Source organism: Massilia solisilvae, from assembly GCF_024753215.1.
GTDB classification, from domain to species: Bacteria; Pseudomonadota; Gammaproteobacteria; order Burkholderiales; family Burkholderiaceae_D; genus Telluria; species Telluria solisilvae.
In genome coordinates, this window is sequence record NZ_JANUGV010000001.1 from 454672 (window position 1) to 570014 (window position 115343).

98 protein-coding genes and 1 tRNA gene (2 of these 99 only partly in view) are annotated in these 115343 nt (G+C 65.8%); 65 read left to right on the forward strand and 34 right to left on the reverse strand.

What is annotated here, in order from left to right; translation table 11 throughout:
- The 3 genes in view from NX773_RS01990 to NX773_RS02000 are tightly spaced (at most 53 nt apart) and all read right to left on the reverse strand, a layout consistent with a single transcriptional unit that may run on beyond the window.
- A protein-coding gene (locus tag NX773_RS01990) for an arginyltransferase (protein ID WP_258854716.1) crosses the window boundary here: on the reverse strand, positions 1–665 show its 5' portion. 64 nt of this gene lie to the left of the window's left edge; the window shows 665 of its 729 coding nt (coding positions 1–665); its start codon is at positions 663–665; its stop codon lies off the left edge, out of view.
- Between the two features lie 53 nt (positions 666–718).
- Positions 719–1447, reverse strand: coding sequence for a leucyl/phenylalanyl-tRNA--protein transferase (gene aat / locus NX773_RS01995; protein ID WP_258854717.1), 729 nt, complete (start codon positions 1445–1447; stop codon positions 719–721).
- 5 nt (positions 1448–1452) lie between these two features.
- On the reverse strand, positions 1453–2034 hold the full coding sequence (locus tag NX773_RS02000; protein WP_258854718.1) for an NUDIX hydrolase: 582 nt from the start codon (positions 2032–2034) through the stop codon (positions 1453–1455).
- 237 nt (positions 2035–2271) lie between these two features.
- On the opposite strand from NX773_RS02000, the gene NX773_RS02005 reads away from it, so the two are divergent.
- Positions 2272–2348 (forward strand) — tRNA-Met (locus NX773_RS02005).
- A gap of 53 nt (positions 2349–2401) precedes the next feature.
- On the opposite strand, the gene NX773_RS02010 is transcribed toward NX773_RS02005, so the two are convergent.
- A complete protein-coding gene (locus NX773_RS02010) occupies positions 2402–3166 on the reverse strand; it encodes a porin family protein (RefSeq protein ID WP_258854719.1) in 765 nt (254 codons plus the stop codon).
- 123 nt (positions 3167–3289) lie between these two features.
- On the reverse strand, positions 3290–3967 hold the full coding sequence (locus NX773_RS02015; RefSeq protein WP_258854720.1) for a hypothetical protein: 678 nt from the start codon (positions 3965–3967) through the stop codon (positions 3290–3292).
- Between the two features lie 263 nt (positions 3968–4230).
- Between NX773_RS02015 and NX773_RS02020 the strand changes: the two genes are divergently transcribed.
- On the forward strand, positions 4231–4644 hold the full coding sequence (locus tag NX773_RS02020; protein ID WP_258854721.1) for a T6SS immunity protein Tdi1 domain-containing protein: 414 nt from the start codon (positions 4231–4233) through the stop codon (positions 4642–4644).
- Positions 4645–4683: 39 nt separating this feature from the next.
- On the opposite strand, the gene NX773_RS02025 is transcribed toward NX773_RS02020, so the two are convergent.
- From NX773_RS02025 to NX773_RS02110, 18 genes are all read right to left on the reverse strand, one after another.
- Positions 4684–5709, reverse strand: coding sequence for an outer membrane beta-barrel protein (locus tag NX773_RS02025; RefSeq protein WP_258854722.1), 1026 nt, complete (start codon positions 5707–5709; stop codon positions 4684–4686).
- A 108-nt stretch (positions 5710–5817) separates the two neighbouring features.
- Positions 5818–6705 carry a DNA-3-methyladenine glycosylase family protein gene (locus tag NX773_RS02030; protein ID WP_258854723.1) on the reverse strand — a complete coding sequence of 296 codons (888 nt, stop codon included), beginning with the start codon at positions 6703–6705 and terminating at the stop codon, positions 5818–5820.
- Entirely contained in the window at positions 6706–7608 is a 903-nt protein-coding gene (locus NX773_RS02035) for a DMT family transporter (RefSeq protein WP_258854724.1), read from the reverse strand.
- 76 nt (positions 7609–7684) lie between these two features.
- Entirely contained in the window at positions 7685–8692 is a 1008-nt protein-coding gene (locus NX773_RS02040; protein ID WP_258854725.1) for an XdhC family protein, read from the reverse strand.
- Positions 8693–8875: 183 nt separating this feature from the next.
- The gene (locus tag NX773_RS02045) at positions 8876–9958 is read right to left on the reverse strand and encodes a M48 family metallopeptidase (protein WP_258854726.1); all 1083 of its coding nucleotides are present in this window, start codon (positions 9956–9958) and stop codon (positions 8876–8878) included.
- 12 nt (positions 9959–9970) lie between these two features.
- A complete protein-coding gene (dut, locus tag NX773_RS02050) occupies positions 9971–10420 on the reverse strand; it encodes a dUTP diphosphatase (RefSeq protein WP_258854727.1) in 450 nt (149 codons plus the stop codon).
- A gap of 9 nt (positions 10421–10429) precedes the next feature.
- A complete protein-coding gene (gene coaBC / locus NX773_RS02055) occupies positions 10430–11650 on the reverse strand; it encodes a bifunctional phosphopantothenoylcysteine decarboxylase/phosphopantothenate--cysteine ligase CoaBC (RefSeq protein WP_258855825.1) in 1221 nt (406 codons plus the stop codon).
- Between the two features lie 19 nt (positions 11651–11669).
- Positions 11670–12191, reverse strand: a complete 522-nt coding sequence (gene lspA, locus NX773_RS02060; protein WP_258854728.1) for a signal peptidase II — start codon at positions 12189–12191, stop codon at positions 11670–11672.
- 65 nt (positions 12192–12256) lie between these two features.
- A complete protein-coding gene (gene ileS / locus NX773_RS02065) occupies positions 12257–15151 on the reverse strand; it encodes an isoleucine--tRNA ligase (RefSeq protein WP_258854729.1) in 2895 nt (964 codons plus the stop codon).
- Between the two features lie 67 nt (positions 15152–15218).
- The gene (locus NX773_RS02070) at positions 15219–16190 is read right to left on the reverse strand and encodes a bifunctional riboflavin kinase/FAD synthetase (protein WP_258854730.1); all 972 of its coding nucleotides are present in this window, start codon (positions 16188–16190) and stop codon (positions 15219–15221) included.
- Between the two features lie 344 nt (positions 16191–16534).
- Positions 16535–17764, reverse strand: coding sequence for a tetratricopeptide repeat protein (locus NX773_RS02075; protein WP_258854731.1), 1230 nt, complete (start codon positions 17762–17764; stop codon positions 16535–16537).
- A 70-nt stretch (positions 17765–17834) separates the two neighbouring features.
- Positions 17835–18269, reverse strand: a complete 435-nt coding sequence (locus tag NX773_RS02080; protein ID WP_258854732.1) for an ExbD/TolR family protein — start codon at positions 18267–18269, stop codon at positions 17835–17837.
- Positions 18270–18326: 57 nt separating this feature from the next.
- The gene (locus NX773_RS02085; RefSeq protein WP_258854733.1) at positions 18327–18755 is read right to left on the reverse strand and encodes an ExbD/TolR family protein; all 429 of its coding nucleotides are present in this window, start codon (positions 18753–18755) and stop codon (positions 18327–18329) included.
- Positions 18756–18757: 2 nt separating this feature from the next.
- A complete protein-coding gene (locus NX773_RS02090; protein WP_258854734.1) occupies positions 18758–19654 on the reverse strand; it encodes a MotA/TolQ/ExbB proton channel family protein in 897 nt (298 codons plus the stop codon).
- Positions 19655–19736: 82 nt separating this feature from the next.
- Positions 19737–20393, reverse strand: a complete 657-nt coding sequence (locus NX773_RS02095; protein WP_258821240.1) for an energy transducer TonB — start codon at positions 20391–20393, stop codon at positions 19737–19739.
- A 696-nt stretch (positions 20394–21089) separates the two neighbouring features.
- Positions 21090–22619 (reverse strand): SpoVR family protein, encoded by a 1530-nt coding sequence (locus NX773_RS02100; protein WP_258854735.1) that lies wholly within the window; start codon positions 22617–22619, stop codon positions 21090–21092.
- A gap of 12 nt (positions 22620–22631) precedes the next feature.
- Entirely contained in the window at positions 22632–23906 is a 1275-nt protein-coding gene (locus NX773_RS02105; protein ID WP_258854736.1) for a YeaH/YhbH family protein, read from the reverse strand.
- A 326-nt stretch (positions 23907–24232) separates the two neighbouring features.
- Positions 24233–26155 carry a PrkA family serine protein kinase gene (locus NX773_RS02110; protein ID WP_258854737.1) on the reverse strand — a complete coding sequence of 641 codons (1923 nt, stop codon included), beginning with the start codon at positions 26153–26155 and terminating at the stop codon, positions 24233–24235.
- Positions 26156–26726: 571 nt separating this feature from the next.
- Between NX773_RS02110 and NX773_RS02115 the strand changes: the two genes are divergently transcribed.
- From NX773_RS02115 to NX773_RS02140, 6 genes are all read left to right on the forward strand, one after another.
- Positions 26727–27737 carry an adenosine deaminase gene (locus NX773_RS02115; RefSeq protein ID WP_258854738.1) on the forward strand — a complete coding sequence of 337 codons (1011 nt, stop codon included), beginning with the start codon at positions 26727–26729 and terminating at the stop codon, positions 27735–27737.
- Between the two features lie 63 nt (positions 27738–27800).
- Entirely contained in the window at positions 27801–30332 is a 2532-nt protein-coding gene (locus NX773_RS02120; RefSeq protein ID WP_258854739.1) for an ABC transporter permease, read from the forward strand.
- A 37-nt stretch (positions 30333–30369) separates the two neighbouring features.
- On the forward strand, positions 30370–30759 hold the full coding sequence (locus NX773_RS02125) for a group II truncated hemoglobin (RefSeq protein WP_258854740.1): 390 nt from the start codon (positions 30370–30372) through the stop codon (positions 30757–30759).
- A gap of 6 nt (positions 30760–30765) precedes the next feature.
- On the forward strand, positions 30766–32076 hold the full coding sequence (locus NX773_RS02130) for a DNA recombination protein RmuC (protein ID WP_258854741.1): 1311 nt from the start codon (positions 30766–30768) through the stop codon (positions 32074–32076).
- 27 nt (positions 32077–32103) lie between these two features.
- Positions 32104–32910: a class D beta-lactamase gene (gene blaOXA / locus NX773_RS02135; protein WP_258854742.1), complete on the forward strand. Its 807-nt coding sequence runs from the start codon at positions 32104–32106 to the stop codon at positions 32908–32910.
- A 108-nt stretch (positions 32911–33018) separates the two neighbouring features.
- Positions 33019–33555: an REP-associated tyrosine transposase gene (locus tag NX773_RS02140; protein ID WP_258854743.1), complete on the forward strand. Its 537-nt coding sequence runs from the start codon at positions 33019–33021 to the stop codon at positions 33553–33555.
- A 54-nt stretch (positions 33556–33609) separates the two neighbouring features.
- On the opposite strand, the gene moeA is transcribed toward NX773_RS02140, so the two are convergent.
- The 4 genes from moeA to NX773_RS02160 all read right to left on the reverse strand — a co-directional run bounded on the left by moeA (position 33610) and on the right by NX773_RS02160 (position 41183).
- Positions 33610–35547, reverse strand: coding sequence for a molybdopterin molybdotransferase MoeA (moeA, locus tag NX773_RS02145; protein WP_258854744.1), 1938 nt, complete (start codon positions 35545–35547; stop codon positions 33610–33612).
- Positions 35548–35550: 3 nt separating this feature from the next.
- A complete protein-coding gene (moaA, locus tag NX773_RS02150; protein WP_258854745.1) occupies positions 35551–36660 on the reverse strand; it encodes a GTP 3',8-cyclase MoaA in 1110 nt (369 codons plus the stop codon).
- Positions 36653–38014, reverse strand: a complete 1362-nt coding sequence (gene chrA, locus NX773_RS02155) for a chromate efflux transporter (protein WP_370662208.1) — start codon at positions 38012–38014, stop codon at positions 36653–36655. The genes moaA and chrA overlap by 8 nt, the downstream gene beginning before the upstream one ends.
- 166 nt (positions 38015–38180) lie before the next feature.
- Positions 38181–41183, reverse strand: a complete 3003-nt coding sequence (locus NX773_RS02160) for an Rne/Rng family ribonuclease (protein WP_258854747.1) — start codon at positions 41181–41183, stop codon at positions 38181–38183.
- Between the two features lie 638 nt (positions 41184–41821).
- Between NX773_RS02160 and NX773_RS02165 the strand changes: the two genes are divergently transcribed.
- From NX773_RS02165 to NX773_RS02180, 4 genes are all read left to right on the forward strand, one after another.
- Positions 41822–42844: an RluA family pseudouridine synthase gene (locus tag NX773_RS02165; RefSeq protein ID WP_258854748.1), complete on the forward strand. Its 1023-nt coding sequence runs from the start codon at positions 41822–41824 to the stop codon at positions 42842–42844.
- Positions 42845–42971: 127 nt separating this feature from the next.
- The gene (locus NX773_RS02170) at positions 42972–43631 is read left to right on the forward strand and encodes an HAD-IA family hydrolase (protein WP_258854749.1); all 660 of its coding nucleotides are present in this window, start codon (positions 42972–42974) and stop codon (positions 43629–43631) included.
- Entirely contained in the window at positions 43631–43993 is a 363-nt protein-coding gene (locus tag NX773_RS02175; RefSeq protein WP_370662228.1) for a Rieske (2Fe-2S) protein, read from the forward strand. Before NX773_RS02170 ends, NX773_RS02175 begins: the two co-directional genes overlap by 1 nt.
- Before the next feature lie 241 nt (positions 43994–44234).
- The gene (locus NX773_RS02180) at positions 44235–45230 is read left to right on the forward strand and encodes a S49 family peptidase (RefSeq protein WP_258854751.1); all 996 of its coding nucleotides are present in this window, start codon (positions 44235–44237) and stop codon (positions 45228–45230) included.
- A gap of 454 nt (positions 45231–45684) precedes the next feature.
- Here the strand turns inward: NX773_RS02180 and NX773_RS02185 are convergent, their stop codons facing one another.
- Positions 45685–45972: a hypothetical protein gene (locus NX773_RS02185; RefSeq protein ID WP_258854752.1), complete on the reverse strand. Its 288-nt coding sequence runs from the start codon at positions 45970–45972 to the stop codon at positions 45685–45687.
- A gap of 213 nt (positions 45973–46185) precedes the next feature.
- Between NX773_RS02185 and NX773_RS02190 the strand changes: the two genes are divergently transcribed.
- The 26 genes from NX773_RS02190 (at position 46186) to NX773_RS02320 (ending at position 77785) form a co-directional block, all read left to right on the forward strand.
- Positions 46186–46902 carry a pseudouridine synthase gene (locus NX773_RS02190; RefSeq protein ID WP_258854753.1) on the forward strand — a complete coding sequence of 239 codons (717 nt, stop codon included), beginning with the start codon at positions 46186–46188 and terminating at the stop codon, positions 46900–46902.
- Between the two features lie 523 nt (positions 46903–47425).
- Positions 47426–49711, forward strand: coding sequence for a polysaccharide biosynthesis/export family protein (locus NX773_RS02195; protein WP_258854754.1), 2286 nt, complete (start codon positions 47426–47428; stop codon positions 49709–49711).
- Positions 49712–49742: 31 nt separating this feature from the next.
- Positions 49743–50948 (forward strand): GumC family protein, encoded by a 1206-nt coding sequence (locus NX773_RS02200; RefSeq protein WP_258854755.1) that lies wholly within the window; start codon positions 49743–49745, stop codon positions 50946–50948.
- A gap of 57 nt (positions 50949–51005) precedes the next feature.
- Positions 51006–52190, forward strand: a complete 1185-nt coding sequence (locus tag NX773_RS02205; RefSeq protein ID WP_258854756.1) for an MraY family glycosyltransferase — start codon at positions 51006–51008, stop codon at positions 52188–52190.
- Between the two features lie 212 nt (positions 52191–52402).
- Entirely contained in the window at positions 52403–52840 is a 438-nt protein-coding gene (locus NX773_RS02210; RefSeq protein ID WP_258854757.1) for a MarR family EPS-associated transcriptional regulator, read from the forward strand.
- A complete protein-coding gene (locus tag NX773_RS02215; RefSeq protein WP_258854758.1) occupies positions 52837–54003 on the forward strand; it encodes a nucleotide sugar dehydrogenase in 1167 nt (388 codons plus the stop codon). Before NX773_RS02210 ends, NX773_RS02215 begins: the two co-directional genes overlap by 4 nt.
- A gap of 69 nt (positions 54004–54072) precedes the next feature.
- Positions 54073–55617 (forward strand): lipopolysaccharide biosynthesis protein, encoded by a 1545-nt coding sequence (locus tag NX773_RS02220; protein ID WP_258854759.1) that lies wholly within the window; start codon positions 54073–54075, stop codon positions 55615–55617.
- Positions 55618–55632: 15 nt separating this feature from the next.
- On the forward strand, positions 55633–56631 hold the full coding sequence (gene pseB, locus NX773_RS02225; RefSeq protein ID WP_258854760.1) for a UDP-N-acetylglucosamine 4,6-dehydratase (inverting): 999 nt from the start codon (positions 55633–55635) through the stop codon (positions 56629–56631).
- A 2-nt stretch (positions 56632–56633) separates the two neighbouring features.
- The gene (gene pseC / locus NX773_RS02230) at positions 56634–57788 is read left to right on the forward strand and encodes a UDP-4-amino-4,6-dideoxy-N-acetyl-beta-L-altrosamine transaminase (RefSeq protein ID WP_258854761.1); all 1155 of its coding nucleotides are present in this window, start codon (positions 56634–56636) and stop codon (positions 57786–57788) included.
- Positions 57785–59581 (forward strand): pseudaminic acid cytidylyltransferase, encoded by a 1797-nt coding sequence (gene pseF / locus NX773_RS23485; protein ID WP_307728422.1) that lies wholly within the window; start codon positions 57785–57787, stop codon positions 59579–59581. Before pseC ends, pseF begins: the two co-directional genes overlap by 4 nt.
- Complete coding sequence (gene pseH / locus NX773_RS02245; RefSeq protein WP_258854762.1) at positions 59578–60150, forward strand: UDP-4-amino-4,6-dideoxy-N-acetyl-beta-L-altrosamine N-acetyltransferase; 573 nt, start codon at positions 59578–59580, stop codon at positions 60148–60150. Before pseF ends, pseH begins: the two co-directional genes overlap by 4 nt.
- A 12-nt stretch (positions 60151–60162) precedes the next feature.
- On the forward strand, positions 60163–60405 hold the full coding sequence (locus NX773_RS02250) for an acyl carrier protein (RefSeq protein ID WP_258854763.1): 243 nt from the start codon (positions 60163–60165) through the stop codon (positions 60403–60405).
- Positions 60402–61730, forward strand: coding sequence for an AMP-binding protein (locus NX773_RS02255; protein ID WP_258854764.1), 1329 nt, complete (start codon positions 60402–60404; stop codon positions 61728–61730). The genes NX773_RS02250 and NX773_RS02255 overlap by 4 nt, the downstream gene beginning before the upstream one ends.
- On the forward strand, positions 61727–62449 hold the full coding sequence (locus NX773_RS02260) for an SDR family NAD(P)-dependent oxidoreductase (protein WP_258854765.1): 723 nt from the start codon (positions 61727–61729) through the stop codon (positions 62447–62449). The genes NX773_RS02255 and NX773_RS02260 overlap by 4 nt, the downstream gene beginning before the upstream one ends.
- Positions 62446–63255, forward strand: coding sequence for a GNAT family N-acetyltransferase (locus NX773_RS02265; protein ID WP_258854766.1), 810 nt, complete (start codon positions 62446–62448; stop codon positions 63253–63255). The genes NX773_RS02260 and NX773_RS02265 overlap by 4 nt, the downstream gene beginning before the upstream one ends.
- On the forward strand, positions 63252–64298 hold the full coding sequence (pseI, locus tag NX773_RS02270; RefSeq protein WP_258854767.1) for a pseudaminic acid synthase: 1047 nt from the start codon (positions 63252–63254) through the stop codon (positions 64296–64298). The genes NX773_RS02265 and pseI overlap by 4 nt, the downstream gene beginning before the upstream one ends.
- Positions 64295–64963: a PIG-L deacetylase family protein gene (locus NX773_RS02275; protein ID WP_258854768.1), complete on the forward strand. Its 669-nt coding sequence runs from the start codon at positions 64295–64297 to the stop codon at positions 64961–64963. The genes pseI and NX773_RS02275 overlap by 4 nt, the downstream gene beginning before the upstream one ends.
- Before the next feature lie 76 nt (positions 64964–65039).
- On the forward strand, positions 65040–66860 hold the full coding sequence (locus NX773_RS02280; protein WP_258854769.1) for an LIC12162 family transferase: 1821 nt from the start codon (positions 65040–65042) through the stop codon (positions 66858–66860).
- A 55-nt stretch (positions 66861–66915) separates the two neighbouring features.
- Complete coding sequence (locus NX773_RS02285; RefSeq protein ID WP_258854770.1) at positions 66916–68154, forward strand: hypothetical protein; 1239 nt, start codon at positions 66916–66918, stop codon at positions 68152–68154.
- 229 nt (positions 68155–68383) lie between these two features.
- The gene (locus NX773_RS02290) at positions 68384–71290 is read left to right on the forward strand and encodes a glycosyltransferase (protein WP_258854771.1); all 2907 of its coding nucleotides are present in this window, start codon (positions 68384–68386) and stop codon (positions 71288–71290) included.
- Between the two features lie 6 nt (positions 71291–71296).
- The gene (gene asnB, locus NX773_RS02295) at positions 71297–73123 is read left to right on the forward strand and encodes an asparagine synthase (glutamine-hydrolyzing) (RefSeq protein WP_258854772.1); all 1827 of its coding nucleotides are present in this window, start codon (positions 71297–71299) and stop codon (positions 73121–73123) included.
- Positions 73124–73134: 11 nt separating this feature from the next.
- Positions 73135–73923: a glycosyltransferase family 2 protein gene (locus tag NX773_RS02300; RefSeq protein WP_258854773.1), complete on the forward strand. Its 789-nt coding sequence runs from the start codon at positions 73135–73137 to the stop codon at positions 73921–73923.
- 27 nt (positions 73924–73950) lie between these two features.
- Positions 73951–75078, forward strand: a complete 1128-nt coding sequence (locus NX773_RS02305) for a DegT/DnrJ/EryC1/StrS family aminotransferase (protein ID WP_258854774.1) — start codon at positions 73951–73953, stop codon at positions 75076–75078.
- A 40-nt stretch (positions 75079–75118) separates the two neighbouring features.
- Entirely contained in the window at positions 75119–76141 is a 1023-nt protein-coding gene (locus tag NX773_RS02310) for a lipid II:glycine glycyltransferase FemX (protein ID WP_258854775.1), read from the forward strand.
- Positions 76142–76143: 2 nt separating this feature from the next.
- Positions 76144–76899 carry a polysaccharide deacetylase family protein gene (locus tag NX773_RS02315; RefSeq protein ID WP_258854776.1) on the forward strand — a complete coding sequence of 252 codons (756 nt, stop codon included), beginning with the start codon at positions 76144–76146 and terminating at the stop codon, positions 76897–76899.
- On the forward strand, positions 76892–77785 hold the full coding sequence (locus NX773_RS02320) for a glycosyltransferase (RefSeq protein ID WP_258854777.1): 894 nt from the start codon (positions 76892–76894) through the stop codon (positions 77783–77785). Before NX773_RS02315 ends, NX773_RS02320 begins: the two co-directional genes overlap by 8 nt.
- A gap of 6 nt (positions 77786–77791) precedes the next feature.
- On the opposite strand, the gene NX773_RS02325 is transcribed toward NX773_RS02320, so the two are convergent.
- Positions 77792–78031, reverse strand: coding sequence for a hypothetical protein (locus NX773_RS02325; RefSeq protein ID WP_258854778.1), 240 nt, complete (start codon positions 78029–78031; stop codon positions 77792–77794).
- Between the two features lie 341 nt (positions 78032–78372).
- Here NX773_RS02325 and NX773_RS02330 point away from each other — a divergent pair, with 341 nt between their 5' ends.
- Both NX773_RS02330 and NX773_RS02335 read left to right on the forward strand, forming a co-directional pair.
- Positions 78373–81168 carry a YjbH domain-containing protein gene (locus NX773_RS02330; RefSeq protein ID WP_258854779.1) on the forward strand — a complete coding sequence of 932 codons (2796 nt, stop codon included), beginning with the start codon at positions 78373–78375 and terminating at the stop codon, positions 81166–81168.
- Positions 81169–81278: 110 nt separating this feature from the next.
- Positions 81279–83297, forward strand: coding sequence for an acyltransferase family protein (locus tag NX773_RS02335; RefSeq protein ID WP_258854780.1), 2019 nt, complete (start codon positions 81279–81281; stop codon positions 83295–83297).
- A 124-nt stretch (positions 83298–83421) separates the two neighbouring features.
- Here NX773_RS02335 and NX773_RS02340 read toward each other — a convergent pair whose 3' ends face one another.
- Positions 83422–83745 (reverse strand): hypothetical protein, encoded by a 324-nt coding sequence (locus tag NX773_RS02340; protein ID WP_258854781.1) that lies wholly within the window; start codon positions 83743–83745, stop codon positions 83422–83424.
- A gap of 294 nt (positions 83746–84039) precedes the next feature.
- Between NX773_RS02340 and flhB the strand changes: the two genes are divergently transcribed.
- The 6 genes from flhB (at position 84040) to NX773_RS02370 (ending at position 89833) form a co-directional block, all read left to right on the forward strand.
- Positions 84040–85218 (forward strand): flagellar biosynthesis protein FlhB, encoded by a 1179-nt coding sequence (gene flhB, locus NX773_RS02345; protein WP_258854782.1) that lies wholly within the window; start codon positions 84040–84042, stop codon positions 85216–85218.
- Positions 85215–87320: a flagellar biosynthesis protein FlhA gene (gene flhA, locus NX773_RS02350; protein ID WP_258854783.1), complete on the forward strand. Its 2106-nt coding sequence runs from the start codon at positions 85215–85217 to the stop codon at positions 87318–87320. Before flhB ends, flhA begins: the two co-directional genes overlap by 4 nt.
- 185 nt (positions 87321–87505) lie before the next feature.
- A complete protein-coding gene (gene rfaD, locus NX773_RS02355) occupies positions 87506–88501 on the forward strand; it encodes an ADP-glyceromanno-heptose 6-epimerase (protein ID WP_258855827.1) in 996 nt (331 codons plus the stop codon).
- 123 nt (positions 88502–88624) lie between these two features.
- Positions 88625–89221 carry a plasmid pRiA4b ORF-3 family protein gene (locus tag NX773_RS02360; protein ID WP_258854784.1) on the forward strand — a complete coding sequence of 199 codons (597 nt, stop codon included), beginning with the start codon at positions 88625–88627 and terminating at the stop codon, positions 89219–89221.
- A 71-nt stretch (positions 89222–89292) separates the two neighbouring features.
- Positions 89293–89559: a BrnT family toxin gene (locus tag NX773_RS02365; protein ID WP_258854785.1), complete on the forward strand. Its 267-nt coding sequence runs from the start codon at positions 89293–89295 to the stop codon at positions 89557–89559.
- Positions 89546–89833, forward strand: coding sequence for a BrnA antitoxin family protein (locus tag NX773_RS02370; protein ID WP_258854786.1), 288 nt, complete (start codon positions 89546–89548; stop codon positions 89831–89833). The genes NX773_RS02365 and NX773_RS02370 overlap by 14 nt, the downstream gene beginning before the upstream one ends.
- A gap of 162 nt (positions 89834–89995) precedes the next feature.
- On the opposite strand, the gene NX773_RS02375 is transcribed toward NX773_RS02370, so the two are convergent.
- Positions 89996–90427, reverse strand: coding sequence for a hypothetical protein (locus NX773_RS02375; RefSeq protein WP_258854787.1), 432 nt, complete (start codon positions 90425–90427; stop codon positions 89996–89998).
- Positions 90428–90516: 89 nt separating this feature from the next.
- On the opposite strand from NX773_RS02375, the gene flhF reads away from it, so the two are divergent.
- The 9 genes from flhF (at position 90517) to NX773_RS02420 (ending at position 104663) form a co-directional block, all read left to right on the forward strand.
- The gene (gene flhF, locus NX773_RS02380) at positions 90517–91815 is read left to right on the forward strand and encodes a flagellar biosynthesis GTPase FlhF (RefSeq protein WP_258821187.1); all 1299 of its coding nucleotides are present in this window, start codon (positions 90517–90519) and stop codon (positions 91813–91815) included.
- Positions 91808–92671 (forward strand): MinD/ParA family ATP-binding protein, encoded by an 864-nt coding sequence (locus NX773_RS02385; protein ID WP_258854788.1) that lies wholly within the window; start codon positions 91808–91810, stop codon positions 92669–92671. The genes flhF and NX773_RS02385 overlap by 8 nt, the downstream gene beginning before the upstream one ends.
- A 22-nt stretch (positions 92672–92693) precedes the next feature.
- Positions 92694–93422 (forward strand): RNA polymerase sigma factor FliA, encoded by a 729-nt coding sequence (locus tag NX773_RS02390; protein ID WP_258821185.1) that lies wholly within the window; start codon positions 92694–92696, stop codon positions 93420–93422.
- Entirely contained in the window at positions 93404–94150 is a 747-nt protein-coding gene (locus NX773_RS02395) for a flagellar motor protein (RefSeq protein WP_258854789.1), read from the forward strand. Before NX773_RS02390 ends, NX773_RS02395 begins: the two co-directional genes overlap by 19 nt.
- 10 nt (positions 94151–94160) lie before the next feature.
- Entirely contained in the window at positions 94161–94919 is a 759-nt protein-coding gene (motD, locus tag NX773_RS02400) for a flagellar motor protein MotD (RefSeq protein ID WP_258854790.1), read from the forward strand.
- A 93-nt stretch (positions 94920–95012) separates the two neighbouring features.
- The gene (locus NX773_RS23595) at positions 95013–98744 is read left to right on the forward strand and encodes a PAS domain-containing sensor histidine kinase (RefSeq protein ID WP_258854791.1); all 3732 of its coding nucleotides are present in this window, start codon (positions 95013–95015) and stop codon (positions 98742–98744) included.
- Positions 98737–99378, forward strand: a complete 642-nt coding sequence (locus NX773_RS02410) for a response regulator (RefSeq protein WP_258854792.1) — start codon at positions 98737–98739, stop codon at positions 99376–99378. The genes NX773_RS23595 and NX773_RS02410 overlap by 8 nt, the downstream gene beginning before the upstream one ends.
- Before the next feature lie 173 nt (positions 99379–99551).
- Entirely contained in the window at positions 99552–102137 is a 2586-nt protein-coding gene (locus NX773_RS02415) for an EAL domain-containing protein (RefSeq protein WP_258854793.1), read from the forward strand.
- Positions 102138–102173: 36 nt separating this feature from the next.
- Positions 102174–104663, forward strand: a complete 2490-nt coding sequence (locus tag NX773_RS02420; RefSeq protein WP_258854794.1) for a bifunctional diguanylate cyclase/phosphodiesterase — start codon at positions 102174–102176, stop codon at positions 104661–104663.
- A 112-nt stretch (positions 104664–104775) separates the two neighbouring features.
- Here the strand turns inward: NX773_RS02420 and NX773_RS02425 are convergent, their stop codons facing one another.
- The 3 genes from NX773_RS02425 to flgA all read right to left on the reverse strand — a co-directional run bounded on the left by NX773_RS02425 (position 104776) and on the right by flgA (position 106342).
- A complete protein-coding gene (locus NX773_RS02425) occupies positions 104776–105240 on the reverse strand; it encodes a flagella synthesis protein FlgN (protein WP_258854795.1) in 465 nt (154 codons plus the stop codon).
- A 9-nt stretch (positions 105241–105249) separates the two neighbouring features.
- Positions 105250–105555 (reverse strand): flagellar biosynthesis anti-sigma factor FlgM, encoded by a 306-nt coding sequence (gene flgM, locus NX773_RS02430; RefSeq protein WP_258854796.1) that lies wholly within the window; start codon positions 105553–105555, stop codon positions 105250–105252.
- Positions 105556–105658: 103 nt separating this feature from the next.
- Entirely contained in the window at positions 105659–106342 is a 684-nt protein-coding gene (gene flgA, locus NX773_RS02435) for a flagellar basal body P-ring formation chaperone FlgA (protein ID WP_258854797.1), read from the reverse strand.
- Between the two features lie 167 nt (positions 106343–106509).
- On the opposite strand from flgA, the gene flgB reads away from it, so the two are divergent.
- The 10 genes from flgB to flgK form a co-directional block, all read left to right on the forward strand.
- Entirely contained in the window at positions 106510–106932 is a 423-nt protein-coding gene (gene flgB / locus NX773_RS02440; protein ID WP_258854798.1) for a flagellar basal body rod protein FlgB, read from the forward strand.
- A 2-nt stretch (positions 106933–106934) separates the two neighbouring features.
- The gene (gene flgC, locus NX773_RS02445) at positions 106935–107339 is read left to right on the forward strand and encodes a flagellar basal body rod protein FlgC (protein ID WP_258854799.1); all 405 of its coding nucleotides are present in this window, start codon (positions 106935–106937) and stop codon (positions 107337–107339) included.
- Between the two features lie 14 nt (positions 107340–107353).
- Positions 107354–108073: a flagellar hook assembly protein FlgD gene (locus NX773_RS02450; protein WP_258854800.1), complete on the forward strand. Its 720-nt coding sequence runs from the start codon at positions 107354–107356 to the stop codon at positions 108071–108073.
- A 31-nt stretch (positions 108074–108104) separates the two neighbouring features.
- A complete protein-coding gene (locus NX773_RS02455; protein ID WP_258854801.1) occupies positions 108105–109631 on the forward strand; it encodes a flagellar hook protein FlgE in 1527 nt (508 codons plus the stop codon).
- A gap of 155 nt (positions 109632–109786) precedes the next feature.
- Positions 109787–110530 carry a flagellar basal-body rod protein FlgF gene (gene flgF, locus NX773_RS02460; protein WP_258854802.1) on the forward strand — a complete coding sequence of 248 codons (744 nt, stop codon included), beginning with the start codon at positions 109787–109789 and terminating at the stop codon, positions 110528–110530.
- A gap of 64 nt (positions 110531–110594) precedes the next feature.
- A complete protein-coding gene (gene flgG, locus NX773_RS02465; protein ID WP_258854803.1) occupies positions 110595–111377 on the forward strand; it encodes a flagellar basal-body rod protein FlgG in 783 nt (260 codons plus the stop codon).
- The gene (locus NX773_RS02470) at positions 111374–112018 is read left to right on the forward strand and encodes a flagellar basal body L-ring protein FlgH (protein WP_258854804.1); all 645 of its coding nucleotides are present in this window, start codon (positions 111374–111376) and stop codon (positions 112016–112018) included. The genes flgG and NX773_RS02470 overlap by 4 nt, the downstream gene beginning before the upstream one ends.
- Positions 112019–112030: 12 nt before the next feature.
- Positions 112031–113134: a flagellar basal body P-ring protein FlgI gene (locus tag NX773_RS02475; protein WP_258854805.1), complete on the forward strand. Its 1104-nt coding sequence runs from the start codon at positions 112031–112033 to the stop codon at positions 113132–113134.
- A 9-nt stretch (positions 113135–113143) separates the two neighbouring features.
- On the forward strand, positions 113144–114061 hold the full coding sequence (gene flgJ, locus NX773_RS02480; RefSeq protein ID WP_258854806.1) for a flagellar assembly peptidoglycan hydrolase FlgJ: 918 nt from the start codon (positions 113144–113146) through the stop codon (positions 114059–114061).
- A 71-nt stretch (positions 114062–114132) separates the two neighbouring features.
- Positions 114133–115343, forward strand: the 5' portion of a protein-coding gene (gene flgK / locus NX773_RS02485; RefSeq protein ID WP_258854807.1) for a flagellar hook-associated protein FlgK. It continues 769 nt past the right edge of the window; 1211 of the gene's 1980 nt are visible here — the first part of the coding sequence; the start codon lies at positions 114133–114135; its stop codon lies off the right edge, out of view.

Consider the following 115343-nt stretch of genomic DNA (forward strand, 5'->3'; position numbering starts at 1 on the left):
TAGGCCATCTTGGGGCTCTGCTCGATCCAGTAGCCCAGGTACACATAGGGCAGCCCGAGCTCGTGCGCCTGGTCCACCTGCCACATGACGTTGTAGGTGCCGTACGAGGCGCCAGGCACATCGGGATCGAAGAAGGTGTACACGGACGAGAGCCCGTCGGACAGCACGTCGATGATCGAGACCATGCGCAGCGTGCCGTCCGGCTCGCGGAACTCGACCAGGCGGGTGTTGACGCGGCTTTGCAGCAGGAACTGCGCGTACTGGTCGCGGCTGTCCTGGTCCATGCCGCCGCCGGCGTGGCGCGTGGTCTGGTAGCGCAGGTACAGCGCGTAGTGCTCGTCCGAGAACGACAGGTTGGCCACCATGGCCACCAGGTCGGCGTGGCGCTTCCAGGCGCGGCGCTGGCCACGGCTGGGCGTGAAGTCGGCGGTGCGCACGCGCACCGGAATGCAGGCGCGGCAGCCGTCGCAATACGGACGGTAGGTGAAGATGCCGCTGCGGCGAAACCCGTTCTTGACAAGTTCGGAATACACGTCGGCATTGATCAGGTGCGACGGCGTGGCGACCTGCGAGCGCGCCTGGCGCGCGTCGAGGTAGCTGCACGGGTAGGGCGCCGTCGTGTAGAACTGCAGCGTAGAGAAGGGCAGGTCGTTTAGGTGCGTCATGCAAATGCTCTCTTGGCGACGTGTGAGCTCATTCTAGCGAAAGTTCGCAATTCTCAGCGTTCGGCAGCGAACGGTGGCACCACTTGCCAGTCGGTGATCGCCGGCTCGCGGATGGCCGCGCGCAGGTGCTGGACGAAGCAGGCGCGCGAAATCGGCGCCGCGCCAAGCGAAGCCAGGTGCGCCGTCTCCTGCTGGCAGTCGATCATGCGCACGCCATGCTGGCGCAGGAACGCGACCAGGTAGGCCAGCGCAACCTTGGACGCGTCCGACACGCGCGCGAACATCGACTCGCCGTAGAACATGCGGCCGATGCACACGCCGTAGGCGCCGCCGACCAGCTGGCCGTCCAGCCACACTTCGGACGAGTGCGCGTAGCCCATCTGGTGCAGGCCGGTGTAGCCGTCGATGATGTCCTCGGAAATCCAGGTGCCGGGGCCGTCCTTGCGCGGGGCGGCGCAGGCGCGCATCACCGTTTCGAAGCAGGTGTCGAAGCGCACGTCCCAGCGCCCGCCGGCGGTGCGGCTGCGCTCGACGCGGCGCAGCGTCTTTTTGAGGCTGTCGCTGATCTTGAAGTGATCGGTGTACAGCACCATGCGCGGGTCGGTGCTCCACCACAGGATCGGCTGGCCCTCGGAGAACCACGGGAAGATTCCGTTCTGGTAGGCCAGCAGCAGCCGCTGCGGCGACAGGTCGGCCCCGGCCGCGAGCAGGCCCGGCGCGTCGATGGTCAATGCCTCGGACACGTCGGGGAACGGCGTATTTGTCTCGAGCCAGGGGATCATGGGGGTCAGCCGGGGGCGCCGGCCATGCGCATGGGGCGCACGATGTCGTGACTATGGAAACCGTAGCTGCCGCCTTCCCTCATTTTGACGCGGTCCGCAAAGAACAGTTCCAGCGTGGTACGGATGGTCGGGAAGGCGAGCTCGTCCCAGGGGATCTCGCGCTCGGAAAACAGCTGCACCTCGAGGCTTTCGATGCCGGGTGCAAACTCGAGGTCGCGCAGGCGCGCCAGGTAAAACAGGTGCACCTGGTGCACATGGGCAACGTTGAGCAGGGTGAACAGTTGGCCGAGCTCGATGTGGGCGCCGGCTTCCTCCTCGGTTTCGCGCACCGCGGCCTCGGCGGTGGTCTCGGCGTTTTCCATGAAGCCGGCCGGCAAGGTCCAGTAGCCGTAGCGGGGTTCGATCGCGCGCTTGCACAGCAACACCTTGAGTTCGCCGTCGCCTTCCCAGACCGGGATCGAGCCGACCACCAGCTTGGGATTCTGGTAATGGATGGCATCGCAGTGCGTGCACACGTAGCGCGGCCGGTTGTCGCCTTCGGGAATGGCCAGCGCGACCGGGTGGGCGCACTCGGAACAGAATTTCATAGGTAGCGCGAGAAATGGTATTGCGCTTACTTTACACTGATTGCGCCCGCCGCGCCGCAGTTGACGGACGCGCCAACCCGGCAGTACCGCGCGTCGCATCTGCCGCCACCATGCGCGCCTGCCGGCAACAATGCGTCTTGCATGTCCGTCGCCGGAGGCTATCTGCTGCAATCGCACATCGCGGAAGGATTGAGTTTGCCTAATCGGTCGAAGGGGCGTATAATGCAAAGCATCAGACGCGGGGTGGAGCAGTCTGGCAGCTCGTCGGGCTCATAACCCGAAGGTCACAGGTTCAAATCCTGTCCCCGCAACCAGATTCAGAACGCCGCCGGTGCTAACAGCCCGGCGGCGTTTTTCATTTCCACGCTCAGAATCGCATGCCGAGCCCGGCGTACAGGCCGCCCGTCTTCAGGTTGTACATGAGCTGGGTCTTCCGGAAGTCGGTGCTCAGGATGCGGTAGCCGAACTTGAGGTTCATGTCCTCGTCGATGCGCCAGCTGGCGCCGAGCAGGGCCTGCCAGGTGCTGTTGCTGCCGCCGCCGCCATAGTCGGCATAGGTAGTGATCCACAAGTCGCGGTCGAGACGATGCTCGACGCGAAAGCCGGCAATGCCGTCGGTCCAGTGTTCGTTGTGGCTGCACTTGACGCATGAGAACGGGGCGACGCTTTGCGGCTGGGTCACGTCGATGTCGAGCGAGGAAAAGCGCACGCCGGCCACCAGGTCGAAGTGGGTGTCCGGATCGCTGGACAGGCGGTAGGCGCCGGCCAGCTGGGCGACGCTGTAGGTGCCGTCCGGCTTGGTGCGCCCGGGCTCGCCGTGGCGCAGCGGGTCGGAATCGCGCGACTGGCCGATGCCGGCCAGGTTGGCCAGCACGCCCCAGCGGCCGCGGCCCGCGTCCATGCTGAAGGTGGCGGCATTCAGGCGCATGTTGCCAAAACTGTCGTTGAAGTGCGCGACCGGCGCCGCCGGGGACGGCCGCAGGTAGCCACTGGCGGCGGTGGCCCACAGCGATGGACCGACCTCGAACTGCCATTGCCCGGACTCGGGCTCTTGCGCGTGCGCCGCGGCGCTCGTGAGCACGAGGGCGGCGGCCCCGATGGCCAGGCCGGGCTTGCTAAGCGGGTGCGTCATGGCGTTGCTCCTCTGACGGGGGACGCGCGCGGCCGGCGCGCCTGCTCTGCCATTTGGAGGCCCCGGATGCGGCGGCGGTTGCAGCCGCCGCTCTGACAGGGATCAATGCGCCCGTGAAGCTAATTACGGTGTGCCGCCCTGGCTGACGCTCTCGACGATGTAGCCGCGGCTGGTCATGCACCTGGCAAACGCGCGGTTGAACACGTCCGCGGTGTTGTGCTGGGCCATCTGGGTGCCGCCGGCGCCAGTTGCACCCGCCGCTCCGCTGGACCCGGCCGCTCCCGTTGCGCCAGCGCCCGACATGCCGGCGCCAGCCGCGCCTCCGGTCGATGCCATGCCGCCGGCGCCGGTTTCGCCGGTGCTGCCGCTGGCGCCCATCTGCCCGCCACCGGCCATGCCGCCCTGGGCGCCCATCTGCTCGCCGCCGGCCCCGGTTTGCCCGCCGCCGGATGCGCCCATGGCGCCGGCTTGCGCAGGCTGGGTGCCGGTTTCGCTGCCGGCGCCGGTTGCGCCGCCCCCGGAAGAGCCCATCGCCATCGACGGCGCTTCAATCGGGACGCTGGTGATGCCCTTGCCCGGTTGCAGAGGCGTGGAGTTTTCGGCCAGGACGTAGGGGTCCAGCCCGGTGCGCTTGCGTGCCGTCGTGACGCAGGCCGATTCGTCCCGGCTTTGCCGGTCTGCGCTCTGGCCATGGGCTGGCCGGGCCTGCGGCAGTTGCATCTGCGCCTGGGCTTGCGCCAACGCGCCCCCGGTCGCGGCCGACAACGCCGCTGCGAGCGCTACATGTATTGTTCGATTCATGACAAAAGTCTCCTGTATCCGGTGGCGGATTGCCTGCCGCTGCATCGAATGTAGGCAAGCGGCACCGCCGCGCCAATTGGACCTTGGCCTTATCGTTTTCCGCTGAGCAGCTGCATTTCATTTGTCTGCGGCAAGCTTCGGCGTCCTCGATTTGCATCAACTCCCGTGCATGCTGACGCGACAGTAGCGCACCGGCGCTGTCGAAGGAGTTGCTGGGGCTGCCTGAGAGCGGCCATGGTATTCATGGATGCGGAGCGTGATCGATGATTACTGTTGATGAAATTAACGAAGCTTGGGGTTGGTGCGGGCTGACCGCCGTCGAAGTGCTGGGCGAAAACGCCTTCGGCAACCTGATCATCCGCGACGAGGATGGCCGGTTCTGGCGTGTGCGGCCGCAGGACCTGTGCTGCGAGCCGCTGGCCGAGGATCAGGCGGCGTTCGACGCGCTGGCCTACAACCAGGCTTTCCTGAACGACTGGTACATGCCCGAGGTGGTGCACCTGGCCGAGACCACGCTGGGGCCGCTGGCGGCCGGGCGCAAGTATTGCCTCAAGATACCGAGCGCGCTAGGCGGCCATTACGGACGCGACAACCTGGCCACCGTGCCATTGACCGAGTTGATTCGTTTTTCCGGGGAGGGCGCGCAGCAGTTCGACGGCCTGCCACGCTGGGACTGAGCGGTGCCGGCAGGCGTCGTTGCGTTGGCCGCACAGGCGCTAGCTGCCGAAGGCGTGGCTCAGGCCCAGGTGGAACAAATCGCGGTCGTTCGATTCGCGAAAGGTTTTCACCCGGTGAAACGCGAAGTAGGCCTTGGTGTTCTCGGACAGGTTGCGTTCGAATTGCAGCGTGATCAGGCCGTGCACGCCGGTGCGGTTACCCTCGCGGCGGTTTTCGGCAAAGTAGGGTCCGATGCCGGCCTGGGCCGACCAACTGGACGTGAGCGGCTGCACGAACCAGAACTGCGCCGCCATGCCACGCCGGTCCACGCGTACGCGGTCGTCGCCTTCGAAAATGCCCTTGAACGACATGGCCCACTTGCCGCCGTACTGCTTGGCTTCGAAGATCGCGCCGTTGGCGTCCTGGGTGCCGGACTGGCTGGTGAACGAGCGCCCGTACGAGGCGCCGAGCCACAGGCGGCTGCGCGCGAAGTCGGTTTCCGGAAACGGCGGCACGTCCGTGAAATGGCGGCCGATGCCGACCATCAGCGCGTCGGAATGGAAGGTGTCGCGCATCGCCACGTGGTTGTAGCCCAGCCGCAGGTGCGCGCCCTTGGCCCACCAGTCGAGCGGGTAGCGCAAGGCCGCGCTGTACAGGATGCCGCGGCGCGCCTGGTCGATCTGCACGCCGCCCTGGGTGGTGGTGTTCATGCTGGTGTACGGCCCCACCGACAGTTCGGCCGTGAGCGCGTCGCCAAACCGGCGCGTGTAGGTGAACTGGAAGGCAAAGCCGTCGCGGTGGTTGTTGTCGGGGTGGCCCTCGTTGTAGTACACAAAGTCGATGCGCGCGGTCGATCTGCTTTCGATCGTGTCCTCGCCGACGATGCGCGGGTTCAGGTCGCGGCCGGCGCGCACCTCGAAGGCCCGCCAGCGCATCCCCGTGTGGCCGGTGGCCTGGGAACCGTCGATGTGGCCGTTGCCGACCTGGGCGGACAGATAGGCGCCGCGCTGGTCGGCGTCGAACAGTTGCGCGTGCGTTGGCGCGCACGCGGCGAGCAGCGGCAGCAGCAGGAGTCGCGATTTCATCGTCATGCCTTTCCCCGTGGTTCTAGCCAAGGGGAACAGTATCGCGACCGGCCTGTCAGGCGGTTTGCGCTAGGGCAAGACCAGTTCGCTTCAGCCTGCCTGCATGGATCAGCCGGCTGGCTGGTTGAGGCTGGCCCACAGGTAGGCGGCGGCCATGGTCCGGTGCGGCGCGTAGCGTGCCAGCAGCGCTTCGGTGCGCGCCAGGTCGGGCTTGCTGTCCGCGCCCAGCAGGCGCTGCAGCGCCGTGCGAATCGCCACGTCGCCATGCAGCGAGCAGTCCGCGTAGCCGTAGCCGCGCAGCAGGGTGTAGTTGACGGTCCAGGGCCCGATGCCTTTGACCTCCAGCAGCGCGTGCGCGGCGCGTACCGGATCGTCGTCGCGCGCGAGCGACAGTTCGCCGCTGTCCGCCAGCCGCGCCACGCGCAGCAGCGTCTCGGCCTTGGCGCGCGAGAACTTGCGGCTGGTAAGAGCGTCGAGATCGAGCCGGGCCACGTCGGCCGCCTCGGGATAGCACCACAAGCGGCTCGCATGCTGGCGTCCGGCCTGCTGAATGAAGGTGCGGCGCAGCGCGATCGCAAACGGCAGGTTGATCTGCTGGCCGATGATCGCCCAGGTGAGCGCCTCGAACACGGTGGCCGACTGCACGATGCGCAGGCCCGGTATGCGCTGCACGACCGCGCCGAGCAGGGCGTCGCCGCGCACTGCTTGCATGAACGGTGCGGGATCGATGCGCAGGCCGAGGATGTTCAGGAGGGCGTCATGCGCCACCGCGCCCAGGCGCTTGCCGACTTTGCCGCCGGCGTCGATGCGGCATCGCGCGGCCTGGCTGCCGATCTGCACCTCGAGCACGACCGGCACGCCGTCGAACATCACGCCCTTGCGCAGGGAGGTGGCCGATACCTGTTCGGCGACGGACTCGCTGTCGCGGCGATGGAAGTCGAGCACGTCCTCGCTGCGGTAGGCAGCGGGCAGCGGGATCGCCAGGGTGGCCGCCATCTATTTGCCCGCCGCCACGGCAGGGGCGCGGCCAAAGCGCGGCGTGAAGCCGGTGACGAGGGCGGTCCCGACCAGCACGATGGCCGCGCCGGCCACGGTGTACCAGCCGACCACTTCGCCCAGGAACAGCGAGCCCCACAGGATGCCGAACACCGGGTTGAGGAAGGTGACGGTCAGGGCCGAGGTCGGGCCAATCTCCTCGATCAGGCGGAAGTACAGCAGGTAGGCGATACCGCTGCACAGCACGCCCAGCGCGAGCACGCTGGCCGCGACGGTGAGCGTGGGTTGGCCTGGCTGCGGGAAGAACGGCAGCGCAGGCAGCACCAGCAGGGCCGCGGCCCACATCGAGCCGTGTGCGTTGGCGAACGGCGCCACGCTCCTGGCCGAGCGCGCGTAGGTAGTCGCGATGCCGTAGCTGCAGGCGGCGGCGAGCGTGGCCATCAGCGCGATGCCGGCGCGGGGCCTGGCGGACACCTTGTCGAAGCCCGCCAGCAGGGCCACGCCCAAGGTGCCCAGCACCAGCCCAAGCGCAGTGCGCGCCTTGATCGGCTGGCGGCCCCAGACCGCGCCGATGATGGCGCCCCACATTGGCGCGGTCGCGTTCACCACCGACATCACGGACGCGGACAGCGTGCGCGCCGAGAACGCAAACAGCAGGAACGGCAGGGCGGAATTGAAGAAGCCAAGCACCAGGAAGTGCTTCCAGTTCTCGCGCAAATTCAAGGGAGCGGCACGCCGGCGCAGCACCAGCCCGACCAGCATCAGGAACAGCGCTGCGAGCAGCACGCGCCACTCGATCAGCACGGCCGGGCCGAGCACCGGCGCGCTGATGCGCATGAACAGGAACGAGCCGCCCCAGATGGCGGCGAGCGTGACGAGTCGGATCAGGTTTGCAGTGTTCATTCTTGTTGTGTGGTTTGGGCAGGCGCGTATTGTGGCAACCGCCAAGGTGCGCCGCCAGCCGTTTCTTGCGTTCGAATCAGGGCAGGGCGCAGCCAGCGGTGCCGGCGGGCGCGGCCACCGCGTGCGGCACCAGCAGGCCGGCAGGGACGGCGTTCTTCACCGCCGTCATCTCGGCCAGGATCGAGATCGCGATTTCGGCCGGGGTCTTGCTGCCGATGTAGATGCCGACCGGGCCGTGCAGGCGCGCCAGCTGTTCGTCGGTGAGGTCGAACAGCTTGAGGCGTTCGCGGCGTTTGGCGTTGTTCAGGCGCGAGCCGATCGCGCCGACGTAGAACGCCTCGGACTTGAGCGCTTCCATCAGCGCCAGGTCGTCGAGCTTGGGGTCGTGGGTGAGCGCCACCACGGCGCTGCGCGCATCCAGGTGCGCCTCGATCACTAGGTCGTCGGGCATCACATGCACCAGCTCCACGCCCGCCACGTCCCAGCCGCTGCGGTATTCTTCGCGCGGGTCGCACACCGTGACCCGGTAGTCCATGGCGCTGGCGACCTGCGCCAGGAAGCGCGACAGCTGCCCGGCGCCGATGATGAACAGGCGCCAGCGAGGGCCGTGCACGGTCACCAGCAGGTCGCCCTCGATGTGCAGGGCGCTGTCGGCGCTGGCGCTGGCCAGGCTGACCGCGCCGGTCTTCAGGTCGATGCGGCGCTCGACGGTGTGGCCGTGCGCGAGCCGGCCGAGCAGTTCGGGGATGCCGCTGGCGGCCGAGAGCGGCTCGACCGCCAGCTGGATCGTGCCGCCGCAGGGCAGGCCGAAGCGGCGTGCCTGGTCGGCGCTGATGCCGTAGTCGCGCAAGCAGGGGATGGTCTGGCTGATGCCGTCGCGCGCGACGCTGGCGATCAGGTCGTCCTCGATGCAGCCGCCCGAAACCGAGCCGACGATCTCGCCGCCCTCGCGGATCGCCAGCATGGCGCCCGGCGGGCGCGGGCTCGAACCCCAGGTCTTGATGACGGTGACGAGTTCGCAGCGGTGGCCGGCAGCGAGCCAGGCGGCGGCGGTTTTCAGTACTTCGAGGTCGATGCTGTCCATGGGCGATTGCCAGATGCCGTCGATGAGGAAATGGCAATCATAGCGTAGGGTGGGCAGCTTGTGGCGCCGGCCACTGGCCGGCGCCACCCCACGCGTTCAACCGGCGCGGGCGTCATGGCGCACTCGCCGGCTGCGCTGCCGCTGGCTGAACGCGTGGGCAGAAAACCTGCCCACCCTACGGGATCACGGCACCAGGGGCTTTCTGGCCGAGCGCTTGGTCTTGACTTCTGCCACGGTCCGGTTGATGGCGGCAACGCGCGCATCGACCGCCGGGTGGTTGGCGGTGTACCCGTTGAGCACGGTGGCCGGCACGGTGGTCGCAAGCCGCTTCCAGAAGTTGTCGTCGCCGTCGATGTTGTAGCCGGCGCGCGCCAGCATGTACACCGCCAGCCGGTCGGCCTGCGCATCCATGTCGGCGGGCATGGCCTTGATGCCGCCGCTGCCGATCAGCATGGAGTCGTCGGGCTTCACGCGCACCAGGTTGTCGATGATGCTGCCGATGGTGGCCGAGTTGCGCTGCGCCGCCGCGTGGCCAAGCACGTTGTGCGCAAGGCCGGTGGCGAGCACGTAGGCCAGTTCGTCGTCGCCGCGGGTGAACTCGATCATCCCGCGCGTGACCATGATGCGCTGGCCGTCGGCATAGGAGTTGACGTTGTCGGCGTTGCCCAGCTCGATCGCGTAGGCGCAGGCGCGCGTGACGGGAATCGTCAGCTCGCGGGTGGCGCCCTTGCGTTCGATGGTGAGCGGCAGCGCGGCCTGCGATGCGACCAGCGGCGCGAAGATGGCGCCGGCGCCGGACAGTGCATGGCGGCCGGTGGGCAGCGGCTTGGCGCCGGCGGCGACCAGGCCGTCGCCGACCTTCAGGCCCGCGCGCGCGGCGCCGCTGCCGGCGAGCACTTCGGTGACCTGCAGGCGCTCGTCCATGCCGAAGGCGACGTGCGCCGCTTCGTTGTATTCGCCCGGGTAGGAGTAGCGATTTTTGGCGGTGAAGCCGAGCAGGTTGCGCGCGTGCGTCTTGCACAGCTCGGCGTTTTCGATCAGGAGCGGAGCCGCCACGTGGTACAGGCGTTCCTGCAGCGCCGCCATGCGCGTGAGGGTCTCGACGTTGGCGGCCATCTGCGGCGTCATGGCCGGCGCTTCGCGCGTGGGCTGGGCCGCGGTGGACGGGCCGGTCGGCTTCATCGGCGCCTGGGTGGCGCAGGCCGACAGCAGCAGGGCAACGGTGATTCCAAGCGCCGCGGGGCGCAGGCGATGGATGCGGCTCATGATTCTCCTCATTTATCCTTTTCCGGTGCTGCCGAAACCGCCGGCGCCCCGTTCAGTCGATGCGAACTCCTCCACCACGTTAAAGCCCACCTGCAGCACCGGCACCACGACCAGCTGGGCCAGCCGGTCCATGGGCTGCAGCGTGAAGGCGGACTGGCTGCGGTTCCAGGTCGAGACCATCAGCTGGCCCTGGTAATCGGAGTCAATCAAGCCTACCAGATTGCCCAAAACAATGCCGTTCTTATGGCCGAGCCCGCTGCGCGGCAGGATCACTGCCGCATAGCCGGGGTCGGCCAGGTGGATCGCCAGGCCCGTTGGCACCAGGACGGTCTGGCCCGGTTCCAGCGTAAGCGGCGCGTCGATGCAGGCGCGCAGGTCCAGCCCCGCGCTGCCGGGCGTGGCGTACTGTGGCAGCTGGTCCTTCATGCGCGGGTCGAGGATCTTGATGTCGATGGTTTTCATGCGTTGTTGTCAGGTAAGCAAAGAGCGCTGTTCGAGGCGCTTGGCGATTTCGGAGACCAGCTGGCGCGCCAGCACCAGCTTGGGGGCGCGCGGCAGGACCGTGTGGCCGGTTTCGTCGAACAGGACGATGCTGTTGTCATCCTGCCCGAAAGTGTGGTGGCCGATATTGCCGACCAACAGAGGAATGCCTTTTTTCTCGCGCTTGGCCGCGCCAAATTCGAGCAGGTTTTCCGATTCGGCGGCAAAGCCCACGCAGTAGGGCCAGCCGGAGAGGCTGGTGGTGGCGGCCACGGTGGCCAGGATGTCCGGGTTCTGCTCGAACCGGAGCTGAGGCGGCGCGCCGCCTTCCTGCTTCTTGACCTTCTGGTCGCTCGGGTTGGCCACGCGCCAGTCGGCCACGGCCGCCACGCCCACGAAGATATGCTGGCCGGGTACGGCGCCCATGACGGCCTCGTACATCTGGCGCGCGCTCTGCACGTCGATGCGGCGCACGCCGTGCGGCGTGGGAAGGGTGGTGGGGCCGGACACCAGCAGCACCTCGGCGCCGGCCTCGCGCGCGGCGCGCGCGACCGCGTAACCCATCTTGCCGGACGAAAGGTTGGTAATGCCGCGCACCGGGTCAATCGGCTCGAAGGTCGGGCCGGCGGTGATCAGGACGCGTTTGCCGGCCAATACCTTGGGCTGGAACGAGGCCACCAGCTCGTCGAGCAGGTCTTGCGGCTCGAGCATGCGGCCAAGGCCGGTCTCGCCGCAGGCTTGCTCGCCGGCGGCAGGACCGAGCACGGCGACGCCGTCCGCGCGCAGCTGGGCCACGTTGCGCTGCGTGGCCGGGTTCTCCCACATCTCCACGTTCATGGCAGGGGCGACCAGCAGCGGCACATGGCGCGGGCGCGCCAGGCACAGGGTGGAGAGCAGGTCGTCGCTGGCCCCGTGCACCAGCTTGCGAATGAAGTCGGCCGAGCAGGGCGCGATGAGCACCGCGGCGGCCCCGCGCGTGAGATCGATGTGCGCCATGTTGTTGGCGATGCGCGGGTCCCACTGATCGGTATAAACCGTATGCCCCGACAGCGCCTGCATCGTGACCGCGCCGATGAAGTGCGTCGCGGCCTCGGTCATCACCACCTGCACGCTGGCGCCTTGCTTGACCAGCGCGCGGCACAGCTCGGCGGCCTTGTAGCAGGCCACGCCGCCGGACAGGCCCAGTACGATTTTCTTCCCGTTCAGGTCCAGGCTCATTGGAGTGCCCCCCTCATTGCTTGTTCACGCGGCGCAGCTCGTCGAAGATGAACAGGATCGCGCCGATGGTGATCGCCGAGTCGGCGATGTTAAAGGCCGGGAAGTGGCCGAAGCCCTCCCAGTGGAAGTCGAGGAAGTCGATCACGTGGCCGTAGGCCAGGCGGTCGATCACGTTGCCAAGCGCGCCGCCCATGATCAGCGCGAGCGCCCAGCAGAACAGGCGCTGGCCGGCGTGGCGGCGCAGCAGGTAGAGGATGAAACCGACCGCGCCGAGCGCGATCGCGGTGAACAGGTAGCGCTGCCAGCCGCCCTGATTGGACAGGAAGCTGAACGCTGCGCCCTCGTTGTAGGCCAGCACCAGGTTGAAGAAGCCGGTGATGGTCTTTTCCTCGCCATGCATGAACAGCGTGGTGATGGTGATCTTGGAGAGCTGGTCGAGCAGGATGACGATGAAGGCGAGGCCCAGCCACGGCATCAGGCTGTTGGCGCGGGAAGCGGGGGCGCTTACAAAGGCCGGTTTCTTTTTGGTTGCCATATTGTCGTTGTCAGGGTCGAGGGCCGCCCGCATCGCTTGTCGCGCTGCGGGCGGGACCGATCACTTTACGCGAAGCGGCGATCTTCGCCGGCGCCGAACAGGTTGCTCACGCAGCGGCCGCACAGGCCCGGATGCTCGTGGTGGCTGCCCACGTCGGCGCGGTAGTGCCAGCAGCGCTCGCACTTGGGCGCTTCGGACGCGGTGACGGCAACCGATTCCTCGGCTTCGCCGGCGGCCTGCAGCGCCTTGGCCTGTGAGGTGATGAACACGAACTTGAGGTCGTCGCCGAGGCTGTCGAGCAGCTTGTACTTCTCGCCCGCAGCCTTGATCACCAGTTCGGCCTGCAGCGACGAGCCGATCTTGCCTGCCGCGCGCAGCTCCTCCAGCTCTTTCGTCACGGCGGCGCGTACGGCGCGCAGCTCGGTGTACTTGGCCAGCAGCGCTTCGCCATCGGCCACCTGCGGGAAGGTCCACAGCGTTTGCGTGAAGATGGTTTCCATGCTGGCCTGGTAGCCTTCCGCGCCGGCGAACACGGCCCAGGCTTCCTCGGCGGTGAAAGACAGGATCGGGGCCATCACGCGCAGCAAAGCGTGCGTCATGTGCCACAGCGCGGTCTGCGCCGAACGGCGTGCTCTGGAATCGAGGCCGGTGGTGTACAGGCGGTCCTTGAGCACGTCGAGGTAGAAGCCGCCCAGGTCTTCCGAGCAGTAGTTCTGCAGGCGCGCCACGACCGGGTGGAACTCGTAGCGGTCGAAGCTGGCGGCCACGTCCTTCTGCAGCTGTTCGGTCATGGCGATCGCCCAGCGGTCGATCTCGAGCATGTCCGCGACCGGCACGGCGTTGGTGGCCGGGTCGAAGTCGGAGGTGTTCGCGAGCAGGAAGCGCAGCGTGTTGCGGATGCGGCGGTAGGCTTCGGTCACGCGCTTGAGGATCTCTTCGGACAGGGCCAGCTCGCCCGTGTAGTCGGTCGATGCGACCCACAGGCGCAGGATGTCGGCGCCCAGCGTGTCGCTGATCTTCTGCGGCGAGAGCACGTTACCGAGCGACTTGGACATCTTGCGGCCATGCTCGTCCACGGTGAAGCCGTGCGTGAGCAACGCCTTGTACGGCGGGCGGCCGTCGAGCATGGAGGCGGTCAGCAGCGACGAGTGGAACCAGCCGCGGTGCTGGTCCGAGCCTTCCAGGTACAGGTCGGCCGGGAAGTGCGATTCTTCCTTGTGCGAGCCGCGCAGCACGGTGAAATGCGTGGTGCCGGAGTCGAACCAGACGTCAAGCGTGTCGCGGTTCTTTTCGTAGTGGGCGGCGTCCTCGCCCAGCAGGTCTTTCGGGTCGAGCTTGTGCCAGGCGTCGATGCCGTCTTTTTCGATCAGCTTGGCCACCTGCTCCAGCAGCTGCGCGGTGCGCGGGTGCAGGTCGCCGGTTTCCTTGTGGATGAAGAAGGCCATCGGCACACCCCACTGGCGCTGGCGCGACAGGGTCCAGTCCGGACGGTTGGCGATCATGCCGTGCAGGCGCGCCTTGCCCCAGTCGGGGAAGAACTGCGTCTGCTCGATGCCGGCCAGCGCGGTCTCGCGCAGGGTGGCGCCGCCGTCCTTGGGCGTGACGTCCATGCCGGCGAACCACTGGCTGGTGGCGCGGTACACGATCGGGGTCTTGTGGCGCCAGCAGTGCATGTAGCTGTGGTCGAACATCTTCAGTTCGAACAGGGCGCCCGCTTCGGTCAGCGCGGCGCAGATCGGCTTGGACGCTTCCCAGATCGTCATGCCGCCGAACAGCGGCAGCGTCGAGGCGTAGCGGCCGTCGCCCATCACGGGTTTCAGGATGTCGTCGTCCTTCATGCCGTGCGCTTTGCACGACTGGAAGTCCTCGATACCGTAGGCCGGCGCCGAGTGGACCACGCCGGTGCCGCTGTCGGTGGTCACGTAGTCGGCCAGGTACACGGGCGAGGTGCGGTCGTAGAATTTGTCCGCATTGTGCAGCGGGTGCTTGAAGCGGATGCCGGCCAGCGTCTCGCCAACCGTGGTGGCGATGACCTGGCCTTCGAGCTTGTAGCGCTCCAGGCAGGACTGGACCAGGTCTTCGGCCAGGATCAGCAGCAGCGGCTTGCCGTCGCGCTCGGCCTGCACCAGCGCGTAGGTCACTTCCGGGTGCACGTTGAGCGCCTGGTTGGACGGGATGGTCCACGGGGTGGTGGTCCAGATGACGATGTAGCCGTCCCACTGCGGCAGTTTGGGCAGCGCGAACGCGGCGGCCAGCTTGTCGGGTTCGGCAAACGGGAAGCCGACGTCGATCGCCGGGTCGCGCTTGTCCTGGTATTCCACTTCCGCCTCGGCCAGCGCCGAGCCGCAGTCGAAGCACCAGTTCACGGGTTTCAGGCCGCGGTACACGTAGCCCTTGTCGAGCAGCTTACCCAGTGCGCGCAGCTCGTCGGCCTCGTTACCGTGGGCCATGGTCATGTACGGGTTTTCCCATTGGCCGAGCACGCCCAGGCGGATAAAGCCGGCGCGCTGGCGGTCGATCTGTTCGTGCGCGTAGGCGCGCGCCTTCTGCAGCACTTCGGCGGTCGGCAGGTTTTTACCGTACAGCTTTTCGATCTGGATTTCGATCGGCATGCCGTGGCAGTCCCAGCCCGGCACGTAGGGCGCGTCGAAGCCGGCGATGGTGCGCGACTTGACCACCATGTCCTTGAGGATCTTGTTGACCGCGTGGCCCAGGTGGATGTCGCCGTTGGCGTACGGCGGGCCGTCGTGCAGCACGAACCTGGGGCGGCCGGCGGCAGCCTTGCGGATGCGCTGGTAGATTTTCTTGTCCTGCCACTGCTTGACCCAGCCCGGCTCGCGCTTGGCGAGGTCGCCGCGCATCGGGAACGCGGTGTCGGGCATGTTGACCGGGTATTTGCTTTGGGGCTTGTCGGCCGCCTTGGCGGGCTTGTTCTGGACGGGTTTGCTGTTATCGGACATATGCTGTTTCAAAAGTGGATTCGGTCGTGACGTACAGGTGCGCGGCGCTTGCCGCCGGGCGCGGGCGTCAAATTCGGTCGGTGGCGGTCAGGGCTCCGGCGCGCTGCGCGAACCAGGCGCGCGCCTGCTGGCCGTCGTGCTCGATCGCCGCGGTGAGCGTGGCCAGGTCGCTGTATTTTTCTTCGTCGCGCAGGCGGGCCAGGAACTCGACGCGCACCAGCTTGCCGTAGCACTCCTGGTGGAAGTCGAACACGTGTACTTCGAGCAGGGTGCGGCCCTGGTCCTCGACGGTGGGACGCACGCCCAGGCTGGCGACGGCGGGCAGCGGCCGGTCGGCCAGGCCATGCACCTGCACCACGAACACGCCGGACAGGGCGGGGCGGTGCACGACGTGCAGGTTCATGGTCGGAAAGCCCAGCGTGCGGCCGAGCTTGGCGCCGTGGATGACGTGGCCGGACATCGAGTACGAGTGGCCGAGCAGGTCGCGCGTGGTGTCGAAGTCGCCGCGGCCGAGCGCGGCGCGCACTTCGGACGAGGAGATGCGCAGCGGGCCGTGCATCACGGCGGGCAGCGACTCGACGTGGAAACCGTACTCGCGGCCGGCCTCGATCAGGGTCTGCACGCTGCCGGCGCGCCGGGCGCCGTAGCAGAAGTCCTCGCCGACCATCAGCCATTTGACGTGCAGGCCCTGCACCAGCACGCGCTCGGTGAACTCGCGCGGGGAGAGGGATGCAAAGTGGTCGTTGAAGTGTTCGACGATGACGCGGTCGATGCCGGCGTTGTCGAGGGCGCTGAGCTTGTCGCGCAGGTTGGCGATGCGCGCCGGCGCCTTCGAGTCGTCGCCCATTTTGGCGGCGAAGAATTCGCGCGGGTGCGGCTCGAAGGTCATCACGGCCGCTTCCAGCCCGAGCCGGGCCGCGGCGCCGGTTACGTGCGCCAGCAAAGCCTGGTGGCCGCGGTGGACGCCGTCAAAGTTGCCGATCGTGAGCGCGCAAGGAGCACGGGCCCTGTCGTTGGGAAGTCCGCGAAATACCTTCATTCGGGTGCTGGGTCAATCCGGAGCGAAATATCAGATTATACGGTCAAGTGGGCTGTTGCACATTGCTGAAGCGGGGAAAGGGCTGGCGCAGGGGCCGGCGAAGCGGGATTTCACGGTTGAGGTGTTGTAGGGTGGGCAGGTTTCCTGCCCACGCGTTCAGACGGCAGAGGTGTAGTCGCAAGCCTTGTGGCATTGCCGGCCTGTGTTGAACGCGTGGGCAGAATCTGCCCACCCTACGGGAGCCGGCGTGCGTCGAACGGTGGCCAAAATCCCCCAGCCCATGGCCGAAAAAAAAGCTGCCGGCGCGGGGCCGGCAGCTTTCATTGGTGCGATCTGAACCGCAATCAGGACATCGGGTGGTTGATGGCCATGATCCAGTAACGGGCCAGGTCGGCTGCGCCTTCCTTGCCGTCCACGCCCTTGAGCGTGTTGATCGCCTGCTGTTTCTTGCCGGCGACGGCGTACGCTTCGCCCAGGTGCAGCTTGGCGTCCTCGATGTTCTTGACGGTGCCCGACTTGATCGCCTCGTCCATCATCTTCAGGCCCTTGTCGACCTGGCCAGCCTGCACCAGGCCGTAGCCCAGCGCGACCAGGGCGTCGCCGTCCTTCTGCTTCTTGAACTCGGCTTCGTCGGTGGCGGCGTTCTTGTTCTGCTCGGCCAGGGTCTTGGCAGCCAGGTCCTTCAGGCGCTGGTGACGCGCCGCATCCGGGCCCTGACCCAGCGCGCCGGCCTTGTAGCCCTTGTCGATCACCTTGACGGCTTCGGCCGGAGCCTTCGCTTGCAGCACCAGCTGGCCCATTTCCATGAACTCGCTCGGCTTCTTCATCAGGTTGTTGGCCAGCTTCAGGCGGTACACGTCCACCAGCAGGCGGCCGGAAAAGCCCGGCTTGCCCTGCACGCGGTTGAGCAGATCGTCCCAGTAGCGTGCCTTCGGATAGCTGGCAGCCAGTTTCTCGATCGTGTTGACATAGCCGGCCTTGTCGTTCTTCTTCAGCTGCACGTTGGCCAGCATGCCCAGCTGGTCTTCGTTCAGGCCGCCGCGCTTCTCGGCGCTCTTCAGCTCGGTCTCGAGCGCGCTCCAGTTGCCCTGCTTGTAGTAGTTCTGCAGCAGGTAGGCGCGCAGCTTCGGATCATCCTTTTCCTTGAGCTGCTTTTCGATCGCGGCGTTTGCCTTGTTCAGGTCGCCACCACGCATGTAGATGCCGATCAGGCCCTCGGAGAACTGGGCGCGCTCGGTGGCCGACAGCTTGCCGGAAGCGAGCAGGGCTTCGAACGCCTTGGCGGCCTGGTCGTAGTCGCCAGCGGCCGAGGCAGCGGCGGCGCGGGTGCGCTCGATCAGGTAGGTTTCGTTCGGGGTCTTGCCGCTGACGCTGTCGAGCGAGTGCAGCTTGGCCAGCGCGTCTTTGTTCTTGCCTGCCTTCATCAGCTGCTGGGCTTCCTGCAGCGGCTTGCCGATTTCGGGGCGCACGGTTTCGGCGGCGTAGGCGGGAGCCAGGCCGACGACCGGGGCGGCAGCAGTGAAGCCGAGTGCGGCCATCACGAGGCCGAGGTGTGCGAGACGGAACTTGGACATGTTTGTGAAAATCTTTCCTCAAAATAGACACGGCAGGGAAACCCTGCCGTGTTCGTCACAGTCGTAAAGCTTACTGGAACTGCTCGTTGCCAACCATACCGATCTTGGTGACGCCGAGGCGCTGGGCCGAAGCCATCACGCCAGCGACCACCTTGTACTCGACCAGCTTGTTCGGACGCAGGTGCACTTCCGGCTGATCGGCCTGGGCGGCCACATTGGCCAGCTTCGCTTCGAGTGTAGCACGATCCGGCACAGGAACATTGTCCCAGAGGATAGTGCCGTCGAAGTCCACGTCGATCGTCACCACCGTCGGCGGCGTCGTCGGCGGCGGCGGGTTACCGACCGGCATGTTCAGGTTGACCGAGTGCATCTGCTTCGGAATGGTGATGATCATCATGATGATCAGCACAAGCATGACGTCGATCAGCGGCGTCATGTTCATTTCCATCATCGGTTCCGGATCTGCGCTGCTGGATCCGGAGCCCGAGCCGACGTTCATACTCATAGTGTTTCCTTTCTGGTGTCTGGTTGCCGCCGCGGCCCGGGGGCCGCGGCGAGGGACTTAGCCCTTGTCAGGCGGTTCGATGACGAAACCGACCTTTTGCACGCCAGCACGTTGGGCCGTGTAGATCACGCGGCCGATGGACTCGTAACGGGTGCTCATGTCACCACGCACGTGGACTGCCGGTTGAGGGACCTTGACCGATTCCTTCTTCAGGTTCTCAAACAGCTCGTCCGTGTTGGCCATCTTTTTCTGGCCCCAGTAGATGTCCCCGTCCTTGCTGACGATGATGTTCACGTCTTCCGGCTTGTTCTTGACAGGCTGGTTGACTTCGTTCGGCAGCTTGACGTTCAGCAGGTGCATCACTACCGGGCTGGTGATCAGGAAGATGATCAGGAGAACCAACATGATGTCCACGAGGGGCGTCGTGTTGATCTCCGACATCACGGTATCTTCTTCTCCGCTATCGGAGCCGACACTCATCGACATGATTAGCCAACCTTCTTAGCGCTCGCTGCGGCGTTTGCGGTGCTCATCACGCCCGACACCAGCACCGAGTGCACGTCAGCCGAGAACGAACGGATGTCTTCCATGGCCGACTTGTTGCGACGGACCAGCCAGTTGTAGCCCAGCACGGCCGGCACTGCCACGAACAGACCGAAGGCGGTCATGATCAGTGCTTCACCCACCGGACCTGCGACCTTGTCGATCGAGGCGTTACCGGTCATACCGATGTTGGTCAGTGCGTTGTAGATGCCCCAGACGGTACCGAACAGGCCGATGAACGGAGCGGTCGAGCCGACGGTTGCCAGGAACGACAGGCCGTCTTGCAGGCGCGATTGAACCTTGTCAACCGAACGCTGGATCTGCATGGTGACCCAGGTCGACAGGTCGATCTGCTCGAGCAGGGCGCCGTCGTGATGCTGGGTGGCCTTGGTGCCGGTTTCAGCGATGAAGCGGAACGGCGAGCCGTCTTTCAGGGCAGCCGAGCCGGCGGCGATCGACGGGGCCTTCCAGAACTTGGCGGCGGTTTCCTTCGACTGCTTGAAGATCTTCATCTGGTCGAGCAGCTTGGTAATGATGATGTACCACGAGCCCATCGACATCAGCGACAGGATGATCAGGGTGCCGCGCGAGACCACGCCGCCGTTCCACACGGCCTGGAAGCCGAACGGGTTCTCTGCTTCTTCCGTGGTGGTCTTGGCAGCAGCCGGAGCCGGCGCTTCGGCGGCCGGGGCAGCCGCATCAGCGGCAGCTGCCGGAGCGCTTGCCGCCGGGGCCGAAGCCTGGTCCTGGGCGAAGGCCGGTGCGGACACCAGGGCAGTAGCCGCCGACACCGAGAACAGGACAGCCGCCAGGAGAGCGGACAAACGGGTATTCTTAAACATGCTTCCTCCAAAAATTAAAATAGACAGTTCGCTGAACAAATGACAACGAAATTTAACTAAGTGAGACGAACAGCGGTCTCGGTTAATCCAGCGTCCAGACGTACTGCACCGGCTGCCAGGTTTCTACCGGCTGGCCATTTTCAGTTGCCGGCTTGAAGCGGCACCTGCCCAGCGCTGCCTGAGCAGCCTTATCCAGGTCACGGAAGCCGCTCGACTTCGTAATCTTGGAATCTTTCACGCTGCCGTCAGCGCCAATCAGGAACGACACCGTCGACGTACCGGTCTCCTCGTTACGCAGCGACGATTTCGGGTAGTCCGGCTTCGAGCACGTATTGAAGTCCACCACTGCCGCGGTCTTGCTCGGGCCAGCGGCCTTCGCGGGGGACGGCGGGGCCGGCGGGGCCGGGCGCTGCAGCTGGTTGGTCGGCGGCGCCACGCTGGTGGCGTTGCTGATCGGGCTTTGCTGCGGCGGCGGCTGCTGCACCTGCACTTCCACCGGCGGGATGAACGGAGGCGGCGGGGCCTTCATCTCGGGCGGCGGCGGCGGGGGCGGCGTCTCGGGCGGTGGAGGAGGTTTGACGTCCTCGATGATCTTTGTTTCCACTGCCTCTGCCATCTTTGTGATCATACGCTTGCCGAGACCGTTGATGATCCCCCAGGCGACAATCACGTGCAAGACGATGACAATGGCGATACCAGTGAAATTCTTCCCGGGTTCCTTCTCGTGCGAAAAATTCATCCTGCTTTCTCCAATACCAACTCTCTCGTTTTGGTCCAACTAAACCCACAAAACACGACAAAAAACTAGGGCCGCATCCGGGACATCGCGGAATTATACCTACGAATTCTTTTTTGCACAGACATTTTTGGGGGGGCAAAAGCTCGCCTATTTCCCTGTAAAAAGGGCCTAAAAGCACGCATTCTCACGGGGTCACCCCCTGCTACAGGTCGGTGATCAGTCTATACAAATGGAGACGTCTGCATGGGGTGGTTCCTGGATGTGTGGAAGATCAGGGCGTTTTCGCCGGTTCGCCAAATTTTTCACGCCGTTTTTGCTGTTCAGCAAATATCATATGTTGCCAAAGTGGCGTTTCTACTAACTATAGCCAGTTTCAGTCGAGGGCGTCGTACTATTGAAAGTCGCTCTCCTAGGAGAGGGCATGACTTCAGGTGATAGGGTGGCAATTTATTGATATGCGTCAAAGACAACAGTTCCGCCGGGAAATAGGCTGGGCGGCGTCGACGGACGCCGCCCAGGCGGTGGGGAGAGGTCGACAAGAGAACCTGAGCTTGCCGCCTTCGGGCACCGGAGCGGGTGCGCCGTTGGCGCTGCTTCGGTGAATTCAGCATCGGTCCCGGCCTGTGCCGGGACGAGGGAACACGCCCGGGTGGCGCCGGCAGCGCGTCCGCTACTATTAGTTAACAGGCGGGGAAGTCAGCGGCCCCGCTTTTCGCGGCGGCAGTCGATGAAGTTCGCCACATGTCCGCTCGGGTCCATGGTTTCGAGCCGCACGTCGAATCCCCACAGCCGCGCCACATGCTTGAGCACCTCCTGGGCCTGCTGGTTCAGCGGCCGCCGCTGGAACTGGGTGTGCCGCAGCGTCAGCGCCCGGTCGTCGCGGGTATTGACTTGCCAGACCTGGATGTTCGGCTCGCGGCTGCCCAGGTTGTACTGCTCGGCGAGCTTCTGGCGCACGTAGCGGTAGCCCGACTCGTCGTGGATGGCCGAGACCAGCAGCTTGTCCTGGCGGTCGTCGTCCAGGATCGAGAAGAAGTGGAAGTCGCGGATCAGCTTGGGCGACAGGTACTGGGCGATGAAACTCTCGTCCTTGAAGTTGCGCATCGCGAAGTCGAGCGTCTTGATCCAGTCGCTGCCGGCAATGTCCGGGAACCAGGCGCGGTCCTCCTCGGTGGGCTCCTCGCAGATGCGGCGGATGTCGCTCATCATGGCAAAACCGAGCGCGTACGGGTTGATCCCACTGTAGTAGGGACTGTTGGCGGGCGGCTGGTACACCACGTTGGTATGGCTCTGCAGGAACTCGAGCATGAAGCCGTCGCCGACGATGCCCTCTTTATATAGTTCGTGCAGGATCGTGTAGTGCCAGAACGTGGCCCAGCCCTCGTTCATCACCTGGGTCTGGCGCTGGGGGTAGAAATACTGCGAGATCTTGCGCGTGATGCGCACCAGTTCGCGCTGCCATGGTTCGAGCAGCGGCGCGTACTTTTCGATGAAGTACAGCAGGTTTTCCTCGGGCTCGGGCGGAAAGCGCTGCGGCGCATAGCCGGCGCCTTCCTCCTCTTCCTCGCGGCGCGGGATCGTGCGCCACAATTCGTTGACCTGCGACTGGGCGTATTCCTCGCGTTCTTTCTGGCGCGCCGTTTCCTGCGCCATCGACAGCTTGGCCGGGCGCTTGTAGCGGTCCACGCCGTAATTCTGCAGCGCGTGGCACGAGTCGAGCAGCTCCTCGACCGCGTCGATGCCGTGCCGGCGCTCGCACTCGGCAATGTAATTCTTGGCAAACACCATGTAGTCGACGATCGCCTCGGCGTCGGTCCAGGTGCGGAACAGGTAGTTCCCCTTGAAGAAGGAGTTGTGGCCGTAGGCGGCGTGCGCGATCACCAGCGCCTGCATCGTCAGGCTGTTTTCCTCCATCAGGTAGGCGATGCAGGGGTTGGAGTTGATGACGATTTCATACGCCAGGCCCATCTGCCCGCGCCGGTAGCTCTTCTCGGTGCTCAGGAAGTGTTTGCCGAACGACCAGTGGCTGTAGGACACCGGCATGCCGACCGACGCGTAGGCGTCCATCATCTGCTCGGCGGTGATGATCTCGAGCTGGTTGGGGTAGGTGTCGAGGCCGAACTTGGCGGCCACGCGACGGATTTCTTCGTGCGCCTGCTCGATCAGGTCGAAGGTCCACTCCGACTGTTCGGGCAGGGCGCGCGGATGGCGGGGATCTCTTGGCATGATTGCCTCTGCTTAGCGTGCGGCCTGCTTCTTGAACAGTTCCCGGAACACAGGGTAGATGTCGGCCGGCGTGATGATCTTCTGCATGGCGAAGTTGGCATTGTTCTCGGCCACTTCGGTATATTGCTCCCACAGGTTCTGCGGCGGGCCGTCCGTGATCTCGACATAGGTGTAGTACTGCACGCGCGGCATGATGTGGTTGACCAGGATCTGCTTGCACAGCACCGAGTCGTTGTCCCAGTTGTCGCCGTCGGAGGCCTGCGCCACGTAGGCGTTCCAGTCGCCCTGGCCGTAGCGCTCGGTCAGGATCTTTTGCAGCATGTGCAGCGCCGACGACACCACCGTGCCGCCCGACTCGCGCGAGTGGAAGAACTCGTCCTCGTCCACCTCGGCCGCGGCGGTGTGGTGGCGGATGAAGACGACTTCGATCTTTTCGTACACCCGCTTCAAGAACAGGTACAGCAGGATGAAGAAGCGCTTGGCGGTGTCCTTGCGCATCTCGTCCATGGAGCCGGACACGTCCATGATGCAGAACATCACCGCTTGCGTACTCGGCTTGGGCACCTTGATGCGGTTGGTGTAGCGCAGGTCGAACGGGTCGATGAACGGGATCGCCAGCAGCTTGGTGTGCAGATGGTGAATCTTGTGCTTGAGCTCGAGCACGCGGACGTCGTCGTCCTCGGCGCCGAGCTCCTGCAGGCGCTTGAGCTCCTGCTCGGCCTGCTTCATGGCCTTGCGCGTCGGCCCGCCCACCGCAATGCGGCGGCCGAGCGCGCCGCGCAGCGAGCGCAGCACGTGGATGTTGGATGGCGTACCGGACACGTTGTAGCCGGCACGCTGGTTCTTGAACTCGACCGTCTGCGCCAGCTGGGTCTTGACCATGTTCGGCAGTTCAAGATCCTCGAAGAAATAGTTCATGAATTCTTCGCGCGTGAGCTCGAAGATGAAGTCGTCCTCGGTGGTCTGTTCGCTGTTGCCGGCGCGCCCGCGGCCCGATCCGCCGCCGCCCGACTTGGGCCGGTTGATCTGGTCGCCTTTCTGGTATTCGGTGTTGCCCGGGCTGACGACCTCCCAGACGCCGCCGTGGGCGTGGCCGAAGTGCGGCTCGTTCACGTCCTTGACGGGAATCGAGACCTTCTCGCCGTTTTCGATATCGGTGATCGAGCGGCCTTTGATCGCGCGCCCGACCGCATCCTTGATCTGCGCCTTGTAGCGACGCAGGAAGCGCTCGCGGTTGACCGCTGACTTGTTCTTGCCTTGCAAGCGTCGGTCGATGAGGTAAGTCAAAACATGCCTCCTGGTTATCGCGGCGGGCCGGGTGCCCCGGTCCCCCTATCTTAATACGCTGCGTGGCGGCGTGTTGGCTGCGCACGGTTGCAGGACGGCCCAGTGTGCGCGCGCTCCAGGCCCATGCACATCGGTCGGACGCCTGCGCTGGTGTGGGACACTTCCCACTCAGCCGCGGCCGTGCGCTTGCGCTCGGCGATGCGGCCATCCTTGTGCTGGTCGAACGCGTGGGCAGGAAACCTGCCCACCCTACGGGGGTGACTGCAGGGTGGGCGGGTCTCCCGCCCACGCGTTCAACGCGCGCGGGCACGCCCGCGCCGACAGCCTTACGACGATTTCCTCACACGCAGATACCATTCGCACAGGAGGCGAACCTGCTTGGCGGTATAGCCTTTCTCGACCATGCGGGCGACGAAGTCGGCATGCTTGTTGGCGTCTTCGGCGCTGGCCTTGGCGTTGAACGAGATCACCGGCAGCAGTTCCTCGGTGTTCGAGAACATCTTCTTCTCGATCACGGTGCGGAACTTCTCGTAGCTGGTCCATGCAGGATTCTTGCCGTTGTTCGTCGCCCGCGCGCGCAGGCAGAAGTTGACGATCTCGTTGCGGAAATCCTTCGGGTTCGAGATGCCGGCCGGCTTTTCGATCTTCTCCAGCTCGCTGTTGAGCGCCTCGCGGTCGAACGATTCGCCGGTATCCGGATCGCGGAATTCCTGGTCCTGGATCCAGAAGTCGGCAAACGTCACGTAGCGGTCGAAGATGTTCTGGCCGTACTCGGAATAGCTTTCCAGGTAGGCCGTCTGGATTTCCTTGCCGATGAAGTCCACGTAGCGCTGCGCCAGGTGCTCTTTAATATAAGAGAGGTAGCGCTGCTCGGTCTCGGGCTGGAACTGCTCGCGCTCGATCTGCTGTTCGAGCACGTACAGCAGGTGCACCGGGTTGGCCGCCACCTCGGTGCTGTCGAAGTTGAAGACCTTCGACAGGATCTTGAAGGCAAAGCGCGTCGACAAGCCGTTCATGCCTTCGTCCACCCCGGCGTAGTCCACGTACTCGTGCAGCGACTTGGCCTTGGGGTCGGTGTCCTTCAGGTTCTCGCCGTCGTACACCAGCATCTTGGAAAAGATGCTCGAGTTCTCGGGATCCTTCAGGCGCGACAGGATGGCGAACTGCGACATCATGCGCAGTGTGCCCGGGGCGCACGGGGCCTTCTCGAGCGACGAGTTGCGCAGCAGCTTATCGTAGATCTTGATCTCGTCGGACACGCGCAGGCAGTACGGCACCTTGACGATGTAGATACGGTCGAGGAACGCCTCGTTGTTGCGGTTGTTGCGGAAGGTCTTCCACTCCGACTCGTTCGAGTGCGCCAGGATGATGCCTTCGAACGGGATCGCGCCAAAGCCCTCGGTGCCCTTGTAGTTGCCTTCCTGCGTGGCAGTGAGCAGCGGGTGCAGCACCTTGATCGGCGCCTTGAACATCTCGACGAATTCCATCAGGCCCTGGTTGGCCAGGCACAGGCCGCCGGAGTAGCTGTAGGCGTCCGGATCGTCCTGCGGGTATTCCTCGAGCTTGCGGATATCGACCTTGCCGACCAGCGAGGAGATGTCCTGGTTGTTCTCGTCGCCCGGCTCGGTCTTGGCGATCGCGATCTGTTTGAGGATCGACGGATAGCGCTTGACCACGCGGAACTGGTTGATGTCGCCGCCAAACTCATGCAGGCGTTTGACCGCCCACGGGCTGGGGATGGTGCGCAGGTAGCGGCGCGGAATGCCGTAGTCCTCTTCGAGGATCGTGCCGTCCTCGTCCTCGCTGAACAGGCCCAGCGGCGATTCGTTCACCGGCGAGCCCTTCAGGCAGTAGAACGGCACCTGCTCCATCAGCTGCTTGAGTTTTTCGGCGATCGATGACTTGCCGCCACCAACCGGGCCGAGCAGATACAGGATCTGCTTGCGCTCCTCGAGCCCTTGCGCGGCGTGGCGGAAGTACGAGACGACCTGCTCGATCACTTCCTCCATGCCGTAGAACTCGCGGAATGCGGGATAAATTTTGATGACCTTGTTGGCGAAGATGCGCGACAGCCGCGGATCGAGGCGCGTGTCGACCAGGGTCGGCTCGCCGATGGCGGCCAGCATGCGTTCCGGGGCGCTGGCGTAGGTCAGGGGATTCTTCTTGCAGAGTTGCAAGAACTCGGACAGTGAATATTCCTCTTCCTTGGTACGCTCATAGCGGGCGGCGTAGTTGTCAAATATGGTCATGTGCATGTCCTCTAATGTGCTTAACAACGATCACTGTCACGGCAGTGCGTTGGCGACTGCCCAGGCCCCGGTCTTTTGGCGTACTCCTTTTTTTGGGTCGCTACCGCAGTGGCGTCAGGATGCTGACGTTGACGACGGTGAGCGATTTTCTTGTTGTTGTACCGGATTTGGCTCCGGTCCCCCCGCGCATGTTGAGAGCGTCTTCTTACGTTTATGAAATTCACTATATGCCTATTGGTGCCGGAAGTCAAAGCAGTGTCGTGCGTGCCTGTATGGTGGTGGTAACCTAATGATTTTTAAGATAAAACGCCATTTTTAACGGGCCGCTGAAACGCCCTTGAATGCCCCGTTTTTGGCCCTCTTGAGGCCGCCAAAAAAGCGTTTTCGGAGGCCGTTTTCACAATCCCGATTTCACAAATGGTAAGTCGATATTGCACGATATGGCCAAGCTGTGGCGCACCGTTACCGCAGCCGTTTTTGCAGAAATTCCAGAGTGAAACGAGACGTCGGCGCGCATGCGCTACACTTGTCGGCGCGCTCCTACTTAACTGATCTCTGACAGGGAAAACCTATGCTGACTGACCAGCTCCGCAACATTGTTGAACGGATGCCAAAGGCCGAATTGCACATCCATATCGAAGGCTCGCTCGAGCCGGAGCTGATTTTTGCGATGGCGCAAAGAAACGGCGTTTCCTTGGCTTATCCCTCGGTCGAAGCGTTGCGCCAAGCGTACGCGTTCACCGATCTGCAGTCGTTCCTGGACATTTACTACGCCGGCGCCAGCGTGCTGCTGACCGAGCAGGACTTCTACGACATGACCGCGGCCTATCTCGCACGCGCGCATGCCGACAACGTGCGCCATGCCGAAATCTTCTTCGACCCGCAGACGCATACCGCGCGCGGCGTGCCGTTCGAGACCGTCATCAACGGCATCTCGCGCGCCTGCCACGACTCGCCTGTCAGTGCGCAGCTGATCATGTGCTTCCTGCGCCACTTGTCCGAGGAGGAGGCGATCGCCACGCTCGAGGACGCCGCGCCGCACCGCGACAAGTTCATCGGCGTGGGCCTGGACTCGTCCGAGGTCGGCCATCCGCCCGAGAAGTTCGCACGCGTGTTCGACCGCGCGCGCGAGCTGGGCCTGCACCTGGTGGCGCACGCCGGCGAGGAAGGTCCGCCGGCCTACATCCGCAATGCGCTCGATATCCTCAACGTCGAACGCATCGACCACGGCGTGCGCTGCCTGGAAGACCCGCTGCTGGTCGAGCGCCTGGTGCGCGAGCAGGTGCCGCTGACGGTGTGCCCGCTGTCGAACATCAAGCTGCGCGTGTTCGACGTGATGGGCAAGCACAACCTGCGTGACCTGCTCGACAAGGGACTGGTGGCGACCGTGAATTCGGACGACCCGGCGTACTTCGGCGGCTACGTCAACGACAACTACGTGGCCGCGTTCGAGGCGCTGCCGCTGGATGCGTCGCACGCGAAGCAGCTGGCGAAGAACAGCTTCACGGCGGCATTCCTGGAGCCGGAACAGAAGCGCGCATTCCTGGCCGAGGTTGAATCGTTCTTTGCTCAACACCCTTAATCAACGTCGTTCCCGCGAATGCGGGAACGACGGGTTGGGACTGACAATAAAACGGGAGTCGCGATGTTCAAGCAATCCCTGCGCATGACCCTGCGCGACTGGCGCGCCGGCGAGCTGCGCTTCCTGCTGGTGGCGCTGGTGGTCGCCGTGTCGGCGCTGTCCGCTGTCGGCTTCTTCGTTGACCGCATGCGCACCGCACTCAATCGCGACGCGCACCAGCTGATCGGCGCCGACCTGCTCGTGAGCGCAGACCAGCCGGTCCGCGCCGACTGGCGCCGCGAGGCCGAGCGGCGCGGCCTGGTGCTGGCCGATACGGCGGTATTCCCCAGCATGGCGCAGGCCGGCGAGGGCGATGCCTCGGTCGCGCAGCTGGTGTCGGTGAAGGCGGTGTCGAAACGCTACCCGCTGCGCGGGCAGATGCGCATCTCCACCAATGCCGACGACGCCAGTTCGGCGATCGGCGCGAATACCTCTGTGATTCCGGCGCCCGGCACGGTGTGGGTGGACCCGAACCTGCTGGTGAGCCTGAAGCTTGGCGTTGGCGGCACCATTCAGCTGGGCGACAAGCGCTTCGTGATCGCGCAGCTGATCGCGGCCGAGCCGGACCGCGGCTCCGCGATCGTCAACTTCGCGCCGCGCGTGATGCTGTCGATGGACGACCTGCCCGCCACGCACCTCGCCGACGACTCTGCGCGCGTGATGTGGCGCATGCAGGTGGCGGCGCCGTCGAACGACGACCTGTCGCGCGTGGACGAGTACGAACGCTGGATGCGCGCGCAAATCGACAGCGGCGCCGTCAAGGGCGTGCGCATCGAATCGCTGGAAAACGGCCGGCCCGAGATGCGCGCCACGCTCGACCGCGCGGACCGCTTCCTGTCGCTGGTCGGCCTGCTGTCGGCCATGCTGGCGGCAGTCGCGGTTGCGATGGCCGCGCGCCGCTTCATGCAACGCCACCTGGATGCATGCGCAATGCTGCGCTGCCTGGGCATGACTCAGAACCAGGTCGGATTCATGTACCTGCTCGAATTCGCGCTGGTCGGCCTGGCCGGCAGCATCCTCGGCGTGCTGGTCGGGCTGGCTGCCCACTACGTGCTGGTTGCCCTCGTCGGCAACATGATCACCACCGACCTGCCGCCGCTTTCGCTGCTGCCCGCCCTGCAGGGCATCGCGACCGGGCTGCTCCTGCTCGTCGGCTTTGCGCTGCCGCCGGTGCTCCAGCTGCGCAACGTGCCGCACAACCGCGTGATCCGCCGCGAGCAGGCCGCGCCGCAACCGATGGCGCTGGCCACCTATGGGCTCGGTGTCGTGGTGTTCATCGCGCTGCTGCTGTGGCAGGTCGGCGATCCCAAGCTGGCGTTGATCACGGCCGGCGGCTTCCTCGGCGGCTTTGGCGTGTTCGCGCTGGTGGGCTGGCTGGCGCTGATGGTGTTGCGGCGGCTGCGTGGCCTGTCGAAACGCCAGGGCTGGCGCTTTGCGCTCACTTCGCTGCAGCGCCGGCCCGGCGCGACAGTGGTGCAGGTGGTCGCGCTGTCGCTTGGCCTGATGGCGCTCCTGCTGCTGACCGTCGTGCGCGGCGACCTGATGAAGGCATGGCAGGTCTCGCTGCCGCCGGACGCGCCGAACCGCTTCATCATCAATATCCAGCCGGACCAGAAGCAAGCAGTGGCGCGTCAGATCCAGGACGCCGGCGTGGCGAACCCGGTGCTGTACCCGATGATCCGCGGCCGGCTCACCGCCGTGAACGGCCAGCCGGTCACGCCGCAGACCTACACCAATGAAGACGCGCGCCGCCTGGCGGACCGCGAATTCAATCTTTCGACCATGGCGCAGATACCGGAGCAGAACGAGATCGTGTCCGGCCGCTGGTTCAACGACGGGCCAGGCGTGGCCGAGGCCTCGGTCGAGCAGGGGATCGCGCGCACGCTCAACCTGAAGCTGGGCGACGTGATGCGCTTCGATATGGCGGGGCAGGTGGTCGATGCGAAGATCACGAGCCTGCGCAAGCTGGAATGGGGCTCCATGCGCGCCAACTTCTTCGTCATCATCAACCCGGCCGCCATGACGAATGCGCCGCAGACCTTCATGACCGCGTTCTACCTGCCGCGGCGCGGCGCGGCGCTGGCCAATACGCTCACGCGCGCCTACCCCAATCTCACCGTGATCGACGTCTCCGGCATCATCCACCAGCTGCAGGAGGTGCTCGACCAGGTGGTCACGGCGGTCGAATTCCTGTTCCTGTTCACGCTTGCCTCCGGCGTGCTGGTGCTGTACGCGGCGCTCATGGGTTCGCAAGCCGAACGCACGCGCGAAGCGGGCCTGCTGCGCGCGCTCGGCGCCACCCGCGCGCAGCTCGCGCAAGCGCAGCGCATCGAGTTCCTGATCGTGGGCGGGCTTTCGGGCGTGCTGGCGGCATCTGGCGCGGCGGGGCTGGGCTGGGCGCTCGCCACGTACCAGTTGAAGTTCCCGTGGTCGTTCGAGCCGGGGGTGTGGGCTGCGGGACTGGTGGCTGGCGCCGTGTGCGCCCTGATCGGCGGTTGGCTGGGATTGCGCAACGTGTTGCGCCAGCCACCGCTGCAGACGCTGCGCGAGGCCTGAGCCCCACGGGCCGCGGCGGCTGCGCTATCATCACAGGATGAGTGACGCACCTACCCCCTACGACATGATCGGCGGCGAAAGCCGCTTGCGCGAACTGGTCGACCGCTTTTACGACCTGATGGAGCTGGAGCCGGAGTTCGCCTGCATCCACGCGATGCACCCGAAACCGAACGACAGCTCGCGCGAGAAGCTGTTCATGTTCCTGTCCGGCTGGCTGGGCGGGCCTGACCTGTTCATCGAAAAGTACGGCCACCCGATGCTGCGCGCGCGCCATCTGCCGTTCGCCATCGGCAGCAGCGAGCGCGACCAGTGGCTGCGCTGCATGGCGTGGGCGATGCAGGACATCGGCATCGACGAGGAAATGCAGCTGCGCCTGATGCAGTCGTTCTACAACACGGCCGACTGGATGCGCAACAAGGCCGGCTGAGCGAACATGACGGACACCCACTTCCTGATCCTCGCCGCGGCGCTTGCTGCCATCGTCGTGCTGCAGCTGGTCGCGCTGTTGCGCAAAGGCGGCGGCCAGCTGGATCGGGTCGAGCGCGAGCTGCGCCTGGAAATGCAGGCGAGCGCGCAGGGCACGCGCCAGGAACTGTCGGCCCACCTGGCGCAGAACCAGGCTGCCATCGTGCAGCAGTTGGAGGCGATGCGCCAGCAGATCCAGCTGCATGCGGCCGGCGGGCGTGAAGAACAGGCGCGCGCGCTCAAGCGCTTTGCCGACACGCTCAACCAGGCCATCGCCAGCCTGACCGAATCGAACGCGCAGCGCATGCTCGAAGTGCGCTCGACGCTGGAAACCAAGATCCGCGACCTGCAAGCCGACAATGCCAAGCGGCTCGAGGAGATGCGCCAGACCGTCGACGAAAAGCTGCACGCCACCCTCGAAACCAGGCTCACCGAGTCGTTCCGCCACGTGTCCGAGCGGCTGGAAAAGGTCCATCAGGGGCTGGGCGAAATGCAGCAGCTGGCGGTGGGCGTGGGCGACCTCAAGCGCGTGCTGACCAACGTGAAGACGCGCGGCACCTGGGGCGAGGTGCAGCTGGAGATGCTGCTGGAGCAGGTGCTCACGGTGGATCAGTACGCGCGCAACGTGGAGACCGTGAAGGGCACCAACGCACGGGTCGAATTCGCGATCAGGCTGCCGGGCGCGGTCGAGGGCGGCGCGCCGCTGTGGTTGCCGATCGACGCCAAGTTCCCGAAGGAGCAGTACGAACGGCTGGTGGAGGCCGCGGAGCACGCCGACGCCGATGGGGTCGCGCGCGCCGGAGCCGAGCTCGAACGCGCGGTGCGGCTGGAAGCGAAGACGATCTGCGAGAAGTATGTGTCGCCGCCGCAGACCACCGACTTCGCGATCATGTTCCTGCCTACCGAAGGACTGTATGCCGAAGTGATGCGGCGGCCCGGCCTGGCCGACGACGTGCAGCGCACGCTGCGGGTGATGATCGCAGGTCCATCGACGCTGACCGCGCTGCTCAACAGCCTGCAGATGGGCTTCCGTACCCTGGCGCTGGAAAAGCGCTCGTCGGAAGTCTGGCAGGTGCTGGGCGCGGTCAAGACCGAGTTCGGCAAGTTCGGCGACGTGCTGGCCGCCACCAAGGCCACGCTGGAGCGCGCCGCCAGGAACATCGAAAGCGCGGAGGTGCGCAGCCGCCAGATGGCGCGCAAGCTCAAGTCGGTGGAAGCGCTGCCGAGCGAGGCCGCCCAACTGATGCTCGGGGCCGAAACGGCCGATCGCGACGAATAAACCCAACCAGGTTCGAAGGGGCAAAGGATGCAAAACCGGATAGCGCTGTTTCTCGCGGCAGGCATCTGTGCGCACGCAGCGGCGGCGCAGGACCTCGTCCAGTGTACCGTGATGGCCGATGCCGCCACCGGCACGATGCTGATGCGCCAGGGCCAGTGCGACCAGCGGGTCACGCCGGCATCGACGTTCAAGATCGCTATCAGCCTGATGGGCTACGACAGCCGCCTGCTGCGCGACGAGTATACGCCGGCACTGCCTTTCAGGCCGGGCTATATCGACTGGCGGCCAGAATGGCGGACCACGACCGACCCCGCAAGCTGGATGCGCGACTCGGTCGTGTGGTATTCGCAGGCGGTCACGACGGCGCTTGGGGAGGAGCGCTTCCAGGGCTACGTGCGCGGTTTCCAGTACGGGAACCAGGACGTGGCAGGCAGCGCGGGCAAACCCGGCCTGACCTACGCATGGCTCGGTTCATCGCTCAAGATCTCGCCGGATGAGCAGGTCGGGTTCTTGCGCAAGGTGGTGAACCGCCAGCTCACGGTAAGCCCGCAGGCTTATGAAATGACGTCCCGTATCACCAGGGTCGGGTACGCCAACGGCTGGGAAATCCACGGAAAGACCGGCACGGGCTTCCCGGTCCTTGCCGACGGCAGCGCGGACGAAGCGCACGCATACGGCTGGTTCGTGGGCTGGGCGAAACGGGGGGACCGCGTGCTCATCTTCGCGCGTCTTGTGCAGGACCAGAAACGCGAGCCGGTGCCCGCCGGCCTGCGCGTCAGGGACGGCCTGTTGCGCGACCTGCCGGGAATACTCGGTTCGCTGAGGACCGGTTGACCGCAATCGTTACGTAGGGTGGGCGGGTTTCCCGCCCACGCGTTCAACATGCCCACGCGTTGACGCAACTCAGCCGTCGTATAGTTCAAGCGTGTACGCTCGCGGATCATGTCACGCTTTCGCCGCGCCACCGTTGGCTCCACCTTCTTCTTCACGGTCGTATCGCATCGTCGCCGCCCCGTACTTTGCTCGGATCCAGTCCGAGTCGCATTGAGAACTGCGATTGATCGCGTCCGGATCGCGCGGCCTTTTGAGCTCGAAGGAATGGTGCTCTTATCCGACCACCTGCACTGCATTTGGACGCTGCCCGATGACGACGTTGATTTCTCGGCGCGCTGGTCGCTTATCAAGCATCATGTTGCCTATGCTTGTCGCGGATTGTTCGACGACGTGGCGGTGACGGTTTCAAGGCGCAAGCATCGCGACGCGAGCGTTTGGCAGCGGCGGTTTTGGGAGCATCAAATTCGCAGCGACGCGGACCTGGAACGGCACCTGGACTATATCCATTTCAACCCGGTGAAGCATGGCGTCGCGAAAAGCGCCGGCTCTTGGCCTTACTCGAGCGTTCATCGTTATGTTGCCAAGGGCGTCTATCAGCCTGACTGGGCGGGCCTGCCGTATTTGGAGAACATGGACCTCGATTGACGGTGCGGGCTGCTCTGATGTGGTTTGAACGCGTGAATGCCCGGGACAGCCCGCCTATACCAGTCCTTCGAACGGCAGCACGTCCACCATGTCGCCGGCCGCAACGCTGCCTTGTTCGTCATGCAGAACCACCATGCAATTTGCCTCGGACATCGAGCGCAGGATGCCCGAGCCTTGCGAGCCGGTGATGCGCACCTGCGGCATGCCGTCCTCGCCGCGCGAGAGGATGCCGCGCTGGTATTCGGTACGCCCCGGCTTCTTGCGGATCGCGCCCACTGAGCGTGCCTTCAGCAGCTCGAGCGGCGCTTCGGCGCCCATCATGCGCAGCAGCGCATCGCGCGCGAAGAAGTAGAACGACACCATCACCGCGACCGGATTGCCGGGCAAGCCGAACAGGAAGGCGCTGCGGCCGTTCGAGCTGATGCGCCCGAACGCGAGCGGGCGCCCTGGCCGCATGCCGATCTTCCAGAACGTGACGTCGCCCAGCTTGCCCATGATCTGCTTGGTGTAGTCCGCCGCGCCAACCGACACGCCGCCCGAGGTGACGATGGCGTCCGCGTTTTCGCAGGCCGCGCGCAGGGCATCCTCGAGCGCCTGCGGATCGTCGCGCACGATGCCCATGTCGATGATGTCGCAGCCCAGGCGCTGCAGCATGCCGTAGATGGTGTAGCGGTTGCTGTCGTACACGCAGCCTTCGTCCAGCGGCTGCCCGATCGAACGCAGCTCGTCGCCGGTGGAGAAGAACGCCACGCGCAGGCGGCGCTGCACGGGCACTTCCGCCACGGCGAGCGATGCGAGCAGCCCTAGGTCTGCGGGGCGCACGATCTTGCCCTTTGCGAGCGCAGGGCTGCCTGCCTTCAGGTCTTCGCCGGCCAGGCGCCGGTTGTCGCCCACGCGCACGGTGCTCGGGGGGATCGTCACGCTGTCATCTTGAGCGGTCGTGAATTCCTGCGGCACCACCGTGTCGCAGCCGGCCGGCATGACGCCGCCGGTCATGATGCGCACGCATTCGCCCGGGGCCGGCACCACGTCCGATGGGCGGCCGGCGTACACGGTTGCTACCACGCGCAGCGTGGTCGGGCCGTCGGCCGCCAGATCGGCTCCGCGCAGCGCAAAACCGTCCATGGCCGAGTTGTCGTGTGCGGGCACGTTGAAGGGCGAGACGATGTCCTGCGCGAGCACGCGGCCCAGCGCCGAGCGCAGCGCCACCTGTTCGATGGCGCGCACCGGCGCGACGAACTCGCGGATGATGCGCTGCGCGTCGCGTACCGGCAGCGCGTTGGGATCGTAGCCAGAGACGCAGCTGGTGACGTGTTGTAGGGTGGGCAGCTGTGCTGCCCACGCGTTCAACTCCGGCATGCTCTGGTCGGACGCGTGGGCAGCACAGCTGCCCACCCTACGCGCGGCCGCATCGAGCTCATCCAGGGTGTTGATGTTGCTGAAGGCGTCGGCGTCGTCGAACAGCACCTCGACCGCTTTCAGGTCCTTGTACCAGCCGTCCATCTTGCGACCGCCGGCGGCAAGGTAGCTTGACAGCACCGGCAGCAGGCTGGTTTTGACGAGGCAGAAGACCGGGTGCGGCTGGCGCTGCATGCCTGGCTCCTGGGTCGCCGCGAACGCGAGGTCCGCTCCTTCGGCCTGCAGCGCGGCGAACAGGCGCCCGGCCAGGTCGGGCGGCAGAAATGGCGAGTCGCACGGCGCGGTCAGCACGTACTCGGTGGTGGCGCGCCGCATACCGGCCTCCAGGCCTGCCAGCGGGCCGGCAAAGCCCGGCGTATCGTCGGGCCAGACGGGCACACCGAAACCGGCCCAGGTGTTCAGGTTCTGGTTGGCGTTGATGGCGACCGAGGCCACCTGCGGCGCCAGGCGCTCGAGCACGTGCGCCGCCATCGGCTTGCCGCGAAACGCTTGCAGCCCCTTGTCCACGTGGCCCATGCGCGTGCCGCGTCCGCCAGCGAGGATCAGCCCACTGATCAATGCTTGTTCTTTCATTTGTTATCCGCCGATGTAGGACATTTCGACTTTTTGTGCGCCGCCGCGCAGGGCAGCAGTATGGATGGTGCGGGTCTCGGAATAGCGGTCCGCGCGCGCGCGCCACAGCTGGGCGATCGCGCTCGAGATCTCGAGGTCGCTGCGGCCGTCGCGCAGGAGCGCGCGCAGGTCGTGGCCGCGGGTGGCGAACAGACACGTGTACAGCTGTCCTTCGGTGGACAGCCGGATGCGGGTGCAGTCGCGGCAGAAGGCCTGGGTGACGCTGGAAATCAGGCCGATCTCGCCGCTGCCGTCCAGGTAACGCCAGCGCGTGGCGGTCTCGCCGTGGTAGTTCGGTTCGACCGGTTCGAGCGGCATCTCGGCGCCGATGCGGCTGGCGATCTCGCGCGACGGCACCACGTCATCCATGTTCCAGCCGTTCGATGCGCCCACGTCCATGAACTCGATGAAGCGCAGGATGAACGGCGTGGCCTTGAAGTGGCGCGCCATCGGCAGGATCTCGGCGTCGTTCATGCCGCGCTTGACCACCATGTTGACCTTGATCGGTCCCAGCCCGGCGGCGTGCGCGGCCTCGATGCCGTCGAGGACATCCGTCACGGCAAAGTCGACGTCGTTCATGCGGCGGAAGGTCGCGTCGTCGAGCGCGTCGAGCGACACGGTGACGCGGTCCAGGCCTGCGTCCTTGAGCGCGCGCGCCTTGCGGGCCAGCAGCGAGCCGTTGGTTGTCAGGGTCAGGTCGAGCGGGCGGCCGGACGGCGTGCGTAGGTCGCGCAGCATGCCGACCAGGCGTTCGATGTCCTTGCGCAGCAGCGGTTCGCCGCCGGTCAGGCGCAGCTTTTCCACGCCGTGCTCGACGAACAGCCGCGCCACGCGCGTGATCTCCTCGAACGAGAGCAGCGATGCGTGCGGCAGGTAGGGGTAGTCCTTGTCGAACACTTCCTTGGGCATGCAGTACACGCAGCGGAAGTTGCAGCGGTCGGTGACGCTGATGCGCAGGTCGTGCAGCGGGCGCGCGAGGGCGTCGTCCACGCGGCCGGTGGGCGCCTGGAGAACGGCAGGGACAGGCAGGGAACCGGTCCGCGTATCGTTCAGCATGATGATTTTTTCAGCCATGCCAATACGATAGCACGAGGCCCGCCACGGCACAGGCGGCGATGAGCGGGATGGTGCCCATTTTGTAGCGGAAAAGGGCGATGCAGGCGGCCAGGCCGATGACGATTGCGGCCGGCTGAAGGAGCCCGCCGGCGAAGAACACGTGCCCGCCGAAGAACACGGCAAGGCTGGCGATCACGCCGACCACGGCCGCCGAGATCGCGGTCAGCGGAGCAGTCAGCCGCAGGTTGCCGCGGGTAGACTCGACCACCGGGCCGCCGGCGAGGATGAACACGAACGACGGCATGAACGTGAACAGCGTGGCCACCGCCGCGCCGGCCGCACCAGCGGCGGGCAGGGCGGCCGGCCCGAACAGCGCATGGGTCCAGCCGCCCACGAAGCCGACGAAGGCCACAATCATGATCAGCGGTCCGGGCGTAGTTTCGCCGAGCGCCAGACCGTCGATCATCTGGGGCGCGGAGAGCCAGCCGTAATGGTCCACCGCGCCTTGCACCACGTAGGGCAGCACCGCGTAGGCGCCGCCGAACGTCATGAGCGCGGCCTTGGTGAAGAACCAGCCCATTTGCGCCAGCGGACTGTGGATGCCGAACAGCCAGGCCAGCAGCAGCCACGCGGACAGTGCCAGCGCGGAGCCGGCCAGCACGACGTTAGCCAGGCGGCGCCAGCTGAACAGGGCATGCGCGGGCGTGGGAGTGGTGTCGTCGATCAGGGCGGGGCCATAGGAGGCGGTGTCGCCGGGATGGGCGCCGCCGAGGTCGAACCGCTGCGGCGACAGGCGCGCGCCGGCAAAACCGGCCAGCGCCGCGCCCAGCACGATCAGTGGGAAAGGCAGGCGCAGCACGGCGATCGAGACGAAAGCGGCCAGGGCGATCGCCGCGAGCACGGCGTTCTTGATGGTGCGGCTGCCGATGCGCCAGGCCGCGGCCAGCACGATGGCGACCACGGCTGGCTTGATGCCGTACATGACGCCCGCGACGGCGGGGACGTGGCCGAACGCCATGTAGATCCACGACAGCGCGATCAGGATCGCCAGCGAGGGCAGCACGAAAAGCACGCCGGCGATGATGCCGCCAGCCGTGCGGTGCAGCAGCCAGCCGATGTAGATCGCCAGCTGGGTGGCTTCGGGGCCGGGCAGCAGCATGCAGTAGTTGAGGGCATGCAGGAAGCGGCGCTCGGAGATCCAGCGGCGGCGCTCCACCAGCTCGGTGTGCATCAGCGCGATCTGGCCGGCCGGGCCGCCGAAGCTGATGAAGCCGAGCTTGAGCCAATACCAGAACGCCTCGCGCAGCGTGACGCATTGCGGTGGCGATTGGTTGGAGTCCACGTTACCGAGAACGCTCGTGTGCGTCTTCATATTTGTGCCGGGGGTCGTAGGGTGGGCGGGTTTCCCGCCCACGCGTTCAACCGGAGCGAAATGAAACAGGCAGCCTGAAACATTTCGTCGGTGGTTGAACGCGTGGGCAGAATCTGCCCACCAACAAAAAAGGGAAGCACGCGGCTTCCCTTTTCTTGTTTGCCGCTTACTGGCGGGTATCCACCTGGATCAGCGGCTCGTCGACCGGCGGCGGGACCTGGCGGCGGGTGCGGCGCACCGGAGCCGGCTGCGGTACCTGGGCGGCAGCCTCCTGCGCGGCTTTCAGCTTCTCCGGATCGGTCGAGGCCAGCTGCAGGCCGGCAGCGCTCAACAGCTGATTGAGGTCTGCCACCGGCGCGGGCGCAACCGCTACGGCCGGCGCGCGCACCGCTACGGGTTCGGCGCTCTTGGGCTGCGCCACGGCTTGCACAACCGGTGCGGCGGGTTGCTCAACCGGTGCGCTCGGCTGCACAGCGGGTGCCTGTTCAGCCGGGGCAACTTGTGCAACTGCAGCCGGTGCGGGGGCAGCCGGAGCGGCCGGTTTCACACCCATCAGTGCGGCGGTCGGGAAGAACCAGGTGGTCGCGCTCGGCTGCGGCACGCCAGCCGGCTTGGCCGTGGCTGCCGGGGCGGCTGCCGCAGGTGCTGGTGCCGGAGCGGCCTTGGCGGCCATCGATGCTGCCGTCGGGAACGGCCACGGTTCGCTGGTTGCGGCGCGTGCCTGTGCTGCCGGCTTAGCCCGTTTTGCCTCGGCCTGCACCTTGGCGGCTTCCTCGTCGGCAACCGGGGCGAATGCCGGCGTTGCTTCCTCCTCGGCGCCTTCGACGCCTTCGGCCTGCTCGCGCTCGCGGCGGTTGCGGTTGCGGCCACCACGACGACGGCGGCGGCGCGGCTCGTCGCCACCCGCTTCGGCCTCGCCGGCCGGGCCGGTAGCGGCGACATTCACTGCATGCTCGAGCTCGTCACCATGCGGGGCGCTTGCGGTTTCGATCTCCTCGACCGGGATTGCGTTCTGCACTTCGTTCGGCTCCTCGGCCTTGGCCTCGACTGCCGGGAAGCGTTCGCCGCGGGCGCGTTGCGGGCGTTGGCCGCGCTCGCCGCGTTCGGCGCGCTCACCACGTTCCGGACGCTCGCCACGCTCCGCGCGCGGCGCCGCTGCGGCTGCCTGCAGCTCGGCGGTCTCGCGCGGTTCACGCGGCTGACGTTGCCGGCGCTGGCGGCCGCCCTTGGCTTCCGCTGCTTCAGTTGCCTTGGCCGATTCGTCCTGCGGTGCCTTGGCCACCGGTTCGCGCTCCTCGCGCTCGCGTCCACCCTTGCCGTTACGGCTGCGGCCGCGCTGGCCACGGCCGCCGCGTTCGCCACGCTCGCCGGCAGCTGCCGCGGCAGGCTTGGCCGGGGCGGCGGGGGCGGGAGCAGGTGCCACCGGGGCCGGGCCGCCAAAGAAGAAGTTGCGCAGGCGCGCAAAGAAGCCGGCTTCGGCCGGAGCGGCGGCAGCCGGTGCGGGCGCGCTTGCCGGGGCAGCGGCCGGCTTGGCCGCTTCGGTGCGGTCCACCATCGGGGCGGGCTGGGCCGGGGTGATGGTCTTGACCACGGCTTCCTGGCGCGGACGCGCTTCTTCCTTCTGGCGCTTGGAGAAGCCCATGTCGGTTTCGGCGGTTTCGGCCAGGGTATAGCTGGCAGCCGCTTCTTCCAGGCGCGGGTCGTCGTGCTTGATGCGCTCGAGCTTGTAGTGCGGCGTTTCCAGGTGCTTGTTCGGGATCAGGATGACGGCGATGCGGTGGCGGTTCTCGATCTTGAGCACTTCGCCGCGCTTTTCGTTGAGCAGGAACGCGGCCACGTCGACCGGCACCTGCACGTGGATGGTCGCCGAGTTCTCCTTCATCGCCTCTTCCTGGATGATGCGCAGGACCTGCAGGGCGGACGACTCGGTGTCGCGGATGTGGCCGGTGCCGGAGCAGCGCGGGCAGGTCACGTGCGAGCCTTCGGACAGCGACGGGCGCAGGCGCTGGCGCGACAGTTCCATCAGGCCGAAGCGCGAGATCTTGCCCATCTGCACGCGTGCACGGTCGTGGTGCAGCGCGTCCTTCAGGCGCTGTTCCACTTCGCGCTGGTTCTTGGCCACTTCCATGTCGATGAAGTCGATCACGATCAGGCCGCCCAGGTCGCGCAGGCGCAGCTGGCGGGCCACTTCATCGGCCGCTTCCAGGTTGGTGTTGAAGGCGGTGGTCTCGATGTCCGAGCCGCGCGTGGCGCGTGCCGAGTTGACGTCGATGGACACCAGCGCTTCGGTGTGGTCGATGACGATCGCGCCGCCCGAGGGCAGCGGCACGGTGCGGGCGTAGGCGGTCTCGATCTGGTGTTCGATCTGGAAACGCGAGAACAGCGGCACGTCGTCGCTGTAACGCTTCACGCGGTGCACCATGTCCGGCATCACGTGGCTCATGAACTGGTGCGCCTGGTCGTAGATCTCGTCGGTGTCGATCAGGATCTCGCCGATGTCCGGCTGGAAGTAGTCGCGGATCGCGCGGATCACCAGCGAGCTTTCCTGGTAAATCAGGAACGCGCCCGGGGCCGACTTGCCGGCGCCTTCGATGGCGCGCCACAGCTGCATCAGGTAATTGAGGTCCCACTGCAGCTCTTCGACCGTGCGGCCGATGCCGGCGGTGCGGGCGATCACCGACATGCCCTGCGGCAGGTCGAGCTTGTCCATGGTTTCGCGCAGTTCCTGGCGTTCTTCGCCTTCGACGCGGCGCGACACGCCGCCGCCGCGCGGGTTGTTGGGCATGAGCACCAGGTAGCGGCCGGCCAGCGAGATGAACGAGGTCAGGGCCGCGCCCTTGTTGCCGCGTTCCTCTTTCTCGACCTGCACCATGATTTCCTGGCCTTCGCGCAGGGCTTCCTTGATGGTGGCGTTGCGCACGTCCACGCCTTCGCGGAAGTACGAGCGGGCCACTTCCTTGAACGGCAGGAAGCCGTGGCGCTCTTCGCCATAGCTGACGAAGCAGGCCTCGAGCGAGGGCTCGATGCGGGTGATGACACCCTTGTAGATGTTGGACTTGCGCTGTTCGCGGCCGGCCGTTTCGATATCGATATCGATCAGCTTCTGGCCATCGACGATTGCTACGCGCAGCTCCTCCTGCTGGGTAGCATTAAACAACATGCGTTTCATTTTTATAAACTCCGCGACCCGTAGGCCGTTCCAGGCCGCCTTGCCAAAGGGCGGCAAAAGTACAAGGAAGCACGCGGGGAGGGGAGTGTCGGAGGGTGAGTATGCCCTACTCCTGCGGCGTGGCGACGCAACGCGTCGCCGCCCGCAACAGGGCGCGGATGGACATCAATCGTTATTGCCGAGCGCACTGTGCGCAACCTGCAGCTGCTGCATGCGGCCCTGTGGGCGGCACGGCCAGCAGCCGGGGCGATGTGCTAAAACCAGCCAAACCGTAGCCAGCGAACACCAAGACTTCGAAACAGGCGATAGAATCAGCCTTTATTCACGAGCCTTCTGGATGAGGCCTACATCGGGTCGGGCGAAAACGGCAAGCGTTATCGACGCCATCAACCAGCGAGCCACCCAGGGGCGGCTTGCCGGTACTTATCCTTAATTTCCAAACAATCCAATCCGCATCCCTGGCGCGCTGCCCGGCTGCAACTGCGGTGCAACCCAAGTTCGCGCAGGAATGTGCGTACAGTTATTTCCCCATCGAGTGCATTTTTTGCGGGGCCGACGGGGACGCCCCTGTGTAAAATATCGTTTTAATTCTTACACCAGCAGAGGTTTGACCGCCGCCTGTCGATTATATATTCAAAATGAAGGACTTAAAGAGAATTTCTGGGAAGACAGAGGAAACGAAGGCGCAAAATGCTGTTGTTCCCCCTTCATCGCAGGCAGCGCAACAAGTGCGGCTGGTGACAATTACCGAGGAAGAGGCGGGTCAGCGTATTGACAATTACCTGCTGCGCGTCTGCAAAGGCGTCCCCAAGAGCCATGTTTACCGCATCCTGCGCTCGGGCGAAGTGCGCGTGAACAAAGGTCGTATCGATCAGCTGTACCGGCTGGCCGAAGGCGACGTGGTGCGCATCCCGCCGGTGCGGCTGGCCGAGCGCAGCGGGGCGGCGCCGGTGCCGGGGGCCGAATTCGCGATCCTGTTCGAGGACAGCCACCTGCTCGTGATCGACAAGCCGGCCGGGGTGGCCGTGCACGGCGGCTCGGGCGTGTCGTACGGCGTCATCGAGCAGCTGCGCGCGGCGCGGCCGGAAGCGAAATTTCTGGAGCTGGTGCACCGGCTGGACCGTGAAACGTCGGGATTATTGCTGCTGGCCAAGAAACGTTCGGCCCTGACCAATTTGCACGAGCAGATGCGCGAAGGCCACACGGACAAGCGTTATCTTGCTGCCGTGTATGGTGACTGGCGCAACAAGCGGCAGCACGTCAAGCTACCGCTGCACAAGTTCACGACCCCGGACGGCGAGCGGCGCGTGGTGGTGCAGGCGGGCGGAATGGAGTCGCACACCGTGTTTACGTTGCTGCGCAAGTGGGAGCGGTTCGCGTTGCTGGAGGCGGAGCTGAAGACCGGTCGGACGCACCAGATTCGTGTGCATCTGGCTTCCAGTGGCTTTCCGATCCTGGGTGACGACAAATACGGCGATTTTGCGCTCAACCGCGCGCTGCAAAAGGCGGGGGAAGACCACGGGCCGCTGCGCAGGATGTTCCTGCACGCGCACCAGATCACGTTCACGCATCCCGATTCCGGCAAGGAAATCACGCTGAAAGCGCCCTTGCCGCCAGAGTGCGAGCGTTTCTTGGTAAGCTTGGGGCAAGCGAAGACGTAGGGTGGGCAGGTTTCCTGCCCACGCGTTCAAATCACGCTGGCTTGGCCAGAACGCGTGGGCAGCACAGCTGCCCACCCTACGACTACAAACTATATACAGAGGAGCTGGCTGCGATCAGCCAGGAGACATGCCAAGACAAAAATTCGACCTGATCGTTTTCGACTGGGACGGCACGCTGATGGACAGCACGGCCACCATCGTCAAGTGCATCCAGTCGGCCGCCAAGGATATCGGCGTGAAGCCACCCAGCGACCAGGCCGCGTCGCAGGTGATCGGCCTGCGGCTGGCCGAGGCGATGCAATCGGTGGTGCCCGACATCGATCCCGCCCTGTACCCGAAACTGGTGGAGCGTTACCGCTACCATTACTTGACGAAGGACCACGAACTCGTCCTGTTCGACGGCGTTCGCGACATGTTGACGGACTTGTCGCACGCTGGCTACTTCCTCGCGGTGGCGACCGGCAAGAGCCGGGTCGGCCTGAACCGGGCATTGAACGCGGTTGGCCTGTTGTCGATGTTCGACGCTACCCGTTGCGCGGACGAGACATTTTCGAAGCCCCATCCGGCAATGTTGCAGGAGCTCACCAGGGAATTGGGGCAGGACCTGCGCCGGACCGTTATGATCGGCGACACCACGCATGATTTGCTAATGGCAAGCAATGCCGGCGCGGTTGGTGTGGCGGTTGAGTACGGCGCCCATCCGGTGCACCAATTACAGGCATGCAAGCCGGCGTTCTCCGCCAAAACCGTGGCCGAGCTGCACCAGTGGCTGCACGAGAACGCATGATGGAAGAAGTGCTGATCTGCGATTCTGCGGCGGTGGAGGAGGGCGGCAAGGGCGTGCGCTTTCCGGTGGTGGCGTTTGGCGACGCGGCAACCGGCTTCGTGGTGCGCTACGACGGCCAGCCGTACGCTTACCTGAACCGCTGCGCGCACGTGCCGATCGAGCTTGACTGGTTTCAAGGCGAGTTCTTCGAGTCGAGCGGGCTGTACCTGATGTGCTCGACGCACGGGGCAATCTACCAGCCGGACAGCGGGCGCTGCATGGGCGGGCCGTGTACCGGAGGGCGCCTGCGGCCGATCCCGGTGCGCGAAGTGGACAACAAGATTTACTGGCAGCCGGACGAGCACATCCGGCCGCCGGCGTGAAATGCTAGGGTGGGCACTCGTGCCCACGGGGTTGACACGTGCCTTTGCGGACCCGGCGATTCGCGCCCGGTCACGCGCGTGGCGTCGTAGGGTGGGCGGGTTTCCCGCCCACGCGTCCAACCAGCCTGTGCGTGGCCGCTCATCGGCGGCTGAACGCGTGGGCAGGAAACCTGCCCACCCTACAGTGCTACGCATTGCCGGCCGTTGCAAGTAGCGGCCACGTGAATAGAACGAACAAGTTATGAGCGACGACATCAGCAAGGACAATCCCGCCGACAGCCGGCTGGCCAAGGAGCCAAGCATTGCCAACTGGGAGCGCGACACGCTCGAAAAGCTGGTCTTCGCCACGATCAAGGAGCAGCGCGCCGCGCGCCGCTGGAGCATCTTTTTCCGCCTGAGCTTCCTGGCGCTGGCGGTGTTTGCCATCTGGACCTATTTCGACCTGGGTGGGGCGGACGTCGAGTCGCTCGGCCGTCACACCGCGCTCATCGAAATCGACGGCACCATCGACACCGACGGCAGCGGTGCGGCCGATAACGTGGTGCCCGCGCTGGACAAGGCGTTTGCCGACGCCGGCTCGGCGGCCGTGGTCCTTCGTGTCAACAGTCCCGGCGGCAGCCCGGTGCAGGCCGGCATCATCGTGGACGAGATCAATCGCCTCAAGAAGGGCTACCCGAACAAGCCGCTGTACGTGGTGGTGGACGAAATCTGTGCCTCGGGCGGCTATTACATCGCGGCGGCGGCCGACAAGATCTATGTGAACAAGGCCAGCATCGTCGGCTCGGTCGGCGTGCTGATGGACGGCTTCGGCTTCACCGGCGCCATGGAAAAGCTGGGCGTGGAGCGCCGCCTGCTGACGGCCGGGGCGAACAAGGGCTTCCTCGACCCGTTCAGCCCGCAGTCGGACAAGCAGAAGGCACACGCCCAGGAAATGCTCGACGAGATTCACCAGCAGTTCATCGACGTGGTGCGCACCGGCCGTGGCAAGCGCCTGAAGGAGACCCCCGAGATCTTCTCGGGCCTGTACTGGACCGGCGCCAAGGCGGTCGAGATGGGCCTGGCCGATGGCTTCGGCACGGTGGACACGGTGGCGCGCGACATCGTCAAGGCCGAGGACATCGTGGACTACACCTCGCGCGAAGGCTTGCCCGAGCGGGTGCTGAAGAAGTTCGGGGCGTCGGTCGGCAGCGGGGCGGTCCAGTCCATTTACCACGGCGCTGTTCCAAAAGTTCGCTGAGCTTTATCAATATCCCCTTGAAAGTTTGTGCACCCGTTCTATATTTAGAGGTGTAGGCCTTTCAAGGAGACGAAACAGAACCTCAGCCTCTTCTCATCGGTTTCGGAAACGGACTACAAGACGCACCCTGCGCGGTGCGGATCGAGAGAATTCAATTCCTCAGCAAAATTCCCTCGGGGAATAGAAAACGACGGCGCAAGCCGTCGTTTTCGTTTCAGGGGGGATTGCTGTGTGGGGGGGCGCCATGTTAAGCAAACGACGTGGCCCCGCAGGAACCTTGACTGATAACCCAGGCACCGTCGTCCCCGCGAAGGCGGGGACCCATGCCGGGCTTGCAACAACGCTGCCCGACCGCCCGTCTTGGCCCCAGGCCCGTCATCCCGGCGAATGCCGGGATCGATGCTGACGGTGCAGGAAGACGGCCCGAAACAGCCGAGATAGCACCAGAATGTACTCAAATGGCCCAGGTTTCGGCCGAATGCCCATCCGGGGATGCTTTGGGTTCGTTCGCCGCACCATCGTGCTGAACAAAGCCGCCCCCGTCCAGCCACGCCTGAAAGTCGCGCTGGGCCTGGGCCAGCCATGCCGCCCGCAGCGGCGGGTGGGCATGGTGAAGGTGGGGGAAGTCGGCGCCGCTCATCCAGCGGGCCAGCGCGAGCCGGGTGGGAAACAAGGCAGACTGTTCACGAGCAATAGTCATGCGTTCTTCGACGTTCGATTGCTGATCCTTCACAGTTTGCATCCTGGTCCTCTTATTGTTGGGGTTGACTGAAATCCTAACGATGAGTAGTCAAAGGCACACACCGTTAGTCCGATTCCTACTTGAATTTCAGTGTATCAATAGGAAGATTCTGATGCTTGAGGTAAATCAAACGAGTGCGACACACGAACTCAACCTATTCTTGCCATTTTTGCCACTTTCAGGAGTGCGGCCGTTCTGTTACAGTCTCGCCCCATGAGCAAATTATCCCTTGACCGGATCCTGCAATCGCAGGGGTTTGGCAGCCGAAAGTATTGCCGCGCCCTGATCGAAGACGGCGACGTTGCGATCAATGGCGAGGTGGAGGACAACTACAAGGCAGTGGTCGAGACCGACGGCCTGGTGCTGACCGTGTTCGACGAGGACTGGCCATACCGCGAGCGGCTCTATATCGCCCTCAACAAACCGGTGGGCTACGAATGCTCGCGCAAGCCGAGCCACCACCCGGCCGTGTTGACCTTGTTGCCGGAGCAATTCACCTGGCGCGAGGTCCAGCCGGTCGGGCGGCTCGACCATGACACCACAGGTTTGCTGCTGATGTCCGACGACGGCGCCTTCATCCACGCGCAATCCTCCCCCAAGCGGCACGTGCCGAAGGTGTACCAGGCCACCACGGCCGAGCCGGTCACCCGGCCATTGGTAGACCAGCTGCTGGCCGGCGTGCAGCTGCATGACGAACCGGCGCCGCTGGCGGCCGTCACCTGCGTCCAGCGCGGCGAGCACCAGCTCGAGATCGTGCTCGAGCAGGGTAAATACCACCAGGTCAAGCGCATGCTGGCGGCCGCCGGCAATCACTGCACAGCGCTGCACCGCTCCCAGATCGGCGGCCTGACCCTCGACTCCCTGGGGATTCGCGAGGGGGAGTGGTGCTACCTGGGCGACGCACAGCTGGCGCTGCTCGCCTGCCAATAAGGCGCGCAAGGCTTTTGGCGCGGCGCGTGACGCCGTTCGGCGGGCTCCGAAAGTGTGTCCGCCGCGCCAGTGCTTCCGGGTATGGTGATGTCAATTGGAGGGCGCAAGCGGCCCTTAACAATAATCGCGCCATTTCCGATCTGAGGCGCTCTTGATTTGCCGTATCGGTGAACGACGACGCTCAAATATCACTAAATGTAACGCCCTCAAGTTAATCGCAAGCTATTCCTTTCCAAAATGACTTGGGTTTGATTGGGGATAACCAAAGCAGCCTCTCGGTTGATGAGGTGCGGAAGAAGATTTTGTACAGAATTCAATGACTTAGACGAGGTGGGCGGGAATTGAATGCCTGATAAGTCGAGACCCGATGGCGGCAAGGCGGTGTGGTAAATCTGCCGAATGTGCCCCCACGAAAGGGGTTTTCGAAACTGAACATCAACAACAAATTTCCCCTTCAGAATGCTATCGGGTAACATAGCGAGCTGAACCTTTTAGTCCTCGCGCTCGATTCCCCCGCAAGTCAATGTACAAAATTAAAACCAGCATCATTGCTGTAGCGCTGGCAACAGCGTCTATTGCCTCTGCGCAAGACAAATCGGACCTGTTCGGTCAGGAAGCCGTCACCGCCACCGATGTGGCCACGCCGCAGGCACCGCGCAAGCTCACTATCAACAACACATCGAACGTGCGGGCCGCGTCGGCCACGCCTCCCGCGGCAGTGGCCGCGCCGTCCGCGAAGTCGCACGATGAACCGAGCGAGTTCCAAAAATTTATCTCGGAGAACACCGGGCAGATGCTGCCAGTGTTCGGCAGCGAGTTCTTCGCGGGCGCACCGTCGACCTTTGCGCCGATCTCCAACTCGCCGGTGCCAGCCGATTACCCGCTCGGCCCGGGCGACGAACTGCTGATCCGCGGCTGGGGGACGATCGACATCGATTACCGCGCCACGATCGATCGCAACGGCACCATTTCGATCCCCAGCATCGGTTCGGTCGTGCTGGCCGGCGTCAAGGCGGGCGAGGCGGAATCGGTCATCCGCGGCGCCATCGGCAAGCTGTACAAGGGCGTGACGGTGAACGTCAATTTCGGGCAACTGCGTGCCATCACCGTCTATGTGGTCGGACAGGCACGGCGTCCAGGCACGTACACTGTCTCGAGCCTGTCCACGCTTGTGACGGCCCTGTTTGCCAGCGGCGGCCCGAATGCCAACGGCAGCATGCGCCATGTGCAGGTCAAGCGCGGCGGCAAGGTGGCGGCCGAGCTGGATCTGTATTCGTTTATCGCCAAGGGTGACAAGTCGGCCGACATCAAGCTGCTCGACGGCGATACGATTTTCATTCCTCCGGCTGGCGGCTTCGTTGCGCTGGTTGGCAAGGTCAACGCGCCCGCGGTCTACGAGCTGAAGAACGGCAACGACACGGTGGAGTCATTGCTCGATTTCGCCGGTGGCTTGCCCGTGGTGGCAGACCCGCGTCGTGCCTTCCTCGAGCGTATCAACGCTACCAGGAATCATCCGCGTAGCGTGGAGGAGTTCGCACTGGACGGCCAGGGCCTGAAGCGGCCGCTGCGCAACGGGGACGTGCTGAACATAACGTCGATTACCCCTGACTTTGCCAACGCGGTTGTTCTGCGGGGCAATGTTGACCAGCCGATCCGTGCCCAGTTCAAGAGCGGGATGCGGGTGAGCGATCTGATCCCCAGCCGCGAATACCTGATCAGCCGCGCGTCGGTGCGGCGCCAGAACAACGTTGTCGCCACGGGGGACGGTGAAAAGGACACGCGCGAGGTCAGCGAGGGAATCGCTGCCCGGATCGGCGGACTGATTGACGAGATTAACTGGGACTACGCAGTCGTCGAGCGGGTGAACCGTTCGGACCTGAGTGTCAATCTCATTCCCTTTAACCTTGGCAATGTGTTCGCCAATCCGAAGGGTGCCGACAACGTCGAGTTGCAGGCGGGCGACACGGTCACGATCTTCTCCCAAAGCGACGTGGCTGTGCCGCTGGACAAGCGCCGCGTCTTCGTCCGGGTCGAAGGCGAGGTCAAGGTGCCGGGCGTGTACCAGATGACCGCGGGCGAGACGCTGCAGAGCTTGATTGCCAAGGCCGGCGGCCCGACTTCCAACGCCTACCTGTTTGGTACTGCGTTCTTCCGCGAGAGCGTGCGCCGCGAGCAGCAGGCGAACCTGGAGAAAGCAGCCGACAAGCTCGAGGCGCAGTTGCGCGACGAGCAGGCCAAGAGTGTGGCGAACACCCGCGCACTCACCGATGCCGACGCCATGGTCGCGCGTTCGAAGAGTGACGCGCAAATGGAGTTGGCCAAGCAGTCGGTGAGCCGTTTTCGCCAATTCAAGGCCACCGGCCGCATCGCGTTTGGCCTGGATCCGGAAGAGCGTTCGTTCGCCCGCTTGCCGCAGCTGAAACTGGAAAACGGCGACCGCCTGGTGGTCCCGCCCAAGCCCCAGTTCGTGCATGTTTTCGGCGCCGTCAACGTCGAGGCGTCCCCGCTGTGGCGCCCGAATACGCGCGTGGACGATTACCTGAAGCTTGCCGGCCTGACGCCTGCCGCAGACACCGACAACGTGTTCGTGATGCGCGTGGACGGCACCGTCGAGTCTGGTCAATCGAAAGGATGGTTCTTTGGCGGCATCGGCGGGGTGATGGTGATGCCGGGCGACAGCATCCTGGTTCCCGAAAAGATCGACAAGGACAGCCGCTGGACCAAGTTTATGCAAGGCACGCGTGAGTGGGCGCAGATTTTCGCCAACTTCGGTCTGGGCGCAGCCGCGATCAAGACGCTGAGAAACTGATCCATCAAGCTTCAAACAGGTAATTGACATAATGAACCAAGTGCAGTCGAACGCGAACGGGCAGTCCAATGGCGAAGACCAGATTAGCCTGATCGATCTGCTGATCGTACTGGCCAAGCATAAGAAGCTGGTGGCAGGCCTGCCGCTGGTGGCGGCCGCGCTGGCTGTCGCGATCAGCCTCGTGCTGCCTAATGTGTACAAGGCAGACGCCAAGCTGCTTCCGCCCCAGCAGGCGCAATCCGGTGCCGCGGCGCTGCTGTCGCAGCTGGGCGGGATGGCGGGCGCCGCCGCTGGCGTGGCGGGCATCAAGAATCCGAATGATCTGTACATCGGCATGCTGAAGAGCCGCACCATTGCGGCCAAGCTGATCCAGAAGTTTGACCTCACCAAGGTGTACAACACGCAGTCGCAGGAAGTGGCGATGGCCAAGCTGGCGGCGAACACCGCCATCAGCGCCGGCAAGGACAACCTGATCACGATCGAAGTGCACGCGACCGACCGCAAGCTGGTCGCGCCGCTGGCCAATGCCTACGTCAGCGAACTGCTCGCGCTGACCAAGGTGATGGCCGTGACCGAGGCTGGCCAGCGTCGCGTGTTTTACGAGCGCCAGTTGGAGCAGGCCAAGAACAATCTGGCCAGGGGCGAGGCTGCTCTGAAGGGCGCGCTCGACGCGCGCGGCGTGATCAGCGTGGATACCGAGAGTCGTGCGGTCATCGAAACGGTGGGGCGTTTGCGTGCGCAAGTGTCGGCCAAGGAGATCCAGCTCAATTCGATGCGCGCCTTTGTCACTCCCAGCAATCCACAGTACATGCGGGTTGACGAGGAGCTGGCCAGCCTGCGTGCCGAGCTGGACAAGCTCGAGAACGGCCGAGCCGGTGCCGGCAGTGCGCCGGCGTCCGGTGCCGGGCCGAAGCAGAGTGGCTTCGACAACATCATGCTGCTGCGCGACGTGAAGTATTACCAGATGCTGTACGAGCTGCTGGCCAAGCAGTACGAAGCCGCGCGCCTGGACGAGGCAAAGGACCCGTCGGTGATCCAGGTCCTTGACCCGGCGGTGGAGCCGGAGCGCAAGTTCAAGCCGAACCGGACCTTGATCGTTGTGCTGACGACGATGGTCGCCTTGTTGGTGGCGATCGCGATCGCGTTCCTGAGTGAAGCGCGGCGCAAGGCTCTGTCATCGGAGGCGGGCGCTGCCAGGTGGCGTGAGCTGAAGCAGCACCTTGCACTGAAGCGATAGAAACAACCGTGCACCGCCAACCTTCGGTGCCACCAAAACAAGACTTGGGATATTGTCATGATGAACCAGCTGCTTGGCATTACTTTGGCCGCGATAGCGCTCAGTGTCTCCGCGAGCATACTCATCGTCTGGTCGCAGCGCTGGCACGGCAAACACACGCTCGACCATGATCTGGCCGGCGTCCAAAAATTCCATACCACGGCGGTGCCCAGGATTGGCGGTCTCGCCATCGTCTTCGCGATTACGGCCGTGCTGCTGGCGCGCCGCGGTGACTGGCTGGCCGGCGCGGCCGCGACCGAACATGGCAACACCGCGTTGCGCCTGTTGATAGCGGGGCTGCCTGCCTTTGCCGCCGGCATCGTGGAGGACCTGACCAAGAAGGTGTCGGTGCGGGCGCGCTTGTTCGCGTCAATCGCCAGCGCCTTGGCAGCCAGCTGGCTGCTGGGGGCGATCGTCAGGGAGGTCGATATCTGGGGCGTCGACCGGCTGCTGCAATGGGGGCCGCCCGCGCTCGTGGTGACCGCGATCGTCGTGGCTGGAGGTATCAACGCAATCAATATTATCGACGGCTTCAACGGTCTGGCCGCCAGTATCGTGACCGTCATGCTCGCGGCGCTGGGGGCCGTGGCCTGGTCGGTCGGGGATCAACTGGTGGCCGAACTGGCGGCGATCGGCGCGGGCGCCGCGATTGGCTTCGTGTTTGTGAACTATCCGATGGGCCGGATTTTTCTTGGCGATGGCGGCGCCTATTTTCTTGGCTTCTGGGTGGCCGAAGTCGGCGTGCTGCTGCTGGTACGCGATCCCGACGTCAGTGCATGGCAGGTGCTGTCGATTTGTGCGTATCCGGTGATCGAAGTCTTGTTCAGTATTTACCGCCGCAAGATCGTGCGCCAGGCCAGCCCGGGCGCACCGGACGCGCTGCACCTGCACACGCTGGTGTACCGCCGTGTCGTCACGCGCTTCGTGCGCATTGACCCGCAACGGCCGTGGAAGCGCAACGCCGCCGTGGTCTGCGTGACTCTGCCTTGGGTCGCCATCGCGGCCACGCTCAGCGTGCTGGTCGGAGATTCGCTGCCGGGCGCGGTGTTGCTGACGCTGGCGCAGGTAGTGGTGTACGTGGCCGTGTATGCGCGCCTCGTGCGCGGACACTGGCTGCGCCGCCAGCCGCTCGAGGGGGCCGTCAAGCCCGCTGCGCAAGCCGAATCGCTCGACGAGGTTCCCGCACGCACGGCAGTACGCTGAGCGCCGGCGTTTTTGCCGGTCGAGCGCAAGCGATCGCCGATTGCCAATGCAATGAAGATGGCGGCAGGCGGTTAAATGCGGCGGGGGCGTTAATGCCACAGCCTTAGTGCATGAAAATACAGGCCCCCGATATTCCGGCTTTTTAATGGACTGCGCTGGGGGAGTGGGCGTAAAATTGTTCAAGTTCGTGCAGAACTTGTGATTTGCATTAAATGATTCCGGCTCGATCGCTGAAGTGGCAGGGCGAGGCGGTAAATAGCCAGTCGAAAGACCTGCGTATGTCGAGCCGTCAGGCCAAAATTCAGGAAGACACATATTTTCGTGTCATGCGTCTGCTAGAGGAAAACCCCGACCTGACCCAGCGCGAATTGGCGGAAGAATTGGGTGTCAGTGTCGGCGGCCTTAATTATTGCCTGAAGGCCTTGATCGACAAGGGCTGGGTGAAAATGCAGAATTTTGCGCACTCAAAGAACAAATTCGGGTATGTCTACGTGCTGACGCCGCGTGGCTTTGCCGAGAAAACAGCGCTGACCAGTGAATTTTTAAGACGAAAAATGGACGAATACGAGGCATTGAAAAAAGAGATCGAGCTGCTCAAGGCAGAGGTTGGACAAACGGCCGAACAGGATCCGGGAAAGGGCGCGCAATGAAGATCGCGATCGCCGGTACCGGTTACGTCGGTCTGTCCAATTCGGTCCTGCTGGCCCAGCACAACGAGGTGGTGGCGCTGGACATCGTCCGTGAGAAGGTCGAGCTGCTGAACCAGAGGAAATCCCCGATCGAGGACAAGGAGATCGAGGAATACCTGACCAGCAAAACGCTCAACTTCCGTGCCACGCTTGACCCGCGCGAGGCGTACGACGGGGCAGATTATGTGATCATCGCCACGCCGACCGATTACGATCCGGAGACTAATTACTTCAACACCCGGTCGATCGAGGCGGTAATCCGTGACGTTATCGCAATTAACCCCAGGGCGGTAATGGTGATCAAGTCGACCATTCCGGTCGGCTATACTGCGCGCACCAAGGCGCAATTCGGTATCGATAACCTGATCTTTTCCCCGGAATTCCTGCGCGAAGGACGCGCGCTGTATGACAATCTCCATCCGTCGCGGATCGTGGTCGGCGAAAAATCCGAACGCGCGCGGGTATTTGCCGGGCTGCTGCAGCAGGGTGCTCTGAAACAAGACATCCCGACGCTGTTTACCGACAGCACCGAGGCCGAGGCGATCAAGCTGTTCGCCAATACCTTCCTGGCGATGCGTGTCGCGTATTTCAACGAGCTCGACACCTATGCCGCGACCCACGGCCTGGATACGCGCCAGATTATCGATGGCGTGTGCCTCGATCCGCGTATCGGCAACCATTACAACAACCCGAGTTTCGGGTATGGCGGCTATTGCCTGCCAAAGGATACGAAGCAGCTGTTGGCCAATTACCGCGACGTGCCGCAAAACCTGATCCATGCGATTGTCGAATCGAATACGACACGCAAGGATTTCATTGCCGAAGACATCTTGCGGCGCCAGCCGAAGGTTGTGGGGATTTTCCGCCTGATCATGAAGACGGGCTCCGACAATTTCCGCGCATCGAGCATCCAGGGGATCATGAAACGGATCAAGGCCAAGGGAGTCGAGGTCATCATTTACGAACCGGCGCTGAAGGACGAGAAGTTTTTCAATTCGCGCGTGATTAACAACCTCGAATATTTCCTGGAGCATTCGGACGTCATCGTGGCAAATCGGGCTACGCCGCTGCTCGAGAAGGTGCAGCACAAGGTCTATACGCGTGACCTGTTCGGCAGCGACTAAGGCGACAAGCGATTAAGGGCGAAAGCTGGTGCCGGCAGAGCAAGCCGGCAACAGACCCAGTTCAGCTAAATGGCAACCAATATACAGTCCCGCTTTGTCGTCAGCTTCGTGTCCAACCTGGTGCGCAGCGGTGTCACGTTCGGTACCGGCATGCTGCTGGCGCGCTGGATGGGCCCGGCGGACTACGGCAGGATGGCGTTCCTGATGGCGGCGTTTACCGCACTGCGCGGCATGCTCGACATGGGCAGTTCGACGGCGTTCTTCACGCTGCTGTCACGCCGTCCGCGCAGCAGCCGCTTCATCGGCTTGTTCTGGAGCTTTGTCGGCATCCAGATGGCGGTGGCCCTGCTGTTCCTGTTGCTGTTGCTGCCAGATACTACCGTGCGTGCGCTATGGGCCGGGGAGTCGCGCCTGATGCTCGGGCTGGCGTTCCTTGCCACGTTCATGCAGGGCACCGTGTGGCTGCTCGCGGTTCAGATGGCCGAGGCCAGCCGGCAGACGGTGCGAAGCCAGCAGATCAATACCGCCGTGGTGGTGGTGCACCTGGGCGTGGTGCTTGCGCTGGCCTGGGCGGGGATGCTGGCGGTGCCGCTGGTGTTCGCCGCGCTGGCGATCGAGTGGGCGGCGGCGGCCTGGCTGGCGTCGCGCCTGTACCGGGGGGGGCAAGCGGGAGGCCAGGACGAGTCGGGGGGGGACACGCCGAAAAGCGTATTCCTCGAGTTTTTCCATTACTGCCTGCCGCTGGTGCCGATGACGTTTCTCGGTTTCGTGCACGACTTCGCCGATCGCTGGATGCTGCAGACCTGGGCCGGCGTGAAGCAGCAGGCTTACTTCAGCGTTGCGCAGCAGTACTCAGCGATCGCGCTGCTGGCGACCGTGTCGGTCCTGCGCATCCTCTGGAAGGAAATCGCGGAGGCGCACCATCAGGGCAATCTCGAGCGGGTCGGTGCCCTGTACCGGCGCGCATCGCGCATGCTGTTTTTCGTCGGCGCTTTCCTGGCCGGCGCGATGCAACCGCTGGCCTCGGACATCCTGCGCTTGACGGTCGGGGAAGCGTACGTGGGCGGAACGCTGGCGATGGCGATCATGCTGCTGTACCCGGTCCACCAGTCGATGGGCCAGATTGGCGGAACATTGTCGTTTGCGACCGGCCACACGCGCGCCTACGCGTGGTCGAGCTCGGTCGGCATGGCGATCAGCCTGGTGGTGGCCTACCTGGTGCTGGCGCCGGCAACGGCCCCGGTCCCGGGCTTGCACATGGGAGCGGAAGGCCTGGCGCTCAAACTGGTGGGCGCGCAGGTGATTTCGGTCAATGTGCTGGCGTGGATGATCGCCCGGATTTTTGGCTGGCGCTTCGACTGGCACTACCAGGTGTTCGCGTTGGCCGGCTGCGTCTGCCTTGGCTGGCTGGCGCATTGGTTGGCGTGGCAGGCGCTCGGCGCCGATGCGCTCCTGCTGCTGAAGTTGCCACTGATGGCGGCGTTGTACACCGGATTCATTGGTGTTTATTTGTATTTTTTTCCTTGGCTTCTCTCGATGACAAGAGAGGAACTGGTTGGCCACCTGGCCTGGTTCCAACGGCTTTCAGGGATTAAAAAGTTATCTCAATTCTGATTATTTGAGGGAAGAATGCTGAATCAAAAGTCGATCCTTATTACCGGCGGTACCGGTAGTTTCGGGCACACGTTCGTGCCGATGACGCTGAAGAAATACAATCCCAAGCGTCTGGTCATTTATTCGCGCGACGAAATGAAGCAGTGGGAAATGGCCAAGCTCTACAAGGATGATGAGCGCGTCCGTTTCTTCATCGGCGACGTGCGCGACAAGGACCGCCTGGCGCGCGCCTTGTCCGGGATCGACTACGTGGTGCACGCCGCCGCGACGAAGATCGTGCCGACCGCGGAATACAATCCGTTCGAATGCGTCAAGACCAACGTCATCGGCGCGATGAACCTGATCGACACCTGCATCGACAAGGGCATCAAGCGCGTGGTCGCGCTGTCGACCGACAAGGCCAGCAGCCCGGTGAACCTGTACGGCGCCACCAAGCTCGCGTCGGACAAGCTGTTCGTGGCGGGTAACTCGTACGCCGGTGGCCAGGACACGCGCTTTGCGGTGGTCCGCTACGGCAACGTGATGGGTTCGCGCGGCTCGGTGATCCCGTTCTTCATGTCGATCCGCGACAAGGGCACGCTGCCCATCACCGACCCGCGCATGACCCGTTTCATGATCTCGCTCGAGCAGGGCGTCGAGCTCGTGTGGCACGCGTTCGAGGACATGGTCGGCGGCGAGATCTACGTCAAGAAGATCCCGTCGATGAAGGTGACCGACCTGGCCAGCGTGATCGCGCCGGAAGCGAAACAGGACGTCGTCGGCATCCGCCCGGGCGAAAAGCTGCACGAGCAGATGATCGGCGCCGAGGACTCGTTCTACACCTACGAGTACCCCGAGCACTTCAAGATCCTGCCGGCGATCCACAACTGGGACCAGGACGGGCTTCGCATCAAGGACGGCAAGCGGGTGCCGGAAGGCTTCAGCTACACCAGCGACAACAACCAGGAATGGATGAGTTCCGACGACCTGCGCACCTGGATCGAGATCAACCGCGAAAAGATCGGGAGCATCTGAGCATGATTCCATACGGTCGCCAGGACATCACCCAGGCTGACATCGACCTCGTGGTCGATGTGCTCAAGTCGGACTTCCTCACCCAGGGGCCGATGGTGCCGCGCTTCGAGCAGGCGGTGGCCGGGCACGTGGGCGCGCGCCACGCGGTCGCGGTCAACAGCGCCACCGCGGCGCTGCATATCGCGTGCCTGGCGCTTGGCCTTGGCCCTGGCGACTGGCTGTGGACCAGCCCGAACACCTTCGTCGCATCGGCCAACTGCGCCCTGTACTGCGGCGCGCAGGTGGACTTCGTCGACATCGACCCGCGCACCTACAACATGAGCCCGCAGGCGCTGGAGCGCAAGCTGGTGCAGGCCGAGCGCGAGGGCCGCTTGCCCAAGGTGGTGGTGCCGGTGCACCTGTGCGGCCAGCCGTGCGACATGGCGGCGATTGCGGCATTGGCCAAGCGCTACGGCTTCAAGGTGGTCGAAGACGCATCGCATGCCATCGGCGGCAAGTACAAGGGCGAGTTCATCGGCAGCGGCCGCTACAGCGACATCACGGTGTTCAGCTTCCACCCGGTGAAGATCATCACCACGGCCGAGGGCGGGATGGCGCTCACCAACGACCCGGCCCTGGCCGACAAGATGGCGCTGTTGCGCAGCCACGGCATCACGCGCGATCCGGCCGCGATGACCGAGGCGCCGCACGGTCCGTGGTACTACCAGCAGATCGAGCTGGGCTTCAACTACCGCATGACCGAGCTGCAGGCCGCCCTGGGCGTGAGCCAGATGACGCGCCTGGACGAGTACGTCGCGCGCCGCCATGCGCTGGCGCGCCGCTACGACCGGTTGCTGGCCGACCTGCCGCTGGCCACCCCGTGGCAGCACGAGGACGGTTACTCGGGCCTGCACCTGTACGTGATCCGCCTGCGCCAGGGCGGGCGCAGCCACGCGGCGGTGTTCGACGCGCTGCGCGCCAGCGGAATCGGGGTGAACCTGCACTACATCCCGGTGCATACCCAGCCTTACTACCAGCGCATGGGCTTCAAGCCCGGCGACTTTCCCGAGGCGGAGCGCTACTACGCGGAAGCGATCAGCCTGCCGATGTACCCGACGATGACCGAAGCCCAACAGGACGAGGTCGTCGCCGCGCTGCGCAAGGCGCTGGACGCATGAAGCTGGCCGTGATTCCAGCGCGTGGCGGCAGCAAACGCATCCCGCGCAAGAACATCAAGGCGTTCGCCGGCAAGCCGATGATCGCATGGTCGATCGAGGCTGCGCTGCAGAGCGGCTGCTTCGACCGCGTGGTGGTCTCAACCGACGACGCCGAGATCGCCGAGGTGGCGCGCCAATACGGCGCGCAGGTGCCTTTCATGCGCCCGCCCGAACTGTCGGACGACCATACCGGCACCAGCGCTGTAGTAGCCCATGCGGTGCGCTGGATGGCCGATGAAGGCCAGGCGCCGGCCGAAGTGTGCTGCATCTATGCCACCGCGCCCTTCGTCCAGGCGGACGACCTGCGGCGCGGGCTGCGCATCCTGTCCGACAGCGGGGCCGATTACGCATTCTCGGTCACCACCTACGCGTTTCCGATCCAGCGCGCGATCCGTGTCACCGCGAACAAGCGGGTGGAGATGTTCGAGCCCGCGCACTTCACGACCCGTTCGCAGGACCTGGAAGAGGCCTGGCACGACGCCGGCCAGTTCTACTGGGGCAGGGCCGAGGCATGGCTGGCGCACAAGCCGGTGTTCAGCCAGGACGCAGCGCCGGTGCCGCTGCCGCGCCACCGCGTGCAGGACATCGACACACCCGAAGACTGGGAACGCGCCGAATGGATGATGAAGGCGCTGATGCACGCCGGCAGCGGCGGCGCGGCGCGGCGCAGGCGCGTCGCGTTTCGCACCGATGCGTCGCTCCAGATCGGCACCGGGCACGTGATGCGCTGCCTGACCCTGGCCGATGCGCTCGCCGCGCGCGGCGCCGATTGCGTGTTCCTGTGCCGTCCGCATGCGGGCAACCTGCTTGGGCTGATCGAGCAACGCGGGCACCGGGCGCTGGCGCTGCCTGCGCCGGCGCAGGGGGCGGCGGCAGGGCCGGCGGGGCCCGCGCATGCGCGCTGGCTCGGCACCGACTGGGCGACCGACGCCGCCGATACCCGCAAGGCGCTCGGCGGCGAGCCGGTGGACTGGCTGGTGGTGGACCATTACGCGCTGGACGCCCGCTGGGAGCGCGAGCTGCGCAGCCGGTGCCGGCAGCTGATGGCGATCGATGACCTGGCCGACCGCGAGCACGACTGCGACCTGCTGTTTGACCAGAACTGGAATGGCCCGGATTACGCGCGCCGCTATGACGGCCTGGTCCCGGCCCATTGCCAGCTGCTGCTTGGGCCGCGCCACGTGCTGCTGCGGCCGGAGTACCTGAAGCTGCGCGAGTGGCTGCCGCCGCGCGACGGCATGGTGCGGCGGGTCCTGGTGTTCGTCGGCGGCAGCGACCTGCAGGGCCTGACCAGCAGGATCCTGCGAGCGCTGGACGAGCCGGACCTGCGGGCACTGGCGGCCGACGTGGTCGTGGGCGCCAATTATCCGGATGCCGGCGCGCTGGCCGAGCAGGCCGCGCGCCGGCCGGGGACCGTGCTGCACGGACCTCAACCCAGCCTGGCCGGCCTGATGGCGCGCGCCGACCTGATGATCGGCGCCGGTGGCACCACAACCTGGGAGCGCATGAGCCTGGGCCTGCCGGGTATCGTGATCAGCGTGGCGCCCAACCAGACGCCGGCCAACCAGGCGCTGCACGACGCCGGCTACATTGATTTCCTGGGCGAGGTGGACGCGGTATCGGCCGCCGACATTGCGCGCTCGGTGCGGGGCTGCCTCGGCGACGGCGCAACCTTGCGCGCGCGCAGCCGCGCCATCAGTGCGCTGGTGCCGGGACTTGGAACCGAAGAACTTTGCGAGAGGCTGCTTGGATGAAAACACCTATTTCACGCTTCGTGCCTGTTACCGCCGACCTGATCGAGCAGATCAGGGTGTGGCGCAACAAGTCGCGTATCCGCGAAAACATGCTCGACGACACGCTCATCGAGGCTGACCAGCAGCGTCGCTGGTTCGACAGCCTGGGGCAGGCGACGGACCGGCAGTACCGCGTATTTTTGCAGGACGACAAACCTGTCGGGATGCTGTACTTTTCTGACATCGGCAGCAGCGCCTGCCATTGGGGCTGCTACATCGGCGAAGATGCGGTCTGGCCGGGAAGCGGCCTGATTCTCGAAATCGCAGCGCTCGACTTCGCGTTCGGCACCCTCGATGTCGCCACCCTGGTGGCGGAGGTTTTCGAAGGCAACCGTTCGCCGATCCAGATGCACCGCACCTTTGGCTACCGCGAGCAGGAGACCAAGTCCGCGAGCACCCGCAGCGGGCAGGCCAAAAACCTGATCTGCTTCAGCTATGCCAAGGCAGACTGGCTGGCCAACCGGGACCAGGTGCTGGCCAAACTCCCGCGGCAGATTCGCGCAGCTGCCGAACACATCCATTTTGCATAACAAGGACCAACCATGAAAGACAAAATTCTCTCTCTGATGCGAGAAATCGCCAACGAAGGCGGCGTCGAACTGAGCGCGACCATCGGCGAGGACACGGTCCTCCTGGAGAGCGGCCTGGACTCGCTGGGCTTCGCGATCCTGATCGCCCGCCTCGAGGAAGACCTTGGCTATGACCCGTTCACCATGATGGACGAGCCGGTCTATCCGCAGACGTTCGGCGAACTGATCGGCATCTATCAACGCTTCAAGCCATGACCGTAGAGACCCTGGAAAGCGCGCTCGGGCAGTTACCGCCGGAACGGCCGTGCCTGCCGGGTGTGGCGGGCTGCGAGACCGTGGCCGGCCTGCTCGAGGCGGCCCGGGCATTGCGCGCGCGCCTGGCCGGCACGGCCGCGGCCCGGGTGGCCCTGTGCGGCCTGGCGCCTGCCGAGCTGGTCCTGGCCTTGGTCGCGCTCGACGGTGTCGCGCAGCACATGCTGCTCCTGCCGGCATCGCTCGACGGGGCGGCCAGGGACATGCTGATAACACGGGCGGGCGCGACCCATGTGCTTGAAGCCGGCCTGCACCTGGCCGCGCTTGGCGCCGCGCCCCTTCCCGATGCGGCAGCGGCGGGCGCGACCCGCTGGGTGCTTGCCACCTCCGGCACCACCGGCACCCCGAAGCTGATCGAACACCAGCTGGCCACGCTCGCGCGCACCGTTCGGCGCGACCTCCAGCGCGGCGCCGGCTACGTGTGGGGCCTGCTCTACGACCCCAGCCGTTTCGCCGGCTTGCAGGTGGTGTTGCAGGCACTGTTTTCCGGTTCCCCGCTGGTGCTGCCCGAGCATGTCGAATTCGAGGCGCAGCTGGCGGCACTGTCACGATTTCCGGTCAATGCGCTCTCGGCCACGCCGACCCTGTGGCGCAAGCTGCTCATGGATGGGCGCGTCACGCGGCTGCCGCTGCGCCAGCTTACCCTGGGCGGCGAAACGGCCGATCAGGCCATCCTCGATGCGCTGCGTGCGCGCTTCCCGGATGCCAGGATCGTCCACATCTATGCGTCCACCGAGGCAGGCACCGGGTTTGCCGTCCAGGACGGGCGCGCAGGCTTTCCTGCGGCCTGGCTGGATCACCCGGGCCAGGGCCCGTCGATGCGGATCGATGCGCACGGCCACCTGCTGATCAAGCCGCCGCTGCTGCCGGAGGGCGCCGATATCCAGGCGCGCCTGACCGCCGAAGGCTACCTCGACACAGAGGACCTGGTGCGCGTCGAAGGGGACCGCGTGCTGTTCCTGGGGCGGGCCTCGGGCGCGATCAACGTGGGCGGCAACAAGGTCAACCCGGAGTGGCTGGAGAGCTATCTGCGCGGCCTCGAGGGCGTACAGGATGCCCGTGTCTATGGCAAGTCGAGCAGCATGACGGGGCAGCTGGTGGCCGCCGAAATCGTCGCCGCGCCGGGTACGGTGGCGCAGACCCTGCGCCAGCACATCATCCAGTCCTGTCGGCGCGACCTGGAGGCATGGCAAGTGCCAGTCTTCCTCTCGTTCGTCGCCGTCATCAAAGAAACCGCCGCTGGCAAACGCGAAAGGATTCAAGCATGAAAACCGTAGTCATTACCGGGGCGACCCGCGGGCTGGGCCTGGCGATCGCCCGTCAAGCCATCGCCGAGGGCTACAAGGTGGTCGCCGTCGGCCGCAGTCTGTCCCCCGAACTGGGCGCGACCTGCGAGCAGCACCCGGAAGCGATCCATTTCGAGCCCTACGACTTCAACGAGGTGGAAGGCATCCACAACTTTGCAAACCACGTGGCGAAGACCTATGGCCGCCCGTGGGGCCTGGTGAACAATGCGGCGATCGGCACCGACGGCGTGCTCGCGACCCTGCACGAGCGCGACATCGGGCAGCTGCTGCGCGTGAACGTGGAAGCGCCGATCCTGCTCACCAAATACCTGCTGCGTCCAATGCTGATGAACCGGGCTGGCCGCATCGTCAACATCTCCTCGATCATCGCCAGCACCGGCTTTAACGGGCTGTCGGTGTACGGCGCCACCAAGGCGGCCCTGGCGGGCTTTACCCGCTCGCTGTCGCGCGAAGTCGGCAAGGCCGGCATCACCGTGAACACCGTCGCCCCGGGCTACATGGAGACCGACATGACCAGTGCCCTGCAGGGTGAGAAGCTGGAGTCGATCAAGCGCCGCAGCCCGCTCGGCCACCTGGCCCGGGCCGAGGACGTGGCCCACGCGGTGACCTACCTGCTGAGCGAGAAGGCGGCGCGCGTGACCGGCAGCACCATCACGGTGGACGCAGGCAGCACGGCATGACCGGCATGAAGCAGCTGAAGCTGGAAGTACGGGAGACCCGCGACGCGGACATCGACGGCGTGATCGCGCTGTTCTGCGAGACCGGGAGCAATCCGTACAACTGGTGCCCGGCCAAGTGGCGCCACTATTATCGCGACTACCCGGAAGGGCGGCCGCTGTCGCTGGTGGCGCTCATCGATGGCAGAATCGTCGGGCATTACGGCATGCTCCCGGTCCGCATCGGCGAGCATGCGGCCATGCTCGGTGTGCACGCCTATGTCGCGGCCGACCAGCGCGGCCTGACCGTGATCTCGGCGCTGATGAAGGATGTCGACCAGCGCTGCCAGGCCGCGGGCATTGCCCTGATCTGCGGTTTCGCCAACCCCAGGTTCACGATCGTGAAGACCACCGTCTTCAAATGGAAAGCAACGTGCTGGCTCGGGTTCCAGCAGGGGATCGGCGCGGACGACCTGGCCGCGGCAAAGGGCAGGAAGTTTTTCTTCAACTACTCGGCGCCCTGGTACGACTGGCGCTTTGGCGCCGCCGCGGACCAGTACCTGAGCAGGTACGTGGACCCGCAGGGCGCGGTGCACAAGCAGCTGTTGAAAACCACGCCGCGCACGGTGGCGGCGTCCATCGCCGGGGCAGAGGGCTGGTCGCCGAACAGCACCTACCCGGCTGGCCGCGAAGGCGAGTTTCGCCAGCCCTTCTCGATGAAAGTGTTCGACGAGCGCCTGATCGCGCAAGGCATCCTTGAGCATGGCAATTGGAGCATCGAAATGGGCGACTCCGACACATTCCAATATACCCCGTGGAGCATCACATGATTGAAATTGCAGGCCGACAGATCGGCCCCGACAGTCCGCCGTTCATCATCGCCGAGATGTCGGGCAACCACAACCAGTCGCTGGACCGGGCCATGCGGATCGTCGACGCGGCAGTCGAAGCGGGTGCGCATGCGATCAAGTTGCAGACCGCCAGTCCGGACGGCCTGACCCTGGACGTGGATTCGCCCGACTTCAAAATCCTCGACAAGGACAGCCTGTGGTACGGCAAGAACCTGTACCAGCTGTATCAGGAGGCTGTCACGCCGTGGGAATGGCACGGCCCCATCTTCGAACACTGCCGCAGCCGCGGCATCATCGCTTTCAGCTCGCCTTTCGAACTGAAAGCGGTGGACTTCCTGGAGAGCCTGGACGCGCCGTGCTACAAGATCGCCTCGTTCGAGCTGGTCGATACCCAGCTGGTGCGCCGCGCCGCGCAGACCGGCAAGCCGCTGATCATGTCGACCGGTATGGCGAGCCTGAGCGAGATCGAGACCGCCGTGAAGACCGCCCGCGCCGAAGGCAATGACCAGATCATTCTGCTCAAGTGCACCTCGACCTATCCGGCACGGCCCACCAACACCAACCTGCTGACCATTGCGCACCTGCGCGAAGCCTTCGGCACGCAAGTGGGACTGTCCGACCACACGATGGGCGTGGGCGTGCCTTGCGCGGCTGTGGCGATGGGCGCAACCGTGGTCGAAAAGCACTTCACCCTGGCGCGCGCCGATGGCGGCGTGGACGCCGCGTTCTCGCTCGAGCCGCACGAACTGAAGCTGCTGGTCGAGGAAACCGAGCGCGCCTGGCAGGCCGTGGGCACCGTGCGCTACGGCGGCAGCAAGGATGAACAGGCGTCGCTCAAGTACCGCCGTTCGATCTACATCAGCGAGGACGTCAAGGCAGGCGAGGCCCTGACGCCGGAGAACATGCGCATCGTGCGGCCAGGTTTCGGCCTGGCTCCGAAGTACTATGACCTGCTGATCGGCCGCCGCGTGAACAAGGACCTCGCCAAGGGCACGGCCATGTCCTGGGAGTACATCGGATGAAAGCGGTCATGGTCATTGCGGCGCATACCGACGACGAAGCCATCGGCTGCGGCGGTACGATCGCGCGCCACGTCGCCGCCGGCGATGCGGTCCACGTCGTGTTCATGGCCGACGGCGTCACCTCGCGCGCGCAGGCCGACACCGCGGGTTTGCAGCAGCGGCACGCCGCGGCGGAGCAGGCGCATGCGGTGCTTGGCATCGCCGGCGCGCACCACCTTGGATTCCCGGACAACCGGCTCGACAGCGTGGCGCTGCTCGACGTGGTGCAGCCGCTCGAGCAGATCATCCGCGCCGTCCGTCCCGAAATCGTGTACACCCACCACAGCGGTGACCTGAACGTCGATCACCAGATTACACACCAGGCGGTGATGACTGCCTGCCGCCCGCAGCCAGGGTTTCCGGTGCGCGAGATCCTGGCTTTCGAAGTCATGTCCAGCACCGAATGGACCGGTTGCGCGCAGCTGCCCTTTGTTCCCGACGTGTTCATCGACATCGACGCGTTCTGGGAGCGCAAGCGCAAGGCGCTGGAAGCATATGCGCTTGAAATGCGCGACTTTCCGCATTCACGCAGCATCGAGCACATGGACATTCTCGCGCGGCACCGGGGCGCCTGTGTCGGCGTGGCGCGTGCGGAAGCATTCAAACTGATCCGCTCGCTGCGCTAGGCCAGCCGGTTCGCACAGCCACGCCCTCGATGCCTGAACACACGTCAACCCAGAGCCAACCAGTATCGGCCCGTTCATGACCACCTCCAACCGCGCGGCCGGGAATGTCCGGCGCTGTCTTGTTACCACCTCGCACCGGGATTTCTGGAATACGGAAGGGCCGCTGCTGCTGCTGGGCCAGTGGTGCGCCAATGGCCGCGATGCCGCGCAACTGGCGGGCCGCGACGTGCACATCGCCGCCCCCTACGGGTTCGCGCTGGAGCAGCGCGACGCCGACCATGCGGCGGTGCGCGCGCTGGAGGAGCGTCTGTTCCCCGACTTGTGCCGGATGCTGAACGCCGCGCACGGCGTCAGCCATACCGAGCGCTATTGGCAGATCCTGACCGGGCAGTGGTTCCGCACCGCGCTGTCAGTGCTGTTCAACCGCGTGCGCACGCTGCAGGCTTGCCTGGAGGCGCACGGGCCGGCCTGCACGCTCGATCCGGGCAGCGCAGCCTTCGTCCTGGCACGGCCGGCTTCGAACGAAGCGCTGTGGGCCTACAGCGACCCGCGGTGGGACGGCCACTGTTGCCTTCGCATCCTCAAGTTGATCGCGCCGCAGCTCGCTTTCGAGGAGCGTCCCGCCGCACCTGAGCGCGCGGCGCCGGCGCCCGCCGCGATTCCCGGACCGGGCACCAAAAAGAAGTTGCTGGTCTCGGCGTGGCGCGTCTTGCAGCAGGTCGCGCAACGGTTCGCGCGCAGCACGGACGCGTTCATCATCAATTCCTACCTGCCCCGCGACCACGAGGTGCGGCTCCAGCTGCGCCTGGGCCAGTTCCCGCAGCTGTGGAAATCGCCCGCGATCCGGTTCGACCAGCGTGTCGATCGCGCGCGCCGGCAGCAGTACGCGGCGCAGTGGGCGAGCAGCAACAATGACACGGTGGAGCAGGTGGCGCGCGCGCTGCTGTTCGAGATCATCCCGGTCTGCTACCTGGAAGGCTACCAGCACCTGGTATCGAGTGCGGCGCGGCTGCCATGGCCGGACTCGCCGAAGTTCATTTTCACCAGCAATAATTTTGGCACCGACGAATTGTTCAAGGCCTGGGCCGCCGAACGCGTGCAGCGCGGCGTCCGATATATCGTGGGTCAGCATGGCAACAACTACGGGACGCACCGCTACGTCAATCCGTCGGTGGAGGAAGCGACCAGCGACGCGTTCGTCACCTGGGGCTGGAAGGGCAAATTGTCCCAGCACACGCCAGGCTTCAACCTGAAGGTTCCCGCCGGCACCGAGCTGCGGGCCGACCCGCAGGGTGGCGTGCTGCTGGTCCAGGTCTGGGCCGGCCACCGGATCGTCACCTGGGACAGCTCGGAGCAGTTCCTGCACTACCTGGCCGACCAGTTCGCGTTCGTCAAGGGACTGGCGCAGCCGGCCAAGGCGCTGCTGAAGGTGCGCCTGCATCACGACTGGGCGCGTCTGGACTGGAACGAACCGGAGCGCTGGAAGCAGTTCGACCCGCTCCTGCGCCTGGACCCCGGCTTCGAAGGCATCCAGGACCAGATCCGCAAGTCGCGCCTGGTCATCCACAGCTACGACTCGACCGGCCTGCTCGAGACGCTCGCGCTGGACATCCCGACGCTCGCGTTTTGGCAGAACGGGCTGGCGCATCTTCGCGACGAGGTGCAGGACGACTTCCAGGCACTGGTGGACGCCGGCATCGTGCATCTGTCGCCCGCATCGGCGGCCGCTACCGTCAATGCGATTTGCGACGACGTGGCCGGCTGGTGGCGTGAACCGGCGCGGCGCGAGGCGGTGCGCAAGTTTTGCAGCAAGTACTCGCGGCTGTCCGCCGACCCGGCGCGTGACCTGGCGGCGCTCCTGAACCGGGCTGCCGCGGCCGAACTGAACAACCACTGACTGATTACACGCCAAGGCAGGGGCCGCGTTGTTGCCGGGCCGCCTGGAACTGATTATGACCTCGACAAACCTCGCTGAAACGAACAACCGGAGCGTGCCGGAACCGCTGTCGATCCGGCGGGTGACGCTGCTGGCTTTGATGGTGTTCTTTGCCTCGTTGACCTCGTCGCCGTCGATCCTGCGCGGCGTCACGCCCGCCGCGATTGCGAAGCTGGCGCCGCTGCTGCTCATCGTCATGCTGGCTGCGAGGGGAAACTTCAACCTGCCCCGGCGCTTCCTGCTGGCCTGGGGGGCCTGTTTCATCGCCATGTTCGCGTCGGGCCTGCAGATCGTCCTGAACTCTCCCGATGCGATGGCGCCGATAAACAGCGCAATCATCCTGCTGATCGTGGTCGGACTGGCCGCCAACCTGCATGACGAACGGTTCCGCAACCTGATGCTGAAATGGTGGAAGGTGCTGTTCTGGATCGTTGCGCTGTGCTCCGTCGTGAACTGGATCCTGGCGCCGCTGGTGCCGTCGCTGTTTGTCAATTTCGACTTCGGCCAGTTCTACGAAGGGAACGCGCGCACCTATCTGATTTCACCGTTCGGTGCCGTCATTCTCCAGAATTACGGCACCTTCCAGATCTACCGGGTCACGGGGCTGCTGGCCGAACCTGGCATGATGTCGCTGTTTTTCTTTGTCAATGCGATCCTCGGCCTGGCGGGCCGCAGCCCGGTCTTCAGCAAGCGCTTCGGCATGGTCAACCTGGCGGCCGCTTTTGGCACCCATTCGGTCGCCTTCTACGCCGCGCTGGTAACGGTGCTGTTCTACTTCGTCGCCGCCCGCATGGGCTGGCGCTACCGCTTCCTGATCCTGGCAGTGGCATGCGTGGCGGCCGCCGTGTTTTACGAATTCGTCGACGACACGGTGCAGGCGCTGCTGCTGCGCAGCTCGTTCGACGTGCGCGAAAACGACGCCGAATTTCTCACCAATCTCGTGAACGGCTCGCCACTGTCCGCGTTGATCGGCTATGCCTGGTGGGGCGAATACCGCCAGTTGCCGGCCGCGTTCCAGCAATTGTTTTACCAGGTCGGCCTGATCGGCGCGGCGCTGTATGCGCTGGTGCTGAGCTTCTTCCTGAAGGAGTCCAGGTTGTGCTGGATCGCCGTTTTCGTCTATGGCTTTTCGATCGACTACCAGGACTTCGTGATCCTGCCGCTGATGCTCTTCATTGTAAAAGCCCATGACGACTTGAGGCGGCCGCAACAGGCGCTGCCCGGCGCCATGCACTGCGGCGTCGCGAACGCGTAGTGGCGCAAACACCGTACCTTTCACTGATCGGAAACACAGCTTGAAAATCGTTGTTTTTATCGAAAATAACCAGCAGGGGGGGCTGGACACGTTCTGCGCGACGCTGCTGAACAATTGGCCCGACAGCGCCGACCGGTTCGTCGTCGTATGCAACGCGAGCCACCCCGGCCACACCCTTCTGGGCCGCGCGATTGGCCGGGACAGGGAATTTGTGGTCCACGAGATCCCATTGAGCTGGGTCCTGAGCGGCCGCCTGTTCGGCTGGCTGCCGCCGTCGATCCGCCGTCTGTCGCAGCCGTTCCTCAGGGTGCTGCTCATGCCGCTGCAGCTGGCGCGCCTGAAGTCGCTGTTTCGCAAGACCGGCGGCGATGCGCTCCTGGTGCTCAATGGCGGCTTCCCGGCCGGGGAGACTTGCCGGCTGGCGAACATCGCCTGGGCCGGCGTGAGCGGCCCGGAGGCGGCGCGCAGGAACATCCACAATTTTCATAACTTCGCGATCCCGGCGCGCCGCGGTTTTCGCTGGTACGAGCATCGTATCGACCGCAAAATGGCCAGTGCGGCCAGCCACGTTATCAGCGTCTCGCGCTCATGCGCCGAATCGCTGCGCATTCGGCCGGCGCTGCGCGATTATGCGCGCCTGTCCGCGATTTACAACGGCGTGGTGGTGCAGCCGCTCCCGGAGGGCGCCGCGTTGCCGGACCTGCGACGCGAGCTGGGCATTGGTGGCGCGCCGATGTGCCTCATCCTTGCCAACTACGAGGAACGCAAGGGGCACCGCTTCCTGTTCGAGGCCTTCGCCGAAGTGGCGCGCCGGCTGCCGGACGCCCATCTGGTGTGCTGCGGCGGCGGCAGTGGTCCCGAAAAGGAAGGCATCGCGGCCGCCCGCCAGGCCCTGGCGCCGCGCGCAAACATTCACATGCTCGGCTTCGTCCCCAACGGGAACCACCTGATCGGCCAGGCTGACCTGGTGGTGATCAGCTCGCAGAGCTTCGAATCGTTCGGCCTGACCGCGGTCGAGGCCATGTTGCGCGGCGTGCCGGTGCTGGCCACGCGCGTGGGCGGGCTGCCCGAGGTGCTGGGCGAACCGCCGCGCGGTGGCTTTCTGGTCGAACCGGACGACGTACAGGGGTTCGCCGACCGCATCACCGAGCTGCTCGCCGATCCCCAGCTGCGCAAGCGCACCGGCGCCGATGGCAAGGCCCGCGCCGAGGCAATGTTCACGGCCGAGCGCATGGCCAGGGAGTACCGCGACGCGCTCAAGAACGAGACCGGCAGCTCCGAGGCGCCGGCGCCCGGCGAGTGGCACTACGTGCTGCGGCGCTCGGCCGACCCGCGCATGGCCATCCAGGCGCTGGGAGTGGCCGCGGGCGCCGTGGTGCGGCGCCTGCGCAACCGCCTGGTCAGCCGCAGGGATTCGCTGTACCCGCCAGCGATCCGCGCGCTCGCGGCGACGCTGCCGGCGCCCGAGCAGGTCGAGGTCGAGCCGGCCGCGCCGGTGCTCGCGCAGGGGCCGCGCCGCCTGAAGCTGGCCACTGGCTGGCTGCGCTTTGACGCGTGGCCGAACTGGGCGACCCCATTCCAGGATCACGAGCAATATGTTTCGCTGCACCGCTGGAACTGGCTGCTGCGCGCGCTGACCGACGAGGACCCTCCGGCCACGTTCGGCTGGGGCATCGAACTGGTGCGCTCGTGGGCACAAGCCATGTCGTGCCTGCCCGAGGGGGACGCTGGCGAGAGCTACACGACCGGCGAGCGCATCTCGAACCTGTGCCTGTTTGCACGCCACACGCGGGGCAGCTGGCATGGCCTGCCCGACGACCTCGCGGCGCTCGTGCGCACGATGGGCCTGTCCCTGGCAGGGCGCATCGAATACCACAGCGGGGAACTGAGCGGCAACCATGTGATCAACAACGCCCGCGCTTTGCTGTTTGCCGGCCACTGCGCCAGCGCGCCCGCGCTGGCCGCGTTCGGCCGCGCCTTGATCGCCGAACGCCTGCCCGGGCTGGTCAAGGAAGGTTTCCTGCGCGAGGGTTCTTCGCACTACCAGTACCTGTTCACGCGGTGGCTGCTCGAACTGGCGCTGCTCGCGCGCGAGTGCGGCGACCGCGACACCGAAGCCCTGGTAGCGCCGTACCTGGCCGGGCTGGTTGCCGCCTGCGAGTTCTTCCGGGTCGATGCGCGCGACGGCGAGGTGCGCATCCCGACCTTTGGCGACATCTCGCCGGACGCCGAACCGCACTGGCTGGCCGGCCTGCCGGGATCGGGCCTGGCGCGCCATCTGGGCCTTGGCGGCACTGTGCCGTTTGCCAGTCAGGGTTGGGCCAGGCTGTTTGGCGAACTGGCCGCGGAGCCGGTGGAGCGCGCCGCGGCGCGCACGCAGAGCGCATGGCGCGCGCATCCGCAAGCGGGCTGGTACCGGCTGGACGCGAATGGCTGGACTGCGATCTGGCACGCCGAAGCGGCCGATGGTCCGGCACTTGCCTCGCACGCGCACCACGACCTGTGTTCGCTGGCCTTGTACCGGCACGGGCGGGAAGTGTTGATCGACCCGGGCCGCCACGACTACAGCGCCAGCCCCCTTGGCCGCTACGGCATCGGCGCTGCCGCACACAACAGCGTGACACTGGACGGCCGCGCCCCTATGCTCTCGCGCGGCGACCGCTTGCTGCCGCAGCGGTATCGCGCCTCGTCTTGCACGGTCTCGCACCAGCTGCAGGGCCAGCTGCCGGTGGTGCGCATCGAACACGATGGCTTTGCCCGGCTGGGCCAAGGCGCCGGCCGTCACGTTCGCACGTTTACTTTCGGCGAACGCGAAGTCCAGGTGGACGATGCGTTCGAAGGACGCGGTCGCTTTCGCATGCAAGCGCATTTCCATCAGCCCTTGGCGGCTGGCGGCGCGCTACCGGCAACCGGTTTGCACCAGGGGCCGCCGGCGGCCTGCGCCTGCCCGGTGGTGCTGGACGCGCAGGCCGGCAGCGAGCTGGAAGTGCATCACATGGTCGGCTGCGATGCGCCCATCGGTGGCTGGCGCTTCCCGGCCTACGGCGAGCGCGCGCTTGCGCTGACCCAGCGTTTCAGTGGCACGGCCGAGCTACCCGCCGCCTACCGATACCGTCTTTTGGACAGGGGAGAATAGTTTTTCATGTGTGGGATTTTCGGAATCATCCATTTCGACGGCGCGCCGGTGCGCGACGAGACCTTGTCGCTGATGGGCAGCCGCATGCGCCACCGCGGCCCGGACGATGAAGGCCACTGGATCGACGGCGCGGCCGGCTTCGGAATGCGGCGCCTGTCGATCATCGACCTCGAGGGCGGGCACCAGCCAATCAGCAACGAGGACGGCACCATCCACCTGGTCCTGAACGGCGAGATCTACAACTATCGCGAGCTGCGTGAAGAGCTGCTCGGCCGCGGCCACCGGTTCAAGACGCACAGCGATGTCGAGGTGGTGCTGCACCTGTACGAGGAGATGGGGCCGGGCTGCGTCGAGCGCCTGAACGGGATGTTCGCGGTCGCGATCTACGACCAGCCGCGCAAGCGTCTCTGGCTGGCGCGCGACCGTCTCGGCATCAAGCCGCTGTTCTATCGCCGCCTGCATAATGGTCTGGCTTTCGCGTCCGATCTGGCCTCGCTGGCAGCGATCGCGCCGGTCGAGCTCGACCCTGCGGCCCTGATCTCCTACCTGGGCTACTCTTACATCCCCGAGCCGGACACCGTTTACCGTGGCATCAAGAAGCTCACTGTCGCCGAACAGATGGTGATCGAAGACGGCCAGGTCAGGGCAAGCCGCTACTGGTCGCCCGACCGCCTGTCCGCATGGACCGGGGGCGTGGACGAGGCGGAGCGGCGCCTGGAAGAACTGCTGCTCGATTCCGCCTTGCTGGAGCTGCGCAGCGACGTGCCGGTCGGGATTTTCCTGAGCGGGGGCGTGGACAGCAGCGCGGTGGCGGCGCTGGCCGCCCGGGTGAACGGCGCCGAAGCAGTCAAGACATTTACCATCGATTTCGCGGGCAAGGGCGGACAGGACGCGGCGTATGCGCAAATGGTGGCCGACCGCCTCGGCGCCGAGCACCGTGTGATCAGCGTGGACGCGGCCGAACAGGCGCGCGCGCTCGACGAGCTGCTCGCCGTGCTCGATGAGCCGATGTCCGACAGTGCGATCGTGCCGACCTACCTGCTGTCGAAGAAGGCGCGCGAGCAGGGTGTCAAGGTGTTGCTGTCGGGGGCCGGCGGCGACGAGGTCTTCGGCGGCTATGCACGCCACTTCCCGGGCCGGGCCGGCAGCGCGGCATGGATCGCGCACAACCCGCTGGCGCGCACCGCCGCCAGGCTCGCGTTCCAGGCCTCGAAACCGCACCTGGCATGGCGCGTGGCATCGCCGGCGCGCGATTTCGCCATTGCGATCTCGGGCGCCAACCTCGAGTTCCTGCGGCGCGGCCTGCGCGACCGGCAGCAGTTCGATGGTCTGCTGGCGCGTTTCGAACAGGATTTCGGCGCGGCGCGCGCCTCGTCTGCGCTTGCGCGGATGCGGCTGGACCTGGATACCTACCTGCCCAACAACGTGCTGGCGCTGACCGACAAGGCGACGATGGCTGCCTCCGTCGAAGGGCGCGTGCCGCTGCTGGACCATCGCATCGTGGAGTTCGCGTTTTCGCTGCCGCTCCACCTCAATCCGCTCGGCGGCAAGGACAAGGGCCTGTTCAAGCGAGTCCTGGAACGCTACGTGCCCCGTGAGGTCCTCGTGCGTGGCAAGGAAGGCTTCAATGCGCCGATGCACGAGTGGGTCGAGAAGGACCCGAAAGCGATCCGCGAGGAGCTGCTTGGCTGCGCCGTGCCGCTGCTGAAGGACATGATCGACCTGCAGGTGGTCGAGGCGTGGCTCGATGCACCCGAGCGGCGCCGCCCGGCGGGCGAATCGCTGTATGCCCTGTACCTGCTGAACCGCTGGTTGCGACACCACATCCAATGACGAGTCATCCGATGATTAACATTTCCGTGGTCTGCCCGACCTATAACTCGGCCAAGTTCATCGAGGCTACCCTCGAGACGGTGGTGCGCCAGACGCGCTTGCCGGACGAACTGGTCATTTCCGACGACGGCTCCGCCGACGACACGCTCGACGTCGTCGAACGCTTCCTGTCCGCGCACGCCGGCGCGATGCCGTGGCGGATTCTGCGTAATGCGCACCGCGGCCCGGGCGCGACCCGCAATGCCGGGATCCGCGCGGCGACCGGCAACTGGATCGCCTTTCTCGACTCGGACGATCTGTGGGAGCTGAACAAGATAGAACGGATCGGGCAGGAGATCGCGGACCATGGCGATGCCAATTTCTTCTGCCATGACGAGCTTTTGGTCGGCAAGAACGGCCAGACCAGCACGCTCGTGTACGGCGGCCGTTACAACGGCGAGCGGCCGCTCCCGCCGCAGCTGTATTTCGCGAACATGTTCTCGACTTCGGCGGTGGTGTGCCGGCGCGACCTGCTGATCGCGCATGGCTGCTTCGATGAGAGCCTGATGTCGGCGCAGGACTATGAGCTGTGGCTGCGCCTGTCGCCTTTCATGCGCCCGGTGTTCGTGCACGACATCCTCGGACGCTATGTCGAGCGGGCGGGGAACATCACTTCGAGCTCGCTGCAGCGCAGGCTGAAGAACGAGCTGCTGATCGCGCGCATGCACCGGCACAAGGTGAGTGCGCCTTGGTTCCTCGTCCGTGTCGGCCGCATCTTGCTGTCGTACGCGCGGCAGTTTGCGCGTGCCAGCCTGGCATGACCGCGTTGTTCCGATGAGGTTACCGAGTTGATCGTCCTGTCCAGACCCGCGACCGATTTCGCCGCGCTGTTGAAGAAGACGGGCTCACGCGAGCCTGCGGCGCACGGGCTTTATTTCTATCCGCGCGGCCGCGATGCGCTGCTGGCCGGGCTGCACGCACTGGGCGTGCCGCCCGGCGAGACTGTGGTCGTGCCCGCGTATATCTGCGATTCGACCATTGCGCCGCTGCGCGGCGCCGGCTACCGCGTCTTGTTCGTGGACGTCGAGCCGAACTTCGAGCTGGATCTGGCGAAGGTGCTCGCGGCGGTCGAGCAGGGGGGCGCGCGGGCGGTTCTCGCGGTCCATTATTTCGGCTTTCCCGCCGGCGTGGCGCGGCTGGTGTCGGCATTGCGGCCGCGCGGCGTGCGCGTGATCGAGGACTGCTGCCACAGCTTCCTGACCCGAAGCGGCGGTCAGCCTGTCGGGCTTGCGGGGGACGCGGCCATCTTCAGCATGCGCAAGACGCTGCCGGTTCCGGACGGCGGCGCACTGCGCCTGAATACGGCCAGCGTCGGCGCGGCTGCGCTCGCGGCTGGGCGCGCCGGCGCGCCGCCGGTGGCGCGCTATCTGGCCACCCGCTGTGCCGAGGCGGCCGTTGCCGCGGTCGGCTGGCCGAACATCTACGCAGGCGCGGTCGATGCGGCCAAGCGCAGGGTGCGAGGCGCGCGACCGGCGCACGCGCCAGAGCCACAACCGGTGGCGCAGCCCGTGCCGCAGGCTCCTTCGGCGCTGCTGGCGCGCTACCTCGCCAACGCGGACTATCTGCGACAGATCGGCGAGCGCGTCGCGCACAACTATGCGCGCCTGGTCGAGGGGGCCGCCGCATGCGGCTTGCAGCCGTGCGTGCCGCAATTGGCGCCTGGCTGCGTTCCCCAGTGGGCGCCGTTGTGCGACGACTCGGGCCGGCTGGTTCCATGGCTGCGCGAGCACGGGGTGGGCGCGGCGCGCTGGCCCTGGCACGAGCTGCCGTCGGAGGTGGACGCGGCGCCGCAACGCTACCCGGTCAGTCATGACCTCAATCGTCGCCTGGCCCTGCTTCCGGTACATCAGAGCATCGGCAGCAGACACATCGTGCGCATGCTCGCGCTGGTTCGGCAAGGCATGGCCGCGCAATGAGCGGCGCGGCGGAATTTTCGGCAATTACAGGGCTGTCTTGATGACATCAATTAAAAGTGAGTGGATCTCCCGGGAGCAGTATGCAGGGCTGCTGGGCAGCTTCGCACAAGAGAGCGTCACGCTCTACCACCGGCTGGCATGGCTCGACGCGGTGGCCAGCGGTTTCCATGCGGATGTGCGTTTCATGCAGACGCTCGGCGCGGGCGGCTCGGCGCTCGCCGTCACGCCCTTCATGACCAAGAAGAAGGGGCCGTTTCGCCTGATCGGCACGCCGCTGAGCGGCATGTACACCGAGTTTTGCGGACCGCTGCTGGTCGAAGGGCTTGATCCGGACACGGTGGAGGCCGTCATGACGTCGCAGCATCGCTTGCTCGCGCAGAACGGCCATTACATCGAGTGGGGCAGCAAGGGCGAGCAGCGGTGGGCGCATTCGCTCGCCTCGTTCGGCTACGTCCACACGCAGCGCCCGACGCTGGTGGTGGACCTGTCTGCCGGCGTCGATGCCACCTGGGCCTCGTTCGAAGGCCGTGCGCGCAACATGACGCGCAAGTCCGAAAAAGCGGGCGTGGTGGCCAGGACCGTCACGCCGGACGAGGCGTGGATCGGCGCCTACTACGAGATGCTGCGCGCTACCTTCGGCCGCCAGGGCCTGGCGGTGCCGCACCCGCTGTCGTTCTACCGTCAGATGATCGCACTGTCGGCGGCAGGCAACGCGCGCTGCGTCGCCGCCGAGTTTGAGGGCAGGATGGTGGCGGCCTGCATTTTCCTGGTTGACCGCGCGCGCATGCTGTACCTGTCCGGCGTGGCCAACGAGCAGGGCATGACGCTGGCCGCCACTTCGCTGCTGCAGTGGCACGCGATACGTGAAGCGATCGAAGCGGGCGTGACCGAATATGACATGGGCGGCCTGGGCGTGCCCTCGATTGACAAATTCAAGCGCAGCTTCGGGGGCCGCGACTTCGCGCACCATCGCTGGACTTATCGATCGCGCCTGTTCGGCCTGGCCGAACCGGCCGCACTGTGGCTGGCCCGCAAGGGCTGGATCCGACTTGGGGGGAAATGACAATGCACGACGCCGCCGGCGTTTCACTCAAGGGAATGGTTCCGCTGGTCCTGCACCGCATCGTGCGCGGCCAGACCGAAGTCTGGGAAGACGTCAGTGAGGAACAGTTCAGGAGAATGCTCGATTTTATCGGCGAGCGCTGGGCGGTTTTCCGCCCCGGCGGCAGCGGGCGCGATCCGCGCTGGATGCTGACCTTCGACGACGGCTACCTCTCCGATTACGACATCGTCTTTCCGTTGTTGGTTGAACGTAACATTCAGGCGACTTTTTTCCTGATCACCGATAAAATTGGCGCGCCGGGTTATCTGGACTGGGCCCAGATTAAAGAAATGCGCCGTCATGGAATGTGTTTCGGCTCGCATAGCCGCAGCCACCGCCGCATGAATACCATTCCACTGGCCGAAGCCAGGGAAGAATTCGCGGTGTCGAAAACGGTCATCGAAGATAAATTGGGCGAGCAGGTTGCGGTTTTCTCGTATCCATATGGGGAGTGTTCCGCGCAACTGCATCGTGCCGGCTTTGATGTGGGATACCGGTATTTGTGTTCCTCGGCCCATGGCATCGCAGGCGCGAGCGGAACGGTGCCGCGCAATTCGATTAATTCAGGTCTCGATTGGAATGGCATCGAGCGTGTCATGGACCCGAGCGCCGGCACCCGCCTGCGTTGGCATTTGGAGGATTTGGTGAAGCATGTGATCAAAGGCGCGCTCGGTCGCGAGCGTTACATGAAATGGCGGAATAAGGCATTTCATGGGTAAGATCGATCGCGCAGCGGCTCTTGCCTCCTTGCGTTTTTCCGTCGTGATGGCAACCTATCGCGGCGACGACCCCGAGCAGTTGTACGCGGCAGGGGAGAGTGTATTCAAACAGACCAGGGCCCCTGATGAACTGGTCATCGTGTGCGACGGCCCTGTCGGCGCCGGGCACGACCAGGTGATCCAGCGGTTGTCGCTGCTGGGGCCCATCCACTGCCTGCGGCTCGAGCACAACGTCGGTCCCGGCGCCGCGCGCCACCACGGTATCCTGGCCGCAAGTCACGATGTGGTGGCGATCATGGATGCCGATGACATTTGCGTCCCCGACCGCTTTGAACGCCAGCTTGTGCTGGTCGAGGCGGGCCAGGTCGATGTGGTGGGAGGCTGGATCCGCGAGTTCAACGAGCGGCCGGGCGATTCTGAGACAGTGCGCCGAGTGCCGCAGAGCCATGATGAGATCGCGCGTTACGCCAAGCGGCGCAGCCCGATGAACAACGTGACCGCCATGTTCAGGAAACCGAGCTACCTGCAGGCTGGCGGCTACGCGTCGATGCGCACCATGGAAGACTACGACCTGTACGTGCGAATGCTGCTCGGTGGCGCGCGCTTTTGCAACCTGCCCGCGGTGCTGGTGGAGGTGCGCGCCGGGCGCAACATGTTCGAGCGGCGCGGCGGCCTGTCGATGATCCCGATCGAGTCGCGCTTGCTCTACCAGATGTACCGAAGCGGATTTTTCAGCTTGGGCGAATTCCTGTCGAACGTAATGATCCGGTCGGTCGTCCGGCTGCTACCCAATGGCGCGCGGCGCCTGCTGTACCAGATCTTTTTACGCGACCAAGGGCGCGGCCGCGAGAGGCGGCCGGTGCCACGCAGCGCGGCGGGTGAATAAGCCTGCCTAGCGGCGCGCTTTTTCCCACCAATTGTCGAACCAGGCGATCAGATAGCAGAGCAAGCCGGTGGCAACCGCGTAATCGGCGACCGCGTCTTGGTCGGTGGCGCTGGCGACGACGCCCACCAGCAGTGATGCGGCACCGAAGGGAGCGAGCACCCGGTTAAGACGGCGGCAGGCGCCAGACACGAGTTCGCTGGCATGGCGGCTGTGCATGGAAGAGTAAAGCTGCAGTTTTACTTTCATTCTTGCCTCCACAATGTATGGCGGTATTTTTGTCTTATTTCGTCAAGTCGAAACTTAATCTGCGTCAATGATCCGCCTTTATTGTTCAGTCTAGCACACGTTAGTGACAATGTAACAATGGGCTGCAGGTAATTTGAACAGCTTTTTTCAGGGCGTGGCGCGCGATGGATGGGCGTGCAAGGAGGCTTGGCCCGAAATGATGCAAATGGTAAACTTTCGCCTATTTTCCCAGCAGGTTTTGACTTCCCCTCGGCTGCCTCGCGGCGCCACTTGCCCTCGAATGGATCAGCGTGGTAGCAGTTTTCAGAACTTCTTTTAAATATTCGTGGTGCGGCTGGTTCATGCTGGGCGCGCTCAATGCGTATGCTGCCGCGCCGGCCGTGCACGGGCAGTCAGGCTACATCAACATGCCCAACGCCTCAGTCGAGGCCGATGGCACGATGAGCATCGGCTACGGTTACGACAAGCCGTATGGCAGTTTCTGGGTCAGCTCGACCGTGCTGCCGTTCCTGCAGGTGACCGGGCGCTACGTGTCGATCAGCGGCATCCCCGGTTTCACCGACGTGCCTGGCGAATACGGGTTTGCTTATGGCCGCTACAAGGACAAGGTGTTCGATGCCAAGCTCCGGCTGTGGCAGGAGACGCGCTGGCTGCCCTCGGTCGCCGTGGGCGCCACCGACCTGCAGGGCACCGAGCTGTTCAAGGGACAGTACATCGTCGCTTCGAAGGCGTTCGGGGACGCGCGCAACCTCGAGGCAAGCATCGGGTACGGCCGCCATCGTCCCGACGGAGCGTTCGCGGGCGTGCGCTGGGCCCCGCTTTTCGCCCCCGGCTGGGCGGTGGCGGCCGAGTACGACGCGGTCGACTACAAGACCGACTTCAAGGCCTACCGCACCTATGCCGGGCAGCGCAGCAAGGGCCCGGCGGTCGCGCTCGAGTATCGGTGGGGCTGGCTTGGCGCGCAGGTGGCGCGCCATCGCGATCACTTCAGTGCCAATGCCTACATCAGCCTCCCGTTCTCGGAACGTGAATTCGTGCCCAAGCTGTACGAGCCGGCCTATTTCCAGCCGAAGGACGCACCGCCCAAGGTCAGCGCCGAGGACTGGAACCGTGACGGCCGCCATGGGGCTGCGCTGGTGCAGGCGCTGGTTCGCCAGGACTTCAAGAACGTGCGCGTCGAACTCGACCACGATGTGCTCAAGCTGGTGTTGACCAATGCGCGCATTGCCAACCTCGGGCGCGCGGTCGGCCGGGCCACGCGCACCGCGCTCGCCTTCGCCCCTGCGGGCACACGCTCGATCCAGGTGACGTACACGCGGCTGGAGCAGCCGATCGCCACCTACGAGTTCGTCGACCTGCGCCAATTGACCGACTACCTCACCGGGCTGTCGTCGCGCGAGGCGTTCCTGCAGACGGTCGTGGTGCGCTATGCCACCCCGGATGAGCGCGGCCCCGCCGACCAGGCTGGCCTGCTCGACACGATCCAGGGCGATGGCGCGCTGGGCGTGCAGGTCGGCCACGAGGGCGACATGGTGCAGGTGCGCTCGGAAGACCGCGAAGCGAACCGCTTCAAGCTTGCGCCCAAGCTGTCTTTCTTCTTCAACGATCCGAGCGGCGCGCTGCGCTATGAAGTGTGGGGCGCGGCCAGCTACGACCGCCGGCTGGGCCAGGGGCTTTACCTGAACAGCGACATGAAGCTGACCGTGCTGGAGAACGTCTCCGGCGTCACCCAGCCCTCCAACAGCCTGCTGCCGCACGTGCGCTCCGACGTGGCCGACTACAAGCGCGGCGGGCGATTCAAGCTTAATCGTTTTCTGCTGAGCCAATACCTCAATCCCGGCGAGCGCGTGTACGCGCGCCTGTCCGGCGGCCTGTATGAGGAGATGTTCCGCGGCGTCGGCGGCCAGGTGCTGTATCTGCCCAAGGACAGCCGTTGGGCCACCGACCTGTCGCTCGACGCGCTGGAGCAGCGTGGTTACAAGGGCTGGCTCGACAAGCGCGACTACCGGACTGTCACCACGCTGGCCGCCTTGCATTACAGGCTTCCGTACGACATCACGGCGACCGCGCGCGCCGGCCGTTTCCTCGCGCGCGATAACGGCGTGCGACTCGAATTCAAACGCCGCTTCCCGTCCGGGGTCGAGGTCGGCGGCTGGTTCAGCAAGACGAACGGCAATGACATCACCACGCCGGGCACGCCGGCCAACCCGTACCACGACAAGGGCGTGTTCCTGTCGGTACCGCTGAACATCATGTTGCCGAGCGATACTCAGGCCACCGCCGGCATGGCTCTGGCGCCGTGGACGCGCGACGTCGGCCAGATGGTGACCGGTCCGGTCGACCTGTATGAACTGATGGAGCAGCCGCGCCGCGACCTGACGGCCTATGACGGCCTTGGCAATTTCGCTGAGCGCGCGGATGAACAGGGTCTGCCCGCGGTCAATCCGCCCGCGCGCGCCATGCCCGACGCCTGGCCGCTGTTCCGCTGGCGCATCGAGCAGGCCACCTCATCTGCGCCGCGCTGGCCCGACTGGCTGAACGGCGCCGCGCTGGGGGGCAGTGCGATCATGGCCGGCGCCTTGCTCGACAAGCCGGTTGACCGCTTCCTGCGCCAGCATCCCGATTCCAGTGCGCTGCGCAGCTGGGCCAACCTCGGCAAAGTGCTACCTGTCGCATTGACCGGGGTGGCCGGGGCGGCCGTGCTGTTCGGCGATGCGCGCCAGCAGAACATTGGCGTCATTTCGCTCGAGTCGCTGGCTGGGGCGGCCGCGCTGTCGATCGGTGCCAAGCACCTCGTCAGCCGCACCCGTCCGATCGACACGACCGCGCCGTGCGCGTGCGCGAGCCGCCGCTCGGACTCGTCGTTTCCGTCCAATCACGGCGTGGTGGCGTTCGCCGCTGTCACGCCGTTCGCCCAGGAATACGATGCGCCATGGCTGTACGGCCTGGCGGCAGCCGGCTCCATGGGACGTGTGGCGGGACGCCAGCACTGGGTCTCGGATGTCGTGGCCGGCAGCGCGCTGGGCTATGCGGTGGGCACCTGGCTGTGGCGCTCCCAGCGTGACGACAGCCGGTCGGGCCTGGTGTTGAGCCCGGGGCCGCGCGAGTTCAGCGTCTCCTGGAACAAATCCTATTGAACGTGCGCCGGCGGCGAGCTGTTGCCGGCGTTGAGCAGACAAGATCCGGCATGGTGGTCGGGCCGCCCGCCGGCAGTCCGTCCCCCGGACCCTACAGCAAGGTTGTACCGATGCGTTATCGTCCAGAGATCGACGGCCTGCGCGCCGTCGCCGTCCTTCCGGTGATCCTCTACCACGCCGGTTTCGGCTTGTTTGGCGGCGGCTATGTGGGTGTCGATGTGTTTTTCGTCATCAGCGGCTTCCTCATCACCTCGATCATCATGGCAGACCTCGAGAAAGGCCGTTTCAGTATCCTCGAGTTCTATGAACGTCGCGCACGGCGGATTCTTCCTGCGCTGTTCGTCATGATGGCCGTGAGCAGTCTGTTCGCCTGGCGCTGGCTGCTGCCCGCGGACCTGAAGGGCTTTGCCCAGAGCGTGGTCGCGGTTTCGGCGTTCGCATCGAACATCCTGTTCTGGAAGACCAGCGACTACTTCGATACCGCGGCCGAGCTCAAACCGCTGCTGCATACGTGGAGCCTGGCGGTGGAAGAGCAGTTTTACGTGATCTTTCCGCTGCTGCTGATGCTGGCCTGGCGCTTTGGCAAACGCCGGATCGTCGCGCTGCTTGGCGTCCTTGCACTGGCAAGCCTGGCCGTCGCGCAATGGGGCGCGAGCGCAGCGCCCACGGCCAATTTCTTCCTGCTCCCGTCGCGCGGATGGGAGCTGCTGATCGGCGCCTTCGCCGCCTTCCATTTTTCCAATCCTGACCGGCGCACGCCGGCCCAGCCGCTGCGCGAGGCGGGTGGCTGGACAGGGCTGGTCCTGATCGCCTGTGCCGTGTTCTTGTACGGCAGCCAGACGCCGTATCCCAGCGTCTACACGCTGGTGCCGACGGTGGGAGCGTTGCTGGTCATCCTGTTTGCCGGGGCCGACACCGGCGCCGGAAGGTTGCTGGGCAGCCGGTGGTTTGCCGGAGTGGGCATGATCAGCTACAGCGCTTACCTGTGGCACCAGCCGCTGCTGGCCTTTGCCCGTTACCGGATGCCGGGCCACCCGGACCAGCTGATGCTCGGGGCGCTGGCGGCGGGCTCGCTGGTGCTGGCCTATTTCAGCTGGAAGTACGTCGAGACGCCTTTCCGTCAAAAGAACGTGGTCTCGCGCGCCACGATCTTTGGCTGTTCCGCCATTGCCTGCGCTGCCTTTGCGGCTGCCGGGTTCGCAGGCCACGTCAACAAGGGCTATCCGTCACGATTCCCCGCGATCGAGGACCTGCTGGCGATTCGCACCGTGGACAGCAGTCCTTGCCACACCCTGTCGAGGCGGACTGCGGACCAGATCCGGCGTGGCGACATGTGCAAGGTGGGGGCCGCGGTGACGCCGCACTTTGCCGTCATTGGCGACTCCCATGCGGGCGCCCTGTTCGAGTCCCTCGGCAGGCGCCAGGGAGACAGGCCGTTCTCCTTCTATGCGGTGTCCGGCGGCTTTTGCGCGCCCTTGCTGGAGTTCCGCTTTGTCGGCAATACCATTGCCGATTGCGACGAAACGACGAGTGCCGCGTTCAGGCAGGTCATGGCTTCTCCGGCCATCGACACCGTCGTGTTGTTCGCGGAGTGGGCGAACTATACCAAGGGTTATCGCGATGACGGCAACGATCGAACACGCAGTCCCGGGCTGGTGGCCGATAGCCTCGGCGCGGCGCAAACGCCGGAGCAGAACCGGATGGTTTTCGAGCGTTCGCTGCAACGGACGGTCGATGCGCTGGAGCGTGCTGGAAAACAGGTCGTGATCATCGAACCGGTGCCTGAATTCCCGTTCAGGGTCTTCGACTCGGTGGCCAAGCAGATCGTGTACACGGGCGGGGCGCGTGATTATCCAAGGGTGAGCATCGCGGATTACCGCGCCCGCAACCACGAAGTGCTGGAGGCGTTCGCCAGGTTGCACGGCGTTCGTTTTGTCGACTCGGCCAGCTTGTTCTGTTCAAAGGACAATTGTTCGTCAGCCGACGGCCGCGGGCGCATTTTGTTCAGCGACACGAACCACGTCAACGAATACGGGGCGGACCTGATTGCAGGCGAATTGATGAAATATATCGCGCAACCGCATGATGCCGGTAGCGCGCCCGCGCGCAGCGCGATCGCATCACGGTAGCGCCGGAATGCCGGCGACTGAACTCAGCACAGCGCCCGCAGATGGTGCATTTGACTTGGAATGAAAAAAATGGCCGCTTGTGCGGCCATTTTCTCGAGGCAAGGTCGCACGAGCGACCCAGCGATCAGTGGTGGCTGGTGGTGCTCGAGCCGCCGCTTGCGGCAACAGCAGCAGCAGCGACGCCAGCGCCGATCGCAGCGACGGTGCCAACCGACAGGCCAGCGATCGCGGTGGTGGCGGCAAAGCCAGTGCCTGCAGCGGCAGCGCCAGCAGCGCCAGCAGCAGCGCCAGCGGTACCAGCAGCAGCGCCAGCGGTACCAGCGGCAGCGCCGGTAGTGCCGGCGGCAGCGCCGGTTTGTGCGGCAGCGGCAGCGGCGGTTTCAGTCTGTGCCAGCACTTGGGTCGACACGAGGCTCAGGAGTGCGCTGAGGGCGAGAAGCTTTTTCATTTGTTGGATCCCTTTTAATTCAGAAATAGGTAACCTGTTGTGATACTTCAGGGCAATCTAATTATAGCAATGAAGTTTTGTGGGAATTCAAAAAAATTAACGACATTCGGTTAAAAAGGTGGCGCGCCGGAGACAAATGATGAGTGGCGGGGGGAAATACGCCCGGTTTGCCGGGTTATTTGGGGAATAGCCGCCGGGTAAGGTCGTGGATAATGCCATCCACAGGCTGTGTCCGGACGCGTGGGCAGGAGTGGCCACCCTACGACAACCAGGCACCGCGAACAGGAGCACCGAATGGCAGAAGACAGCGACGCGGAACGGACAGAACCCGCGTCAGCCAGGCGATTGGAGCAGGCGCGCGAAGAAGGCGACGTGCCCCGATCGCGCGAACTGGCAACCTTTGGCGTGTTGATGACGGCAGGCGCCGGTCTGTGGCTGACCGGCGGCAGCCTTGCGCGCCAGCTCGCCGCGGTGCTGCAGTCCGGTCTGTCGCTCGACCGCGAGCAGGTGTACAACCCGGACGTGCTGCTGCACCGCATCTTCACCGACATCGGCACGGTGATGCTGGCCTGCCTGCCGCTGGCGGTGGCGATCATGGTGGTGGCGCTGGCGTCGCCGCTGCTGATCGGCGGCTGGCTGTTCACCGCCAAGGCCTTCATGCCGAACTTCGGCAAGCTCAACCCCATGCGCGGGCTGGGGAACATGTTTTCGACCAATGCGCTGGTCGAGCTGCTCAAGGCCATCGCCAAGACCGTGGTGGTGGCCTGCGTGGCCTGGGTGGTGGTGATGAGCCAGAAGGAAGCCGTGCTGGGTCTTGCGATCGAGCCGCTGCACTCCGGCAGCACCCACCTGGTGCGCCTGGTCGGCGTGGCCTTCCTGTTCATGGTGGGCGCGCTCGGCCTGATCGCGGCGCTCGACGCCCCGTACCAGATCTGGCACTACGCCAACAAGCTCAAGATGACGCGCCAGGAAGTGATCCAGGAATCGAAGGAATCCGAAGGCAACCCGCAAATCAAGGGCAAGATCCGCCAGCTGCAGCGCGAGATGGCCAAGCGCCGCATGATGCAGAACGTGCCGACGGCCGACGTGGTGGTCACCAACCCGACCCATTACGCGGTCGCCCTCAAGTATGCCGAAGGCCAGCGCGGCGCGCCGCGCGTGGTGGCCAAGGGCGTGGACGAGGTGGCGGCGAAGATCCGCGAGATCGCGCAGGAAAACAAGGTGGCGCTGCTGGAGGCGCCGCCGCTGGCGCGCGCGCTGTACAAGCACGTCGAGCTGGAAGAGGAGATTCCCGAAGCGCTGTACTCGGCGGTGGCCGAGGTGCTGGCCTATGTGTTCCAGCTGCGTACCTACAGCGCGCATGGCGGCCGCCAGCCGGACCGCCCGACCAAACTGGCGGTGCCGCCCGCAATGGACCCGCTCGACCCGGCGGCGCGGCAGCAGCCCGGCGCCCCACACGGAGCTGACCAATGAAGCTGCCACCCTGGCTGAAGGGCCTGGCCAACCGCGGCAACAGCGCGCTGGCCGCGCCGATCCTCATCATCCTGCTGCTGGCGATGATGATTTTGCCGCTGCCGGCCTTCATGCTCGATGTGTTCTTCAGCTTTAACATCGCGCTGTCGGTGATCGTGCTGCTCACCAGCCTGTACACCGTCAAGCCGCTCGACTTCATGGCGTTCCCGGCGATCCTGCTGGTGTCCACCATGCTGCGCCTGTCGCTGAACGTCGCTTCCACGCGCGTGGTGCTCACCCAGGGCCACACTGGCGGCGCCGCCGCGGGCAAGGTGATCGAGGCGTTCGGCCACTTCCTCATCGGCGGCAACTACACCGTCGGTATCGTGGTGTTCGTGATCCTCACCATCATCAACTTCACCGTCGTGACCAAGGGCGCGGGCCGTATCGCCGAGGTGGGCGCGCGCTTCGCCCTGGATGCGATGCCGGGCAAGCAGATGGCGATCGACGCCGACCTGAACGCCGGCCTGATCGGCGAACAGGAAGCGCGCCGGCGCCGCTCGGAAGTGGCGCAGGAAGCCGAGTTCTACGGCGCGATGGACGGTGCGTCGAAGTACGTGCGCGGCGACGCGGTGGCCGGCATCATGGTCACCCTGATCAACGTGATCGGCGGCCTGATCGTGGGCATGGTCCAGCACGACATGGCATTCGGCGACGCGATCAAGAACTACACCCTGCTGGCGATCGGCGACGGCCTGGTCGCGCAGATTCCGTCCCTGATCATCTCGGTCGCGGCCGGTATGGTGGTGTCGCGCGTGGCCAGCGACGAGGACATCGGCAAGCAGCTGGTCACGCAGCTGTTTGCCAAGCCCGAAGTGCTGTACATCACTGGCGGCATCCTGGGCGGCATGGGCCTGATCCCGGGCATGCCGAACCTGGTGTTCCTGTTGCTGGGCAGCCTGCTGGGCGGCGCCGCTTACCTGTTGGAGAAGCGGGGGCCCAAGCTGAAGGCTGCACAGGAGGCGGCGGCTGCCGCGGCAGCGGCCACCCAGGCCGCCGCAGCGGCGCCGGCCGAAAACGAGGAGGCGAGCTGGCAGGACGTGCTGCAGGTGGACACGCTTGGCCTGGAGGTGGGCTACCGCCTGATCCCGCTGGTGGACCGCACCCAAAGCGGCGAGCTGCTCAAGCGCATCAAGGGCATCCGCAAGAAGTTCGCGCAGGAAGTGGGCTTCCTCGCCCCGCCGGTGCACATCCGTGACAACCTGGAACTGAAGCCGGTGGCCTACCGCATCACGCTCAAGGGCGTGGAGGTGGGCAGCGGCGAGGCGATCAACGGCCAGCTGCTGGCGATCAACCCGGGCATGGCCAGCGGCGTGCTGCCCGGCACCCCGACCACCGACCCGGCCTTCGGCCTGCCGGCCACCTGGATCGACGCCGGCCTGCGCGACCAGGCGCAGGGCATGGGCTACACGGTGGTGGACGCGGGCACCGTGATCGCGACCCACCTGAACCACATCATCAATTCCCACGCTTCGGAGCTGCTGGGACGCATGGAAGTGCAGGCGCTCATCGACCACATGGCCAAGGACGCGCCCAAGCTGGTGGAAGACCTGGTGCCGAAAGTGGTGGCGCTGTCCACGCTGCAGAAGGTGCTGCAGAACCTGCTGGCCGAAGGGGTGCACATCCGCGACATGCGCACCATCATCGAGACGGTTTCGGAGCACGCGCCGATCACGCAGGATCCGACCGAGCTGACTTCGCTGGTGCGCGTGGCGCTGGGCCGCGCCATCGTGCAGCAGCTGTTCCCGGGGACGAACGAGCTGTCCGTCATGACCCTGGACAACCGCCTGGAGCGGCTGCTGATGCAGGCGCTGGGCACCGGCAACGACGGCGTCGGCATCGAGCCGGGCCTGGCCGACACCATCGCCCAGCAGGCCGCCAACGCCGCCGCGCAGCAGGAGGCGATGGGACTGACGCCGGTGCTGCTGGTGCCAGGGCCGCTGCGCACGCTGCTGTCGCGCTTTTTGCGGCGCGCGCTGCCGCAGCTGAAGGTGCTGTCGCACTCCGAGATACCGGAGACCAAGACCATTCGCGTGACCAGCCTGGTGGGCGCGCCGATGTAATTCTGGCGCTGGTTGAACGCGTGGGCAGGAGACCTGCCCACCCTACGGCAATCGCAGCGTCTCTGTAGGGTGGGCGGGTCTCCCGCCCACGCGTCCAACTATCACATGCCATCGCCACATGTGGGAAAATGCACGCTTCACAAGGCAGCCTCGACCCGGCTGCCGCACCACTACCCGAGGCACGCATGTACATCGTCGTAACCGGAGCCGCCGGCCTGATCGGCTCGAACATCGTCAAGGCGCTCAACGAGCGCGGCATCACCAACATCATCGCCGTGGACAACCTCACGCGCGGCGACAAGTTCCGCAACCTGGTCGATTGCGAGATCAGCGACTACGTGGACAAGCACGAATTCATGGCGCGCATCCGCGCCCACGCCTACGACCGCCGCATCAAGGCGATCTTCCACGAAGGCGCGTGCTCGGACACGATGGAGCACAACGGCAAGTACATGATGGAGAACAATTATCAGTACTCGCTCGACCTGCTCGAATTCGCCAAGGAGCAGCGCGCCCAGTTCCTTTATGCCTCCAGCGCGGCCGTGTATGGCGGCGGCACCGTGTTCAAGGAAGAGCGCGCGCACGAGGATCCGCTGAATGTGTATGGCTACTCCAAGTTCCTGTTCGACCAGGTGGTGCGGCAGAGGGCAGGGGAGCTGACGGCGCAGGTGGTAGGCTTTCGCTATTTCAACGTGTACGGCCCGCGCGAAGGCCACAAGGGCCGCATGGCGTCGGTGGCCTTCCACCACTTCAACCAGTACCGTGAAAGCGGCAAGGTCAGGCTGTTCCAGGGCCGCGACGGCTACCCGGACGGCGGCCAGATGCGCGACTTCGTGTCGGTCAAGGACGTGGCCAAGGTGAACCTGTGGTTCTTCGACCATCCGGAAGTATCCGGTATCTTCAACCTGGGCACCGGCCGGGCGCAGCCGTTCAACGATGTCGCCACCGCCGTGGCGAACACGATGCGCGAGCTGGAAGGCAAGGAGCCGATGCCGACCGAAGAACTGGTCAAGGCCGGCATCATCGAATACGTCACGTTCCCCGAAGCGCTGATCGGCAAGTACCAGTCCTTCACGCAGGCCGACATGGCCAAGATGCGCGCGGCCGGCTACAGCGAGCCGTTCCTGTCGGTGGCCGAGGGCGTGCGCGATTACGTCCTCAACTGGCTCAATTCGCGTTGATCGGTAGGGTGGGCTCTTGAGCCCATGCGGTCGTACGCGGCCGAGCTGTCACGGCGCCGCAACCTGATCCGTAGGGTGGGCGGATTCCGCCCACGCGTTCAACCAGCGTTGATCTGTCCCACCATGCCAAAACAGCCCAAGATCATCATCCTCCACGCCAGCATCAACGATATCGAGCCGCTGATCTGGCGCCGCATCGAGGTGGACGCGGACATCAGCTTGCGAACGCTGCACCACATCCTTCAGGCAGCATTCGGCTGGACCAGCTCCCACCTTCACGAGTTTGAGGTGGGAGACCAGACCTACACCATACACGACGAATACCTGCTTGAGTCGATTGACGAGGGCGAGCCAGTGCCGCTGGATGACCGCAAGGCGAAACTGGGGCGGTTGCTCTTTCCAGGCCAGCGATTTACCTATCTGTACGATTTCGGTGATTCGTGGAGACACACGATCCACGTTGAAAGGATCGCCGAGGTTGCTGAAATGCGGGGATACGGCCACATCACTGATGGCGCCCGCGGCGGGCCTCCGGAGGATGTCGGCGGCCCCTATGGCTACATGGCATTCCTTGATGCTATCGAGCGCAAGCCGCGCACCCAGGAAGGTCGCGAGCTGCTCGACTGGATCGGTGGCAAGTTCGATGCCAGCGCCTTTGACAGGCGCGCGGCGAATGCAGCTTTGTTGCGGATGGCGTGGAACGGATGGGGAAGGAAATAGCCAATGGGTAAGCGGGTAGGGCCATGTTGAAGGGCTGTTGATTCTCGATTTTTTGTGCATACAATAATCGAATGCAAATCACGTATGATCCAACCAAAGACGACGCCAACATCACCAAGCATGGCGTGTCGTTGGCGCTCGCTGCTCAATTCGAGTGGGAATCAGCGGTGGTTTGGCCCGATGTCCGGCGCCAGTATGGTGAAGCGCGCATGGCAGCCATTGGCTACATTGGGCTGCGCTTGTACTTCGTGGTCTATGTGGACCGGGTCGGTGGGCGGCGCATCGTCAGCCTGCGCAAGGCCAACCAGCGAGAGGTAAAACGCTATGCCGAAACTTAAACCGGGAACGATTCTCCCTACGCCGGACGAAGACGCTGCCATCACGGCCGCAGCAAAGTCCGATGCGGACGCGATGCCGTATTCTGACGAGGAATGGGAAGACGTGAAGCCGACGGTCAAGCGCGGCAGGCCGGCGGCCTCTGCGAGCAAAGAACGGGTCACCATCCGGCTGTCGCCTGAGGTGGTGCAGGCGTTCCGCGCTACGGGGGCGGGGTGGCAAACTCGCGTGGATGCTGCGTTGCAGGACTGGCTCAAGACTCATTCCCCAGAGTGATGCCGGAGAAGACGTGACATGTGCTTGGTGGCTGCACGCACGTTGACTGTCAGGGTGGGCTCTTGAGCCCACGCGGTCGTACGCGGCCGGGACAGCCAGATGCGGCGTGCCAGCGCCGCGTATCACCGCGTGGGCAGGAAATCTGCCCACCCTACGTCACGCTTACCTTCCGCCTTCCTGCATTGCTCGATTGATCGAATACCGTTGCCGCGCGACGAGTGCGGCGGCTGTCAATATTGCGATGAGCAAAAACGATACAGCGAAGGCGAACAGATCTTCCAGGTCGGCCAGGTCGTCGCCATTGTGTGAACCGTACAGGTCAATTTGCCATTCCGCGAGCGCCACGGGAACGTGTGGCCCAAGTTCGGGATAGGTGAGCCAGACATGGGCTAACAGCAATGGGGCGAAGATAAGCCGAAACGGCACCGATACTGCCGAGTTCCGGCGCGAAAATTTCCTACCGCCGAGCTGGCCAACCCGCGCATTGCCTGCTTCACATGTTTCCGTAAGAAAACGCTGCAAATGTTTGATTTCCGGAAATAAACACCTATTTCCCATCCTTTTCCCCCGATGGTTTTCGTGCGCCGTCGTCAATAATCTTGATCGTAGAAGGGGCGCGTGCGCCCTTGCCGTGGCCAGTATTGACGAATGAAAGCAGCAGTCCCCAGGGACGGAGATCATCGATGAACGTGAAGAAATTTGTAGCGCCCACATCCCGCGATGCCTTGCGCAAGGTCCGCGAAGCGCTCGGTCCCGACGCGGTCATCCTGTCCAACCGCGCGGTCAATGGCGAAGTCGAGATCCTGGCGCTGGCCAGCGACGATGTCGCCTCGATCGCCTCGCCCGTCGCCGAATCCGAGATGGCCGCGCCGGCCCCGCAGCTGCAGCTGTCCGAGCCGCAGCCGTTCATGCCGCGCCGGGTGCGCGCCGAACCGCAGCCGGAGCCCAAGCCGGCCATCGACATGGCCGCCGTCACCTCGATGGTCTCGTCCGCGATCGAAAAGGTCACCGAGGCCGCCACCGCCGAGATGTCCGGCATGATGAACGAGATGCGCGCAATGCGCGGCCTGATGGAGTCGCAGCTGGCCGAGCTGACCTGGGGCGCCAGCCAGCAGCGCGCGCCGCACAAGGCCACCGTACTGCGCGAGATGCTGGCCGCCGGCTTTTCGGCCACGCTGTCGCGCTACCTGATCGACAAGCTGCCGCAGCACAAGGACGCGGCCGAATCGATGCGCTGGGTGAAGAACGTCATCGGCCGCAACCTGTCGGTGATGTCGAACGAGGACGCCATCCTCGGCCAGGGCGGCGTGTTTGCGCTGGTCGGCCCCACCGGCGTGGGCAAGACCACCACCACCGCCAAGCTGGCCGCGCGCTGCGTGATGCGCCACGGCCCCGAGAAGCTGGCCCTGATCACCACCGACGCCTATCGTATCGGCGCGCACGAGCAGCTGCGCATCTACGGCAAGATCCTCGGCGTGATGGTCCACGCGGTCAAGGACGAGGCCGACCTGCGCATCGCCCTGAAGGAACTGAAAAACAAGCATACGGTATTGATCGATACGATCGGCATGTCGCAGCGCGACCAGATGGTGGCCGCGCAGGTGGCCATGCTGACCGACGCCGGCGCCGAAGTGAAGCGCCTGCTGTGCCTGAACTCGACCTCGACCCACGAGACCCTGGGCGAGGTGGTGCGCGCCTACCAGGGCAGCGGCCTGCACGGCGTGATCATGACCAAGCTCGACGAAGCGGCATCGATCGGCAGCCTGCTCGACGTGCTGGTGCGCCAGAAGCTGAACCTGTGCTACATCTCCAACGGCCAGCGCGTGCCGGAAGACCTGCACCTGGCCGACCGCGCGCTGCTGGTGGACCGCGCATTCCGCGGCAAGCGCGAGCAGCTGCAGGAGGCCGACCTGCCGGCGGTAATGTCGCAGACCGGCAGCGTGCATAGCGACCGCACCCTGCGCGAGGTGTCGCTTGGCTAGTTTCGACTTCGACCAGGCCGAAGGCCTGCGCCGGATGCTGGCGGGCCCGCGCCCGCGCGTCGTCACCTTCCTCTCCGCCACGCCTGAAGACGACAAGGGCGCGATGCTGGTCAACCTGGGCGCGTCGCTGGCGCAGGCCGGCAACGACGTGCTGCTGGTCGATGCCAGCCTGAGCGAGTACGGTGTGGCGCAGCGCCTGGGCGTGGTCGGCCCGACGCTGTTGCAGGTGGCGCGCCAGCAGTGCGCGCTCAACGAGATCATCCAGCAGGTGCCGCAGGGCTTTGCGCTGGCCAGCCTGGCGCGCGAGCCGCAGGGCCGTGGCCGCGCCCCGGCGTGGGTCCCTGCGGTCGCGGGCCGCGACGAGGACGAGGCGCGGCGCCTGGCCAAGGCGTTCGACGTGCTGGCGCAGCAGTCCGGCGTGATCCTGGTGGACGGCGAGTTCGGCGAAGCCGGCTTCGCGTTGCCGGCACTGGCCAGTTCCGAGATCGTGGTGCAGGTGTCCACCAGCGCCGCTTCGATCACCAATGCCTATGGACTGATCAAGCGCCTGGTGCAGGCGCTGGGCCGGTGCCCGATCGGCATCCTGGTCACCGGCGCCAGCGAGGCCGAGGCGAAAATCGTTTACGCTAATATGGCATCCGCGGCCACCCGCTACCTGGCTGTCACCCTGACCTCGATGGGGTCGGTGCCGGCGGACGAATACCTGCAGCGCGCGGCGCGCCTGGGGCGCGCGGTGGTCGATGCGTTCCCGCTGGCCGGCGCGTCGGTGGCGTTCCGCCAGCTGGCCGGGCGCTTTGCGCTGGCCGCAATGGCGCAGGAACAGTGGCAGGGAGGCGGCGCACATTTTGGCTCCTGAGAACATAAAAGCATAAGAAGGCATGTACACGGTCAAAGGGAAAGCCGACAGGGATCACCTGCTGGAGCAGCACATGCAGCTGGTGAAGCGCCTGGCCCACCACATGAAGGCCAAGCTGCCCCCTTCCGTGGAAGTGGACGACCTGGTCCAGGCCGGCATGATGGGGCTGCTCGACGCGATCAACCGCTACGAAGAGACCCATGGCGCCCAGTTCGAGACCTATGCGGTGCTGCGCATCCGCGGCGCCATGCTCGACGAGCTGCGCAACAGCGACTGGATGCCGCGCTCGACGCGCCAGAACATGCGCAAGGTCGAGACGGCGATGAACACACTGCAGCAAAAGCTGGGCCGCGCGCCGTCCGAGTCCGAGGTGGCCAAGTCGCTCAAGATGTCGCTGGCCGAATACCAGGACCTGCTGTCGGACGGCAGCGGCCACCAGCTGATCTACTACGAAGACTTCCATGACGAGGACGGCAACGACAGCTTCCTCGACCGCTATGCGGTGGACGACAGCGACCCGCTGCGCGCGCTGCTGGAAACCGACTTCCGCCAGGCCGTGATCGACGCGATCGAGGCGCTGCCGCCGCGCGAGAAGATCCTGATGGGCTTGTACTACGAGGAAGAACTGAACTTGAAGGAGATCGGCGCGGTGATGGGCGTGTCTGAATCGCGCGTGTCGCAGCTGCACACCCAGGCGGTGGCACGGCTGCGCGCGGCGCTGCGGGAGCAATTGTGGACTGGTCCAGCGTAGCCGGCCTGTTGCTGGCGCTGGCCGGCATCTTCGTCGGCCATGCGCTGGACGGCGGCAAGTTCGCCTCGCTGGTGCAGCCGGCCGCGTTCGCGATCGTGGTGGTCGGCACCGCCGGCGCCGTGCTGCTGCAGACCGAGGCGCGCACCTTCTGGCGCGGCCTGTCGATGCTGGGCTGGGTGTTCCGCACGCCGCCCAGCCAGCGCGAACACCTCGCGCGCGAGATCGAGCAGTGGAGCCAGGTGGCGCGCCGCGACGGCCTGCTGGCGCTCGAGCGCTTTATGGAGGGCACGCGCGACAAGTTCATCGAGAAGGGCCTGCGGCTGGTGGTGGACGGCATCCAGCCGGACAAGCTGCGCAGCCTGCTCGAGACCGAGCTGTCCGCGTTCGAGACGCGCCAGCGCCAGGCCGCGCGCATCTGGGAGTCGGCAGCCGGCTATGCGCCGACCATCGGCATCATCGGCGCGGTGCTGGGCCTGATCCACGTGATGGAAAACCTGACCGACCCGTCGCGCCTGGGCGCCGGCATCGCGGTGGCCTTCGTCTCGACCGTGTACGGGGTGGGACTGGCCAATCTGTTCTGCCACCCGGTGGGCAACAAGCTCAAGGCGATCGTGGCGGCGCGCGTGGCGCAGTACGAGATCCTGATCGACGTGTTCCACGACCTGGCCAGCGGCGACCACACGCGCGTGATCGACGAGCGCATTGCCAGCCTGCTGGCGCGCGCCTAGGAAGCCGGCCATGGCGCGCAAAAAGTACGAGGAGCCGGAGGAGCACCAGGACCGCTGGCTGGTCTCGTACGCCGACTTCATCACGCTGCTGTTCGCGTTTTTCGTGGTGATGTACGCGGTCTCGGTGGTCAACGACGGCAAGTACCGGGTGCTGTCCGCCTCGCTGGGCGACGCGTTCGGCGGGCGCGACGCGGCAGCGGTCAAGGCCGAGCGCACCGAGGTCGAGCCGCCGCTGCCGCTGGCCTCGATGGTGGCGCGCCGCCGTGCCGAGGCGACGCGGCGCGAGAAGGAACGCCTGGCCGCGCTGGCGCGCCAGCTGTCCAACACGCTGGCGCCACTGGTCAAGACCGGCAAGGTGCGCGTGACCCAAAGCGGGCGCGGCGTGTCGGTCGAGATCAACGCGAGCGTCCTGTTCGACAGCGGCGACGCCAGGCTCAATGGCGATTCGGTCGAGGCGCTGCGCGCGGTGGCCGGGCTGCTCAAGGACGACACCCACGCGATCCAGGTCGAGGGGCACACCGACAACATCCCGATCGCCAATGCGCAGTTCCCGTCCAACTGGGAGCTGTCGGCCATGCGCGCCAGCAGCGTGGTGCGGCTGTTCATCGACAGCGGCGTGGCGCCGGAGCGCCTGACCGCGGTGGGGCATGCCGCGACCGAGCCGGTGGCCGCGAACGAGGACCCGGTCGGACGCGCGCGCAACCGCCGGGTGGCGGTGACCATCATCTCGGCGCTGCCCGAGCCGCCGACCGAAGTGCCGACACGTTAGCCGTCGTGCGGGGTGGCACCCCTGCCTTGCAGTGTCCATCGATGCAGGAACTTGCTAGAATGAAATCTGACATGTCAAATTTTCATTTCCCTCGTGACACCTGACCGCCCCCCGACTGGCCTGGCTTCCCATCCCGTCGCCCACTGGCGCCGGCTGTGCGGCGCCATCGCGCTGGCGCTGGGCTCGCTGGTGCTGGCGCTGGCCGCGTTCGCCGCCGATTGGGCTGCCGCCAACGCGCGCGCGTTCGCCGACGTCGGCATCGGCACCGCCGCCGCCTTTGCGCTGTGCGGCGCGGCGCTGCTGCTCGATGGGCGCAGCCGCGGCCGGCGCGCAGCGGTGCGCATCGCAGGCGGGCTCACGCTGGCGCTGGCACTGATGACGCTGCTGCAGCCGCTGCACGGCATCTACGCCGACAGCCTGCCGGCCCAGTTGCTGACCAATGCCGACCCGCGCGACTTGTCCCCCGGCCTGTGGCCCGGGCGCATGCGTTCGGGCGCAGCCTTCGCGCTCGGCCTGGCGGGGACGGCATTGCTGCTGTTGCCGGGCCTGCGCGGTCAGGGCGTGCTGCTGGCGCAGCTGTGCGGCGCGGTGGTAGCCGCGACCGCGCTGCCGTCGCTGCTGTCCAACCTGCTGGGGAACGTGCTGCTGGCCGGCGGCCGCGGGGGCTTGCAGGTGCCTGTGCCTACCGCGCTGGGAATGGCGGCGGTCGGCTGCGGCCTGTGCCTGGCCGCGCCCCGGCCTGGCTGGGTGGCCGCGCTCAAGGGGCGCGAGGACCGGCGCATCTTCTTCACCAGTTTTGCGCTGTTCGCGCTACTGTCGGTGGTGGCCAGCATGGTCGGCGTGGGCATCGTCGGGCGCTCGGCGATGAACAACTTCCAGGAAGCGTGGCTGACATCGTTTCGCTCGAACGCATCGCTGTTCCAGTTCTCGCTCGAGGCGGCCGCGGCCCAGGGCAGCAGCGCGCTCCAGTCCCTGCGCCGGCCCGTGGCGAACCAGGCCTGGGCCGGCGCACTGGAACAGGAGCTGCGCCGCCTTGGCGGGCGCGCCAACCTGGCGCTGATCGCGCGCGACGGCTCGCCGCTGGCGCGGGCCGGCAGCAGTCATTACCGTGACCAGTTCAGCGTCACGCTGCCGCTGCCGCAAGCGCCGCGCCTGTACTGGAGCGACGGCTGGCGCCTGCTGTTCGAGGTGCCGCAGGGGCAGGACCGCCTGCTGCGGCTCGACCTGGAGCTGGCCGCGTTCAATGCACGCTTTGCCGGCATGAACGGGAGTGCCACCAGCGGCGAGATGCGGGTGTGCGCCATGCGCGACGGGCGGATCGCCTGCTTTCCGTCGCGCCTGCAGCCGGAAACGGTGACGCTGCCGCTGGTGCGCGGCGATGCGCGCCTGCCGATCCAGCTCGCGCTCGAGGGCCAGACCGACGTCGGCATCCGGCATGACTACCGCGGCGCGGAGGTACTGGCCGCTTACGGCACCATCCCATTGGGGCTGGGGCTGGTGCAAAAGGTCGATACCGAGGAATTCTTCCGCCCGCTGCGGCGCCAGTTGTTGGCGGCGCTGGCCGGCATGGTCCTCTTGATACTGGGCGGCGCGTCGCTGCTGCAGTGGCGCACCCAGCCGCTGGTGCGCGGCCTGGTGCGCACGCGCGCGCGGCTCGATGCGATCCTCGACAACGTGCCGGCCGGCGTGCTCACCTTCGACGCGGCCGGGCGCGTATTGTCGGCCAACCGCGCCGCCTGCCGCATGTTCGGCTACGCGGCCGATGAACTGTCCGGCGTGTCGATTGGCCGGCTGCTGGGCGCCAGGGCGCTCCCCGCGGCCGGGAGCGAGGGCCGGGTGCAGCAGCTCACCGGCTACCGGCGCGATGGCGGCGAGCTCGCGCTCGAGGTGCTGTCCAACGAATTCAGGCTGGGCGAAAGGCGGCGCCACATCGCCATTGTGCAGGACGTGGGCGAGCGCGTGCGCATGGAGCAGGCGCTGCGCCAGCGCGAAGCGAGCCTGGCCCACGCGCAGCAGATGGCGCGCATCGGCAGCTGGGAGCGCGACCTGGTCACTGGCCGTTCGTGGTGGTCGGACGAGACCTTCCGCATCTTCGGCCTGGCTCCCGGCGGCGAGCCGCCGGACCGCGAGGCCACGCTGGCGCTGCTGCACCCGGACGACCGCAGCGCCAAGGTGCAGGCGGAACGCGACGCCATCGCGCGCCTGCGCAGCTACGACGTGACGTTCCGGGCGATGCCGGCCAGCGGCCAGGTACGCGTGATCCATTCGCGCGCCGAGGTCGAGTTCGACGCGGCCGGCACGGCGTTGCGCCTGCGCGGCACGATCCAGGACATCACCGAAAAAACCTGGGCCGACGAGCAGATCAGGAAGCGCGAGGAACAATACCGCGCGCTGGTCGAGAACTCGCCGGACGTGGTGATCCGTTTCGACCGCGAGCTGCGCTGCGTGTACGTCAATCCGGCGCTGGCCGCCGCCCCCGGACTGCATCCGGTGATCGGCCTCGGGCGGGTGCTGGGCGACGGCGACAAGCGCGCCTCGGTGCCATGGGTGGCGGCGGCGCGCCGGGTGCTGGGTGGCGGCCGGCCGGACACGTTCGAGGTGGCGGTCGATGGCGGCGGCGCGCTGTGCCACTACCAGGTGCAGGTGGTGCCCGAATTCCGCCAGGGCGGGGTGGTGGCGGCGGTGCTGGCCACCGCGCGCGACATTTCCGCGATCCGCAGCGGCGAGGCGGTGCTGCGCGAGAGCGAGCAGCGCCTGGCCGGCATCGCGGCCAACACCCCCGGCGCGGTGTTCCAGTGCGTCTGGAGCGGGGGCGAGCTGACCTTCACCTACGTCAGCGAGGGCGTGGCCCAGCTGTTCGGCGAGACGCCGGGCGCGGTGCTGGCCGACCCGCGCCGCCTCACCGGCCACTTCCTTGACGGCGAGCGGCCCGGCTTTTATGCCAGCCTGGCGCGCTCGGCGCGCAGCCTGAACATGCTCAACTGGGAAGGGCGCGCCCACACCGGCGACGGTCGCCAGATCTGGGTCAATTGCCGCGCCACCCCGCGCATGGCGGGCGCGGCCACGGTGTGGGAAGGGCTGATGCTCAACATCACCGACAGCAAGCGCAACGAGCAGCAGCTGACCGAATCGCGCCAGCTGCTGCGCGAGCTGTCCGCGCACCGCGAGCTGGTGCGCGAGGAGGAGCGCAAGAAGGTCGCGCGCGAGGTCCATGACGAACTCGGGCAGGCGCTGACCGCGCTGCGCATGGACGTGGCGCTGCTGCGCATGGCCGACGGGCCGCACAGCGAGGCGCTGCTGGCCCGCTTTGCGGCGATGAAGGAGGCGGTGGACCGCACCATCGGCATCGTGCGCAACGTCACCTCGGCGTTGCGCCCGGCCGCGCTCGACCTGGGCCTGAACGCGGCGCTCGAATGGCAGGTGGACGAATTCGCGCGGCGCTCCGGCATCGAATGCGTGCTGCACGCCGACGAGGCGGATGTCGAGCTCGACGACGGCCAGGCCACGGCCTTGTTCCGGATCGTGCAGGAGTCGCTCACCAACGTGCTCAAGCACGCTGGCGCGAGCTACGTCGAAGTGCACCTGGAAGCGAGCGACGACAGCATTGCGCTGGCGGTGCGCGACAATGGACAGGGCTTCGCCGCCGAAGCGGCGCCGCAGCGCGGCAAGTTCGGGCTGATGGGCATGCGCGAGCGCGTCCTGATGCTGGGCGGGACCGTGGAGATCAACAGCGCGCAGGGCGTGGGCACCAGCATCGAGGTCCGCCTGCCGCGCACCAACCTGGGCGCGCCGGCGCTCCTTGATGAAGAGAGATGCGATGGGTGAAACAATCCGAATCATTCTCGCCGACGATCACAGCATCGTGCGGCACGGACTGAAACAGCTGATGGGCATGACCACCGATCTGCAGGTCGTGGGCGAGGCCTCGAACGGTCAGCAGGTGCTGGGCTTGCTGCCCGGCGGCTGCGACCTGCTGCTGCTCGACCTGTCGATGCCGAACCTGTCGGGCGTGGAGCTGATCCGGCGCATCGCCGCGCGCGAGGATGCGCCGCGCGTGCTGGTGCTGTCGATGCACAACGAGGCGCAGCTGGTATCGCGTGCGATCAAGGCCGGCGCGGCCGGCTACCTGACCAAGGACAGCGATCCCGAGACCCTGATCGCGGCGATTCGCAAGGTCGCCCGCGGCGGCCGCTACATCGACCCGGCGCTGGTGGACACGATGGTGTTCGACCACGGGCTGGGCGACGACAAGCCGCCGCACGAGCGCCTGTCCGACCGCGAGTTCCAGATCTTCCAGTTGCTGGTGTCGGGCGACTCGGTCAACAACATCGCCGCGCGGCTGTCGCTGTCGGCCAAGACCATCAGCACGCACAAGCTGCGCCTGCTGCAAAAGATGCAGATGTCGAGCATCGCCGAGCTGACCCGCTACGCGCTGGAGCACCAGCTGATCCCGCACTAGAAGGGTAGGGAAATCCCTACGTCTGACTGCGGTTATCCTTACACCGCTTTCCAATTTCCCCGATTGTTCGGGCCCTGCAAATCACTCACCATCGGACGCTGGTGAAACTGTAAGCAGGGCAAGCGAATGCGAAAACAAGGGCGGCATGCAGGCGGCCGCGCGCCGGAGCGCGCATGAAGGACCTGCGCGAAGCGGTACTGCAGGTGGCGCGCGAGATCGGCCTGACTGACGAGGAAATCGCCAGGCGCAAGGACTTCCTCGAGCTGACCGCGCACGACTGCGAGATCCTGCGCGACGTGCAGGCGAGGATCGCGCGCGACAGCGAAAGCTTTGCCGACACCTTCTACGAACACGTGCTGTCGTTTTCCTCGATGCGCGCACTGGTGCCCACCGAGGACGCCCAGCTGCGCCTGCAGCATGCGATGGGCGCCTATTTCGCCAGCCTGTGCGGCGGCGACTATGGCCCCGGCTACGTGGCCGAGCGCCTGCGCGTGGGGCTGGCGCACCAGCGCATCGGACTTGAGCCCAAGTGGTACATCGGCGCGTATCGCAAGTACCTGGGCGAGCTGGTGCAGATCCTGGGCCGCCAGCTCGGCGAGGATCCGCAGTACCTGCTGGCCGCCTGCAACGCGGTGCTCAAGGTCGTGTGCTTCGACATGGGGCTGGCGCTGGACACCTACTTCCATGCCTCGCAGCGCAGCATCCTGGAAAAGCGCGCCTACCTCGAGCAGGTGATCGACGGCATGCCGGCCGGGCTGGTCGTGCTGGGGCCGGACCTGCGCGTGCTTTCGATCAACCGCACGATGGCCGACATGCTCGGGGTGCCGGACGACGCCCTCGAGGGTCAGCCGCCGCTCGCCAGCCTGCTTGGCTGCGCCGACCTGGAGCAGCGCGCGCTCGCGGTGCTCGAACACGGCACGCCGCTCGACCACGTGCTGTGCACCATCGACGGCGGCGCCGACGGCGTGCGCTACCTGGAATTCAACATCCGCCGCACCGAGGAGGGCGGCGCCGCGCTGCTGCTCCTGATCGGGCAGGACATCACGTTCCGCCGGCGCGCCCGCCTGCGCCTGCAGGAAAGCGAGGAGTACTTCCGCCTCACGTTCACGCAGGCCGCGGTGGGCATGGCGCACATCGCGCGCGACGGCCGCCTGATGCGGGTGAACCGCAAGCTGCGCGACATCCTCGGCTACGGCGAAGCCGAACTGCTGCAGCAGAACTGGATCGCGATCACCCATCCCGAGGACGCCGGCGAGGACGCGGCACTGATGACGCGCCTGGCCGAGGGCCGGATCGGCGAATACACGCGCGAAAAGCGCTTCGTGCGGCGCGACGGCCGCGCGCTGTGGGTGGCCTCGAGCATGTCGGTCATGCGCGACGCGGCCGGCACCCAGCGCTTCATCGCGGTGGTCGAGGACATCTCGCGCCGCAAGCAGGCCGAGGAGGCGCTGCTGCGCATGGCCAACCACGATGCGCTCACCGGCCTGCCCAACCGGGTCTTGTTGCAGGACCGGCTGGCGCAGGCGATCGCGCACGCCCAGCGCTCGCAGCGCCAGGTGGGCGTGGTGTTCGTCGACCTGGACCGCTTCAAGCTGATCAACGACAGCCTGGGGCATGACGCCGGCGACCAGTTGATCGTGGAGATCGCGCAGCGCCTGTCGGGCAGCCTGCGCGAGAGCGACACCGTGGCGCGCCAGGGCGGCGACGAGTTCGTGGTGGTGCTGGCCGACCTGGGCGGCGAGGACGACGCGGCCAAGGTCGCCACCAAGCTGCTGGGCAGCCTGTTCCAGCCGCTGACCCTGGCCGGGCAGGAGGTGTTCCCGACCGGGAGCATGGGCATTGCGATGTACCCGCGCGACGGCCTGGACAGCCAGGCCCTGCTCAAGAGCGCCGACAGCGCGATGTACCGCGCCAAGGCGCTCGGCGGTAACCACTTCCGCTTCTACAATCCGTCGCTCGACGCGCAGTCGCTGGAGGCGCTGCGCATGGAAGGCGCGCTGCAGCGGGCCTTGCAGCGCAATGAATTCGAAGTGCTGTACCAGCCGCTGGTGGCGGTCGATGGCGGCGCGATCGCCGGCGTGGAGGCGCTGCTGCGCTGGAAGCGCGACACCGGCACGCTGCTGCCGCATGACTTCCTGGCGCTGGCCGAAGAGACCGGCCTGATCGTGCCGATCGGCGAATGGGTGCTGGCCACCGTGCTGGCCCAGCAGGCCGCCTGGCGCGCCGCGGGACTGCCGCGCCTGCGGGTGTCGGTGAACCTGTCGGCGCGCCAGTTCCACGACCAGGACCTGGCGGCGCAGGTGGCGCGGCTGGCGCGCGAGGCAGGCTGCGAGCTGCCGTGCCTGGGCCTGGAGGTGGCCGAGAGCGTGCTGGCGCAGGACGCCCCGGGCACGCTGGACACCATGCGCAAGCTGGCCGCGATGGGGGTGCTGCTGTCGATCGACGACTTCGGCAGCGGCTATTCCAGCCTGGCCAACCTGCGGCGCTTCCCGATCCACAGCCTGAAGGTCGACCGCTCGTTCGTCAGCGACATCACGTCCGACCGCGACGACGCGCAGATCGTCAAGGCCGTGATCGCGCTCGCCCATTCGCTCAAGCTGCTGGTGGTGGCCGAGGGCGTCGAAAACGAGGCCCAGGTCGCGGTGCTGCGCGAGCAGGGCTGCGACCTGATGCAGGGCTATTACCACAGCGCGCCGATGACGGCGAGCCAGTTCGAGGCGCTGCTGCGCCGGGGCGCGCATGAAGCCGCGGCGGCCTGAGTGGCGCGGGGGGCGCCACGCGTTGACGGAGGGTGAATGAACACGTCGCATCAGGATGACATGGACAGCATCGCGCCACCGGGAACCGGCGCGCGCGTGGCGTTGCTGATCGCGTTGATGGCGCTGGTGCCGGTGCTGGTCGAGCTGGGAGTGGCCCCCGCGGCGCCATGGCTGCGTCAATGGTACCTGCCGCTGCACACGGTCATGGAGTGCTTTGCCGTGCTGGTGGCATGGCTGGTGTTTGCGGTCGGCTGGAACGGCATCGACATCCACCGGCGCGGCATGGTGCTGGTGGCGCCGGCCTTCCTTGCCGTCGGGCTGCTGGACCTGGGCCACCTGTTGTCGGTCAAGGGCATGCCCGGCCTGGGCGCGCCGGGCAGCGTGGGGCAGGGGATCCTGTTCTGGCTGGCGGCGCGCAACCTGGGCGGCTGCGCGCTGCTGGCGCTGGCGCTGGTGGCGGCGCCGGCCCCGGCCAGCCGCGCGGCGCGGCGCGCCAGCCTGGCCGGCGCGCTGGCGATCACCGCGCTGGCCGGGTGGATCGCCGTGCTGCATCCGGACCTGCTGCCCGCCACCTGGACCGACGGCGGCGGGCTGACCACGTTCAAGGTCGGCGCCGAGAACATGGCCACGCTGATCGTGACAGCCGCCGCGTTGCTGCTGCTGCGGCGCGCGCGCCGCACCAATTCGGCCGGCTGGTGGTACGCCACCGCCGCCGCGGCCGCCAGCGCCGTGCAGGGCGTGTGCTTTGCGCTCTACCGCGAACCGGACGACATGATGAACTTCGTGGGCCACGTGTACAAGGTGGTGGCCTACCTGTGCCTGTACCGCGCCGTGTTCGTGACCACGGTGATGCGTCCGTACCAGCGGCTGGCGCGCTCGGAGCGCTCGCTGTTCGAGAGCGAGAACAAGTTCCGCAGCCTGATGGAGGCTGCCCCGGACGCGATCGTGCTGTCCGACGCGCGCGGGCGCATCGTGATGGTTAACACCTGCGCCGAGCAGCTGTTCGGGCTGCCGCGCCACATCGCTCCGGGCATCCCGGTGCAGGCTTTCGTGCCGCCCGGCGGGCAAGATGAGCTGGAGGAGGTCACCTGCCGCCGCGTGCAGGGCGAGCCGTTCCCGGCCGAGGTGCGGCGCGCCAGCCTGGCCAGCGGCGACGCGCGCCACGACATCGCGATCGTGCGCGACGTCACCGAGCGGCGCCGGCTGGAGAAGGAACTGCTGCGCCAGCTGTCGCACGACGCGCTGACCGGCCTGCCCAACCGGGCGCGCATCATCGAGATGCTGGACGAGGCGATCGGCGCGGCGCGCGCGGCCGGGCGCATGCTGGCGGTGCTGGTGCTGGACCTGGACCGCTTCAAGAAGGTCAACGACGACTACGGCTACTCGCACGGCGACGCCGTGCTGCGCGAATGCGTGCAGCGCATCGAAGGCTGCCTGCGCGAGGGCGACACCCTGGCGCGCCAGGGCGGCAACGAATTCATCGTGGTGCAGCAGGGCGTGGCCGGCCGCCACGAGGCGGGCGCGCTGGCCGAGGCGCTGCTGGCGCGCATGCGCGAACCGTTCACGCCGCGCGGCCAGCAGGTGTTCCTGTCGGCCAGCGTGGGGATCGCGCTGATGCCCGAGGACGAGGCGGGCGCGGGAGCGCTGCTGCACAAGGCGCAGGTGGCGATGGGCGCCGCGCGCCAGGACGGCCCCGGGCGCTACCGCTTCCACACGTGGGAGATGGAGCGCGCGATCCGCGAGCGGGTGAGCATGGAGAGCTTCCTGCGCCACGCGCTCGAACGCCAGGAGCTGGCGCTGCAGTACCAGCCGCGCGTGTCGATGGCCAGCAACGAGATCGTCGGGGTCGAGGCGCTGGTGCGCTGGCGCCATCCGGCGCTGGGCCTGGTCGCGCCCGGCCGCTTCATCCCGATCGCCGAGGAGACCGGGTTGATCGAGGAGATCGACATGTGGGTGCTGAACGAAGCCTGCGCCTGCGCGGCGCGCTGGCAGGCCCAGGGGCTGCCGCCGGTGCGGGTGTCGGTCAACCTGTCGGCGCGCCTGTTCCAGCAGGACGGGCTGGCGCGGCGGGTGCGCGCGGTGCTCGACGAGGCCGGGCTGCCGCCGTACCGGCTCGAGCTCGAGATCACCGAAAGCACGGTGATGCACGACATCCGCGCGGCGCAGATGGTGCTGCACTCGCTCAAGCAGCTGGGGGTGGCGGTGTCGATCGACGACTTCGGCACCGGCTACTCGTCGCTCAGCTACCTGAAGCGCTTCCCGATCGACGTGCTCAAGATCGACCGTTCGTTCGTCACCGACGTGATGGCCGACCCCAACGACGCGGCCATCGTGCGCGCCCTGATCGCGCTGGCGCACGGGCTGGACCTTGAGGCGGTGGCGGAAGGGGTGGAAACGATCGACCAGCTCACCTTCCTGAAGGCCAACGGCTGCGACGAGATCCAGGGCTACTACTACAGCCCGCCGCTGTGGCCGGAGCAGCTGGCGCTGATGCTGACCAAGAAGGAGCATTCCAGCCTGCATTGAAGGCGCGGGGATTCGAGCGTGAGCTGAACGCGTGGGCAGGTTTCCTGCCCACGCGTTCAAATGCAACCAAAAAGGCCGCACATGCGGCCTTGACGATGGGGGAGGGTGGCTGTCAGCCCAGCACGAAGCGCTTGGACGGCCCGCCGCCGAAGGAGAGCCCGCCGGGGCCGTACACGGTGCTGTCGGCGTTGGCACCCTGGGGACGCAGTTCGGTCAGCACCTGCTGGTTGTGCGCCATGTGCTTGTTGATGAGCATGCCGTTGACGCGGTTCAGTTCCTTGGCCTCGCGCGCCGCATCCAGCAGCTGTTCCCACTCGGCGCGCGCGCTGGGCGCGCCATGCGCCGCCAGCCACGGTTCCATGCCGGCTTCGGCCGCTTCGAACCCGGCTTGCGACAACAGCCGGTGGCGTTCGACCGCCTGCGCGGCCAGTTGCTGCACCAGCTGGTTCTTGCGCGGCGTGACCTGCGACAGGGCGTCCGCATCGGCCGCCACCAGCAGGCGTTGTTCCTCGCGCAGCAGCTCGGTGAGCGATGCCAGCAGCTGCCGCTCGGCGGCCAGGGTCGAATCAGGGGTCATGCGTCTTTCTTAGCGTTTGCGCGAATGCAGCAGATCGCGGACGGTTTCGAGCAGGCTGTCGGCCACTTTTTCGGAGTTGACCTTGAACTGGCCGTCGGCGATGGCCGACTTGATCCGCTCCACCTTCTTGGTATCGAACGTCCCCGCGCCGCCGACCGCGCCGGCCAGCGCCTGGCCCTGCGACGACAGGCTCACGGTGTCGGTCGGCGCCTGGGTCGGGGGAGCGACCGCCTTGTCCGCGCCCCTGGTGCCCGCCGCCGGCGTACCGGCCGAGGGCAAGCCCTGGTTGCCTTTGAGGGTATCGTTGATTTTCACAGCATCATCCTTGGTCTGACCGAAGCAACAAGCCCCGGCATCTGCAACCGGTAACGGCAGGCCCGGACGAAACTTTAGCACAGCATGGGATTTTTTCGCGCTGTCAGAACGATACGTCAACCACCCCGCCGGCGCGGGCGGTGCCGGAGACCACGGTGCCGTTATTGGTGCGTACCTGCACCACCTGGCCCTCGGCGGCATTGCCCAGCGCCTTGGCTTCGCTCGAGACCGAGAAGTTGCGGCCGTTGGACACCAGCCGCACCGCCTGCCCCTGCTGCACCACCGGGCGCGCCTTGAGGATGTCGGTGCGCAGCGGCACCCCCGAGGCCAGCGAGACCAGCGGGGTACGGCCGACCGCCTGCGCGATCTCGGTCAGGATTCCGTTCGGCATGGCGGCGATGTCGCCCTTTAACAACACCAGCTGCCCGGCCTCGATCGGCTGGCCCTGGGCCAGCGGGACGGCCGTGGTCACGTAGTCGGCCAGCACGCTCACCTGGGCCTGCAGGAAGATGGTCCAGGCCGGCGCGGCGCAGCGTACCCCGACCGTGGTCTTGCCCCAGGCGCGTGCGCCCGGCTGCAGGAATGCTTCAAGCGCCGGGCAGGCCGGCAGCGCCAGGCGCGCATCGGGCGGGGTAATGCTGACCTTGACCTGGCCGGGCAGGCCGGCGGTCTGGGTGGTAAGGAACTGGTGGGCCACGGCGGGCAGGGCGGCCAGGTTCTGGCGCGGCGGCTGGGCCAGCGCAAGCGGGACGGCCAGCAGCAGGGCGAGGAAGACGGGCAATTTCATGGCAAGCGGGCCGATAGCCTTGGGCGATGTTGCCATCTTAGGGGGCCGGTCCGGGCGGCCAAACCATAAATAGGCCGGGTTTGGCGCGCCTTCTCTATCGATTGGGCACAGGTCCGCGCCCGTATGATCGAACCTGTCATAACAGGAAAAGCCCGGAAAGGCATCCCATGCTCGGCAAACTCGACGACTACCTGCGCTTCCAGGAAACCGCGCTGGCCCTGCGTGCCCAGCGCCAGGAGATCCTTGCCTCGAACATCGCCAACGCGGACACGCCCAACTACAAGGCGCGCGACTTCGATTTCCAGGGCGCCCTGCAGGATGCGCTGACCAAGCAGAGCTCGCCGCCGGGCGTGCTGGCCACCACCAATGCGCGCCACATCCCGCGCGGCACCCCGGATGGCAACACCCTGCCGGACGGCACCCAGGTCCAGTACCGCACGCCGACCCAGAACACGGTGGACGGCAACACGGTGGACATGGACGTCGAGCGCGCCCAGTTCGCCGACAACGCGCTGCGCTACGAAGCCGGCGTCACCGTGCTCAACCAGCAGATCCGCGCCATGCTCGCGGCAGTGCAAGGAGGCCAGTAATCATGCGTTCGCTCTTTAATATCTTCAACGTCGCCGGTTCCGGCATGAGCGCCCAGTCGCAGCGCCTGAACGCGGTCGCGTCCAACCTGGCCAATGCCGACAGCGCCGCCAGCAGCACCGGCGAAGCCTACCGCGCCAAGCAGGTGGTGTTCGAATCGGTGCCGCTGGACTCCGGCGGCGCCGGCGTGCGCGTGAAGGAAGTGAAGGACGACCAGTCGCCGTTCAAGAAAGTGTTCGACCCCAAGCACCCGCTGGCCGACAAGGACGGCTACGTCAACATGCCGAACGTGAACGTGGTTGACGAGATGGTCAACATGCTGTCGGCCTCGCGCGCCTACCAGAACAACGTCGACACCATGAACGCGGCCAAAGCAATGCTGCTCAAGACTCTCACCCTCGGCTCCTGATCAAGAGGCACCCCATGTCCGTTACCACCACCGCCGCCACCAGCACCAGCATGAACGAGCTGATGGCGACCATGAACGCCAAGACCAGCACCACCGCCGCCGCCGGCAGCGTGGAAGCGGAAACCAACAAGTTCATGACCATGCTGGTCACCCAGCTCAAGAACCAGGATCCGCTCAACCCGATGGACAACGCCCAGCTCACCAGCCAGCTGGCGCAGCTGAACACGGTCTCGGGCATCAACAAGCTCAACGCCACGCTTGAAACGCTGGCCGGCAGCTACCAGACCACCCAGGCGCTGGCCGCGACCAACCTGATCGGCAAGGGCGTGCTGGTGGACGGCAGCCACGCGGCGCTTGCCAGCGGCCAGAGCGTGTTCGGCGTGGAGCTGGGCAGCGCGGCCGACAACGTCAAGGTGATCATCACCGACCCCAAGACCGGCAAGGATGTGCAGACCATCGACCTGGGCCCGAACCAGGCCGGCGTGCTGCCGATCGCCTGGAACGGCGTGCCCGACCCGAGCAACGTGGATGCGGACGGCAAGCCGGTGGTGCTGGCCGATGGCAACTACACGATCCGCGTGGTGGCCACTCGCGGCACCGACACGCTGACCGACGCCAAGACGCTGTCGCTGGACACCGTGGCCAGCGTGACCACCAACGCCAAGGACGGCGTGAAGCTGAACCTGCCGAGCAAGGGCATGGTGACGCTGGCGGACATCAAGCAGGTTCTGTAACAGGCGAACGAATTCAACCGGAGAACAAGTCATGTCTTTTCAACAGGGTCTCAGCGGCCTGAACGGCGCCGCCAAATCGCTCGACGTCATCGGCAACAACATCGCCAACGCCAGCACGGTCGGCTTCAAGGGCTCGCAGGCGCAGTTCGCGGACGTGTACGCCAACTCGCTGAACGGCGCGGGCGGCAACACCGCCGGCATCGGTTCGAAGCTGGCCGCCATCGCCCAGCAGTTCACGCAAGGTAACGTCGAGGCGTCGAACAACCCGTTGGACATCGCCATCAACGGCGGCGGCTTCTTCCGCATGTCGATGGGCGGCGTGGTGCAATACACCCGCAACGGCCAGTTCTCGCTGGACAAGGAAGGCTACATGGTCAACGCCCAGGGCGCCAAGCTGACCGGCTACCTGACCGGCAACAACGGCCAGATCCTGGCCGGCGCCCCGGTGCCGATCAAGATCGACGCCTCCGACCTCAAGCCGGTGGCCACCAGCCGCGTGGACACCCAGATGAACCTGGACTCGCGCGCCAAGGTGCCGGTCGCGATGCCGTTCGACGCCAACGACCCGAACTCGTACAACAAGCAGGTGCCGGTGGACGTGTACGACACCCTCGGCAACGCGCACGTGATGTCGCTGTTCTACGTCAAGTCGGCCACCCCCGGCCAGTGGGACGTGTACGTGGCCAGCGACGGCGTGGAGTGGCAGGCGCAGCAGGTCGCCGCCAAGGCCCAGGGCGACGCCACCGCGCAGACCCTGCGCGACAAGTGGGTGGCCGACTCCAAGGCGATCCCGCCGGTGCAGGCGACCATCAATGCCGACCTGGCAGCCTACGCCGCGCAGGCCGGCAACGTAGTGGCCGCGGCCGCCGGTGCGGCCGGCGCCGATGCGACCGTGCAGGCCGCGATCAATGCGGCCGCGCTGGCCGCCGGCGGCGTGGCTGGCTCGACCCCGGAAGACGTGGACAAGGCGATCGCCGCGGCGGTCAAGGTACCGCCGGTGTCGGTGGGTCACCTGAACTTCGACGGCAACGGCCAGCTGGTGGCGTCGTCCTCGTCGGCCTTGCCGCTCAAGTTCCAGATGCCGGTGTTCCCGCCCAGCGGCGCCAACGCCACGCTGCCGGTGGACATCCACTTTGCCGGCTCCACCCAATACGGCGCCGCCACCGCCGAAAAGAACCCCACCACCCAGGACGGCTACACCTCGGGCCACCTGCAGCGCTTCACCGCCGGCCCGGATGGCGTCATCCTCGGCCAGTACAGCAATGGCCGCTCGCAGGCGCTGGGCCAGATCGTGCTGGCCAACTTCGAGAATCCCAACGGCCTGACTTCGCTGGGCAACAACGCCTGGGCCGAGACCTCGGCCTCGGGCACGCCGTCGGTGGGGGTGCCGGAGACCGGCAGCCTGGGCGTGCTGCAATCGTCGGCGGTGGAAAACTCGAACGTGGACCTGACCGCCGAGCTGGTCAACATGATCACCGCCCAGCGCGTGTACCAGGCCAATGCGCAGACCATCAAGACGCAGGACTCGGTGCTGCAGACGCTGGTGAACCTGCGTTGATGAATGATCGCTAACGCATGAACCGTCGTCCCCGCGCAGGCGGGGACCCATGCTGAGTTCGCCACTGCCGCACACGCTGCCCAGTCGCAAACGGTCTATGGGTCCCCGCCTGCGCGGGGACGACGTGCGAACGATAGAGGTATCGGAGAACAACCATGGACCGTTTGATTTACACCGTCGCCAGCGGCACCAAGCACATCCTCGACCAGCAGGCGGTGGTCTCGAACAACCTGGCCAACGTCAGCACCACCGGTTTCCGGGCGCAGATGGATTCGTTCCGCGCGGTGCCGGTGCTGGGCCAGGGCCTGGACACCCGGGTGATGGTGACCAACGACAACTCGGGCTCCGACATGTCGTCCGGCGCGCTGCAGGTGACCGGGCGCGACCTCGACGTGGCGATCAAGGGCAAGGGGTGGATCGCCCTGCAGATGCCCGACGGCTCCGAGGCCTACACCCGCAACGGCGCGCTGCAGACCAGCCCCAACGGGCTGCTGCAGTCAAGCGGCGGCCTGGCCGTGGCGGGCGAGGGCGGCCCGATCACGATCCCGCCCGATGCGTCCGTGATGATCGGCGCCGACGGCACGGTCGCGACCATGCCCTCCGGCACCCCGCCGGCGATTTCGACGGTGCTGGGCAAGATCAAGCTGGTCAACCCGCCCGACAAGGACCTGGTGCGCGGCGACGACGGGCTGTTTCGCCTCAATACCGGCGCCCCCAACGCCCCGGCCGACCCGCAGGTGACCGTTGCCGGCGGCGCGCTCGAGGGCAGCAACGTCAATCCGGTCGATTCGATGGTCGCGATGATCAACCTGGCGCGCTCGTTCGAAACCCAGATGAGCCTGTTGAAGAACGCCGAGAATAACGCCGCGAAAGCCAGCCAGATCCTCGCTTTGAGTTGAGTTGCTCTCCGCCATAATTTATCGTGCGTGGCGGGTCCCCGTCTGCCGCCGATAGGAGAACAACATGATCCGCTCGCTGTTTATCGCCAAGACCGGCCTCGAGGCCCAGCAGACCAACCTCGACGTCATCACCAACAACCTCGCCAACGTCAGCACCAACGGCTTCAAGCGTTCGCGCGCGGTGTTCGAGGACCTGCTCTACCAGAATATCCGCCAGCCGGGCGCGCAGTCGTCGCAGCAGACCACGCTGCCGTCGGGCCTGCAGATCGGCACCGGCGTGCGCAACGTCGCCACCGAGCGCATCTTCACCCAGGGCAATCCGCAAGCGACTGGCAACAGCAAGGACGTGATGATCAACGGCAGCGGCTTCTTCCAGGTGCTGCTGCCCGACGGCAGCACCGCCTACACCCGCGACGGTTCGTTCCAGATGGATGCCAACGGCCAGCTGGTCACCTCCAGCGGCTACACGATCCAGCCGACCATCACGATTCCCGCCAACGCCCAGGAGCTCACCGTCGGGCGCGACGGCGTGGTCTCGGTCAAGCTGCCGGGCAGCGCGGCCCCGACCCAGGTCGGCACGCTGATGGTCACTTCCTTCGTCAACCCGGCCGGCCTGGAAGCGAAGGGCGAGAACCTGTACGTCGAGACCGGCGCTTCCGGCTCGCCCAACACCAACACCCCGGGCACCAATGGCGCCGGCGTGCTGATGCAAGGCTATGTCGAGACCTCGAACGTGAACGTGGTCGAGGAGATGGTCAACATGATTCAGACCCAGCGCGCCTACGAGATCAACAGCAAGGCGATCAACACCTCCGACCAGATGCTGCAACGCCTGTCCCAGTTATGAAACGCCTGACCGCCTTGCTGCTGGCGCTGCTGGCCGGCTGCACCAGCGTGCCGACCTCGATCGTGCAGCGGCCGACCAGCTCGCGCCCGATGCTGGCCGACGCCGGCGCGCCGGCGGACGGCGCCATCTACAACGCCGGCTCCTACCGCCCGATGTTCGAGGACCGGCGCGCGCGCCACATCGGCGACCTGCTCACCATCAACATCGTCGAGAAGACCTCGGCGGTGAAGGCCAACCAGAGCTCGGCCAGCAAGACCGGCAGCGCCTCGTTCGGCGTGCCGGGCCTGGCGCAGGGCCGCCTGGGCGCGACGGTGGGCACCAACGCGTCCAACAAGTCCGAGGACGCCGGCAATCAGAGCAATTCGAACACCTTCAGCGGCACCATCGCGGTCACCGTCAGCGAGGTGCTCCCCAACGGCAACCTGATCGTGACCGGCGAAAAGCAGGTGGCGCTGGACCGCAGCATCGAATACATCCGCTTCTCGGGCATGGTCAGCCCCGATTCCATCCAGCCGGGCAACGTGGTGTCCTCGACCCTGGTGGCCGACGCCCGCGTCGAGTACCGCACTGCCAGCCGCATCGACCGCGCCGAGATGAACTCGATGCTGTCGCGCTTTTTCCAGTCGTTGCTGCCGTTCTGAGGACTTGATCGCATGCGCTCCCCCGTTTTCCTGATCCTGCTCGCCGCCCTGTTCGCGCTGGGCGCGCCGGCGCAGGCCGAGCGCCTGAAGGACATGGCCAGCATCGCCGGCGTGCGCGAGAACCAGCTGTCCGGCTACGGCATCGTGGTCGGCCTGGACGGTACCGGCGACCAGACCACCCAGACCCCGTTCACGGTGCAGGCCATCATGTCGATGCTGCAGCAGAAGGGCGTGACCATGCCGCCCGGCACCCAGCTGCAGCTCAAGAACGTGGCGGCGGTGATGGTGACCGCCTCGCTGCCGCCGTTCGCGCAGCCGGGCCAGACCATTGATGTGACCGTCTCGTCGATGGGCAACGCCAAGAGCCTGCGCGGCGGCACGCTGTTGATGACGCCGCTGCAGGGCGCGGACGGCCAGGTGTACGCGATTGCCCAAGGCAACCTGGTGGTCGGCGGCGCCGGCGCCTCCAGCGGCGGCAGCTCGGTCCAGGTCAACACGCTGTCGGTGGGCAAGATCTCGAATGGCGCCACGGTCGAGCGCGCGGTGCCCTCGACCCTGGGCCAGGACAACCAGATCCGCCTGGAGCTCAAGGAAACCGGCTTTGCCACCGCCGCGCGCGTGGTCGAGGCTATCAACGACCAGTTCGGCCCGGGCGTGGCCACCGCGCTGGACGGGCGCGTGATCCGCGTGCGCACCCCGTCCTCGAGCGACCAGCGGGTGGCGTTCCTGGGCCTGCTCGAAGGCATCGACGTGCGCCCGGCCGCGGCGGCCGCCAAGGTCATCATGAACGCACGCACCGGCTCGGTGGTGATGAACCAGAACGTCACCCTCGACGCCTGCGCCATCTCGCACGGCAACCTGTCGGTCACGATCACCTCCGAAAACCAGGTCAGCCAGCCGGCCCCGCTGTCGCTCGGCACCACGGTCGCGTCGCAGCAGGCCAAGGTGGAGCTGAAGAAGGACCCCGGCAAGGTGCTGCACGTGGAGGGCGGCGCCTCGCTGGCTGAAGTGGTCAAGGCCATGAACGCGATCGGCGCGACCCCGCAGGACCTGCTGGCGATCCTGCAGGCGCTCAAGGCTGCCGGCGCGCTGCACGCCGAGCTCGAGATCATCTAAGGTAGCCGGATGAGCATCAACAAGACCTCCGACCTGTCCTCCCGGTTTGCGCTCGACGCCCAGGCGCTTGGCGACCTGAAGCAGGGCGCCAAGGACGGCTCGCCGGACGCGCTGCGCGGTGCGGCCCAGCAGTTCGAGGCCATGTTCATCAACATGATGATGAAGAGCATGCGCGACGCCACGCCGCAGGACGGGCCGATGGACAGCGAGCAGACCCGCATGTTCACCGGCATGCTCGACCAGCAGATGAGCCAGAACCTGGCCAAGCGCGGCGTCGGCCTGGCCGACGTGCTGGTGCGCCAGCTGACCGCCAACAAGGTCAATGCCCAGGCGCTGGCGCTGTCGGGCGAGGCCGGCGCCGGCGGCACCATGCCGGCCGGCCTGTCGGCCGACATGCTGATGAAGACGCCGGGCGCGCTGCCCGCACCCGCGGCCGATGCGGCCCCGGCGGCGACGTCGCGCTCGAAGGCGCCGCACGTGCGCTCGTTCCAGGACAAGCTGGCCGCGCACGCCGACGAAGCCGAGAAGGCGACCGGCATTCCGGCCAAGTTCATGCTCGGCCAGGCCGCGCTGGAGTCGGGCTGGGGCAAGCGCGAGATCCGCAACGCCGACGGCAGCCCGAGCCACAACCTGTTCGGCATCAAGGCCGGCCCTGGCTGGAAGGGCAAGGTCGTTACCGCCGTCACCACCGAATACGTCAATGGCAAGGCCCATGCCAAGGTCGAAAAGTTCCGCGCCTACGACTCGTACGCGGAAGGCTTCAAGGATTACGCCAACATGTTGGCCAGCAACCCGCGCTACCAGCGCGTGCTGGCCCACGGCGGCGACGCGGCGACCTTTGCGCGCGGCCTGCAACGCGCCGGCTACGCGACCGACCCGCAATATGCCGCCAAGCTGTCCCAGATTATCAAGCATTCGCTGGCATAGTTGTTAGTTGAACAAGTCAAGTTTCCGGTAGCCGTGCCGAAAACGCCTTAGGAAGGAAAGAAAAGACGACCATGGCTGGAGATATCCTCAGTATCGGCAAGAGCGCACTGTTCGCGGCACAGGCTGGCCTGTCCACGACCGGGCACAACATCGCCAACGCGAACGTGGCCGGCTACAGCCGCCAGGTGGTGGTGCAGTCCACCACCGTGCCGGTGGACATGGGCGTGGGCTTTTTCGGCACCGGCACCCAGGTGGCCCAGATCAAGCGCTTTTCCGACTCCTTCCTCGACACCCAGGTGCGCAGCTCGCAGACGGCCAAGAGCGCGTTCGACGCGTTCAACGCCCAGATCAGCCAGCTGGACAACCTGCTGGCCGACAGCAGCGCCGGCCTGTCGCCCGCGCTGCAAAGCTTCTTCAAGCGCGTGCAGGACGTGGCCGGCAATCAGGGCTCGGTGCAGTCGCGCCAGTCGATGCTGTCCGGGGCCCAGACGCTGGCCGGGCGCTTCCAGGCAATGGATGGACGGCTGCAGGAGATCCGCGAGGGCATCAACAGCCAGATCACGGCCAATGTCACCGTCATCAACTCGTACGCGCAGCAGATCGCCGACCTGAACGACCAGATCACCGGCGTGTCCAGCGACGGCCAGCATCTGCCGAACGACCTGCTGGACAAGCGCGACCAGCTGGTGCGGGAACTGAACCAGCACGTGAAGGCCGAGGTGTCGCAGGGCGACGGCTACAGCCTGACGGTCTCGATCGGCAACGGCATGCCGCTGGTGGTGGGCAAGCAGTCCTACAAGCTGGCGGCAACCACCTCGCCGACCGACCAGGCGCGCACCGAGGTGGGGCTGGAAACGGCGAACGGCAAGGTCACCGTGCTGGGCGAGAGCACGCTCCAGGGCGGCGAGCTGGGCGGCCTGCTCGATTTCCGCTCCAACGTGCTGGACAAGACCCAGAACGAACTGGGCAAGGTGGCGGCCGGCCTGGCCTTCACCTTCAACGCGCAGCACAAGCTGGGCGTGGATGAGAACGGCCTGCCGGGCGGGGACTTCTTCACGCTGGCCAAGCCCGTGACCACCAGCAACATCTACAACAACATGCTCAGCAGCGCCAAAGTCGATGCCACCATCACCGACCCGGCCGCGCTGACCGGCAGCGACTACCGGGTCGATTACGACGGCGCCAATTTCATGGTCACGCGCCTGTCGGACAACAAGAAGACCGCGATCTCGCCCTTCCCGCAGACCAAACCGCAGACCATCGACGGCGTGGATTTCGCGGT

What these genes read in the sequence shown, in the direction of transcription:
- NX773_RS02085 (WP_258854733.1), bottom strand. Translation starts at nt 18,755, where the DNA reads ATGTCGATGAGTGTCGGCTCCGATAGCGGAGAAGAAGATACCGTGATG.
- NX773_RS02205 (WP_258854756.1), top strand. Translation starts at nt 51,006, where the DNA reads ATGATGAACCAGCTGCTTGGCATTACTTTGGCCGCGATAGCGCTCAGT.
- NX773_RS02360 (WP_258854784.1), top strand. Translation starts at nt 88,625, where the DNA reads ATGCCAAAACAGCCCAAGATCATCATCCTCCACGCCAGCATCAACGAT.
- NX773_RS02415 (WP_258854793.1), top strand. Translation starts at nt 99,552, where the DNA reads ATGAAGGACCTGCGCGAAGCGGTACTGCAGGTGGCGCGCGAGATCGGC.
- chrA (WP_370662208.1), bottom strand. Translation starts at nt 38,014, where the DNA reads ATGAAGACGCACACGAGCGTTCTCGGTAACGTGGACTCCAACCAATCG.
- NX773_RS02190 (WP_258854753.1), top strand. Translation starts at nt 46,186, where the DNA reads ATGAGCAAATTATCCCTTGACCGGATCCTGCAATCGCAGGGGTTTGGC.
- NX773_RS02140 (WP_258854743.1), top strand. Translation starts at nt 33,019, where the DNA reads ATGTCACGCTTTCGCCGCGCCACCGTTGGCTCCACCTTCTTCTTCACG.
- NX773_RS02315 (WP_258854776.1), top strand. Translation starts at nt 76,144, where the DNA reads ATGCACGACGCCGCCGGCGTTTCACTCAAGGGAATGGTTCCGCTGGTC.
- NX773_RS02090 (WP_258854734.1), bottom strand. Translation starts at nt 19,654, where the DNA reads ATGTTTAAGAATACCCGTTTGTCCGCTCTCCTGGCGGCTGTCCTGTTC.
- pseB (WP_258854760.1), top strand. Translation starts at nt 55,633, where the DNA reads ATGCTGAATCAAAAGTCGATCCTTATTACCGGCGGTACCGGTAGTTTC.
- NX773_RS02170 (WP_258854749.1), top strand. Translation starts at nt 42,972, where the DNA reads ATGCCAAGACAAAAATTCGACCTGATCGTTTTCGACTGGGACGGCACG.
- NX773_RS02330 (WP_258854779.1), top strand. Translation starts at nt 78,373, where the DNA reads ATGCTGGGCGCGCTCAATGCGTATGCTGCCGCGCCGGCCGTGCACGGG.
- flhF (WP_258821187.1), top strand. Translation starts at nt 90,517, where the DNA reads ATGAACGTGAAGAAATTTGTAGCGCCCACATCCCGCGATGCCTTGCGC.
- blaOXA (WP_258854742.1), top strand. Translation starts at nt 32,104, where the DNA reads ATGCAAAACCGGATAGCGCTGTTTCTCGCGGCAGGCATCTGTGCGCAC.
- flgA (WP_258854797.1), bottom strand. Translation starts at nt 106,342, where the DNA reads ATGAAATTGCCCGTCTTCCTCGCCCTGCTGCTGGCCGTCCCGCTTGCG.
- NX773_RS02310 (WP_258854775.1), top strand. Translation starts at nt 75,119, where the DNA reads ATGACATCAATTAAAAGTGAGTGGATCTCCCGGGAGCAGTATGCAGGG.
- aat (WP_258854717.1), bottom strand. Translation starts at nt 1,447, where the DNA reads ATGATCCCCTGGCTCGAGACAAATACGCCGTTCCCCGACGTGTCCGAG.
- NX773_RS02215 (WP_258854758.1), top strand. Translation starts at nt 52,837, where the DNA reads ATGAAGATCGCGATCGCCGGTACCGGTTACGTCGGTCTGTCCAATTCG.
- NX773_RS02075 (WP_258854731.1), bottom strand. Translation starts at nt 17,764, where the DNA reads ATGTCCAAGTTCCGTCTCGCACACCTCGGCCTCGTGATGGCCGCACTC.
- flgJ (WP_258854806.1), top strand. Translation starts at nt 113,144, where the DNA reads ATGAGCATCAACAAGACCTCCGACCTGTCCTCCCGGTTTGCGCTCGAC.
- NX773_RS02260 (WP_258854765.1), top strand. Translation starts at nt 61,727, where the DNA reads ATGAAAACCGTAGTCATTACCGGGGCGACCCGCGGGCTGGGCCTGGCG.
- NX773_RS02275 (WP_258854768.1), top strand. Translation starts at nt 64,295, where the DNA reads ATGAAAGCGGTCATGGTCATTGCGGCGCATACCGACGACGAAGCCATC.
- NX773_RS02325 (WP_258854778.1), bottom strand. Translation starts at nt 78,031, where the DNA reads ATGAAAGTAAAACTGCAGCTTTACTCTTCCATGCACAGCCGCCATGCC.
- NX773_RS02030 (WP_258854723.1), bottom strand. Translation starts at nt 6,705, where the DNA reads ATGGCGGCCACCCTGGCGATCCCGCTGCCCGCTGCCTACCGCAGCGAG.
- NX773_RS02410 (WP_258854792.1), top strand. Translation starts at nt 98,737, where the DNA reads ATGGGTGAAACAATCCGAATCATTCTCGCCGACGATCACAGCATCGTG.
- pseC (WP_258854761.1), top strand. Translation starts at nt 56,634, where the DNA reads ATGATTCCATACGGTCGCCAGGACATCACCCAGGCTGACATCGACCTC.
- pseF (WP_307728422.1), top strand. Translation starts at nt 57,785, where the DNA reads ATGAAGCTGGCCGTGATTCCAGCGCGTGGCGGCAGCAAACGCATCCCG.
- NX773_RS02175 (WP_370662228.1), top strand. Translation starts at nt 43,631, where the DNA reads ATGGAAGAAGTGCTGATCTGCGATTCTGCGGCGGTGGAGGAGGGCGGC.
- NX773_RS02130 (WP_258854741.1), top strand. Translation starts at nt 30,766, where the DNA reads ATGACGGACACCCACTTCCTGATCCTCGCCGCGGCGCTTGCTGCCATC.
- flhA (WP_258854783.1), top strand. Translation starts at nt 85,215, where the DNA reads ATGAAGCTGCCACCCTGGCTGAAGGGCCTGGCCAACCGCGGCAACAGC.
- dut (WP_258854727.1), bottom strand. Translation starts at nt 10,420, where the DNA reads ATGAAAACCATCGACATCAAGATCCTCGACCCGCGCATGAAGGACCAG.
- NX773_RS02285 (WP_258854770.1), top strand. Translation starts at nt 66,916, where the DNA reads ATGACCTCGACAAACCTCGCTGAAACGAACAACCGGAGCGTGCCGGAA.
- NX773_RS02255 (WP_258854764.1), top strand. Translation starts at nt 60,402, where the DNA reads ATGACCGTAGAGACCCTGGAAAGCGCGCTCGGGCAGTTACCGCCGGAA.
- flgC (WP_258854799.1), top strand. Translation starts at nt 106,935, where the DNA reads ATGCGTTCGCTCTTTAATATCTTCAACGTCGCCGGTTCCGGCATGAGC.
- flgG (WP_258854803.1), top strand. Translation starts at nt 110,595, where the DNA reads ATGATCCGCTCGCTGTTTATCGCCAAGACCGGCCTCGAGGCCCAGCAG.
- flgB (WP_258854798.1), top strand. Translation starts at nt 106,510, where the DNA reads ATGCTCGGCAAACTCGACGACTACCTGCGCTTCCAGGAAACCGCGCTG.
- NX773_RS02080 (WP_258854732.1), bottom strand. Translation starts at nt 18,269, where the DNA reads ATGAGTATGAACGTCGGCTCGGGCTCCGGATCCAGCAGCGCAGATCCG.
- NX773_RS02180 (WP_258854751.1), top strand. Translation starts at nt 44,235, where the DNA reads ATGAGCGACGACATCAGCAAGGACAATCCCGCCGACAGCCGGCTGGCC.
- NX773_RS02335 (WP_258854780.1), top strand. Translation starts at nt 81,279, where the DNA reads ATGCGTTATCGTCCAGAGATCGACGGCCTGCGCGCCGTCGCCGTCCTT.
- NX773_RS02070 (WP_258854730.1), bottom strand. Translation starts at nt 16,190, where the DNA reads ATGAAGGTATTTCGCGGACTTCCCAACGACAGGGCCCGTGCTCCTTGC.
- moaA (WP_258854745.1), bottom strand. Translation starts at nt 36,660, where the DNA reads ATGGCTGAAAAAATCATCATGCTGAACGATACGCGGACCGGTTCCCTG.
- NX773_RS02300 (WP_258854773.1), top strand. Translation starts at nt 73,135, where the DNA reads ATGATTAACATTTCCGTGGTCTGCCCGACCTATAACTCGGCCAAGTTC.
- motD (WP_258854790.1), top strand. Translation starts at nt 94,161, where the DNA reads ATGGCGCGCAAAAAGTACGAGGAGCCGGAGGAGCACCAGGACCGCTGG.
- NX773_RS02220 (WP_258854759.1), top strand. Translation starts at nt 54,073, where the DNA reads ATGGCAACCAATATACAGTCCCGCTTTGTCGTCAGCTTCGTGTCCAAC.
- NX773_RS02040 (WP_258854725.1), bottom strand. Translation starts at nt 8,692, where the DNA reads ATGGACAGCATCGACCTCGAAGTACTGAAAACCGCCGCCGCCTGGCTC.
- NX773_RS02455 (WP_258854801.1), top strand. Translation starts at nt 108,105, where the DNA reads ATGTCTTTTCAACAGGGTCTCAGCGGCCTGAACGGCGCCGCCAAATCG.
- NX773_RS02210 (WP_258854757.1), top strand. Translation starts at nt 52,403, where the DNA reads ATGATTCCGGCTCGATCGCTGAAGTGGCAGGGCGAGGCGGTAAATAGC.
- moeA (WP_258854744.1), bottom strand. Translation starts at nt 35,547, where the DNA reads ATGAAAGAACAAGCATTGATCAGTGGGCTGATCCTCGCTGGCGGACGC.
- NX773_RS02000 (WP_258854718.1), bottom strand. Translation starts at nt 2,034, where the DNA reads ATGAAATTCTGTTCCGAGTGCGCCCACCCGGTCGCGCTGGCCATTCCC.
- lspA (WP_258854728.1), bottom strand. Translation starts at nt 12,191, where the DNA reads ATGGCAACCAAAAAGAAACCGGCCTTTGTAAGCGCCCCCGCTTCCCGC.
- NX773_RS02340 (WP_258854781.1), bottom strand. Translation starts at nt 83,745, where the DNA reads ATGAAAAAGCTTCTCGCCCTCAGCGCACTCCTGAGCCTCGTGTCGACC.
- pseH (WP_258854762.1), top strand. Translation starts at nt 59,578, where the DNA reads ATGAAAACACCTATTTCACGCTTCGTGCCTGTTACCGCCGACCTGATC.
- NX773_RS02160 (WP_258854747.1), bottom strand. Translation starts at nt 41,183, where the DNA reads ATGAAACGCATGTTGTTTAATGCTACCCAGCAGGAGGAGCTGCGCGTA.
- pseI (WP_258854767.1), top strand. Translation starts at nt 63,252, where the DNA reads ATGATTGAAATTGCAGGCCGACAGATCGGCCCCGACAGTCCGCCGTTC.
- NX773_RS02100 (WP_258854735.1), bottom strand. Translation starts at nt 22,619, where the DNA reads ATGCCAAGAGATCCCCGCCATCCGCGCGCCCTGCCCGAACAGTCGGAG.
- NX773_RS02420 (WP_258854794.1), top strand. Translation starts at nt 102,174, where the DNA reads ATGAACACGTCGCATCAGGATGACATGGACAGCATCGCGCCACCGGGA.
- NX773_RS02020 (WP_258854721.1), top strand. Translation starts at nt 4,231, where the DNA reads ATGATTACTGTTGATGAAATTAACGAAGCTTGGGGTTGGTGCGGGCTG.
- NX773_RS02095 (WP_258821240.1), bottom strand. Translation starts at nt 20,393, where the DNA reads ATGAATTTTTCGCACGAGAAGGAACCCGGGAAGAATTTCACTGGTATC.
- NX773_RS02195 (WP_258854754.1), top strand. Translation starts at nt 47,426, where the DNA reads ATGTACAAAATTAAAACCAGCATCATTGCTGTAGCGCTGGCAACAGCG.
- NX773_RS02450 (WP_258854800.1), top strand. Translation starts at nt 107,354, where the DNA reads ATGTCCGTTACCACCACCGCCGCCACCAGCACCAGCATGAACGAGCTG.
- NX773_RS02250 (WP_258854763.1), top strand. Translation starts at nt 60,163, where the DNA reads ATGAAAGACAAAATTCTCTCTCTGATGCGAGAAATCGCCAACGAAGGC.
- NX773_RS02010 (WP_258854719.1), bottom strand. Translation starts at nt 3,166, where the DNA reads ATGACGCACCCGCTTAGCAAGCCCGGCCTGGCCATCGGGGCCGCCGCC.
- NX773_RS02320 (WP_258854777.1), top strand. Translation starts at nt 76,892, where the DNA reads ATGGGTAAGATCGATCGCGCAGCGGCTCTTGCCTCCTTGCGTTTTTCC.
- ileS (WP_258854729.1), bottom strand. Translation starts at nt 15,151, where the DNA reads ATGTCCGATAACAGCAAACCCGTCCAGAACAAGCCCGCCAAGGCGGCC.
- NX773_RS02045 (WP_258854726.1), bottom strand. Translation starts at nt 9,958, where the DNA reads ATGAGCCGCATCCATCGCCTGCGCCCCGCGGCGCTTGGAATCACCGTT.
- NX773_RS02200 (WP_258854755.1), top strand. Translation starts at nt 49,743, where the DNA reads ATGAACCAAGTGCAGTCGAACGCGAACGGGCAGTCCAATGGCGAAGAC.
- NX773_RS02185 (WP_258854752.1), bottom strand. Translation starts at nt 45,972, where the DNA reads ATGCAAACTGTGAAGGATCAGCAATCGAACGTCGAAGAACGCATGACT.
- NX773_RS02370 (WP_258854786.1), top strand. Translation starts at nt 89,546, where the DNA reads ATGCCGAAACTTAAACCGGGAACGATTCTCCCTACGCCGGACGAAGAC.
- NX773_RS02035 (WP_258854724.1), bottom strand. Translation starts at nt 7,608, where the DNA reads ATGAACACTGCAAACCTGATCCGACTCGTCACGCTCGCCGCCATCTGG.
- NX773_RS02365 (WP_258854785.1), top strand. Translation starts at nt 89,293, where the DNA reads ATGCAAATCACGTATGATCCAACCAAAGACGACGCCAACATCACCAAG.
- rfaD (WP_258855827.1), top strand. Translation starts at nt 87,506, where the DNA reads ATGTACATCGTCGTAACCGGAGCCGCCGGCCTGATCGGCTCGAACATC.
- NX773_RS02165 (WP_258854748.1), top strand. Translation starts at nt 41,822, where the DNA reads ATGAAGGACTTAAAGAGAATTTCTGGGAAGACAGAGGAAACGAAGGCG.
- NX773_RS02425 (WP_258854795.1), bottom strand. Translation starts at nt 105,240, where the DNA reads ATGACCCCTGATTCGACCCTGGCCGCCGAGCGGCAGCTGCTGGCATCG.
- flhB (WP_258854782.1), top strand. Translation starts at nt 84,040, where the DNA reads ATGGCAGAAGACAGCGACGCGGAACGGACAGAACCCGCGTCAGCCAGG.
- NX773_RS02125 (WP_258854740.1), top strand. Translation starts at nt 30,370, where the DNA reads ATGAGTGACGCACCTACCCCCTACGACATGATCGGCGGCGAAAGCCGC.
- NX773_RS02280 (WP_258854769.1), top strand. Translation starts at nt 65,040, where the DNA reads ATGACCACCTCCAACCGCGCGGCCGGGAATGTCCGGCGCTGTCTTGTT.
- NX773_RS02265 (WP_258854766.1), top strand. Translation starts at nt 62,446, where the DNA reads ATGACCGGCATGAAGCAGCTGAAGCTGGAAGTACGGGAGACCCGCGAC.
- flgF (WP_258854802.1), top strand. Translation starts at nt 109,787, where the DNA reads ATGGACCGTTTGATTTACACCGTCGCCAGCGGCACCAAGCACATCCTC.
- NX773_RS02390 (WP_258821185.1), top strand. Translation starts at nt 92,694, where the DNA reads ATGTACACGGTCAAAGGGAAAGCCGACAGGGATCACCTGCTGGAGCAG.
- asnB (WP_258854772.1), top strand. Translation starts at nt 71,297, where the DNA reads ATGTGTGGGATTTTCGGAATCATCCATTTCGACGGCGCGCCGGTGCGC.
- NX773_RS02115 (WP_258854738.1), top strand. Translation starts at nt 26,727, where the DNA reads ATGCTGACTGACCAGCTCCGCAACATTGTTGAACGGATGCCAAAGGCC.
- NX773_RS02470 (WP_258854804.1), top strand. Translation starts at nt 111,374, where the DNA reads ATGAAACGCCTGACCGCCTTGCTGCTGGCGCTGCTGGCCGGCTGCACC.
- NX773_RS02110 (WP_258854737.1), bottom strand. Translation starts at nt 26,155, where the DNA reads ATGACCATATTTGACAACTACGCCGCCCGCTATGAGCGTACCAAGGAA.
- NX773_RS02475 (WP_258854805.1), top strand. Translation starts at nt 112,031, where the DNA reads ATGCGCTCCCCCGTTTTCCTGATCCTGCTCGCCGCCCTGTTCGCGCTG.
- NX773_RS02025 (WP_258854722.1), bottom strand. Translation starts at nt 5,709, where the DNA reads ATGAAATCGCGACTCCTGCTGCTGCCGCTGCTCGCCGCGTGCGCGCCA.
- NX773_RS02015 (WP_258854720.1), bottom strand. Translation starts at nt 3,967, where the DNA reads ATGAATCGAACAATACATGTAGCGCTCGCAGCGGCGTTGTCGGCCGCG.
- NX773_RS02120 (WP_258854739.1), top strand. Translation starts at nt 27,801, where the DNA reads ATGTTCAAGCAATCCCTGCGCATGACCCTGCGCGACTGGCGCGCCGGC.